This is a genomic window from Actinoplanes lutulentus (assembly GCF_003259845.1).
GTDB lineage: Bacteria > Actinomycetota > Actinomycetes > Mycobacteriales > Micromonosporaceae > Actinoplanes > Actinoplanes lutulentus.
This window is the reverse complement of the sequence record NZ_QLMJ01000013.1, coordinates 57,672-170,344: the sequence shown is the minus strand read 5'-3', so window position 1 is coordinate 170,344 and position 112,673 is coordinate 57,672. Positions and strand designations below refer to the sequence as shown.

Genomic DNA, 112,673 nt, shown 5'->3' with positions numbered 1-112,673 from the left:
TCACCGGCGGCACGGTCACCCTCGCGGGCTGGCCGGCGAACAGCTGGCAGCCGGTGGATCGGGTGATCGAGCTGTTCACCGCGCTCGGCGCCGAGGTCACCCGGTCGGCCGAGGAGGGCTTGACCGTGCGGGGCACCGGCACGCTTCGCGGGATCACCGCCGACCTCTCCGAGGTCAGTGAGCTCACCCCGGTGATCGCGGCCCTCGCGGCGCTCGCCGAGGGCCCGAGCGAGCTGCGCGGCGTCGAGCACATCCGGGGTCACGAGACCGACCGGATCGCCGCCCTCGCGGCCGAGCTGACCAAGGCCGGCGCCGAGGTCACCGAGTTCCCGGACGGGTTGCGCATCGTGCCGGGCCCGCTGCGGGCGACCACCTTCGAGACGTACGCGGACCACCGGATGGCACACGCCGCGGCGGTTATCGGCCTCGCCGTGCAGGGCATCGAGCTCGCCGACGTAAGTTGTACCTCGAAGACGTTGCCCGAGTTCCCCGAACTCTGGGCGGGACTCGTGGCGAGGAGCTAGTTCTGCCAGGCCGTAAGCGGGAGTACGACGAGGACGACGTCCGGGTCCGGCCGGGGCGCTCGTCGCGTCCGCGTACCCGCACCCGGCCCAAGCACGACGACGCGATCGACGCGCTGGTCATCACCGTCGACCGCGGGCGTTACGGGTGCGTCCGCGAGGACACCGGCGACATCGAGGTGATCACCGCGATGCGTGCCCGGGAGCTCGGCCGCAAGTCGGTGGTGGTGGGCGATCGGGTGCAGCTGGTCGGCGACGTCTCCGGCGCCCCGGGCGCACTGGCCCGGATCGTGCGGATCAGCGAGCGCACCTCGGTGCTGCGCCGGACCGCGGACGACGACGACACGACACCCGAGGGCCGGCTGGAACGGGTCGTGGTGGCGAACGCCGACCAGCTCGTCATCGTGAGCGCGCTGAGCGACCCGCCACCGCGGACCGGATTCATCGACCGGTGCCTGGTGGCGGCGTACGACGCGGGTGTCGAGCCGCTGCTCTGCCTGACCAAGGCCGACCTGGCCGGTCCGGAGCAGGTGCTGGACTACTACGCCGAGCTCGACCTGCCGTACGTCCTGGTTCGCCCGGGCAGTGATCTCGACGAGCTGCGCGGGCGGCTGGCGAGCCGGATCTCGGTGATGGTCGGCCACTCCGGCGTCGGCAAGTCGACGCTGGTGAACCGCCTGGTACCGGACGCTCTGCGCGCTGTCGGCGTGGTCAGCGCGATCGGCAAGGGCCGGCACACCTCGACCAGCGCGGTGGCGCTGCGGCTCCCGACCGTGGGCAAGTCGAAAAAAGATCCGGGCTGGATCATCGACACCCCGGGGATCCGGAGTTTCGGCCTCGCTCACGTCAGCGCGGAAAGCCTGCTGCACGGCTTCTCCGACCTGGTCGAGGGCACTCTGGACGACCAGCCGAACTGCGGGCACTCCCCGGCTGACGCCGATTGCCGTCTCGACGCCTGGGTCGCGGCGGGTAACGCTGATCCGCGGCGCTTGGCCTCGTACCGAAGGCTCTTGAGCTCAAGGGCCGGAGAGCTGGACTCGCGCAACGAAGAGGGATCCGCGGCCTGACCGGCGGATCTTGATCCACGCACCATCGGGGCATGACTCCACCCTGGCGGGGTATCTACGAGATCCTCAGCCGGTGACGACCGATCCTCACGCCGAAATGCGAGGAGGGTGCGCGTTATGCACAATGGAGCGATCATGCCGATCGAGGTTCGTCATCTGGTGGACCGTGGCCGGGCTCATCCCCTGGTCCGGCTTACCGGGGTGCTCGGCGACGAGTCCGCGGCGTCGGCACGCTCCGCGCTGCTCGACGTGCTCGCCGACCAGCCCGAGGCGCTCGTGGTCGATGTCGGCGGCCTTGTGGACCCGCACGGCCTCGCGGTCACGGTGCTGCGCGACGTCTTCGAGGCGACCCGTTACTGGCCCGGTTCGCGTCTGGCGCTCTGCGGCACCACCGACACCGCGACCTGGCTGCCGGCCGGCTGGCCGGCCTGGCCCGATCAGGCCGGGGCCTTCGCCGCGCTGGGCGAGCCGGACCCGGATCGGCGGATCAGCATCGACCTGGAGCCGGATGTCGGCGCGGCCCGCGTGGCCCGCGAGGTGATCACCGAGGCCTGCCACCGGTGGGAGCGCACCGACCTGACCGGCAACGCCTGCATCGTGACGACCGAGCTGGTGAACAACGTGGTCGCACACGCCCGTACGCCGATGCGGGTGCTCCTGGCCCTGGACGACGAGACGATGAGCGTGGCGGTCCGGGACAGCTCGCCCGTGCTCCCCCGGTTCACCGGGCCGGTGGCGCCGACCTCGTTCGGCGGCCGCGGCCTGCTGCTGATCAACGCGATGACCTCGCGCTGGGGAAACCTGGAACTTGCCGGCGGCAAGGTGGTGTGGGCCCGCCTCGTGCCGGATCGAACGGTTATGCCGGTATGAGGCTTCCCCTACCTGGGTAGATTGCGGACATGCGAGAGAACGACTACCCCACCGAGGTCAGCGACCCGGAGGCCTCCGGCCTGCCGGACACCGCCGATGACGACTCCACCGCGTACGACGAGGTAGACAGCTCCCGGTGGGCTGACGGGGCTGATCCCGCCGCCCTGGCCGGCACCGGACCCGGTGGATCGAACCGCTTCGGTGACACCCCGGAGGAGGCCCTTCAGGGCGAGTCGCTGGACCGGCGCCTGCGCCAGGAGGAGCCGGACGTCGGCGAGGTACGCGAGCAGATCCGGCCGGAGCGCGACCCGGACGACGAGACCGTTGACGACTCGGAGCAGCTCGCGTTCGACCGGGACGTCTGGGAGGACGGGCCGACCTCGGACCCGAACTCGCCGATCTCGCTCTACGACGACGGCCAGCTCGACGAGGAAGACCCGGGTTCGGTGGGCCGCCTGGTCGCCCCGGACGAGGGTTCCGGCTTCGACGAGGAGACCGACAGCGTCGCGTACGATGCGGGCGCGGCCGGCGGTGGTGCCAGCGCCGAGGAGCTCGCGATGCACGAAACCAGGGCTCCGGACTACAACTGATGGTCCGTACGGCTACAACGCCGTAAGGGGTCCTTAAAGATTTGGTCCCATCCCTTGCTGAGAGCGCTCCCGAGCGCGCACAGTGCTCCCGCAAGTGATCAAGGGGTGGGAGTCTTTCGAATGAGCAGCGTGCGCCTGCTGCGGTCGCTGACAGCGGCCGCGGTGTTCGTCTCCGGGCTTGCGGTGGCCGCTCCGGCCTCCGCGGCCACGACGGTCACCCGGGTCGTCTTCAGCGACGACTTCTCGGGTGACCGGGGCACGGCGCCGAACCCCGCGAAATGGGTGCGACAGGACGACGACGCCCGCCTCGACGGCGAGGGAAACGTCACGCTGGACGACCCGCTGCGGACCGTGCGGACGTTCGCCTCGTCGAACGGGCACGCCGAGGCGCGGATCAAGCCGGGCCGGGAGTACGGCGCCTGGCGCGCCCTAGCCGTGCTCGACGAGTCGGGGCAGCTACCGGCCGGGCAGGTCGAGCCGCTCGCCGACGACCGGGTGGATCCGAACGAGTTCCACACGTTCGCGATCGACTGGACGGCGACGTCGATCGTCTGGTCGGTCGACGGCACCAAGGTGCTCCGCTTCACCCCGGCCGAGAGCGGCAAGCCGTTCCACCTGCTGCTCAACGTGACAATGGGCGAGCGCCGGTCACCCGACGTCGTTGTCGATTCGGTACGGGTAACCGTCAAGGTCACTGTCGCGACCAAGCCGTGGAAGAAGTTCACCACCTACAAGGCCGGCCAGTACGTCACGTACAAGGACGTCGCGTACCGCGTCCGGGAGCGGCACACGTCGCTGCCGGGCTGGCAGCCGAGCCTGGTGCCGGCGCTCTTCCAGAAGATCTAGGAAATTCCTGTTATCCGGTGGTTCCGGAACCCGTCTCCATTGACCGATGACAGTCAATTTTTAAAGACTGTTTGGAGTAACGGCTTCCCTCTCCCCCGGAGGATCCCCCATGCGCAGGTTACGGATACTTCTCAGTGCGGCGGTGATCGCGACAACGCTCGCCACCACGCTGACCCTCGCCTCCCGCGGTGACACCGCCGACGCCGCGATCGGACCGGTCACCTGGTCCGACGAGTTCAACGGCGCGGCCGGTGCGGCGGTCGACGGCTCGAAGTGGAACTTCGACGTCGGCGGCGGCGGGTTCGGCAACAGCGAGCTGCAGTACTACACGAACTCGACGAACAACGTCCGCCAGGACGGCGCCGGACGCCTCGCGATCACCGCTCGCAAGGAGAACCCGGCGAATTACCAGTGCTGGTACGGCACCTGCCAGTACACCTCCGGCCGGCTGCTGACCTCGGGCAAGTTCACCCAGAAGTACGGCCGGTTCGAGGCCAGCATCAAGGTGCCCAAGGGCCAGGGCATCTGGCCGGCGTTCTGGATGCTCGGCGACAACCTCGGCAGCGTCGGCTGGCCGCAGTCCGGCGAGATCGACATCATGGAGAACGTCGGCAAGGAGCCGAACACCCTGTACGGCACGGTCCACGGCCCCGGTTACTCCGGCGGCAGCGCGATCAGCGGTAGCCGTACCCTCGGCGCTCCGCTCGGCGACGCCTTCCACACGTACGCGGTGGAATGGTCTCCGAATCTGATCGTCTGGTTCCTCGACGGCGTCGAGTACCACCGGGTCACCCCGGCCACGCTCGGCGGCCGCCAGTGGGTCTTCGACCACCCGTTCTTCCTGATCCTGAACGTCGCGGTCGGCGGCAACTGGCCGGGCAGCCCGGACGCCAGCACCTCGTTCCCGCAGACGATGCTCGTCGATTACGTCCGCGCCTCGGCGTGGAACGAGGACACCGCGACCGGCTCGGCGCTGAAGAGCACCTTCAGCGGACGCTGCATCGACATCCCGAACGGCAACAGCGCCGACGGCACCCGCATCCAGATGTGGGACTGCAACGGCTCCACCGCTCAGCGCTGGACCTTCGCCGCCGACGGCACCCTGCGCGCCCTGGGCAAGTGCTTCGACCCGGCCGGCGGGGCGCTCGCGAACGGCACCCCGATCCAGCTGGTCACCTGCAACGGCAACCCGGTGCAGCGGTTCACCCTGTCGGCCGCGGGTGACCTGGTGAACGTCTCCGCGAACCGGTGCGTCGACATCAAGGACTGGAACGCCGGGAATGGCGCCCAGCTCCAGCTCTGGGACTGCGGCGGCGGCACCAACCAGAAGTGGACCCGGGCGTAGTTCGCTTCCGGCGGGGATCGGTCACCGATCGAGGGTGTACCGGTCCCCGTACACCCGCCAGGTCAGCGGCGTGGTGAGGTCGAGGTTGCTGGCCCGCAGGAACACCCGCTGGGCGGTCTCCACCCGGCCGAGGTCACTGTGGGCCTCCTCGGTACGCATCTCGGCGCTCCGTGCGTTCAGGAACGCCGTGAGATAGGCGATCTCGTCGCCACCCTGCGCCGGGGTCCGTGCGGACCGGGCCGCCCGGCTGCGGATCGACCGCATCCCGTCCGGGCCGTGCATCACCGCGGCGTCGTAGTACGCGAACTGCCCGAGCGCCCGCAGCCCGTCGGTCTGCGCGAGCCGCACCGCCGGGTCGAAGTAGGTCCGGTCCCGGGCGTCCTCCTGAACGCCGCGGAAGACCGAGTCGGTGGCCGATGCCTTCCAGGCCTTGGTGAACCCGGAACCGAGGCCGCTGTGCGAGTCCGAGCCGTTCACCGAGCGCAGCGCCGGCAGGTAACGGGCGAGCTTGTTCGACGGCTTGCGCCGGGTGTACTCGGCGACCACACCGAGCATGTCCGCGGTGCCGGAGGTGAACCCGACCAGCCCGCCGGTGTATCCACGGCCGTCACCGATGTCCTCGATGTATCCGTACGAGGCGCGCCAGTTCAGTGTCGAGTTCTCCGCGCTGGCGACCAGCTTGAGGGCGGTCTCCTTCTTCTGCGCGGCACTCAGCCCGGCGGCCGCGCCCGGCACCGCCGCGGACGGCCGGCGCCCGCTCTCGGTGACCGGACCGGACGGACCCGGCCCGTAAGCCCGCATCTCCCACAGCGAGTACCCGCCGGACTCGACGGACCGCTGGGTGGCGAGCAGCCGCAGGAAGCGCCCGGAGCCGTGCAGGCTGAAGACGTCGTCGGTGCCGCCGTTGCCGGCCCCGGTGCGATAGAGGTCCTTCCACACCGAGCCGTTGTCGGAGAGCTGCAGGCGGTACGCCTTCGCGTACACCTTGGCCCAGCTCAGCCGGACACGACGGACCTCTTGCGCGGCGCCCAGATCGATCTGGACCCACTGGGTGCCCACACCCGCGCCGCTGGTCCACCGGCTCCGCCCGTCGCCGTCAGCGACGGCGGAGGCCGTCCAGGCGACCGAGGCGGCCGACGAGGCCAGCGCCGGGCGCCCCTGGGAGATCACGACGTCGGCGGAGCCACCGATGGCCGCCACCGAGACGGCCGGCGGCACACAGAGCACCGCGGCGATCCCACCGGCCAACGTGAACGAACGAAACGACCCGACCCGAAACCGCATACTTCCAACGCTAGGGCCGGATCCGTCAGCGACGCTTACGGTTTCGGGAAATCAACACTATCGCCAATATGACCGCACCGACCACGAACAGACAACAGAGCAACCCAAATACGCCGAAAACGCCAAACCCGCCTCGGGATCGTCGCCGGGCCGCTTCCACGGCCAGGTCTGCCACGCCGTTGCTCGCCGCCCAGGCATGAGCCGGGATTACCAGGGCGAGCACGGCGCCGGTCACGGCAGCAGCTGCACGTGACCACCACTTCACCAGATGAGCCATGTACTCAATGCTGACCGATGAGCGCAACGGGTAATGGAGCGGTACCTAAGGAAGGAACCTGCGATGGATGCGGATCTGGTGGCGCTGGCCGAGGCGCACGGGGTATCGACGTGGTACGAGGACTGGCGGCGCAAACGAACCGAGGTCTCCCCGGAGTCGGTGATCGGTGTGCTGGGCCTGCTCGGGGTGGACGCGAGCACACCGTCAGCCGTCCGTGCGGCGCTCGCCGAGGTTCTCCGGCGCGACGGGCAGCGCCTGCCCGCCACGATCGTGCTTCGCCTCGGTGACAGCCGCCCGCTCACCGAACCCGGGGAGGTCACGCTGGAGGACGGCGGCACCCTCACCGTGGCGAAGCTGGAGAATCTGCCGCTGGGCTGGCACCGGCTGCGCTGCGCCGGCCAGGACATCACTCTCGTGGTGGTGCCGGACGAGCTGGCCGAGCCACCGGAGACCTGGGGCTGGATGCTGCAGCTGTACACGCTGCACTCGGCGGACTCCTGGGGCATGGGCGACCTCGGCGACCTGCGGACCTTCGTCGCCGGGTCGGCCGGGGCCGGGCTGATCCTGCTCAACCCGCTGCACGCGATCACGCCGACGCATCCGGTGCCGGCTTCGCCGTACTCGCCGTCGAGCCGGCGGTTCGCCAACCCGATCTACCTGCGGGTTTCGGACGTTGACGCGTACCGGCGGGCGGACGTGGAGCTGCGGGCCCGGGTGGACGCGCTGCGGCCGGGGCCGACCGCCGACTCTCTGATCGATTACGACGTGGTCTGGGCGGCGAAACTGGCCGCTCTGGAGCTGCTCTGGCCGCTGGCCGGGCCGGTCGACCTGGATCGGGACCCGGGGCTGACCGACTTCGCGCGGTTCTGCGCGCTCGCCGAGGAGCACGGGCCGGACTGGCGGACGTGGCCGGACGAACTGCGCCGGCCGGACTCGCCCGCCGTTCTCGCGTACGCCTCGGATCGGATCTCGTTCCACGCCTGGGTGCAGCACCTGGTCGAGGAGCAGCTGGCCGCGGCACGCGAGGCGGCCTCGGGCATGCCGGTGGGCATCGTGCACGACCTGGCCGTGGGCATCGATCCGGGCGGCGCCGACGGCTGGCTGCTCCAGGACGTGCTGGCGCCGGGCGTGCGCGCGGGCGCCCCGCCGGACGCGTTCAACCAGCTGGGCCAGGACTGGGGTCTGGCGGCCTGGCGACCGGACCGGCTGGTCGAGACCGGGTACGCGGCCTACCGGGACATGCTGGAACGGATCTTCCGGCGCGCCGGCGGGCTGCGGGTCGACCACGTGGCCGGGCTCTGGCGTCTCTGGTGGGTGCCGCCGGGCCTCGGTGCGACCGAGGGGACCTATGTCCGGTACGACCCGGAGGCAATGCTCGGCATCCTCGCCCTGGAAGCGCACCGGGCCGGCGCCGTGGTGATCGGCGAGGACCTCGGCACGGTCCTGCCGGAGGTGACCGAGGGTCTGGAGCGGACGAACATGCTCGGCTCGGCGGTGCTCTGGTTCACCCGCGACGACGACGGCGATTACCGCCCGGCGGCCGGATATCCGCGCAACGCGCTCGCCACCATCTCCACCCACGACCTGCCGACCGCCGCCGGCTTCCTGGCCGGCGAGCAGGTGAGGGTACGCGCGGAGCTGGGCCAGCTGGCCGGTTCGGTCGAGCAGGAGGAGGCGAACTGGCGCAAGGATCGTGCCGAACTGCTCGGCCTGCTGAAGACCGAAGGTCTGCTCGACGACGACGCGACCGCCGAGCAGACCGTTCTCGCCATGCACCGCTTCCTGGCCCGCACACCGTGCCGGTTCGTCACCGCCTCGCTGCACGACGTCCTGATGGAGAGCCGTCAGCCGAACCTGCCGGGCACCTATGACGAGTACCCGAACTGGCGGATCCCGCTCGGCCCTGACCTCGCCGAGGTAATCACACAGCCATTGTTCAGGGAGGTCGCGGCGATTCTGGGTAAGAAGAAGCCATGAGTTTCCTGGACAAGGCCAAGGCGATGATCGACAAGCACGAGGACAAGGTCGACGCGGCACTCGACAAGATCGGCGACGAGGTGGACCGGCGCACCGGCCACAAGCACTCCTCGAAGATCGACAAAGGCGTCGAGGAGATCAAGAAGCGCACCGGTCCGACTCGTTAGATCGACAGGGGCTGCGGCGGCGGGTCGTCGTCCACGGCGTACAGCATCGGGTGCAGTGGCAGGAACGTATCCGGCTGCCGGCATCGAGCCGGCGGCAGCAGGGACGACCCGTGTGCCGGGTGCTCCCGGCAGTGCCGGTGCGCCCGGGCCAGGGCATCCTCGTGATGCCGTCCGCCGCCGTACTCCCCGCAGCCGCCGCAGTCCCACCGCCAGAACGGCGGGCCCTCGTCGGAGATGTGCCGGCGGATCCGCAGCGGCGGGCCGGCGCTGCGCCGCGCGGCGGCCAGGATTCCGGGCATCTCTCTGACCGGCGGCGGCCCCGGTGGCCGCCGCTGGCCCATGATCTCGGCAAGCACGTTGCTCGACACCGTCACCTCCGTGGTCGTGATGCTGCGTTTCAGTGTGAAGCGCACCTCATGAACCGGATGGTGTTTTTGCCGCTTTTATCTGCTCGTAGTAACCCCCAGTGATGACGTGGTCACTCCGGGGAACACTGAAGCCAGGTCTCCGACGCCGCATCGGGCCCGCAGGATCTCGCCGATCACCGCCCGGTAATCGGTGGTCACCGCCAGATCGCCGTCCCGCAGGTCGGCCGCGGTCAGGCCGGGCCACCGCCCGTAGACCTTGCCGCCGCGTACGCCGCCGCCCAGCACGAACATCGCGTTGCCATAACCGTGGTCGAGGCCGCCCGAGCCGTTCTGGGTTACCCGGCGCCCGAACTCGCTGATCGTGACCACGGTGACCCGGCGCAGGCCGTCCGGCCCCAGATCGGCGGCGAACGCGGCGAGCGCCGTGGCGAACGCCTTGAGCTGGTCGAACATCCGCTTGCCGGGTGTCGCGACACCGAGGTTCTCGTGCATGTCCCAGTCACCGGAGTCGACAGTGGCGCTCATCAGCCCGACCCCCGACTTGATCAGCCGGGCCACGTCACGCAGCGCGCCGCCGAGCTCGGTGGCGGGATAGACCGCGCCGTTCGCCGGGGCGTACCCGGCGGCCCGCAGCTTCGCGGCCTGTGCGAGCGCGCCGGTCAGCTGCGACGTGGTCCGCTCTAGCGCGGCCGGGGCGCCCTCGTACAGGGCCGCCATCGTCGCCGCGATCGGCCGGTCCGCCTGGTCGCCGTTGAGCTGGGTCTTGTCGACCGAGGTGATGCCGAGATATCCGGCCGGGCCGGCCAGCACCCGGGCCGGCATCGCGGTGCCCATCGCGACCGCGTTGAACACGTCGGACGTACCGAGCGAGCCGAGCATCCGGTTCAGCCAGCCGGTCCGGATCGAGGTGCCCGGGGCGGCCCGCTCCAGCTCCTCCATGGCCGAGAAGTGCGACCGGTTCGGCGCCGGCTGCCCGACCGCCTGCACCGCGGCGAGCTGCCCGCCCGTCCAGTACGGCAGCAGCGGCGCGAGCCCCGGGTTCAGCCCGAAGAACGAGTCACCCCCGATGAGCTGCGCCTTCGGTACGCCGATGCCGGGCCGCGCCGTGTAATAGGCGGCGTCACCGTGCGGCACCACCGCGGAGAGCCCGTCGAAACCGCCCCGCAGCGAGAGCAGCACCAGCACGTCACCGGAGTACGCCGGGTCGGCCGCGAAGGCGAGCCCGGTGTCCAGCTGCGAGCCGGCCAGCCCGGCGAACGCTCCCGCGGCGCCGGTGGCGAGCAGCCGGCGCCGGGAGACGGTGGCAGCGCGCGCATCGTCACAGCAGGAAAGCGTCGTCATTTTCACCTCAGCGCGAAGGACGGGGAGTTCAACAACATCCCCATCAGGTACGGGAACATCCAGCCGGCCGCCGGATCGGTGGCTTTCAACGGCGAGGCCGGGGTCTTGCCATAGAACTCGGCGAGCGCGGCCACGTGCTTAGCCGGTGGCTCCATCCCGGTCAGCCGCACGCCGAGCGCTGTGATCAACGCCCCATACGTGGCCGGCAGCGGACCGACCATCCCGGTCGCGAGGTTCGCCGGCCGGACCAGCGTGTCCGGCCACCAGCCGGCCGCGATGGAGAGGTGGAAGTTCCACCGAACCAGCAGGCCGGACGGGGACGCCCAGGCCGCCGCCACGTCCGGGTACCCGTTCGGCGGGGCCCAGCCCAGCGGCGCGTGCCCGGCTTCCCGGGCCATCCAGTACAGGCTCTCCAGGAACTTGGTGCCGCTGGGCGCCGGGCCGTACCCGAGGGTGCGTACGGTCGCGGCCAGGTCCTCCATCGGCGTACGCGTCTTCGCGCCGATCGACGCCGCGAACTGGGCCGAGCCGAACAGCGCCCGCAGCACCGGCGCGATCGCCGACTTGTTGTCGAGATACACCTTGACCAGCGCGGTGATCAGGTCGGCCGGTGGCTCGTCGGCGACGAAGCGGATGCAAAGCTTCGTGACGATCCGGCGGGCCGTGACCGGGTGCAGCGCCAGGTAATCGAGGAAGCTCAGCGCGGCCGCCTCGCCGCCGGCCGGGGTGGTGTTGGCGTGCTGGAAGGCGAGGACGCGTACCGCCCCGGTGGCGTGGCCGGCGGCGTCGTACCGGTACCGGCCGGTCGTGTTGTCCACGGTCAGTCCGGTGAGCAGACGTGCCGCGTCCTTGACGTCCGATTCGGCGTACGCAAGACCCACGGTGTGCAGTTCCAGCAGCTCACGGCCGTAGTTCTCGTTCGGCGCCGCCTTCGTGGAGAACCGGTTGTCCAGGTACGTCAGCATCGCCGGGTGCCGGGCGGACGCCTTGAGCATGTCGGCGAACGTCCCGAGCGCGAACTTGCGGATGACGTTGCGGTCGTAATCGATCCGGCTGTCCCAGACGTCGCCGGACGGGCAGGTGACGTTCAGGTGGTTGCTCCAGAAATCCACCATCACCTCGAACAGCTGGCGCTCGCTCCAGATCGCCCGGGCCGTCGCGGCGAAACCGAGCTGCCACATCGGGTCCCAGCTGTACTGCTTGAGCTTGCCGGAGGTGACCTGACCGCGGATCTCGGCGATGCCGAGCCCGGCCAGCGGCAGCCGGGCCAGCACGCCGTCGGTCACCTTGTCGGGGATCGAGGCGGGCGCGAGCTGCCGCTCCAGCCAGGCTTTCGCGCCCAGCTTGCGGATCTCCGTGATCGACGACGGGCTGGTACCGAACGTGGCCCGACGCAACAGGTGCAGGAGCTGGTCGTCGGGGAGAAAAGAAGCCGCCGAGGAGGCGGTGGCCGCTGCGGCAGCGGTGCTGGGAAGAGCCACGGCCACGCCTGCGGCTGCCGCAACACCCAGGACACCGCGCCGGGTCATCGTCTGCTCTGATGCGCTCACGGGGGCATAGGTCGGAAGTTTCCCGAGTGATCGTTGGGTTCCCTGCAGCGCGCTACCGATTTGCTCCGGACATACTTGCCCGATGGCACAGCGCAAGGCGTCCCGGCGACGCGTCGAGACGGTCGCGTCCGGGATCGCCGAGCTGGTGCCCGATCCCGACCGGGACACCGCCTTCACCCTGATGCTGGACGGCGCGCCGCAGTCCCACGTCGACCTCGCCGACCCCACGTACCTGCAGTTCGAGTACGTGCGCCGGATGGCTTCGGCGATCGATCTGGTCGCGCCGGCGGGCAAGCCGCTGCGCGCCTTGCATCTCGGCGGCGGCGCGCTGACGCTGCCGCGGTACATCGCGGCCACCCGGCCCGGTTCCGCTCAGCGGGTGGTCGAGATCGACGGACCGCTGGTCGAGCTGGTGCGCGAGGCACTCCCACTGCCCGCTTCAGGCAACATCCGGGTACGCGTAGCCGACGCCCGCGCCGCCGTCGAAGGCATGCGCGACGCCGGGTACGACGTGGTGATCCTGGACGTCTTCGCCGGCGCCCGCACCCCCGCGCACCTGGCCTCCGCCGAGTTCGCCCAGCAGGTCGCCCGGGTCCTCGACCCGACCGGCTGGCTGATCGCGAACGTGGCCGACGGCCCGCCGCTGAAGTACGCCCGCAGCCAGGTCGCCACGATCCGCGCCTCGCTGCCGGAAGCCTGCCTGATCGCCGACGCCGGAGTGCTGCGCGGCCGCCGGTTCGGCAATCTCGTGGTGCTCGCCGGCCGGACACCGCCGCCACTGGCCGAGCTGACCCGGCGAGCGGCCGGCGACTGGTTCCCCGGGCGGGTGGAGACCGATCTCGATCGCTTCACCGGCGGAGTCGCGCCGGTACCTGACGCATCCGCGGTCCCCTCACCACCACCACCCGAGGGTCTTTTCGGTAACCGAAAGTGATGACCGGATAGGCCGTTGGTACACCGCTGATTACCGCGGTGTGTCGATTTCCGAAGATCCGATGTGATTCGCGCCCAGTGACTGGCGACACCCGGTGCGACAGGCTGTAATCGGGGACGGCCGCGCGAATGGCGGATCGCGGCGAACACGGGGAAGGCGAACATGTTCCACCAGCACTTCCTGTCTGCGGCCGGCACTGACCTCGGACCGCTCGACAGCGGGGAGCGTGTGCTCTGGCAGGGCCACTGTGCCGTCGCCGAGTACGCGTTCGATGAGGCGTCGTCGTTACCTCGATGGACGCTGCCCGAAGAGACCGAAGTCCTCGTCACCGACCGGCGTGTGCGGTACACACACCCGACCGAATCAACGGTGAGTAGCGGCGAGCTGTTCTGGCTGTGGCCGCAGCACCTCCGCGTCCAGCCGGGCAACCGGGAGGTCGGGCGCAACGCCACGGTCACCCAGATCCAGCTGGTCTGCAACGGCCCGGACGGCAGTTTCCCGGCCCTGGTCTTCGCCGGTGGCACGCTGACCTCGGTCGGTGACGCCGACCGCCTCGCCAACGTGATGCGCCAGGCGATCGCCCGGTTCCGGGTGGAGAACGCGAACGAGCTCGGCGTACCGGCCCAGCAGGCCCGGATGCTGTCGCGCCTGGTCATCGGCCCGGAGTTCAGCAATTACCAGGGCGGCGAGGGCCAGACCGTGACCCTGCTCGGCTCGGTGCCGGTGCCCGCTCCCGAGCCCGAGTATGAGGAGCCTGATCCGGTGCCGGTCTCCTCGGTGCCGGTCTCGGCCACGCCGGTGTCCGCCAGCCGCGCGTACTTCGAGCGTCCCGGCCTGGACGCCGACGCCCAGCGTGCCCACGAGGCGCTGCGTGCCGAGCAGGACAGCCGGTACGCCGAGCCCGACCTCGCCTCCCGCGCGGCCAGCCTCGCGGCTCGGATCGCCGGCCTCGTCTCCACGGACGAGACCCCGGGAGGGCACCCGGCCAACCTCTCGGCGTACCTCAACGCCGACGTCGACCCGGGCACCGCTCGCTAGCTCAGGCGTCTCCTGACGAGCGGCTCGCCGTGGGTGCGAAACAGCTGCCCGCGGCGACCCGCTCGGCGTGCAGCTGGTGCGCCCGGCGCAGCAGCGTCATCAGCTCGTCCTCCTGCCGGATCCGGGCTCGATATTTCTCCGGCAGCTCGCGCAGGCTCTTCTCCTCCACGAGGAGACGGTGGTAGATCTCGTCGCAGTACTTCGGATCGGTCTCGACGTCGAGGAAATCACCGGCGTGCCGGCGGGCGGCCGCCACGTGCGTGCGGGCCCGGCCTTTCGGGCTGAGCAGCGACGCCACCACGGTGATCAGCAGCACGCCGATGATGATGGCGAGCGAGAGCAACGTCGGGATCTCGGCGACGTCGATGTGCTCACCCTCGTTGATGAACGGGACGTTGTTCTGGTGCAGCGCGTGCAGCACCAGTTTCACGCCGATCAGCGCCAGGATCGCGGCCAGCCCGTACGACAGATAGACGAGCCGGTCCAGCAGGCCGTCGATCAGGAAGTAGAGCTGCCGGAGCCCGAGCAGCGAGAACGCGGTGGCCGTGAAGACCAGGTAGACGTTCTGGGTCAGGCCGAAGATCGCCGGGATCGAGTCCAGCGCGAACAGGATGTCGGTGCCGCCGATCGCCACCATCACGAGCAGCATCGGGGTCAGGACCCGCTTGCCGTCCTGGTAGGTGAAGAGCTTGTCGCCGTCGTACTCGTCCGAGGTGTGCAGGAACCGGCGCGCGATCCGGATCACGATGTTGTCCGGCGCCTCGTCCGGGTCGTCGCCCTTCTCCCGCAGCAGGTTTCCCGCGGTGACCAGCAGGATCAGCCCGAAGATGTAGAAAATCCAGGCGAACGAGTTGATCAGCGCGGCGCCGAGCACGATGAACCCGGTCCGGGCCAGCAGCGAGACCACGATCCCGAAGAGCAGCACTTTCTGCTGGTCGGCGCGGGGCACCTTGAAGCTCGTCATCAGCAGCAGGAAGACGAAGAGGTTGTCGACCGAGAGCGCTTCCTCGGTGACGTACCCGGCGAAGTACTCCGCGCCCATCGTCGAGCCGCCGAAGATCCAGACCCCGATGCCGAACATGATCGCGATCGACACGTAGATCGACGTCCAGAGCGCGGCCTCGCGCAGCGTGGGCACGTGCGCCCGCCGGACGTGGAAGAAGAAGTCGAACAGCAACAGGCCGACGATGAAGAGGACGGTCAGCACCCACACCACGCCGGAGACCTGCATGGGCAACATCCTAAGGGTGATCGGCGCCCGTCACTGCGGCGCGGCGCTGCGACGGAGTGAGAAAAAGTACGTCCGTGAGATTCGCGCCACGCAGGTCGGTACCGCGCAGGTCGGCACCGGTGAAGTCAGCCCGGCGCAGATCCGCGTCCCGCAGGTCGGCGCCGATCAGCAGGGCGCCGCGGAAGCTCGCGCCACGCAGGTCCGCGCCCCTCATCTTGCGGCCGATCAGCTGCGCCCCGCTGTGATCCGCCCGGCGTCCGCCCACCCGCGCCCGGGCCAGCTCGCTCGCCCGGCGCAGCAGCGGATTGACCCGGCCCCGATGCGCGTCGACATCGATCTCGCGGAGCTCCGGGGCACTGCGCCCGGCCATCCGGTCGGTCTCGGCGAGCGCGGCGTCCAGCTCCCGGCGCAGACCGCGGGCCTCGTCCAGCTTCAACGCCTCGGTGAGGTACCACATCAGCTCGTGCAACTGCCGCATCACCGGTAGCGACGCGAACATGTCCCCCGCGATCTCCGGCGCCGAACGCCAGTCCCGCCCACCGAAAGTCTCCTGCGTGATGCGTTGCCCGGCCCCGAAACAGTCGAACACCACACACCCCGGAAAACCGCGCTCCGGCAGTTTCTCGTGAATGCCGCAGAGGAAGTCGTCCCGCAGATTCCGGCACGGCTGCCCAGCCGGTTTGTCGACCGCGAAATCGGATGATCGAGCAAAGGCGGGAGCCACACAACAGAGGGCGGCGCAACGTGCGCAATCAGCGGCCAGACCAGTCACTTCATCCACTCTAGGGCCCCGATTAGGCGCCCTGCCAACCTGCCTGTAGGCTATGTACATACCGACGCGGGGTGGAGCAGCTCGGTAGCTCGCTGGGCTCATAACCCAGAGGTCGCAGGTTCAAATCCTGTCCCCGCTACGAGTGGAAAAGGGATCGTGTTCGCGGAAATCGCGAGTCACGGTCCCTTTTCTTTGGTCACCCTCAGAGATCCTCTTCCGGCTCATTCTTGGGTACGCGTACCGAAGCTGTTGTTTTTGGCAGGGTGAACCAGAAACGGGTGCCGCCGCCGGTGTTCTGGGTCACGCCGACGGTGCCGTTGTGGCGTTCGACAATGCGCTGGACGATGGCGAGACCGAGCCCTGTTCCGGGGTAGTGCTCGGATCCCTCGGCCCGGGTGAAGGCGTTGAACACCTCAGCGAGCTGCGATTCGGGGATGCCGATGCCGCGGTCGGCCACGTCGATGCGGCAGAGATCCGGATCGGCGGCGTCGTCCGCGGCGGTGATGGTGATGGTGGCCGCCTGGTTCTCCGGCGTGTACTTGATGGCGTTGCCGATCAGGTTGTCGAGCACCTGGCGGATCTGCGACGGGTCACCCTGCACCGAGGGCAGCGGCTCGCAGTCGATGGTCGCGTCGGGCGCGCTCACCCGCCTCTCGGCGACGATGCTCTCCACCAGCTCGACCATGTCGATCTCACTGATCCGCAGCGTCGTGTTGTCGGCGGTGGCGTACGCCAGCAGGTCGTCGATGAGCTCCTGCATCCGGCCGGCGCTGGTCCGCACCTTCCCGAGGTAACCCTGCTGCTTGCTGGTGAGGTTGTCGTCGTCGACCAGACCGATCATCTCGGCGTACCCGACCACGTTCGAGAGCGGGCTGCGCAGGTCGTGGGCGACCACCCCGGCGAAGCCGACCAGCTCCTCCTCACGGCGGCGCAGCTGCTGCTCGACCGCTTCCCGCTGCAAGATGTCGTCACGCAGGTCCGCCGTGGCCTCATCAACCCGCCGCAGAGCCCGATCCCGCGACGTCACAACGGTGGCGGTAAGCGCGGCGAGCAGAACGGTGATCACGCTCCCGATAGCCGCCGCACCGGGCGCCAGCCAAGCCTCGGTAGCCGGCAACAACCCAACCGTAGGCAACACCACGAGCCGCCACTGATCCACCGGAGCCGGAAAATCAACGGTCCACGACTCCATGGCCCCATCCAGCCGCACATCAGGCTTCCACCGGGCAACCGTCACCGGCACCTCCCCCGAGGTGTCCACGAACCGCACGCTCACCTGATCCCCACCGATGATCCCGACAGCGGGCCCCAGAAAGTCCCGCCCCCGGAATGTCATGGTCACCCACCCCCGAAACGCCCCCACCTCCGCAACGGGCGCCGAAGCCACCACAGCAGCAGCCATCACAAAGAAACGATCCCCGCTGTCGCCGGCCACATAGGTAGAGCTGGTGGTGACCCCACCGGCATCCCGCGCCTCCCCCAACGCCTCAACCACATCAGGGGTGCCCGTCAGATCGGCCGCGCTGGGCGCCGCCCCGGTCAGCGACCGAGCCAGAACCGGAAAATAGTGCTCCCCAGCACTCTTTTGATCGGGACTCAACGTCAGAGCGGCGCTGCCCCGGCGCCGCCATTCACTCTGAACCGCCCCAACATCCCCAGCAGCAGCCGGAACCACAAAGGCCACCTCAGTAGCCCCCGGCAACCGCGACCCGTTGATAGGCGCAGTGATCGCCGCAAACCCATCAGCACTCAACGAAGCCTGAGCCCCCACCGAGGCCGACAGATCAGCAAGAGCAACGCTGTACTGAATCAACTCAGCCATCACCACCTTGGCAATGACATCCCGCTTCTGCTCAAAGGCCCGCTCACTCCAGGCCCGAGCCGACAAATGCAGAGCAACAGCAGCGAGCCCGGTCCCCAAAACCCCAAGAAGAACCACAAGCCCGACAACGAGCCCAGACCGCCGCCCCCAACCCCCCACATCTCGACGCTACGTGTCAACAAGGAGGCGCGTGCGATAAGGCGTACCCAAGAGGGCTGAAGAGCGAGCGACCCACCAAGCGAGAGCGACCCACCAAGCGAGAGCGACCCACCAAGCGAGAGCGACCCACCAAGCGCAACCACCGCAACGTGGGGGTCTGGGGGCTCGGCCCCCAGGAAGGAATAACGAAGAGGGCCCATGTTCGCGCGTTCCGCGAACATAGACCCTCTGCACTCGTAGCGGGGACAGGATTTGAACCTGCGACCTCTGGGTTATGAGCCCAGCGAGCTACCGAGCTGCTCCACCCCGCGTCGGTATGAATGAAGCTTAGCGCACCGCCTCCGGGGGCTGCAAAACGGCCCCCGGAGACGGCTGCCACATCTAGCTTCCGGCGCTGACTGACGGCGCCACGGTGGGCGCTGTCGTGGCCGGTGTGCTTGCTTCCGACGCCTGGAGCTGCTGGAAGCGGTTGACCGCGTCGTCGAGGGCCTTCAAGGCTTCACCCTGCTTGACGAAGTCGCCGTCGCGCTGGGCTGCCTTGAGGTCTTCGATCGCCTTGTCGACGGCGGCCGCGGCCTGGGCCAGGTCGCCGGTGACGGTGGGCGGTGCGGTCGTCGGTGTGGGTGTGGCGCCGGGCGTGCCGGTGCCGGGCGTGCTGGGTGTCTCGGTTGTCGGTGTGCCTGACGTCCGGCCCAGCTCGGCCAAGGCCTGAAGGCCCTTGGTGAGGTTGTCCTCCAGCACGACGTAGGTGCCGCCGTCGCCGTAGGACATCAGGACCTTCTGCAGCAGCGGGGCCGCGTTGGCCTGGCTGTTGCTGCGCACGTAGACGGGTTCGACGTAGAGGATGTCCTTGTCCAGCGGCAGCGAGATGAGGTTGCCGTACAGGACTGTCGCTTGGCCTTGGCGACTGAGAAGTGCCAGGTCGGAGGCGACGTTCGCGTTGTTGGTCATCCGTTGGTGCACCTGGACGGGACCGGAGACGACGGTGTCGTCGGGTAGCTCCAGCACCTCCAGCTTGGGCTGGCCGTCCACGTACGAGCCGGAGATCAGCGCAGCCATGTTCTCCCGGTCGGCCGGTGTGACGCCGGCCGTGAGCTGGAACCGTGTCTCGTCCTGCTCGGGGAGTTTCACGTTCAGGTAGAACGGCGGCTGCTTGACGCCGTTCTGCGGCGCGTCCGGGGCGTTCGGAACTTCCCAGAAGTCGTTGCCGGAGAAGAACGTCTGCGGGTCGGTGACGTGGAACTTGGTCAGCAGGTTGCGCTGGACCTTGAACATGTCGGCCGGGTACCGGAAGTGCGAGGCCAGGTCGGCCGGGATCTCCGCCTTCGGCACGACCAGGTCGCCGCCGAACGCCTTGTTCCACGCCTTGAGGACCGGGTCGCTGTCGTCGAACTCGTAGAGCTTGACGGTGCCGTCGTACGCGTCGACGGTCGCCTTCACCGAGTTGCGCATGTAGTTGACGTCGTCGCGGGCAAGGGCGAAGGACCCCTGACCGGTGAGCTCGTCACGCGTCTCGGTCGCGAGGTTGATCTTCTGCGCGTACGGATAGGTCTGCGCCGTGGTGTAGCCGTCCAGGATCCAGACGATCTTTCCGCCGACGACGGCCGGGTACGGGTCGCCGTCGATGGTGAGGAACGGCGCGACCTTCTCGACGCGGTCCCGCGGGTTGCGGACGTACATGAGACGCGACTTCGCGTTCACCGCGTCGGAGAGCAGGAAGTTGCTCTCGGTGTTCTTGATCGCGAAGACCGCGCGCTTGAGGAACGAGCCGATCGGCACGCCGCCGGTGCCCTTGTACGTGTAGAGCTCGGAGGCGTCGCTGTTCTGCTCCTGCGGACGGTCGAACTCAACGTTCTTCTCCGCAGTCTCCTGGCCGACGATCACGTACTCGCTGGACTGCTCGCCGTAGTAGATCCGCGGCTGCTCGGCCTTGATCTCGTCGGTGGTCGAGGCACAGTTGCCCTGGTTCGTGCTGCCGAGGAACCCGGAGACGAAGAACGGCAGACCGGTGCCGCAGACCTGGTTGGCCGGCGCCGCCACAAGGCCGTAACCGTGCGTGTAGACGGTGTGCCGGTTCAGCCAGTTGCGCTGCTGGGCGGTCAGTTTCTCGTCGTTGATCTCACGAGCGCCGACCACGTAGTCCTGGGTCTTGCCGTCGATCGTGTACCGGTCGACGTCGAGTTTCTCGCCGAAGTCGTAGAAGCCCCGGGACTGCTGCGACTGGGTGAATGCCTGCGAGACCAGTTGTGGGTCTATCAGCCGCACGTTCTGCGCGCTGGTGTTGTCGGCCAGGTTGGTCGGCGGGCTGCCGCTGGCCGCGCTGTACTGAGTGACATCAGTCGCCTCCAGACCGAACGCGTCGCGGGTCGCGTCGATGGATCTCTGGATATATGGCGCTTCCTTGTCCGAGAGGCTCGGCTTCACCTGGAAGTTCTGCACGGCGAGCGGGTAGATGCCGCCGATCGCCACGGCCGAGATGGCCAGCAGCGCCAGCGAGACGCCCGGCCACACCAGGTTCCGCATCACCGCGTTGGAGAAGACGATGATCGCGATCGCGACCACCACCGAGATGTACGCCAGAATCTCCTTGGCCGGCAACAACGCGTTGACGTCGGTGTACCCGGCGCCGTACAGCCCCGGTGACACGTGCTGCTCCAGGAGCAGCGCCCGCCGGTCCAGGATGTACGCGACCGCCTTGAGCAGCACGAAGATCGCCACCAGCGTGGTGAGGTGGGCGCGTGCCGCCGCCGTCATCCGGTCGCCGACGCCCTGGAGACGCACACCGCCGAAGATGTAGTGCACCGCGAGCGCACCGAGCAGCGACAGCACCACAGCGGTGAAGCCGACGCCGAGCAGGTAACGCAGAAGCGGGAACTCGAAGATGTAGAAGGAGATGTCCACCTTGTGTTCGGGGTCCTGGACGCCGAAGTCTCCGCCGTTGCGGAACAGCATCCAGTCGGCCCATCGGTTCTGCGCGGAGAGGCCCGCGAAGAAGCCGACGATCAGGCTGACCACGGTGATCCAGGTGCCCAGACGGGGCGTCAGGATCATCCGGTAACGCTCCAGCGTGGCCTGTTCCGCGGAGTGCGGTCGCAGCAGCGGCCGCAGGCGGTACGCCAGGTAGAGGTTTCCGGCCACGATCAGCGTCATCGCCGCGCCGATCGCCAGGAACAGCAGCAGTTTGGTGAGCAGCACTCCGGAGAAGACCTGCGTGAAGTCGACTTCGGAGAACCACAGGTAGTCGGTGTACGCGTCGATGCCCCACCCGAGCAGCGTGAAAAGAATAAAGACCCCGACCAGGACGCCGACCGTGACGCGACCGCGCCGGCTCATCCTCGGTAGAGGACTGTTACGCATGACCAACGTTGGCTCCACACTTCGTCTGGCCGGTGTTTCACCTTACGATGTCGCATCCAGCTTCTATACGCGGCAGAACTGTCTCGTCACTACCGGTGCGGGATCACGAAGCCGTACAGGGCTTCGGGGTCCCGCCTGAGGTAAATGTCGCGAGCGCGGTGAGCGCATCGTCCACCGTGGCGACCTCCGCCATGGGCAGACCGGTCACCGCGTTGCGAAGCGCTTCCGCGCAGTTGTCCTTGGGCACCAGGAAGAGCTCGGCGCCTGCGTCCTTGGCTCCCACCAGCTTCTGCGGGATGCCGCCGATCGGGCCAACGTTACCGTTGTCGTCGATGGTTCCGGTGCCCGCGATCACCTTGCCGCCGGTGAGGTCCTCGGGCTTGAGCTTGTCGATGATGCCGAGGGAGAACATCAGCCCGGCGCTCGGTCCGCCGATCTTGTCGAGGTCGATCTCGATGTCGAACGGGTTCGGCTGGGTGGTCTCGATCTCGATGCCGAGCCGGGGGGTGTCGTCACCGTCTGCGGTCTTCGTGGTGATCTGAGCGGTACCGGCCTTGCCGTCACGCTGGTAACCGACGGTCAGCGACGTGCCGGCGGGCTTGGCCCGGACCAGCTCGGTGACCTGGGACGGGTCCTCGATCGTGGTGCCGTCGACCGCAGTGATCACGTCACCGGCGACGAGCTTGCCCTCGGCGGCGCCACCGGTCGTGACCTTGCGCACCGAAGTCAGGACGGGGTAACCCAGCTCGCGCAGCGCGACCGTCTCGGCGCTGGTCTGCGACTGTTTCCACTCCTGGGCGTTCTGCTCCTGGACCTGCTTCTCGCTCTGGTCCGGCGGGTAGATCAGCTCGCGCGGGACGACCGCGTCCTCGCCGCTCAGCCAGCCCTGGATGGCCCAGACCAGCTCGACCTTCGACTGCACGTTCACCGTGGTGAGGCGTAGCTGGCCCTTGGAGGTCGAGGTCTCGCCCTTCTTGACCTGGATGACCTCGGTGCCGTTGTCCGAGCCGAGTGTGTTGACCGTGGGTCCGGGCTTCAGCACCACGTACGGCAGGGGCGCGACCATGACACCGGCTGCCAGCAGTGCGGTGATCAGGGCACCGAGGATGACGGTGACACCTCGACGTCTCATGCGCGTGAGAGTACCTACCCACCCTGAGTTCTCTCTGAGCTGATACCGCCCTCAGTCCGCTCGTGGCATTTCGCGCGTACCGTTGGGGACGTGCCTGATATCCCGTTCGGCTTCTCCCTGCCGGGCGCTCAGCCGCCCGACCCCTCCGACCCGCAGCAGATGCAGCAGTTCATGGCGCAGCTGCAACAGATGTTCGCCGCGCCCGGAAACGGCCCGGTCAACTGGGACCTGGCCCGGCAGGTCGCCGCCAGCCAGCTCTCGGCGTCCGGCGATCCCTCGGTGAACATGCTGGAGCGCCACCAGGTCGAGGAGGCTCTGCGGCTCGCCGACCTCTGGCTCGACCCGGTGACAGCCCTTCCGAGCGGCGTCCACAAGGCCGTCGCGTGGAACCGCAACGAGTGGATCTACAACACTCTCGACGTGTGGAAAAAGCTGTGCGAGCCGATCGCCGGCCGCATGGTGGGCGCGATGGGCGACCTCGTGCCCGAGGAGGCCCGCGCCCAGCTGGGCCCGATGCAGTCGATGGTGGCGACGCTCGGCGGCGCCCTCTTCGGCGGGCAGCTCGGGCAGGCTTTCGGCCAGCTCGCCGCCGAGGTGCTCTCGGCCGGCGACATCGGGCTTCCGCTCGGCCCGGCCGGAACGGCCGCGCTCATCCCTTCCAACATCAAGGCGTACGGTTCCGGCCTCGAACTTCCCGAGGACCAGGTACGCCTTTACGTGGCGTTGCGTGAGGCCGCACACCAGCGGCTCTTCGGGCACGTCCCGTGGCTCCGGTCACACGTGCTGAGCGCCGTCGAGACGTACGCGAACGGCATCACCGTGAACCGCGAGGCGATCGAGGACGCGATGAGCCGGGTCGACCCGAGCGATCCCGAGTCGATGCAGCAGATGGCGCTCGAGGGCATCTTCACTCCTGAGGACACCCCGCAGCAGAAAGCCAGCCTGGCCCGGCTGGAAACGGCGCTGGCGCTGGTCGAGGGCTGGGTCGGCCACGTGGTCGACGCCGCCGCGGCCGACCGGCTGCCGTCGGTGGCCGCGCTCGGCGAGGCGTTCCGCCGCCGCCGGGGTGCCGGCGGTCCGGCGGAGCAGACCTTCGCCGCCCTGGTCGGCCTCGAGCTCCGGCCCCGCCGGCTGCGTGAGGCCGGCGTCCTGTGGGCGTCGGTGGCCGAGCAACGGGGCATCCCGGGCCGGGACGCGCTCTGGGACCACCCCGACCTGCTGCCCACCGACGAGGACTTCGCCAGCCCGGAGACCTTCGCGGCCGGCCGTTCCGACTGGGACATCAGCGAGCTGGACAACCTGGGCGACGGGCCGAAAGAGGACTGATTCAGCCGCCGAGGAGGGCCCGGGTGTTGTCCCAGCCCTCCAAGGCGGTGTCCAGCGTGGCCAGCTCGGCCGGGCCACGCAGACGGCGCCACTGCGCGGTCGAGGTGACCTCGCCGGGCGTCGGTGCGTTCCTGCGCAGCAGCTGTGGCGTCGCGCTGTCCAGGTCGAGGTCGACGAGCCACTCCGGCGCGGGCAGATTGGTCGCGACGCCGAGCGCTCCACCGCTGGGCCCGCCGGGCGCCACCGCGATCGACTTGCTGTCCAGCGGCTGGAGAAGTTTTCCCAGGGTCATGCCGGGCACGTCCGGCGCGTCCGCGGCGATCACGGCGGCCTGGTCGTAACCGTCGGCGGCCGCGGCCGCCAGCACCGGCAGCAGGGTCGGCGCCGGCACGTCGTAGATCTTCATCCCCGGCCAGGCGATCTCCTCGGCCAGCTCATGGTCACCCGGCCCGGCGGCGATCGCGGCGTCGGCCGCCGACAGCCGGGCGAGCAGGTCGACCACGTCCTCGGCCAGGGCGGCACGCCAGGCCCGGAGCTCCACTCCGGGCGGGCTCCACGGGACCGGGACCAGCAACGTCACCACCAAGCGCCGTAACACGGCCAAAGCTTAGTGCTCCACCATCTCCAGGTTTCCGGCCGCGGACACTCCCTCGAGGTAACCGCGGGCGCGCTCGGCTTTTCCGAACCTGTTCACCAGCTCCCAGAAGCTGGCGTTGTGGCTCGGCACGACCAGGTGGGCGAGCTCGTGCAGGACGACGTAGTCGACGACCCACTCGGGCATCTCCTGGATGCGGTGCGAGATCCGGATGGTCGCGTCGTCGGGGGTGCAGGAGCCCCAGCGGCCGTTCTGATTGGTGACCCATCGCACGCTGGCCGGAACCACCACGTCGGCGTGATCGGCGAGGTATCGCGCTATCAGGCGCCTGGCGCGGGCCAGCAGCTCGGCGTCGGTGCACCGCAGGCGTTCCTCACGGGCGGCCAGCCGGGCGAGCATCCGCTCGACCCACTCGGTCTCCTCGGCCCGGGAGAACCGGTCCGGGATGAGCACGACGACACGTTCACCGTCGCGGTACGCGGACACCGTCCGGCGCCGGCGCTGACTGCGCCGCACCTCAACGACAGGCTTGCGCACGCGGGCAGCCATTACCGGCTCGCGCGGCCCTGATTCGGGTTCACGTTGAGACGCTAATCCGCCAGCCCCTGGTCACCGCAAGAGTACTGGCAATGAGCTTCTCCGAAAATGCCCAGTTCCGCCGCATATACCCGAAAAAAATTTCCCCATCCGCAACATCGGAGACACCCGTCAACCTAGACCATCTTCGACTCAGGCCACCGAGGCCTCCGGTGTCTGTTTTATGCCTTTCTGATGGCAATCGTCGGCGTGTCTCGGCAATTCTGGCGCAAAAGGACACTTCGACCGGCACACTCACGTCGTCGGCGACACCGCCGACACTGCGTTGACATGGAACCGGCCTGACCTGGGTAAGTGACCGCCCCGGACGGGTGGCCACAAACCGCGTGGCCGCGCGGTCCAGCGCCGCAGAGAGGTTCGCACCCGTAGCCGCGAACGAGGCACCGGGCTGAGCGGCCGACGACACCGACGAGGAGGAACCGTGGCCGACACCACTTACAACGGCTACTGCGTGAAGTGCAAGGAAAAGCGCGACTTCCAGGGCGAAGTGGCAGTCTCCAAGACCGGCATGAACATGGCCAAGGGCAAGTGCCCTGTCTGCGGGACCACCATGAACCGGATCCTGGGCAAGGCCAAGGCGTGACCGCTTCCGGGGAGGGCAGCCACATGGTCGCCCTCCCCGGTGGCTTTACCCGTTCACCCGTAACCGTGGCCACCCGATCACGTTGAGTGGTTCGGAGCGATCTCTATCCACCTGTGGATAACTCGCTTCAGCCTGTGGACAAAGCTGCACGCGCCCTCGCGGGCCTGTGGATAACATCACCGCTCCGCAGCGCTGCCGTGACAACCTGTCATCCATGTCCCGGACACCGCTGCCGCGACCGACCCTGATTCCCGGGCTGCCGCGCATCTGGCGTAACCCCGGTGAACTCCAGCTCGGCCTGGATCCCGCGCACGCCGTGGTCCTGCGGTTCCCGGATCCCCGGGCCGCCCGGGTCCTCGATCTCCTCGACGGCATCCGATCAGAGCGCGCCGTGCTCCTGCGCGCCGCCGAACTCGGCGTACGCCCGGACGAGGCACGCAGCCTGCTCGACCTGCTTCACCAGGCCGGACTCGTGCTGCCCGCCGGAACACTGCTGCCGGCCACCCTGCCGGCCCTCTCCCGCGCACGGCTCACCGGTGAGGCCGCCGCGCTGGCCCTGAGCGCCGTCTCCCGCCCCACCGGCCGGCCGTCCCCGGCGAGAGTGCTGCGCCGCCGCCAGGCTTCCAGAGTCGCGCTCAGCGGCCGGGGCCGTCTCGGCGCCCCGATCGCGGTGGCACTCGCCGAAGCGGGTGTCGGGCACGTCCACCCGGACCTCTCCGGCACGGTCGGGGCCGGCGAGATCACCGGCGGCCCGCTCGGTACGGCCGACGTCGGCAGCCCGCGCCGGTCCGCGGTCGCCGCCGCGATCCTGCGTACCGTGCCCGGCACCGACGTGCACGGTACCCGCCGCCCGGTTGCCGACCTGGTCGTCCAGCTGGCCCACGACGAGCCGGCCGCCCTGGTGGCGGCCGCGCACGCCGGGCGCCGCCAGCCGCATCTCGTGGTCGCCATCCGGGACGGCGCCGCGGTGATCGGCCCGCTGGTGCCGGCCGGCGGACGGCCCTGTCTGCGCTGTGTCGACCTGCATCGTCAGGATCGGGACGCCGGATGGCCGGGCGCGCCACCGTCGGCCGGAGCGGACACCGAGCCGTGCACTGTCGCCACCCTGCTCGCCGCCGTGGCGTACGCGACCGCCGAGGTCCTCGCCCACCTGGACGGCGAAGTGCCGGAAACCCTCGGGGCGGCTGTCGAGATCACCGCGCCGGGCCGGTTCCGGCGGCGTACCTGGCCGCCTCATCCGGGGTGTGACTGCCAGCGGCGGGCCCGGTCCCACACCGGACCTTCACCACATATCCCCAAAAGCACCAGACGACGGGCCGAGTAGCCGCCGGAAGTCGGTCACAATGATCTGGTGACCGACATACCCCGCCGCGCGGCTTCCCGGACCGCCAAACTGGCCGCGCTGCCCCTCGGGTTCGCCGGGCGCACCGCGCTGGGCCTCGGCAAGCGTGCCGTCGGCATCGCGTCCGACGTCATTTCCGCGGACATCCAGCAACGCACCGCCGAGCAGCTGTTCAGCGTCCTGGGCCAGCTCAAGGGCGGTGCCATGAAATTCGGGCAGGCGCTGTCGGTCTTCGAGGCGGCGATGCCCGACGAGATGGCCGGGCCGTACCGGCAGGCCCTGACCAAGCTTCAGGAAGCGGCGCCACCGATGCCGGTGGCGAACGTGCACAAGGCGCTCGCCGAGCAGCTGGGGCCGGACTGGCGGGACAAATTCGCCGAGTTCGACGACAACCCGGCCGCCGCGGCCAGCATCGGCCAGGTGCACCGCGCCGTCTGGAAACTGCCGCCGGCCCGCCGCAACGGCAAACCCAAACTGCTGCCGGTCGCCGTGAAGGTGCAATACCCGGGCGCCGGGGACGCGCTGGTCGCCGACCTGAAACAGCTCTCCCGGCTGGCCGGGATGTTCAAGATCATCCAGCCCGGCATGGACGTGAAACCGCTGATCGCCGAGCTGCGGGACCGGATCATCGAGGAGCTCGACTACGAGATGGAGGCGGAAACCCAGCGGGTGTTCGCCGAGGCGTACCAGGATGACCCGGATATCTTCGTGCCCCGGGTGGTGGCGTCCGCGCCCCGGATCCTGGTCACCGAGTGGGTCGACGGGAAACCGCTGGCCGACGTGATCAGCGGCGGCACCGTCGAGGAGCGCGACGAGGCCGGCCGGCTCATGGCGATCCTGCACTTCTCCGCACCCGGCCGGGCCGGGCTGCTGCACGCCGACCCGCACCCCGGCAACTTCCGGCTGCTCGCCGACGGCCGCCTCGGAGTGATCGACTTCGGCGCCGTGGCGCGTCTGCCGGACGGCCACCCCGAGCCGATCGGCCGCCTGGTCCGGCTCGCTCTCGACGGCCGCGCCAAGGACGTGGTCGACGGGCTGCGCGACGAGGGCTTCATCAAGCCCGACGAGGAGATCGACGCCCAGGCGGTGCTGGACTTCCTGCTGCCGATGATCGAGCCGATCGCGGTGGAGCGGTTCCGGTTCACCCGCGCGTGGCTCCGGGGTGAGGCGACCCGGCTGGGCAGTCCGCGCTCCCCGGGTTATCAGCTCAGCCGCAAGCTGAACCTGCCGCCGTCATACCTCCTGATTCACCGGGTCACGCTCGGATCGATCGGCGTGCTCTGTCAGCTCGAGGCGGAGGCCCCGTACCGGGAGATCCTCGAAGAGTGGCTGCCGGGATTCGCTCTCACTGATTGAGATTGATAAACATCGAAAAGGCCCGTCCGCTGTAACGGACGGGCCTTTATCTATTGGTGGTCGTCAGAGTCCGCCCAGTTCGCGGCCGGCCCGGTTGCGGGCTTCCATCGCGATACGACGGGCGGAGCGGTAGGCCTCAGGTGCGACTTCGCTCTGAGGCCTTCGCATTCGGGCCCTCGACAACGCTTCGTGGATGAGTCTCATCTTGGTGGATCCGTTCGGGGTCATCTTGGTACTCGGCTTTCGGATATCAATCACGGTCATGGGGAGGGAATTCATCTCAGGCCGCCAGGCGGACCGAGTTGCGGGTCTCGAGACCGTTCGCGGCAAGCCGCTCCTCGACCTCGACGGCCAGCTCGGCGTCGCGAGCGACGTCGGCCTTACGGGGACGGCCACGGGGCCGCTTGCGCGGAACGACTGCGCCACGCTCAAAGATCTCTCCACCCCAGACACCCCAGGGCTCACTACGCTCCACCGCTCCGGCGAGGCACTCGACGCGGAGCGGGCAGTCGCCACAGAGCGACTTCGCCAGCTCCAGCTGGGCCGGGGCGTCGGAGAACCACAGGTCAGGGTCGAACTTACGACAGGGCAGGTTTGCCTCGATCTCGACGGTCACGTCGAGTGGGGCCAGCGCCAGACTCATAAAGCCCGGTCACCTCTCTCTTCTTCTCGATCTTCTGGATCGCGATACGGGTCGAACACCGGCGGGTGAGCCGGCAAAAAATTAAGGCCGCGGATCCCGGTTATCGGGTTCCGCGGCCTCGAGGTGAGCCGGAGGTCTGTTGATCAGACCGGCCTTCCTCGAGGCGGGACACCGCTGCCACCATCCGTGTAGCGCTTACGCGAGATGGCATTGCCACTGAAGCCAGTGGTCCCCTTGTTTCCATCGACGAGCACCAGAACGGTTTTGCCCAGCTCGGCCTGGACCGGAGCCTGGTGCGCCCACGGAGAAACAGCCCGCTCAGCAACAAGCAGAGCGGAAGTAGCGGGGGCGGACTGCGAGCAAACTGCAGACGGCAGCATCGACGGAATCATCATGTTGAGCTTCATCAGTGCCACCTCCTCCATAACGTTGCACTCGTGTCCTGAATCTTGGCGGGCGGAGCCGCTCGCCAAGGTGTGTTCTGAGGCTATGCCTGCCCTACAGCGGAGGGCAAACGAATTAACGGACTAACTTTCGAAGTTTTTTTCAGCGAGATCATCAGGGCTCGCTCCGGCCACCAGAGCGAAGACCGCCTCGCCGTACTGACCGAGCTTTCGCGGGCCGATTCCGGCGATCGCGACCAGCTGCGCGGGCCCGGCCGGCCGGCGCTCCGCCACCGCCACCAGGGTCGCGTCGGTGAATACCACGTACGCAGGAACTTTCAGACTCGCAGCGGTGTTCGCCCGCCACACCTGGAGACGCTCGTACAGGTCCTCGTCGATGTCGGACGGGCAGGTCGGGCAGCGGCCCAGTTTGCGGTCCGCGCCGGCCAGCAGCGTGGCACCGCAGATCCGGCAGGAGGAGACCTGCGGGCGGCGGCGGTCGGGTTTCCGACTGCTGGTGGTGCCGTGCTCACCCCGGTCGGCGGTGTGGCCGCCGGAACGCTCCAGCTGCGGCAGGAACCGGCACGGGCGGCGCGGACGGCCACCAGGGGCGCGGGACTGGCCGTACGAGAGCCAGAGGCACTGCCGCGCCCTGGTCACACCCACGTACAGGAGCCTGCGCTCCTCCTCCAGCTGGTCGGGCGTTTTCGCGTACGTCGTCGGCAGTGTTCCGTCGGCGAGGCCGACCAGGAAGACCGCGTCCCATTCCAGGCCCTTCGCCGAGTGCAGCGAGGCGAGGGTCACGCCCGCCACGGTCGGCGCGTGCTGCTGCTCGGCGCGGCGGGCCAGCTCGTCGTTGAACGCCGAGAGCGTCACCTCACGCTGCACCCGGCCGGCTTCGCCTATCGGCAGGATCTCCGGCGTCGCCGCGTACTCCTCGGCGAGGGTGACCAGCGCCGCGAGTGCCTCCCACTGCTCGCGGGCGGCGCCGCCCGGCGGTGGCTGGTCCCGGTTCCAGCCGGTACCCGCCAGCCCCTCCACGACCGCCTGGACCAGCGGGGTCTCCCCCGGGATCGAACGCACGGCGGCGCGCAGCGCGATCATCGCCCGGCGGACCTCGGTGCGTTCGAAGAACCGTTCGCCGCCGCGGACCACGTACGGGACCTCGGCGTCGGCGAGCGCCTCCTCGTACGACTCGGACTGCGCGTTGGTCCGGAAGAGCACCGCGATCTCGCTGGCCGGCGTCCCGCCCGCGATCAGCTCGCGGCATCGCCGGGCCACCGCGGCGGCCTCGCCCGGCTCGTCCGGGAAGATCTTGAGTTCCGGCTCCGGGCCGGACGGGCGCTGACCGACCAGCTCCAGGCGCAGTTTCGCCTCGGTGCCCCGGGCCTGCCGGATCACCGCGTTGGCGAGGCCGACCACCTGCGGGGTCGAGCGGTAGTCGCGGACCAGCCGGACCACCACGGCGTCCCGGCGCCGGCGCGGGAAGTCGATCAGGTACCCGGAGGTAGCGCCGGTGAACGAGTAGATCGTCTGGCTGGCGTCGCCGACCACGGTGAGGTCGTCCCGGCCGCCCAGCCACGCTTCGAGCAGCCGCTGCTGCAGCGGGTTGACGTCCTGGTACTCGTCGACCACGAAGTGCCGGTATTGATTGCGGATCTGCTCGCCGACGTCCGGGTGCTCCTCGATGCCCCAGACCGCGGCGCGCAGCAGGTCCTCGAAGTCGATCACGCCCTGGCGGCGCTTGAGCGACTCGTAGGCGGCGAAGACCTCGGCGACCTTGGCCGAGTCGACCGGGGGCTCTCGCAGCGCCTTGGCGGCCGCCACGACGTACTCGCCGGGTTCGACCAGGGACGACTTGGACCACTCGATCTCACTTGCCAGGTCTCGGGCGGCGGCGCGGTCCGTGCGTACCCCTGCCTTGGCGGCCGCGAGGCCGACCACCCGGATCTTGCTTTCCATCAGCTCGGGCATCGCGCGGCCCTCCAGCAGCCGCGGCGCGAAGTAGCGCACCTGGCGCAGGGCTGCGGCGTGGAACGTGCGGGCCTGCACGCCACCGGCGCCCAGGGCGGTGAGCCGTGCCCGCATCTCGGCCGCGGCACGGGCGGTGAAGGTCACCGCGAGCACGTGCCGGGGGCTGATCTCGCCGTTCGACGTCCGGTACGCGATCCGGTGCGTGATCGCCCGGGTCTTGCCGGTACCGGCGCCGGCCAGGATGCAGACCGGTCCGGCCGGGGCGGTCACAGCCGTACGCTGATCAGGGTCGAGCCCGGCTAACACCGCATCAGGTAACACGGTAGGGAATCATGACACCCCTGGCGGGTGTTGTGCTTCTCAGCCGCACCGCCGTGTGACGAGGATCGAAGGAGCCCTGACCGATGCTGACCATGTACTCGACGTCCTGGTGTGGGTACTGCCACCGCTTGAAGAGCCAGCTCGACCGCGAGGGCATCGCCTACGACGTCGTGGACATCGAGGCGGACGAGGCCTCGGCCGAGTTCGTCCGCAGCGTGAACGGCGGCAACCAGACCGTTCCGACGCTCAAGTTCGCTGACGGGTCCGCGCTGACCAACCCGTCGATCGTGCAGGTCAAGCAGCACCTGTCGGCGATCAGCGCCTGATCGAACGAAAAGGGGCCGTTCTCACGAACGGCCCCTTTTTCATTCCCCCGATTACGGAATCAGCGCCGGGATGCTCGAATCGAGCAGGCCCCGCTCCTTCAGCGCGCCGTACAGCGGAGTGGTCTCCGGGTAGTGACCCCACTGGTGGTCACCGTCACCGGCGCCGAACCCGCCGAGCAGCTGCTTCTGGACCTCGCTGAAACCGTTCCACGCCGGCTGGGCCGGCAGGTCCGCGACCTCGTCGCGGATCGCGATCCAGCGCGGGGTGTAGCCGAAGAACGCGCCGACGCGCGTGATGTCGGAGTAGTTGTCCGACCGGGCGTGCCAGATGCGGCGGTCGAAGACCACCAGGTCACCCGCGTTCGCGGTGATCTGGACGGCACCCTCGGGCTGCGGCCACGAGACACCGCGGCTCGGCGGGCCGGGCAGCCAGTTGGTCTTGTGGCTGCCGGGCAGGACGGTGAAGTTGCCCCGGCCGGTCTCGCTCACGTCGGAGAACCAGTACGCCAGCTTCACCGACATCATCGGCCGCGGGTCGGTCTCGATCTCCCGGTTCTGCCGGCCGCCGTCCTGGTGCCAGTGCCACCATTCCTTCTGCTTCTCGTGCAGCTGGGGGTGCACGTCGATGTGCGAGTGGTAGACGTGCACGTTCCACCCGAGCAACGACCAGATGTACTTGAAAGCTTTGGGGTGATCGAGCAGGAAGGCCAGCTCGGGCACGTGGGCGACCGGGGAGAGCTGGTGCAGCGCACCGCCCTCGGCCTTCACCCTGTCGTAGTACCCCAGAATCGCGGCCCGACCGGCCGCGATCTCGCTCTCACTGAGCACCGACGGCACGACGATGTAGCCGTCCCGCTCGAACGCCTCCCGCTCCTGGGCGGACATGGGCGTCCACGCCGGGGCTTCCACCTGGGTCATCGGTTCCCCTCTCGTCTTTGTATCCAAGACGCTGCGGGACCCCACTCAGGTTGCCACCGAATCAGAAAAAGTTTCTGTTAACCCCGCAGCCACTTCTCGACGAGATAGAAGGCGATCGACGACCGCATGGGCAGGCTCATCGGCACGCCGCTCTCCGGATCGATGTAACCGCCGGCGATCATCTTGGCGATCGCGTCCCGGGTGAACCAGTGCGCCTCGTCGATCTCCTCCGGGTCGAGCACGAACGGCTGACCAGGGTCGGCGACCGCGTGGAAGCCGAGCATCAGCGAGCCCGGGAACGGCCAGGACTGGCTGCCCACGTAATGCAGCGAGCTCAGCCGGATCCCGACCTCCTCGTGCACCTCGCGGACGACCGCGGCCTCGGACGACTCCCCGGGCTCCACGTAACCGGCGAGGCAGGAGAACCGGCGTACGCCGTCCGCGCCGGTCGGCCAGGACGCGTTGTGCCCGAGCAGACAGCGACCGGCCGGCCCGGCGACACCGTCGTGCACCAGCACGATCATCGCCGGGTCGGTACGCGGCCACATCAGCTGGCCCTCGTCGTCAGCACGGGCCCAGCCGGCCTCGACCACCGTGGTGGGCTTGCCGGTACGCGGCGAGAACCCGTGACTGCGATGCCAGTTGCCCAGTGCGGCAGCCGCGGTGAACAGGCCGGCGTCCCGGTCGTCGAGCAGATGGCCGATCTCGCGCAGGGTGGCCGCCCGCTGGTCACCGGTCGCCTCGACCGGGGCGTCCACGGTCCAGATCGGGACGCCGCCGGCGTCCACACCGAGGAACCACGGCTCCTGCGCGGCGTCCGGCGCCTGCGACGACGGCACCAGGATCAGTGCGACGCCGTCGTCCGGGCGGTCGGTCACCAGGGCACGGCCGCCCTTGGCGAGGTCGACGACCAGGACCAGGCCGCGCGTCCAGGCGTCGGCCAGCCAGGCCTCGTCCTTCCGCCGGTGCGCGGCACGGTCCAGGGTGGTACGGGCCAGCGGCGGGGTACCGGGTTGCTCCCCCAGGTCTGGCTGTTCAGGTTCGGTCACTCTGTGCTGCGCTCCACGGCCGTCAGTACGGACAGTTGCGACTCGATCTTGTCGGCGTCGCCGAGGACAACGGTAACCGCCCGCGAGGGTGCGAGGTATTTCGCTCCGGCCGCGAAGACCTCCTCACGGGTGACGGCGGCCAGTTTCTCCGAGTGCTCGCGCAGGTGGTCCAGGCGCAGGCCGAAGCCCGCGTACATGCTGGCCAGGCCGGCCAGCCCGGACTGGGTGGACATGCCGAGGCGCAGCGTGCCCAAGGCGTAGCGCCGGGCCTGCTCCAGCTCCTCCTCGCCGGGCGGGAGGCTGGAGATCCGGCCCAGTTCGTAGATCGTCTCCAGCAACGACGGGCCGGTCACCTCGGTGGCGACCTCGGCAGCGCCGACCCAGCTGGAACCGGCCACGAAGTGCTCGATCACCGAGTGTGAGCCGTACGTGTAGCCCTTGTCCTCCCGGATGTTCTCCACCCAGCGGGAGGAGAAGTAACCGCCGAAGATCAGGTTGGCGACCGAGAAGGCGGCGTAGTCCGGGTCGGTACGCGTGATGCCCGGCAACGCCAGCCGCAGCGACGACTGCACCGAGCCGGGCCGGTCGACGAGCAGCAGCGGGCCGGTCGCGATCGACGGGGTGGGCGGGATGACGCCGTCCGGCGCGGCGCCGGTCCAGCCGCCGAGCACCTTCTCCGCGACGTCGATGGCCTGGTCCGGGTCGATGTCGCCGACCAGGACCAGAGTGGCGCCGGCCGGGCGGACCCGCTCGGCGTGCAGCTCGCGCACCGCGGCCGGCTCGACGGCACGGATCTCGTCCGGCGTCGGGGTCTGTACCGCGTACGGATGGGTGTCGTAGATCCGCTTGAGCAGCGCGACCCGGGCCAGGTGCGCGGGCTGGCTGAGCGCGACCTGGATGTGGTCGGCCAGGCGCTCGCGCTCGGTCACCACTTCCTCGACCGGGTACGTGGCGTCGGTCAGCGAACCGGCGAGCAGTTCCAGCGTCCGGTCCAGCCCGTCGGCGAGCGCGTTGCCGCTGATCAGGAGCCGGTCCGGGTCGTGGCTGGCAGCCAGGCTGCCGCCGACGGCCTGCAGTTCGGCGGCGATGTCGATGCTCGACAGCGTGCTGGTGCCGGTGAACAGCGCCTGGGAGAGCAGGGTGGCCGGGGCCAGCGGCGCCCGGCCGAACGGGATCCGCAGCCGCAGCTCGACCAGGGGCACCGCGGAGCGGCGGATCGCGATCACGGTCAGGCCGCTGGGCAGCCGGCGCTCCGCCTCGCGAGGCAGGTGCAGATCAGCGTCCGGAACCAGGTCGGGCAGGATCGTCGTGCTCATGCGGCAGCTCCCGGGATGACTTCGACGCTGGCACGGTTTTCCGGGCGCAGGGTGGCCGCGGCGGCGACGATCTGGTCGCCGGTCACCTCGCTGATCAGCTTGGGCAGTTCGTTGAGCAGACCCGGCCGGCCGCGTTGCAGCTCCAGGACCGCCATCGGCTGGGCCCGGCCGAGCACGTCGTCGGTGCTCTGCAGCAGGCGGGTCGCCATCCGGGCCTGCGTGCGGTCCAGCTCACCGGGCTTGAGGCCGTCGGTGACCAGGCGGTCGAGCTCCTCGTCGATGGTCTGCAGCACCTTGCCGGCGTCGCCGCCGGGAGGCAGGTGGGCCTGCAGCAGCAGCGCGGTGGGGTTGCGCACCTGGTACTCGTCGCCCATGAAGCCGATGTAGCCGCCGAGCGTGGTCGCCGTCCGGTCGCGCTGGACCAGCCGCTCCACGAGACGGGAGGCGTCGCCGTCGGTGAGAACCTCGGCGAGCACCGAGTACGGCAGGTAACGGTCGAAGTGCCCGATCGGGTCCGGAACGCCCCAGGCCCCCGCGACGGCGGGCAGCGGCGCGATGCGGTCGATGTAGGTCTCCCGCCGCTCCGCGGTGAGGCCGGGCTCGTCGAAGTCCGGCAGCACCGGCGCGGGGCGCGCCTCCACGCCGCCGAAGTGCCGCTCGATCATCGCGGTGGCCTGTGCCACGTCGAAGTCGCCGGCGACCGAGAGGACCGCGTTGCCGCAGGCGTAGTAGCGGTCGAAGAAGCCCTGTGCGTCCTCGACGGTGGCGCTCTCCAGGTCCTCGAACGAGCCGTACCCGTCGTGGGCGTTGGCGAACGTGGTGAACATGACCGGCGGCAGTTTGAGCCAGGGGAACCCGCCGTACGGCCGGTTCAGAACGTTGACCCTGATCTCTTCCTTGACCACGTCCACCTGGTTGCGCAGGTTCTCCTCGGTGAGGCGGGGCCCGCGCATGCGGTCGGCCTCGAGGAAGAGCGCGCGTTCGAGGCCGCCGGATGGCAGCACCTCGTAGTAGTCCGTGTAATCCAGGTGGGTGGATCCGTTGAAGGAGCCACCGGCGCCTTGCACGTGCCTGAAGTGGGCCAGCTTCTCCAGGTTCGCCGAGCCCTGGAACATCAGGTGCTCGAAGAGGTGGGCGAAGCCTGTACGGCCTTCCGGTTCGCTGCGGATGCCGACGTCATAGACGACGGCCACGCCGACCACCGGGGCGCTGCGATCCGGAGAGAGGACCACACGCAGACCGTTGCCGAGGGTGAATCGCTCGACCGGATATTTCGTCGCGGGGATCTTGATTCTGGGCGCCACGGTACGAATCTAGCGTGTTGGAACGGATCCGCGCGGTAGTCATCGGTGTAGCGGGGCGATGACGCGGAGTAAATGCGTCGATATCCCGATCCGCCGATCTTTGCGAGCCATCCACGAACGTGTTGCCCCCGTCACAGGGCTTGACGCACCAAACCTATCTGTTCCACTATTCCCATCCAGAAGATAGGTATAGCGAGGATTCACGGGAGGGGGCGGACAGCCGTGTACGTATCGGCTCGCACGGACTACGCCGTACGCGCGATGCTGGCGGTCACCGCCGAGCACCCCCACCTGGTCAAAGCCGCTGGACTGGCTGCTGTCCAGGACATCCCGCTCAGCTTTCTGCAAGGAATCCTGCTCGATCTGCGCCGCGCCGGGCTGTTGCACAGCCACCGCGGCGTGGACGGCGGGTACGCCTTGGCCCGCCCGGCCGAGGAGATCACCGTCGGCGACGTGGTACGCGCCGTCGGGGGTGCCCTCACCACCGTCCGGGGGCTACCCACGTCCACGGCGGTCTATCACGGTGCGGCGACGGCGCTGCACGACGTGTGGATCGCCGTCGAGGCGGCCATCGAGGGTGTAGTCGACCACAAGACCCTGGCCGAACTCTCTCAAAACTCAGTGAAGAAAAATTAGGAGTGAGCATGAGCTCCCGCACCACACGTGCGCTTGCCCTTGCATCGGCCGCGGTTGTGGCCTCTACCGCGCTGGCCGCTTGCGGATCTAACGAAGACGACAACACCGCCGCCGGCACCAGCGGCACCGCTGCCGAAGCCAAGACGATCAACCTGGGCTACTTCCCGAACATCACCCACGCGCCCGCCCTGGTCGGCGTGAACAAGGGTCTGTTCAAGGAGGCCCTCGGCTCCGCGACGACCCTTGAGACCAAGACCTTCAACGCCGGCCCGGCCGCGATCGAGGCCCTGCTCTCCGGTGCGATCGACGCGACCTACATCGGCCCGAACCCGGCGATCAACGGCTGGTCCACCTCCAAGGGGACCGCGCTGAAGATCATCGCGGGCAGCACCTCCGGCGGCGCCGGCCTGGTCGTCAAGGAGGGCATCAACTCCGCGGCCGACCTCAAGGGCAAGAAGATCGCCACCCCGCAGCTCGGCAACACGCAGGACGTGGCTCTGCGCGCCTGGCTGAAGGAGAACGGCCTCAACGCCGACACCACCGGCGGCGGCGACGTCTCCGTCCTGCCGCAGGACAACGCGACCGCGATCCAGGCGTTCGCGCAGGGCACCATCGACGGTGCCTGGGTGCCGGAGCCCAACTACAGCAAGCTGATCCTCGAGTCCAAGGCCAAGGTCCTGGTCGACGAGAAGACGCTGTGGCCGAACCAGGAGTTCGTCACCACGCACCTGATCGTCAGCCAGAAGTTCCTGAAGGAATACCCGGGAACGGTCAAGAAGCTGCTGCAGGGCCACATCAACGCGGTCAAGTACATCAAGGACAACAGCGCCGACGCGCAGACCGCGGCGAACGCTCAGATCGAGTCGCTCACCGGTAAGCCGCTGAAGGCCGAGATCCTGACCGCCGCGTTCGCGAACCTGAAGTTCACGTACGACCCGATCGCGTCCTCGCTGTACACGAGCGCCCAGCATGCGGAAGAAGTCGGCCTTCTCAAGACGGTCGACCTCAAGGGCATCTACGATCTCGGTCCGCTGAACGAGCTGCTCAAGGCAGACGGTCAGCCCGAGGTCAGCGACGCCGCGGCCAGCTGACGAATCACTGATGGGAGGGGCGAGCATGAGTACGGTCGTCCGGATCGACGACGTCTCGAAACAGTACGGCTCGGGCAGCAACGCTCTGCTCGCCCTTGACCACATCTCACTCGACGTCGAGCAGGGAGAGTTCGTCTGCCTGCTTGGCGCGTCCGGCTGCGGCAAGAGCACGCTGCTCTCGCTGGTGGCCGGCCTCGACAAGATCTCCAGCGGCACCCTGGACATCGGCGGGCGGCACGTCGCGCTGATGTTCCAGGAGGCCGCGCTCTTCCCCTGGCTCTCGGTGGCCGGCAACGTGGAGCTGCCGCTGCGGCTGCAGGGCATCGGCCGGGCCGAGCGCAAGAAGCGCGCGCTGGAACTGCTGGACATCGTCCGGCTGAACGGTTTCGCCGACAAGCGCCCGCACGAGCTCTCCGGTGGCATGCGGCAGCGTGTCGCCCTGGCACGGGCCCTCGCTCAGAACGCCGACGTGCTGCTGATGGACGAGCCGTTCGGCGCGCTCGACGCGATGACCCGCGACATCCTGCACGACGAGCTGGAACGGATCTGGCGCGAGCAGGAACTGACAGTTCTCTTCGTGACGCACAACGTGCGTGAGGCCGTCCGCCTCGGCGACCGGGTGGTGCTGCTGAGCAGCCGCCCGGGCCGGGTGATCGAAGACTTCAAGATCGGCCACCCGCGCCCCCGGCGCATCGACTCCCCCGAGGTCTCCGGCCAGGCCGCCGAGATCACCGACCGGCTCCGCGCGGAGGTCGCCCGCCATGCCAGCTGAGCCCACCAAAACGACGGCCACCAGGGCCGCCATCCAGGGTCTCGACCCGGGCGCGTTCCCGCCTCCCGCGGACCTCAAGCCCGTCGACCTGGCCGCTGCCGACCGCGTCAGCGGTCTCGACGCGCTGGAGCTCGGCCCCAAGAAGGAAAAGGGCCGGCTCGGCCTCCGCATCTGGAACAGCACCTGGCCGAAACTGCTGGCGATCGCCATCGTCATCGCGATCTGGCAGGTCACGGTCCTGTCCGAGTGGAAGCCGATCTACGTTCTTCCGGCGCCGCTCGACGTCTTCACGGTTCTCAAGGACCTGATCACCACGGCTGACTTCTGGAACGGCGTACGCCTGACCATGACCCGTGCGATCACCGGCTTCTTCCTGGCCGTGCTGATCGGCACGATCATCGGCGCGGCCGTCTCCCGGTTCGCCCCGCTGCGCGCCGCGATCGGCTCGCTGATCACCGGCCTGCAGACGATGCCGTCGATCATGTGGTTCCCGCTCGCCATCCTGCTCTTCCAGCTCGGCGAGAGCGCGATCATGTTCGTGGTCGTGCTCGGCGCCGCACCGTCGGTGGCGAACGGGCTGATCAGCGGCATCGACTACGTGCCCCGGACCTGGCTGCGGGTCGGCCAGGTGATGGGCATGAAGGGCTTCGCGCAGTACCGCCACCTGATCCTGCCGGCGTCGCTGCCGTCGTTCGTCTCCGGTCTCAAGCAGGGCTGGGCGTTCTCCTGGCGCAGCCTGATGGCCGGTGAGCTGCTGGTCATCGTGCCCGGCACGGTCTCGGTCGGTGTCCGGATGCAGAACGCCCGCGATCTGTCCGACAGCGCCCTGGTGATCAGCTACATCATCGTCGTCCTGGTCATCGGCATCCTGATCGACCAGCTCTTCAACTTCGCCGACGGCAAGCTCCGCAAGCGCTGGGGATTGACTGAGCCATAGGCTCCGCTTCGCTCCGCGGCGATTGCCTTGTAACCGGTGAGGTGACAATCGCGCTAGAGCGGTCGCACCGATTCGAGGACGTCCTCGACGACGTAGTCGAACTGCTTGTGGGTTCCCGGGATCGAGACGTACAGAATCGCTGCCGTCGGCTTGCCGACGTCGATGACCGCCACCGCGGAGAATTCCTCGGTGGCGGTCAGTCCGTTCGCCTGGAACTTCAGCCGGAACTCGCTGACGAAAGCCGGCAGCCCGCCCAGCGTGGTGACCTCGTCGCGGAGCGACTCCATCGTGTTCGGCTGCGGGTAGTACTCCGCCCGCACGTCCGCCGCCACCTGCCTCCCGACGCATTCCAGGTCGAGGGAGACCGCGTCGTTGTCCGCGGCCGGCACCGCCGCCGACAGGATCGACGCGTGGTACTGCCCGCCGCTGTACAACTCGGTCACGAAGTGCTGACCGACGCGATAGGGCACTTCGAGGGTCCCGGCCCGCCACACGTCGTCCCAGACCAGCCACGGCGAACCGTACTTCCGGTACGAGATGCCCGCCTCGTCGTCCACGGTCCGCTCACCGGTCACCGGCGGGGCACTGGGCCGCCGCGTCGGCGCCGCTGCGCTGGGCGCGGTGGCCGGCGCCGGACAGGCCTGTGCCAGCGGCGGCCGCAGATCGGCCGGAGCCGCCGCCTTGTCCGCGAACGGATTGCTCTCCCCACCGAAGATCACGATCAGCAGCACGGTCAGACCGGCCGCCAGAATCGCACCGGCCACCCCACCGAAGATCATCAACTGCCGCCGGCGCCGTCGTGCCCCATCAGGGCGCGGCGCCTGCGGCCGCGTGGGTGGTTGCGCGGCTTGCGAGGGTACGCCCGAAGCGGTGACCGTGCCCGACGTCCACGACCCGCCAGACCGGCTCCACGCGTTCGGTTCCGACATGTTCTCCAGTGAACACCACGGGACGTCTCAAGAGCCGGTACGCCTGTCGGCATTGTCCACTCGTACTGGGCCTTTCCCAGAAAGTTCAGCTACCGTGCTGCCATGGAACTGGTGTATCCCCCGGTTGTCGGTCTAGCTAAGACCATGTTTCGCGTCCTCGACAACAAGATCGAGGTCCAGGGCGGCGAGCACATCCCGACCAGCGGCGGGGCGGTGCTTGCCAGCAACCACTCGAGCTACCTCGACTTCATCTACTGCGGCCTCGGTGCTCAGCCGTCCAAGCGGCTCGTCCGCTTCATGGCGAAAAAGGCAGTGTTCGACCACAAGATCAGTGGTCCGCTGATGCGCGCCATGAAGCACATTCCGGTCGACCGCAAGGCCGGCACCGCCGCCTTCCGCGAGGCGATCGAGGCGTTGCGCAATGGCGAGATCGTCGGCGTCTTCCCCGAAGCCACGATCAGCGAGTCGTTCACCATCAAGGCGCTGAAATCGGGCGCGGCACGGATGGCTCAGGAAGCCGGCGTTCCGCTGATCCCGATGGCCGTCTGGGGCCCGCACCGCCTCTGGACCAAGGGGCGGAAGAAAGAGCTCACCAAGCGCCACGTGCCGGTCATCATCACGATCGGCGAGCCGATCCAGATGCCGGACGGCGCCACCCCCGAGGCAGTGACGGTCCTGCTGAAAGAACGGCTGACGACGCTGCTCGACGAGGCGCAGAGGGCGTACCCGGACAAGCCGGCCGGCGAGGACGACCGCTGGTGGCTCCCCGCCCACCTCGGCGGCACAGCACCGCTGCCGCAGCCGCAGGCTTCCGTCTAACCCTTCCGCCTAACCCGTCTGTCTGACCGAAAGAGATCAGCAAGGCCCTCGGCGCGTCGCGCCGGGGGCCGTTACTTCGCGCCCCGTAAAGGCATCGGCGCCGCACCCAGCCGGGCACGACGCCGATTTCTTTTGAGACTTACGGCTACACCAGGCAGCCGATCAGGCTCGGAATCAGACGGAGCGGATGTTCGCGGCCTGCGGGCCCTTCTGGCCCTGGGTCACCTCGAACTCAACACGCTGGTTCTCCTCCAGGCTGCGGTAGCCCGACATCTGGATTGCGGAGAAGTGGGCGAAGACGTCGGCGCCGCCGTCGTCCGGGGTGATGAACCCGAAGCCCTTGTCCGCGTTGAACCACTTCACAACGCCGGTAACCATGATCGTCTCCTCGACGGTCGATCGCTCTCGCCCATTATGGACGGGAACGAGGTAATAAGACCCGCATTCTGCGGGACTCGTGTCGCCGTACTGATCGCCCGTACCGGAGAAACCCGGGTTACGACAAAGAGCGCCTTGGGCAGACTTCCCCACAGGCGCTCCTGAGTACTTGGGAACCAAACTGACAACGCTCGCGAGCGTAGCATGATGGAGGAGGCCAGGGACATGGTCAGCACACATTTGGCGCGGCGTCTCAGCGATGCCGGACTCGTCTGGAAACCGCGGCTCGGCGACCGGTTCGCGGTGCCCGATCGCGACCTCGACAACGAGGTTTTCGTGCTGAGCAACATGACGATTCAGGTACACGATCGACCTGATGGCCAGGTCATCGGATTCAACGGCACCACCGAGTGGGCACTCGACGATGTGGATCTCGACGAGGCGATCTGGCTGCCCCGCGAGGACCAGCTGCGGGAGCTCCTCGGCGGAACCTTCCGCGAGCTGCGACGCGAGGCAGGCGACTATGCGGTACGCGTCGACGTGCTCGGCGAGGACCGCGTCTTCACCGAGGCGAGCGCCGACGAGGCGTACGCAAGTGCTCTGATCTTTCTGTTGAGTGCCGCGGGCCTGAGCGCGTCGGAGTGACGCTCTTTACCCGGCGATGGGCACCGCGAGGATCAGCTCGGCCAGCTCCGCTGAGTCCATGAGGTCGGCCGGGCGCACGGTGACCTGCTCCCGGACGTAATGGAACCCGGCGCGGACCCGGCTCACCGGCACGCCGGCCAGTGCCGCCCAGGCCAGTCGGTACGCGGCGAGCTGCACCGCCGCGGCGTCGGCCTCCGCGCCGCTCGGGCGCCGGCCGGTCTTCCAGTCGATCACGTCGAACCGGCCGTCCGGGTCGGCGAAGACGGCGTCCATCCGGCCACGCACCACCACGCCGGCAACGGTCGTCGCGAACGGGACCTCGACCTCGACCGGATTGCGGTCGGCCCACTCGCCGGTCAGGAACGCCTCCTGCAGGGCGGCCAGCTCCTCGTCACCGGCCGCGCCGTCGTCGGCGGCGCCCGGCAGCTCGTCGATGTCGATCAACCGGCCCGCTCCGAACCGCTGCTCGAGCCAGAGGTGGAACGCGGTGCCGCGCCGGGCCTGCGGTGCCGGGCGGTGCGGGAGCGGCCGGCGCAACGATCGCGCCAGGGCCTGTGGATCACGCCGGAGAACAACGAGCTGCGAGACCGACAGATGCGGCGGCAGGGCGACCTCGGCCGGGCCGTCCTGGGTCGTGCGTTCCACGCGCTCGGCGAGCAGAAGGCGCGCCTCGTTCCGCCACCGGGTGATGTCCGAGTCCTCCTCCACCGCCTGCTCGGACAACCCGACCAGATCGGCGGCCAGGCCGGCCCGAGCCGCCACCTCAGGATCGCTGCCGGCCAGCTCCGCGAACGCCTCAGCGGCCGTCTCGTCCGGGCTCTCGATCATCCGGCGGATCAGGTCGGCGGCGGCCACCATCGCCGGCCGGCGCAGCCCCAGCGGATCGGCCGGCCACTCGGCGCTCGACACCGCCTGCTCGCTCGGGTTCGACTCACCGGGCGCGGGCTCCGGCGTCCACCGGTCCACCACGCCGGCACCGTCCGCGCAGACCGCCCGGATCTCGTCGAGAAAGACCGACGGCCCGCGCGGCCGTTTCACACTCTCGCCCCACCAGTAACCCGAGCAGAGCAGCAATCGGCGAGGACGCGTCACCGCGACATAGGCGAGCCGGCGCTCCTCCTTCTCGTCATGTTCCCGCCAGGCACGTCCGAAAGCGGTCAGCGCACCCACGACGTCCTTCTGCTCGACCGCGTCCTCGAGATCGAGATCGGGCAGCCCGGACGAGTCACCACGCAGCGGGAACGGCAGCACACCGATGCCACCCAGGTAGTGATCGGAACCGCGGGACATGCCCGGCCACACGCCCTTGCAGAGCCCGGCCACCGACACCACGTCCCACTCCAGGCCTTTCGCGGCGTGCGCCGTGAGGATCTGCACGGCGCCCTCGACCACGTCCACCTGGCCCGGTTCCAGCCCGCGCTCCTCCTCCTCGGCGGCGGTCAGGAAGGCGAGGAAACCCGCGATGGTGCCGCTCTCGTTCTCCCCCGTGTACCGGGTCGCGGCCTCACCGAGCGCGTCCAGATGCGCGCGGGCCAGCCCGGCGTCACCGGCCGCCCAGCCACGGACCGCCACCTCCACGTCCAGGCCCATCGTCCGCTCGATGTCCGCGAGAAGATCGGGCAGCGATTGGTCCAGGCGCTGCCTCAGCGCACCCAATTCCTTTCCGTACGCACGAAGCCGCGCGAACCCCTGGCCCGAGTACTGCGCCGGAATGCCCAGATCGGCCATCGCCTCGACCAGGGTGGCGTCGTCGAGACGGTCCGCGATGATCTCCGCTTCCTCGGCGTCGCTGTGCTCCTGTGCCCGGGCCGCGGCGATCGCCCGGGACCGGCGATGCAGCGACACCAGGTCACGCGGTCCGATCCGCCAGCGGGCGCCGGTGAGCAGGCGCAGCAGGGACGCGCCGTCGGTCGGGTCGGCCAGCACACGCAGGGTGCAGACGACGTCGCGTACCTCCGGGGTGTCCAGCAGACCGCCCAGGCCGACCACCTCGACCGGGAGGCCACGGGCACGCAGCGCCTCCTCGATCGCCGCGATCTGGCTGCGGACGCGTACCAGGACCGCGCTGGTCGGACGCTTTTCCAGCGGGATCTCGCCGGCCGGTGCGGCCGGCGTGCCGGCGGCCAGGCGCCACGCGGTGAGCATCGAGTCGGCGATCCAGCCGGCCTCGTCGGCGTACGTCGGCAGCAGCGCGCAGGTGACCGTCCGGCCGCCGACCGCCTCGGCCACCCGGGGCGCCGAGGTCAGCTCGGTGACCTTCACCCCGGCTCGCAGCGGCGCCGAGATCGTGTTCGCCACCGCGAGGATCTCCGGGCGGTTGCGCCAGCTCTTGGAGAGGCTCTGCACCCAGGCCGGGTGCTGTTTCCGGTCCGGGAAGTCGGTGGGGAACCGCTCCAGCGTTCCGGCCGAGGCGCCCCGCCAGCCGTAGATCGACTGGCTCGGGTCGCCGACCGCGATCACCGGGTGGCCGCCGCTGAAGAGCTCCTTCAGCATCACGACCTGGGCGTGGCTGGTGTCCTGATATTCGTCGAGCAGCACGATCCGGAACCGGCCGCGCTCGACCGCGCCGACCTCCGGATGGTCCCGGGCCACCAGGGCGGCACGGGCCATCTGGTCGCCGAAGTCCATCGCTTCCAGATCGAGTTTGCGCTGCTGGTAAAGGCGTACCAAAGGCAGCAGGGTGAGTCGCTGCTGCTGGCGCCGGAGCATGTCGGTGACGTCTTTGTAGACCCGGCCGGGGTACTCGGTGATGTCGGCGTAGAAACCGCCGGTCCAGGCGGCAACGTCGTCCGGCGTGGTCAGGTGCTCGGCGATCTCGGCGGAGAGCGCCAGCACGTCGTCGGTGACGGTGCCGGGCGCGCGGTTCAGCCCGGTCATCTCCCCGGTGTACGTGCGCACCAGCGAGTCGACGATCTGCCAGCGGGCGGCTTCGGTGAGCAGCCGGGCGGACGGCTCGTAACCGGCGCGCAGCCCGTGCTCGGTGACGACCCGGGCCGCGTACGCGTGGTACGTCGAGATCGTCGCCTCACCGGCGAACGCGTCGTCCCGGCCGAACCGGCGGATCAGCTGGCCGACCCGGGTACGGACCCGGTGCGCCAGCTCGCCGGCGGCTTTGCGGGTGAACGTGAGGCCGAGGATCTCGCCCGGGTGCGCGTACCCGTTGGCGACCAGCCAGACCACCCGCGACGCCATCGTCTCGGTCTTGCCCGACCCGGCGCCGGCGACCACCAGCAGCGGTGCCACCGGCGCCGCGATGATCGCCTCCTGCTCGGCGGTCGGCGGCGGCAGGTGCAGCATCCGGGCCAGCTCGCGCGGCGTGTACCGGGGCCCGGAGTCGGCGCGGCGGCGGGCCGGGGGTTGCTCTCCGAACAGCGTGGGTTGGCTCATTGTGGCTCGACGACCTGTCGCCCCTTACCGGAAATTGGACAACTCGTGCGGACCGGGCACACCCGGCACCGGCTGTTCGCCACCGCGGAGAAGGTGGACGCGGCCATCGTCTCCGCCGTGCGGCGCACCATCGCGTACGCCCACTGCGGATCCGTCGCGTCGGAGAGCGGCACCTGCATCTGCTCGCGGGCCTCCTTGCCCGGCCCGAGCTGCACGAGTGCCGCGCCGCCGCTGTCACTGCCGTAATCCGCGAAAGCACCTGCGTCGACCGCCGCCTGATAACCACCGAGCTGCGGGTTCTCGGCCACGTCACCACCGGCGACGGCGGTGGTCTTCCCGGTCTTCAGGTCGATCACCACGAGCCGGCCTTCGTCGTCGATCTCCAGCCGGTCGACCCGCCCGGTCAGCTGGATCGGCCGCTGCTCGTCCTCCAGCCGCACGGTGAACTCGTGCTCGATCGCCAGCAGCCGCCGCGGGTTCACCGCGAGCCAGCGCAGCAGCTTGTCCACCATGTCCTGAGCCCGCTCGTGCTCCGGCCCGGCCAGCCAGCGCGCCGCCAGCTCGATCGAATCGAACCGGGCGCTCACATATTCGACCAGTTTCTCCCGATCGGCGTTGGCGTCCTCAGCCAGCATCGCGGCCGCGTGCACCAGGTTGCCGATGCCCTGCGCGGGCCCGGCCGGAGCCGCGCCACCATGCCGTTCCAGCAGCCAGCGCAGGCTGCACCGCAGTGCGCTCTCCATCGACGAGGGCGTGACCTTGACCAGATCACCCTCGTCGATCAGCGGCCGGTCATCGGAGAGCGGCCGCAATCCCCACCACTCGTCCGGATGAGCACCTGCCACCCCAGCGGCGGCCAGCTTCGCGAGCTCAGCCGCCGCCGCGCGCCGCCGGCCAGGCGTTTCCCCTTCCGAGACCACGACGGTACGGAGTTCGGCCACGAGCGAGGCGAGCGTGAGAGCCCGAGGAGCCCGCCCGACAGCAAGCTCAACCTCCCCGCCGTCACCGGTGTCGTCGGGGTCGTCGGGGTCGGCGGTCTCTTCGAGGTCTTCGGGGTCGTCGGGGTCACCGGCTTCTTCGAGGTCTTCGGGGTTTCCTGGGGCGTCAGCCTCTGGCTCAAGATCGGCTTCGACGGCGTCCTGGTCCGGGTCATCCGGGTCGGTGTCCCAGTAGCCAGGCTCGGGCGCATCGTCCGGCTCCGAATCCTGCGGGCCGCCACCAGGGCCAGGCCCACCCGACGCGTTGGGCCCACCCGACGCGTTGGGCCCACCCGAACCATCGGGGCCGCCCGGGCCGGCCGGGCCGCCGGGGCCGCCGGAGCTGCCGGGGCCGCCCGCCGCCAGTTCGGCCAGGAAGCGGCTCGGCTGCTCCTCGCCGCCCACACCACCGGAACTCGCCGACGACACAGCGGTGACCACAAGCCGCCGCCGGGCCCGGGTGATCGCCACGTAGAAGAGCCGCCGCTCCTCGTCCAGCAACGCCGACGTCTCACCGGCGACCGCGGCCGGACCCGACGCGGGACGGCCGGCCAGTACGTCGACCAGGCGTTCCGACCCGAGCAGACTCCCGCGCAGGCGCAGGTCCGGCCAGATGCCCTCCTGCACGCCGGCCAGCGCCACGACGTCCCACTCCAGGCCTTTCGCCGCGTGCGCGGTCAGCAGCCGGACCGCCTCACCCCGGTCGGCACTCGGCGCGATCGAGTCAGCGGGCAGGTCCTGGCCGAGAACATGTTCGAGAAACACTTCGGTACGCGCACCCGGCAGCCTGTCGACGAACCGCGCCGCCGCGTCGAAGAGCACCACCATCGAGTCGAGATCACGATCCGCCGCCTCGGCACGCCAGCGCCGGGCCCGCCCCGCCTCCCGGTGATCCGGCATGGGGGCGGCGCCGGTGCTCATCGCGTACCAACGGTCGGCCAGCCCACTGGCCCGCCACACCGCCCAGAGCACGTCCTCGGCGGTGGCGCCCGGCTCGGCAGCGGCTTTCCGAGCCACCTCGATCAGATGCGCCACGGCTTTGGCCGGCCGCGCCCAGCGACGCTCCACCATGTCCAGTCCGGCCGGGTCCCGAACCGCGTCGACCAGCAGCTCCCCCGACGGCCGCCGGTCACCGGCCGCGAGGGCGAGCGCCCGCAGCCCTTGCCGCAGCCGCCGCTCGGCAAGCGGATCAGCCCCGCCGAGAGGCGAGTGCAGCAACGCGACCGCCGCCTCTTCCTCCAGCACACCCGGATCAAGCGCACACCGCAGCAGCAGCAGAAACGGCGCGACGGCAGGCTGCAGATGCAGCGGCAGATCCTCGGCAAACGTGACGGTCGGAACCCCGGCAGCGGTGAGCGCCCGCTGAACCGAAGGCTGCTGCAGAGTGGTCGACCGCATCACCACAGCCATCCGCGACCACGGAACCCCGTGCAACAGATGCGCCTCCCGAAGCGCATGAGCGATGAACGCGGTCTCCGCGGCCGGCGACCGGAAAATCCGCACCACCGCCTCAGAAACCAGCACCCCGTCGCCGGAAGCGTCCTCGGCCACAGCAGGCGCGGCCTCAAGCGCAGGCGCGGGCTCGCGCGCGGCCGCAGGCGCGGGCTCGGGCTCGGGCGCAAGCGCGGCCGCAGGCTCGGGCGCAAGCGCGGCCGCAGGCTCGGGCGCAAGCGCGGCCGCAGGCGCGGCCTCAAGCGCAGGTGCGGTCGCGGGCGGAGGCGCGGCCTCGGGCTCGGACGCGGGCTCGGGCTCGTCGGTGGCCGGGGGCGGTGGGGGGAACATCGGGCGGTGGCGGATCGGGCCTCGCATGCGGCGGGCCACCCGGCCGGTCGCGCTCAGCAGCGGTGCCGCCACCCGGTAGTTGGTGTGCAGGACAACCGTCTCCGCCGGCGCGCCCGCCGGTGAGCGGAAACGGTCAGGAAAGGCCGCCACCAGGGACGGGTCGGCGCCCCGGAAGGCGTAGACCGAGGAGTCCGGGTCGGCGAAGGCGACGACCGGCTTGCCGCCGCCGGCGACCTGGGCGAGCAGGTCCATCTGGGCCGGGTCGGACTCGGCCAGCTCGTCGACGTAGACGTAGGCGAGGCGGCGGCGCTCGGCGGCCAGCAGGCCCGGCTCGTCGGCGAGCAGGCCGGAGGCGGCGCGGACCAGCTCGGCCGGGTCATAGGCGGTGGAGCCACGGGTGGTGACGTCACGCAGGGCGAGCACCGCGACGTACTCCCGGAGGAAACGGGCGGCGGCCGGCCAGTCGTCGCGGCCGATCCGCTCGCCGAGGCGGGCCAGCTGCGCCGGGCCGATGCCGCGCTCGGCGGCACGCTGCATGAGGTCGCGCAGCTGCTGGGCGAAGGCGCGCGTGGGCAGGGCCGGGCGCAGCGACTCGGGCCAGCCGATCTCGTCGGGCGCCTCCGGGTCACCGACGACGGCCAGCAGCTCCCGGATGATCAGGTCCTGCTCGGGGCCGGTCAGCAGCCGCGGCGACGGCTCACCACGCTCGCTGGCCGCCCTGCGGAGCAGGCCGAACGCGTACGCATGGAAGGTCCTCACCAACGGCTCGTGCACGATCCGTCCGGCGTCGTCGGCGATCCGTGCCTCGATGCGGTCGCGCAGCGCCGACGCGCCACGGCGGCCGAACGTGAGCACCAGGATCCGCTCCGGATCAACCCCCTCGGCGATCCGCGCGGCGACCGACTCGACGAGCAGCGTCGTCTTGCCGGTGCCGGGACCACCGACCACCAGCAGCGGCCCGCCGGCGTGCGCGGTCACCCGCTCCTGCACCGGGTCGGCGAGCAACTCGGGCACGGCAGGACGAGGACGCCGAACCAGGCGATATGCCGGCCGGCGCACCGGAGGCTGGGGGGCCGGCGTGCTCACGGCATCTATGAGAGCACGCCGGTACGACGTTCTTCGGCAGCGAGGTACCGGTCGAACACAATGCGAACGCGGGCCAGGACGAGGTCAGGCCGCGAGCGCGGCCTCGATCTGGTCGACGGCCTCGGGTACGGTCCGCGCGATCAGAATCATCTCCAGCGCCGCCGGCCGGACGAACTTGTTGTCGACCAGGCCGCCCAGCCAGGTCCACAGGCCGTCGTAGAAGCCGTCCGGGTCGAGCAGCACCATCGGTTTGCGGTGCACGGCGAGCGTCGCGGTGGTCCAGACCTCGAAGAGCTCGTCCAGCGTGCCGAGGCCGCCGGGCAGGGTGATGAACGCGTCCGACCGCTCGACCATCAGGTTTTTGCGGGAGCTCATGTCGGCAGTGACCACGAGCTCGTCGGAGGCCAGGTCGGCGACCTCCAGGTCCATCAGGCGCTGCGGGATGATCCCGAGGGTGCGCCCGCCGGCGGAGCGGGCACCGTCGACGACGGCGCCCATCATGCCGACGCAGCCGCCGCCGGAGACCAGGATGTGCCCGCGGCCGGCGAGGGCCCGGCCCGTCTCCTCGGCCAGGTCGAGCCAGCGCTGTTCGAGGGTGGTGGAGGAGGCGCAGAACACGCAGATGGCAGCCATGTCAGAGTTTCCCGAGGGCGGCGTCGGCGTCCACGATGATCCGGACCGCCTCGGCGACATCGTCGGTGACCTGCAGAAGTTCGAGATCCATGGCGCTGATCTTGCCTTCGTCGAGCATCCGGCGCTTCATCCAGTCGAGCAGGCCGCTCCAATATTCGGTGCCCATCAGGATCACCGGGAAACGGGTGACCTTCTTCGTCTGCACCAGGGTGATCGCCTCGAAGAGCTCGTCGAGGGTGCCGAAGCCGCCCGGCAGCACCACGAAGGCCTGCGCGTACTTCACGAACATGGTCTTGCGGACGAAGAAGTACCGGAAGTCGATGCCGACGTCGACCCAGTCGTTGAGGCCCTGCTCGAAGGGCAGCTCGATGCCGAGGCCCACGGACATCCCGCCGGCCTCGGTGGCGCCGCGGTTAGCCGCCTCCATCACGCCGGGGCCGCCGCCGGTGATCACCGCGTACCCCGCCTCGGCGAGGGCCGCGCCGAGGCTCTCGGCCAGCTCGCACTCGTAACTGTCGGCGCTGCTGCGGGCCGAGCCGAAGACGCTGACGGCGGGTGGGAGGTCGGCCAGGGTGTCGAAGCCCTCGACGAACTCGGAGAGGATGCGCAGGGCGCGCCAGGCGTCCTTTGTCTTCCACTCGCCGCGGTGGTGTGAATCGAGCAGTTTCTCGTCGGCGGTGCTCGGCGGGATGGCGTCACGGCGCAGCGTGACGCCTCCACGGTGACGCTCCGGACCCGCCTGCGGTCGCCCGTTGGTGCTGTCCGTCATGCGTCCAAGGTAGTGCGGACGGTCAGTACCCGGTGAATAACCGGGCGCGTTTCGGTAAGAGGATTGCGACCTGCGGACCTTTTTGCCAGATTGAAGCAACCGAACGTAGCCCTGCGACGTCTGTACTGTTACCGACCTCGTCCACACGGCAGGCACGGTGCCCGGTTTGACACCGGGTGCCCGGCGAAGGAGCAGCCACCGTGACGAACCGTTACGAGCGCCTCAAGATGCACCGTGCCATGCAGCGCCGGATCCGCCTGGTGGTGGAGGAACGGCGGATGGCTTTCGCGGCACGGGAGCCCGAACCCACCGTCGACCTCGAGACCACGATGGAGATACCGCCACCGGCACTGCTACCCCAGCGCGCCGTCGGCCGCGTGGCGATACAGAGCGCCTAGACCTACGGAACGCCTAGATCTACCGAGCGCTCAGATGTCCGAGGACGGTGCCAGCCAGCGGTACAGCGTTGCCGCGCCGTCCCGGATCTTGCCGATCTCGACGTGCTCGTCCGGTGCGTGCGCCAGCGCCGGGTCGCCCGGGCCGTAATTGAGTGCCGGGATGCCGAGCGCCGCGAACCGGGCCACGTCGGTCCAGCCGAGCTTCGCGGCGGGCTCCTCGCCGACCGCCAGCAGGAAGTCGCGGGCCGGCGCGGCGGTCAGGCCGGGCAGCGCGCCCGGCGCCGAGTCGGTGACCTCCAGCTCGTAACCGTCGAAGACCTCGTGCAGGTGTTCGAGCGCCTGCTTCTCGCTGCGGTCCGGGGCGAAGCGCAGGTTGATCTCGGTCCAGGCCTCGTCCGGTACGACGTTGCCGGCGATGCCGCCGCCGATCCGGACCGCGCTCAGCCCTTCCCGGTACGTGCAGCCGTCGATCGTCACGGTCCGCGCCTGGTACCGGTCGAGGCGCCGCAGCACCTCGCCCAGCGCGTGGATCGCGTTGGTGCCGCGCCAGGCCCGCGCGGTGTGCGCCCGGCGACCATGGGTGTGCAACCTCACCCGCATCGTTCCCTGGCAGCCCGCCTCGACCACCCCGTACGTCGGTTCGAGCAGCACCGCGAAGTCGGCCTGGAGCCATTTCGGGTGCGCCTCGGCGACCAGGTTGAGCCCGTTGAACTCGGACTCGATCTCCTCGGCCTCGTAGAAGAGATAGGTGATGTCGTACTCGGGGTCGGGCAGGGTGGCGGCCAGGTGCAGGGCGAGGGCGACGCCCGACTTCATGTCCGAGGTGCCGCAGCCGTAGATCAGGTCGTCGACGACAGTGGACGGCCAGTTGTCGTTGATCGGGACCGTGTCGAGGTGGCCGGCGAGGATGACCCGCTGCTCCCGCCCCAGTTTGGTACGCGCCATCACCGTGTTTCCGAGCCGTTTGACGTTCAGGTGATCGACCTGGCGGAGGGCGTCCTCCACGCAGTTGGCGATCACCTTCTCGTCACGGGACACGGACTCGATGTCGACCAGCGTGCGGGTGAGCACGACCGGGTCCACCAGCACGTCCGGGGTAAGCGGGTTGGCCATGTGCGCACCATACCGGGGTGCCACGAGCCCGCCGTTGCCTCGTTACGGTCCGGTAGGGTTCGCGTCGTGGAAACCGCGATCTCGACCTCGCCCGCCTGGGGCATCGGCCTCGCCACCGTGACCGCTGAGGGACTGGTGCTCGACACCTGGTTCCCGGGCGGATATCTGGGCCTGGGCGAGGAGCCCGCCGACGTTCCGGCGCTGCCGGCCGGGCTGACCGGCCCGAAACTGCTCCCCGGCCTCTCCACGGTCGAGGTCCGTACGGTGATCAAGTCGCTCGCCGACCCGATCACCGACGCCTCGGACGCGTACCTTCGCCTGCACCTGCTCTCGCACCGGCTGGTCCAGCCGAACGCTCTGAACCTGGACGGCGTCTTCGGCAAGCTGGCGAACGTGGCCTGGACCACGGCCGGCCCGTGCCCGCCGGAGCGGGTCGACGAGCTGCGCTTCCTGGAGCGCGCCGCCGGCCGCCAGCTGAGCGTGTACGGCGTGGACAAGTTCCCGCGGATGACCGATTACGTGGTGCCCTCGGGCGTCCGGATCGCCGACGCCGACCGGGTACGCCTCGGCGCCCACCTGGCCTCCGGCACGACGATCATGCAGGAGGGATTCGTCAACTTCAACGCCGGCACGCTCGGTACCTCGATGGTCGAGGGCCGGATCGTGCAGGGCGTGGTGGTCGGCGACGGCTCGGACATCGGCGGCGGTTCGTCGATCATGGGCACCCTCTCCGGCGGCGGTAAGGAGAAGGTCCGCATCGGCGAGCGCAGCCTGCTCGGCGCTAACGCGGGTGTCGGCATCTCGCTCGGCGACGACTGCGTGGTCGAGGCCGGCGTCTACGTGACCGCCGCGTCGAAGGTCACGCTGCCCGACGGCCGTGTGGTGAAGGCCATCGAGCTGTCCGGTGTGAACAATCTCCTGTTCTGGCGCAACTCGGTCTCCGGCGCTCTGGAGGCGAAGCCGCGCAAGGGCACCGGCATCGAGCTGAACAGCGCGCTGCACGCCAACGACTGATCACCCACGCAAGACTGCGGCCGCCGTGCGAACGGCGGCCGTCAGTGTCTCCAGGACCGGGGACTCGATCTTCCAGCGCTGCCAGTACAGCGGCACGTCCAGGAACCGCCCCGGCTCGACCTCGACCAGCCGGCCCGCCGCGAGATCCGGGAGCGCGTGCTGCTCCGGCATCATCCCCCAGCCGAGCCCCTGCCGGATCGCCTCCTCGAACGACGCCGCAGCCGGCACGTAGTGAGCCGGCGGCAACGATCGCGAACCCAGAAACCGCTGCTGGAGCTCGTCCTTCCGGTTGTAGACGACGACCGGCGAAGTTCCAAGATCCACCACCCGGGAAAAAGGCGAGGCCACCGCCAGATATCGCATCACCCCGAGCCCCTCCACCCGGCATCCCTGCACCGCCACCCGATCCGCTGTCACCGCCGCCATCGCCTGCCCGGTTCGCAGCAACTCGGCCGAGTGATCCTGATCATCGATGTGCAGCTCGAACCGGACGTCCGGCACGGCCGTCAGCACCGGCAGGAACCAGGTGTTCAGCGAGTCCGCGTTGACCACCACGGAGAGCCGGCTGCCGTCCCGGGCCTGCCCGAGCGCCTCCTGCTCCAGCAGCGCGACCTGCCCGGCGAACCGGACCAGCGCCTGCCCGGCAGTGGTCGCGACGCAGGGTTTGCCTCGGCGTACCAAAACCTGGCCGACCGACGACTCGAGTGCCTTGATCCGCTGGCTGACCGCCGACGGGGTGACGTGCAGCGCCCGCGCGGCCGCCTCGAAGCTGCCCTGCTCGACGACAGCCTGAAAAGTAGCGAGCTGAACCTGATCCACGTTAGCAACGCTAATGCATCGTCAAAATCTTTAGCTGGACTGATTCACAAGACAAAAATAGCGTCACACCCATGCTCACCTCCGCACTGGCCGGTTTCGCCGCCTCCGCCGTGCTCATCCTCGCCATCGGCGCCCAGAACGCGTTCGTCCTGCGCCAGGGACTGCGTCGCGAGCACGTCCTCCCGGTGGTCCTGACCTGCGCCTTCTCCGACCTCGCGCTGATCCTGGCGGGCATCGCCGGCCTCGGCGCGGTGATCAACGCACAGCCCGGTCTGGTCACCGCGATCCGCTGGTTCGGCGCGGCCTTCCTCCTCGGTTACGCCGTGCTGGCCGCGCGCCGCGCCCTGCGCCCGCAGCGCCTCGAAGTCGCCGGGAAACCGCCGGCCACGCTCCGCGCGACGCTGCTCACCTGCCTGGCGCTCACCTACCTCAACCCGCACGTCTACCTGGACACCGTGCTGCTGCTCGGCTCGATCGCCCAGCAGCACCCGCATCGCTGGTTCTTCGGGCTCGGCGCGGCCGCCGCCAGCCTGCTCTGGTTCGTCGCGCTCGGCGTCGGCGCGCAGCGACTGGCTCCGCTGCTGGCCCGCCCGTCCGCCTGGCGGGTGCTCGACGGCCTGATCGCCGTCGTGATGGCGACCCTGGGAATCACGCTGATCCTGCAAGCTTGACTCTCCAGCAGGTCGAGACAGCAAGGTCTGACGACGTGAGCGACACACGAGGCATCGGCGAGGCGGCGCGGGCGAGCGGTTTGAGCGTCAGCGCGCTGCGCTACTACGACGGCGCGGGCGTACTGGTCCCGGCCGTCGTGGATCCGGCCACCGGCTATCGCCGGTACACCGCCGGTCAGATCAAAGCGGCCCGGCTCATCGCCGGCCTGCGGCGAGTGGGCATGCCGGTCGCGGACATCGCGCAAGCGGTCCAAGACCTTCCCGACCCCGCTTCGGTACGCGCGAAGCTGGACGCCCACTCGGCCCGATTGGAGGCCGGTCTCGCCGACGCCCGTCGTGAGCTCCTTCGTCTGCACGCGCTGCTCGACCTGGAGGAGAACCTGATGACCCGGATCACCCTGCCCGCGACCGCCCTGTCCGCCGCCCTCGACGCGGTCCGTTTCGCCGGGGCGGAGGCCACCGACCCGATCCCGGCCGGTGTGCTCTTCGAGACCGGCGACGCCCTGCTGACGCTGGTCACGACCGACCGTTACCGGCTCGCCGTCGCCTCGGTACCGGCCGAGGTCGAGGGATCGCCGACCCGGCTGTTCCTCCCGCTGGACCTGGCGGACAGCCTCGGCGGCCTGCCGGCCGGGCCGGTCACCCTGGACCTGACCGCCGACCGGGTACGGGCACAGGCCGGCGACACGGTCGTCGAGGGCAAGCCGATCGACATGGACTTCCCCGATTACCAGCGCCTCATCCCGGTGGCCGGCGAGCGGACCCGGCAGATCCCCGTCGACACGGCTGTCCTGCGGGAGCAGTTGGCGGCGGCCCCGGTGGTGCCGAAGGAGCACGACGGTCACGCGTACCCGGTCTCGGTGATCGGCCTGGACCAGGCAGGGAGCCTGCGCCTGGTCACCCAGAGCGAGTGGGAGGCGAATGCCGACGCGCTTGTCGCGGTGAACCGCGAGTTCCTGCTGCAGGCCATCGACGCTGGTGGACCCGGGCAGCTCGTGCTGGAGCTGGACGGACCGCTGCTGCCGCTCGCCGTGCGAATTCCGGGGGACGACACCCGATTTTCCCTGCTGATGCCCGTTCGCCCCTAGGTACGCCTTCCCTGGTAACCGTTCAGACACAGTCCGGCACCGGTACCGCATGGGAGCCGTGATCAAGTCGCTCATCGGCCCGAGGTCCGGCTACTTTTCGTCACGTGCGCAACCGGGAGGACGAACTCAACGCCGCGGCTACCGGCGCGTCCATGACCGGGTGGGAGTTCGCCTGGCTGGACGGCCTGGCCGTGGAGTCCGAGCCGTCCTGGTCATACCCGGAACTGGCCCGCCCTCTGGTGCGCCGGTCCGCCAGCGTGCTCGACCTGGACACCGGCGGCGGCGAGCTGCTCGCCGAGCTGGCGCCCCTGCCGGCGCACACCGTCGCGGTGGAGAGCTGGGCCCGCAACACCCCGGCCGCGGCCGCCCGCCTCAGCCCGTTCGGCGTCCCGGTGCACACCGAGCTGCCCGCCGGGGAGAACGAGTTCGACCTGGTGCTCAGCCGGCACGGCCGGCTGCCGTCACCGGACATCGCCCGCCTGCTCAAGCCCGGCGGCGTCGTGCTCACCCAGCAGGTGGGCAGCGACGACCTCGCTGATCTGAACGTCGAGCTCGGCGCCCCGCCACCGCATCCGCGGCGGTGGGACGCCGAGGTCGCGGTGAATTCCCTGCGGGCTGCCGGGTTGCGCGTCACCGACGTCCGCGAGGAGCACCCGCCGATGGTCTTCCGCGACATCACCGCGGTGGTCCATCAGCTGCGCACGGTGCCCTGGCAGATCCGCGACTTCTCCACCCAGCGGTACGAACGAGCGCTGGCCCGCCTCGGCGCCACGATCCGCGCCCGGGGCGAGTTCACGGCGCGAGCGCACCGATTCCTCGTCCAGGCCGAGCGGCCGACAGAGGCGTAAGCCGCAAGCCTCTTTCAGGGGATGCGGCGTTAATCCTTTGGTGTTTGCCACCGGGAAAATATCTTTTCTTTTACACAATCGCTTCACGTTTCGCGCTGCCCAAAGGCCGATTCGGAGGCGTTTCGGCGTTGGTTCCCCACGGCCCGGCTTGATGCCTCAGCCAGTCTGTGCTCACCACCCGCCTCGCTGGTCGCACCGACACCGGTGGATCTAGCTGAGGGTTCGCTGGGAACGACCTGAACGAATTCGTCACGCTTGCGGGGTAAGCGGATCGGTCTGGCCTGGCAGCCGATTTGCACCTAGAGGCGGTCGATATGGCCTATCGCGGCGTTCAGGGCGTTCCGTCATCTTTGTCCCAGCACCGGGATGCCTGAACGGCTCCCGGAACACCCGAATAACGACGCTCACCCCGAGTTGGTCGCTCCCGCGACTCGGTGCGGGGTTATCGAGCGCAAAGCTGATCCGTTCCAGGAGGAACATCCCATGCGCAAGTTCACCAAGCGTTCCGTAGCCGTAGTCGCCGCCGGCGTCATCGCCGTCAGCGGGGCGGGCGCGGCCTATGCTGCTTGGTTGCTGAACGGGTCCGGTTCGGCCTCGGCAACCGCAGGCAAAGCCGCCCAGCTGACCGTCACCGGAACCGCGATCGATGCTCTCGTGCCGGGCAGCACCAGCAACGTGACCCTGAAGGTCACAAATCCAAACAAGTTCCCGGCCAAGGTCACCGGTGTCACGTTCACCAACTTCAAGACCGAAAAGGCGGGCTGCACGGGCATCGTACTGACCTCAACAGTCTCGCCGAAGGTGCCGCTTCTCGACGCCACGGTCCTCGGCGAGAAGACGAAGGACATCGTCATCCCCGCATCAGTGCGGATGGCCGCAGACGCTCCGAACGCGTGTCAGGAAGCCACCTTCAGCTTCACGACCACGCTCACCGCGGAGAGCGCTGCGAGCGACAACGTCAAGTCCATTGAGAGCGTCGACCAGGCCGACACCGTCACGACTCCCTGACGCTGACGTTCCTGTGGGGAGAGCGTCAAGCCACGCTCTCCCCACACTGTCGAAAACCGCTCACGCTGAATGGATGCGCCGATGCGTCGTGACCTTCGATTTGTGAAAGCGCCACGGTGGCTGCTTGCCGGCGTCACGGCGGTTGTCTGTGCCTGGGTGGCGGTCGGTTCGCGTACTGAAGGGGTTGGGTCTGAGGAGGTCTCGCAGCACTCGGCTCTCACGTTCGATGTGAGCTCGACCCCTGTGAAGGATCTTTATCCCGGTGCGCGGAAGCGCACGAAGCTGACCGTGACCAATCCTTATCCGTTTCCGATCGAGGTTCGGTCGCTTGAGGCTCGGCTCGCGTCGACCTCGAAGCGGAGCTGCCGGGTGATCGCGGCGAATTTGCAGGTCGGGCAGCATCTCGGGAAGCTGCCGCTGACTGTGCCGGCGGGGAAGAAGAAGGCGGCGGGTGAGTTCGAGCTGCGGATGCCGAATTCGGTGGCCGATGACTGTCAGCGCACGACGTTCCGGCTGCGGATCACCGCGAGTGCCAGGAAGGCCGGCCGATGAAACGGCGATCAACGATGGCGATTCTCGTGGCTGGTGTGGCCGGCACCCTCGCTGCGGGTGCCGGCCTCGCGGCCTGGGCGGATTGGAACGTCGGCGGCAGCTCCGGCCGGACGACCGCGCGCGCCGAGCGGATGCCGGAGGTGGGCAAGCCCGGTGTCGAGGTGCCCGCGAAGGGTGTTCCGCGCATCTCGTGGACCGAAGTCACCTTCGAGTCGGGGCGGCCGGTCGGCGGTTATGTCGTCACCCGGCGGATCGACGACAAGCCTGATGCGGTGGCCTGCACGGCTCCGACGGGCAAGCTGACCTGCGCGGATGAGAAGGCTCCGGCGAAACAGAAGATCGTTTACCTGGTGCACGCCGTGGCCGGCACGCATTGGACCGGGCCGCTGAGCCCGCACAGCAAGCCCGTCCAGCTCGGTACGCCCAGCGTGGACACGCCGCTAGCGCCGAAGGTGAAGAAGAAGACCGCGGTGGCGGTCCCGGTCGAAGAGGCCCGCGTCGAGACGGTGACCACCCAGCCGACCGCGGCGGCCCCGGCCGAAACCACCGAACCCACAGTCTCACCGGCGCCGATCGCGTCCTCCCCGTCGCCGGCGCCGGTGACCAGCAGCCCCGAAGCGACCGTCGAGACGTCGCCGTCACCGGAGGTTCCGGCCGAATCCGCCGGGTGAGCTCCCGTCCACCGACCGCCGCTGATTTGAGTCAGCGGCGGTCGCTCGCTATGCGGGTGTTCGGGCTGGGTGGGGCGGTTACAGGGGCGCGTCGTCGCAGGCCGGAGGCAGTGGAGTAGCACGATGTCATCACTCGGGCGGGTTAAACCGTATAGGCATACCTGTCCGATTTATGCACTGGAAGGGCAAACGGAAAACCGATCACATCGGACATCTCTATCGGGGAACGTTGTATGAGCGCCGAACACGGCGTTTTTCCCACCGGCCTTCGAGGAGGAGCGAGCCGCTATGTCCCACGTGAGCGAACCACCGGCGGCTGCCGCCGCGAAGGCTGCCCCGTGAATCGGCGCGACGTTCTGACGAACCTTCATGAGGGCGGCGCCCGGCCCCACCGTGCGGCCGGCGACGGCAAGCCGCCGCGGGCGAACATCGAGCTGGAACCGGCCGACCACGAGGAACCGACGTGGGAGGTGCACCGCCCCGGCACACCCCGGCGGAGGTTCGACCGGCGGGCCCGGATGATCCTCACCGCCGCCGCGGTCGCCGCGCTGCTCGCGAACGCCGGTGCGGCCTGGGCGTACTGGCGGTTCAATCAGCCGGACGAGCCGACCGCGGCGCACTCGGTCACGGCCGGTGTCACGTTCGCGATGGCGCTGAACGGCACCTCGGACCCGAACGATCCCTCCGGCGATCTCACCGTCACGGTGACCAACCAGCACCCGGTGCCGATCCGGATCACCGCGATCCGGCCGGGCGCCGGGCGCGCGATGGCCGACGACACGCACCGCGACGCCGGCTGTTCGGCGCCCCGGGTGCGGATCAGCAAGGACGTCTTCCCGGTCTCCTGGGAGATCCCGCGCAACACCGTCGGGGCGTTCGTGCTGAACGGCGCGCTGTCGGTGCGGGCCGGCGGCCAGGCCGCGTGCAAGGGCGCGTCCTACAGCGTCCCGATGCGTGCCGAGGCCATCCGCCCCTGATCCCTGGCGGATTCCAAGATCCAGTCCGGCTGGGCGTCACTGCTGTCATCCGCGCTGAGAGCACCTGCCACCGAGATTGCTCGCGGCTCACCCGAAATCGACACACCACCCGCGGGCGGCCACCCGAAACTCGTGCGGATGCGGTCGGTCGGGTGGCCGAACCGCACAAGATCTGCACAACGCCTCGCTACGGGAGCCGCCACGCCGCCCGAACCCGCTGCCGATTCACAGAATGGCAAAACTCGAGTGCCGCTCAACTCGACAAGATCGGTAACTGGGCGACAGTGCGAGGCGGCCCATCACCGGACCTTGAGCGATGTTGCACACCCTGCCGTCGAAATCGCTCAAGATCTGCGACGGGGCTGGGCGCGCGGCAAACCTGGCTGGACGCGCGGCAAAACCTGGCTGGGGCGGGCGGCAAAACCTGGCCGGGGCGGGCGCGATGCTGCCGGCGGCCATCGCCGCGCCTCCGAGCTACGCCACCCGGTCGGTTCAGGCGTTGATGCGGGGCCGGGTCGCCGGGGCTTCGCGCGTAACCGGGTTCTCCAGCGTGGACGGGTCGACCACCACCGCTGTGTGCAGCACGATTCGCGCGTGCTCGGTCGCGGCCTGGACCAGGCCGTCGTCGTGGCTGGCCGCCTCGATGCCGTCGGCGATCACCTTCGCGGTGGCGTCGCCGTAAGTTCGGGCGTCGTGGATCTCCCGCTCGTGGATCAATGACGCCTCGTGCTCGCGCAGCCGTGCCGCACGCGCCTCGGACCGCTCGTAGGCGTTGCCCCGGGACACGAACTTCAGCGCGACCGCCGCACAGTCCAGCGCCACGAGCAGCAGCGCGATGCCGAAGTAGAAGACGCCGACTCCCCAGAAGTCGGCCAAGATCAAATTCCACATCGCAGCCGTACGCGCACCGAACCCCGAGTCCCCCCGCACCACAGCCGCATTCGCCGCCTGCTCCGCGCTGATCTGTTCACTGAGCCGCACCTGCTCGGCGGCCCGCTGCGCCCGAGCCGTCCGCTGCTGCTTCTGCAGTGCGGCCGCCTGCCGGTCCAGCGCGAGCGCCTGGTCGTCCAATCGACGGGAGCGTTGCACCAGCTGGTGGCAGTACCCGCCGCGCGGGCAGCCCGGACTGCGGGTCACGCCGCGCCCGCCCGCGTCGGCGAGCGCCTGGCGGTACAGCAGCTGGGCGTCGTCGCGTTTCCCGGCGGCCCGGTCGGTCAGCACCCGTACCTCGGTGTCCTCGCGCGCGGTGTCCCGGCGCAGCTCGGCGAGGCGGGCCGTGTACGCGCCCACCGGCCCATCCGCGTCCAGCCGCTCCATCTGAGCACCGTGGACCGTGGCGAGCCGGGCGTCGATCTCACCTCGGTACCGGGCCAGCATCAACGGCTCGGTGATCACCACGGCGAACAGCAGCGCCAGTCCGACCCGGCCCAGGTAGAGCCCGAGAGTCGGCGGCCGCAGCAGGTGCCGCGGATCGGGCGAGTCGAGCCGCTCGTAGTTGACCGCGACCCGGCCCACCACACTGCGGTCGTACGCCACCACCCCGATCGCCACCAGCGGGCCGATCAGCCACTGATACCAGGGGTGCGCGTACCCGGTGCTGGCGTCGACGAACGCGGCGCCGCCGGCGGTCGCATAGATGAAGTAGAGAATGATGAAGACGGCGATCGAGCGGTACAGGACGCGATCCGAATGTGTGGTCACGCTTCGCGGATTCACGTTCGCCACCCGCAGCAGCAGGTGGCCGAGGCCCGTGCGCATGCGGTCGAGTCTTGCCGAAAGGCCGTCGGACCGTTCAGGAAACGGCGGGATCGCTCCCCAGCACGGACGGCTCGGTGATGGTGACCGTGAGCCGGACCCGGGCCGACACGGTCTGCGCCTGCGGGAAGAGCGTGAAGCCCTCGTCGGCCATCTCGAAGGAGGCCGCTCGCATCATCATCGGGTGCCCGCCGCCGCCCGCTTCGGCGTCGGCGATCTCGACGATCCGGTCCACCCGGGCGCCGACGGCATCGGCGTACTCATGGGCTCGCTCCAGTGCGTCGGTGACCGCCTCCCGGCGTACCTCAGCTCCTGGCCGACCGCCTGGCCGCAGCTGCCACCAAGGCCCGGCCACCGCGGTGTGCTCGCCCGAGGCGAGCTGCGCAAGCAGCTCGCCGAGCGGGTCAAAATCGGACACAGTGACCGTTGTCGTCACGGTGCCCGAATAGCGCTGGGCTCGCTCGCCGCGCCGGTTGAAGTCGGGGTTCACCTGCACGCCGGTGGTCTCCCGGCGCTCGATCGACGTGCTGAATCGGTCAAGGAGCTCGCTGACCTCGGAGGCCCGGCGGGTCAGGCGGGTGACCACTGCCGTCTTGTCGCGGTCCGAGGCGGACACCGTCACCGAGAAGACCGCCAGCTCGGGCGGGACCTCCCGGAGCGCCTCGCCGTGAACCACCACGATCGGGGCGCTGCCGGAAGCCATCGCTGTCACCAGTCCGCGAGCCGGCCGGCGGCAGCGGCCACCCGCTCGTCGGTCGCGGTCAGGGCGATCCGCACGTGCTTGGCCGCCGCGGGACCGTAGAACGCGCCCGGCGCGGCCAGGATGCCCCGGCGGGCCAGCGCGTCGACGGTCGCCCAGCAGTCCTCGTCGCGGGTGGACCAGAGGTACAGCCCCGCTTCCGAATGGCTGATCTCGAAGCCGGCCTTGGTGAGCGCCGTCCGCAGGATGTCGCGGCGCGCCGCGTAACGGGCGCGCTGCTCGGTCACGTGGGCCTCGTCGTCCAGCGCCGCGACCATGGCCGCCTGCACCGGCGCCGGCACGATCATGCCGGCGTGCTTGCGGACCGCCAGCAGCTCACGGATCAGTGCCGGGTCGCCGCCGACGAACCCGGCGCGGTAACCGGCCAGGTTGGAGCGTTTGGAGAGCGAGTGCACGGCGAGGACACCGGTGTAGTCGCCGCCGGTCACCTCGTCGGACAGCACCGAGACCGGGTCGGACTCCCAGCCGAGCGAGAGGTAGCACTCGTCGCTCACCACGACGACGCCGCGCTCACGCCCCCAGTCGACCACCTTGCGCAGGTGATCCCTGGGGAGCACCTTGCCGGTCGGGTTGGACGGCGAGTTGATCCAGATCAGCTTGACCCGTGGATCGGGTCCGATCGCGGTGAGCGAGTCGGCGCGGATCACCTCGGCGCCGGCCAGCTTGGCGCCCACCTCGTACGTCGGGTAGCAGACGGACGGGATCACCACGACGTCGCCGGGGCCGACGCCGAGCAGCGTCGGCAGCCAGGCCACCAGCTCTTTCGAGCCGATCGTCGGGAGCACGCCGAGCTCGCCGGACGCGCCGCAGGCACGGGCCAGCCAACCGGCGATCGCGGCGCGCAGCCGCGGGGTGCCGGCGGTCAGCGGGTAACCGGGCGCGTCGGAAGCGTCCGCGAGGGCCTGCCGGACGGACGCCGGGACCGGATCGACAGGTGTGCCGACCGAGAGGTCCACGATGCCGTCCGGATGCGCCGCGGCGATCGCCTTGGCCGGCTCCAGCAGGTCCCAGGGGAAGTCCGGCAGGGCCGACGACAGAGCGCTCAGTGCCCTTCCCCACGCGGAGGCTGGGAGATCACGAACGGTGTGTCCTTGTCGATCTTGCCGACCTTGGAGGCGCCACCGGGCGAACCGAGATCCTCGAAGAACTCGTAGTTCGCGTTGGTGTAGTCCTTCCACTGGTCCGGGACGTCGTCCTCGTAGAAGATCGCCTCGACCGGGCAGACCGGCTCACACGCACCGCAGTCGACACACTCATCGGGGTGGATGTAGAGCATCCGGTTGCCCTCGTAGATGCAGTCGACAGGGCATTCTTCGATGCATGCCTTGTCAAGAACATCGACGCAGGGCTCAGCGATGATGTAGGTCACGGGTCTTCCCTTCAAAGCCACGCCGCGAGAACCGCCGACGACGAATTGCAGAGCCTAGTATTCCCGCCGAGGGAGGTAATGCGTGCTCCGACAACAGGATGTGGGACACCGGGTGGTGGTACGCCGAATTGTAGGCGTAACCGGTGACCGCACGCTCTTCACGGATGCCCTCGGCGAACTCGTCGACCTGACGGAGACCGATCTCACACTCGCGACCGCCAAGGGTACGGTCCGCGTGCCGCTACGCGAGGTGCACCGGGCGAAACGGGTTCCGCCGGCCCGCCGTGCCGTCGCGTCCCAGGTGATCGCCCTGGAACTCGCGGCGGACGAGGCCTGGCCGGCCCCGATCCGCGCCCGGCTCGGCGGCTGGATCCTGCGCGCCGCGGACAACTGGACCGGCCGCGCCAACTCGGCGCTGGCCGTCGGTGACCCGGACCGCACGCTTGAGGAAGCGATCGACGCGGTGGTCCGCTGGTACACCGAGCGCGGCCAGCAACCGTTGATCAACACGCCGATGCCGCTCGCCGCGCCGGTGAACGCGGCCCTCGAAGAGCGCGGCTGGACGTCCCGGCCGCTCACGCTGGTGCAGACCACGCATCTGGCGCGGCTGCTGGAGGCGCCGGCCCGGCCCGGCCTGCCACCGGTCGACCTGGCCGACACCGCGTCCGACGACTGGTACGCCATGGTCGCTGAGCACAAAGGTGCCCTGCCCGGAACGGCGCTGCGCATTCTCAACGGCGTACCGGAAAGGGTTTTCGCCCAGGTCCGGGACACCGACGGATCGCTGCTCGCGGTGGCCCGCGGCGCGGTGACCGGCCCGGACCGGTGGCTCGGCGTCTCGCTGCTGCAGACCGCGCCGGCCGCACGCCGGCGAGGTCTGGGCGCGCATGTCGTGCGCGCTCTCGCCCAGTGGGCGTCACAGCGCGGGTCGGCACACGCTTATCTGCAGGTGGAGGAGCGGAACGCGGGTGCGGTGGCGCTGTACAACCGGCTCGGGTTCAGCACCCACCACACCTATCTGACCCGGGAAGCACCCCAGGCTTAGCGGCGGACCACCCGGCGCGGCCTCGTGGTGCGGGCCTGGGTGAACGCGGCCAGGGAGCGAGACCGGTAATCGCGGCCCAGCGCCACCGAGACGCCGTAACCGAGCGCGACGCCGACGATCGCGCAGGCCGCGTAGATCCAGACCTGGGCGAAGAAGTCACCGGACCCGTTCGCGAACGGGCTGCTGCCGCTCAGGAACGGCCCGGCCAGCACGGTCAGCAGCATGCCGGCCAGCGCGCCGAAGCCGATCTCGGGCAGCCAGGACTCCGGCTTGACGCTGTGCGACCGGACGAAGGTGAGCGCCGCCAGGGTCAGCCCGATGAGCGCGAACATCGTGATCGACGCGCGGTTCTGTGCGGTGTCCGAGCCGTCGAAACCGAAGCGGACCACCAGCCGGGCGACCGCATTGATCACGAACAAGCCGACCGCCAGCACCGCGATCCGGAACCAGCGCTGCTGCCTCATCTCATCCTCCACGGGAAACAAACACTCGTTGTCCCGGTCATCTTGGCGGATGACACGCGTGGATTCCTAGACGCTGCCTGAGAGTCGGCTGTCAGAAACTGCCACAGGCTTCAAGATCATTTTGTACGAGTAGACGGCAAAAGTGAGACTGCCGGTCAGGATCATCACGAGCGCCACCCAGTTGCTGTCGCTCAGAAGGTAATCGCCCTCGGTGGTCCGGGTGCCCGCCGCCGCCAGCATGAGCAACGTCCAGAGCGCCCACGGCGGCCCCAGCGCCCAGCGCCGGCCGGTCACCGTCACGGCGAACCAGGAGATCGCCAGGTTCGCCCCGATCGCCACCGGGACGGCAAGCGGGATCAGTACCCCGCCGCCCTCCCAGGGCGAACTGCCTTTCGCCAGGTTGACCAGGCCGCCGGAGCGCAGCGTGGTCAGTTCCAGCTCGATCAGCGCGGTGATCACCGTGGCCAGGACCGCGACGACGACGCCGGCCACCCGGATGATCTTTTCCCAGCCGGCCCACGGCTCGCGGGGCGCGACCGTGGGCTGTTCAGTGGCCTCTTCGACAGTCATTCCTTGATCTCCAGACCCGCGAACAGGTCGTCCTCCCACTGGAACGGGCCCGAGCCCGGGCCGCGCTCCCCCTGGACCAGCGTGTAGTACTCCAAGCCCATGAACTCGCCGCCGAAGTCGCCGGCGATGCCGTAGAGCCACGAGTTGTCCGGGATCTGGGTGGCGTGCGCGCGCATGGCCGCCGTCTTTTTCGCCGAGTGGTCGGTGCCGTCGATCCGCGCGGCGATCTCCGCGTCCGGTGTGCCGAACGGCAGGTCCTCCACTTTCTCCACCTCGGAGAACGGGTTGCCCTCGGACTCGCGGAACGCCTCCATGCCGTCCTGCATCACGCTCAGCGGCATGGCGCTCCAGTAGATCTTCTCCGGGCCGTCCGCTCCGGCCAGCTCGGCGGCGCGCATCGCCACCCGATGGGCCTGGATGTGGTCCGGGTGACCGTAGAAACCGTTCGCGTCGTACGTGATCATCACCTGCGGGCGCACCTCGCGGATGATCGCCACGAGATGGGCGGCGGCCTCGTCCAGGTCGGCGCCCCAGAAGGCGCGCGGGTGCTGGTTGGTCGGCAGGCCCATCATCCCGGAGTCGCGGTAACGGCCCGGGCCGCCGAGAATCCGGTGGTCGGTCACGCCGAGCGCGGTACAGGCCCGTTGCCACTCCACGAGCCGGTAACCGCCGAGCTGGTCGGCCTCCGCGGCGGCGAGCTGGGACAGCTCGGGGACGTGGATTTCGCCCTCCTCACCGAGGGTGCAGGTCACCAGGGTCACGTGCGCGCCCTCGGAGACGTAGTGCGCCATGGTGGCCCCGGTGCCGATGACCTCGTCGTCGGGGTGCGCGTGCACCAGCAGCAGTCGGCGTGCGGGCAGGGACTCGTTAGTCACGGCCGATACTGTACGCGCGACCACCGACCAACTCGCGGCACGAGCCCGCGGTTTGACCCGCGCGAGACCCTCTTGATCAGCGATGCTGGGTGGCGTGGAGTACCCCGGACTCGCCGAGCGCACCGGCGGATTCAAGCACGGCGCGCCGCACACCGTGACGATCGGCGCCGGCGGTGCCCGCGTCGTGTTCCTACGCTCGGCCGGACCGGACGATCCGGACTCGGCGCTCTGGGTTCTCGACTGCGACACCGGCGCCGAACGCCAGGTCGCGGACGGCCCGATCACGTCGTACGCGACCGACCGCGAGGCCGGCGTTGCCGCGTTCACCCGTGCCGGCGAGCTGTTCCGCGCCGACCTGGTCGCCGGGACGCTCACCGCGATACCGACCCCGGGACCGGTGTACGACCCACGGCCCTCGCCGTCCGGCCGCGACATCGGGTACGTCGACGACCCGGGCGGCTCCGCCTCCCTGCGGGTGGCCGGGCCGGACGGTGACCGGCTGCTGGCCGGCGAACCCGGCGCGGCCTGGCGGGAGCACGGCGGCACGATCTCTTGGGGCATGGCCGGTGAGCAGGCCGGGGCGTTCGGGCGTACCCGAGGGTGGTGGTGGTCGCCGGAAGGCGGCCAGATCCTTGCGGTACGCACGGCGAAGGCCGCGAGTCTGCACTTGCTCGACATCGACGACGGCTGGGTCGACGTGCACTGGGATCGGGAGACCTATCCCTATCTGGCGCAGGTGCGCTGGGAGTCCGGTGGTCCGCTGATCACCGTGCTGCGCCGGATGCAGCAGCACGGCCTCGTGCTCTCGGTCGACCCGCGCACCGGCGAGACCCAGGTGCACGCCGAGCTCGCCGACGCGCGCTGGGTGGAGCCGGTGCCGGGCACGCCGCGTCACCTGCCGGACGGGCGGGTGCTGGTCGGCGGCGAGCTGGCGCACGACGGCTTCGACGCCCGCTGCCTCTTCGCCGACGGCAGCCTGCTGACCCCGCCCGGCTTCTATGTGAACCGGGTGGCCGGGACGCTGCCCCGCGACGCCGGGCCGGCCGGTGCGCCCGATCTCGTGGTCGAGGGCAGCCTCGGTGATCCGGCGCTGCGCGAGGTGTTCCGGGTGCGCACCGCCCTGATCGGCAGCGGGCCCGAAGTGACCCGGATCGCCGGCCTGACCGGGCGCTCCGGCGTGGTCGTCGGCGGTGACCTGCTGGTCGCCGGTGATCAGGTGTGGCGCGGGACCGAACTGGTGGCGACGCTGCGGTCGTTCGCGGCCGAGCTGCCGTACCGGCCGGAGCCGGTGCTGGAACGGGTCACCGACCGCCGGCTGCCGGCCGCCGTCCTCTATCCGTCCGGATTCGTCTCCGGGTCCCGGCTTCCGGTGCTGCTCACCCTGGGTGCCGGGCCCGGGCATCAGCAGGTCGGCACCGACGCGGCCGCCTGGCAGGAACGGCAGTGGTTCGCCGACGCCGGCTTCGCCGTCGTCAGCGTCGATCCCAGGGGTACGCCCGGAGTGGCGCCCAGCTTCGAGAAAGCGGTCCATCGACGGCTCGGCGACGTGATGCTCGCCGACCTGGCCGACGCGTTGCAGACCCTGCTCGGCAAGCATCCCGACCTGGATCTGACCCGGGTTTCGGTCCGCGGCCACGGGCTCGGCGGCTGGCTTGCGGCGCTGGCCGTGTTACGCCGGCCGGACGATTTCCACCGGGCCGCCGCCCGGAGGCCGGTGCTCGACTGGGCCGATCTGCCGGCACCGATCGCCGAGCGATATCTGGGCGACCGTACCGACGCGGCCGACGTCTACGCCCACCACAGCCTGCTCACGGCCGGCACGTCACCGTCGATCCTGCTGATCGGCGCCGATCTCCCGGGCTGCCCGTCGGCCCGGTCCGCGACCCTCGCCGAAGAGCTAGCCTTCCTGTGTAGTCACAGCTCGGAGGTCACTCGAAGGTAGTCAAGGGGAAGGTTGGCATCGCCATCAGTACTTTTCCAGCGGGCTGCACTCCGTGCTGCGATCCGCTGCACACGACGCCGGGCTGCACGTGCTTGAGGCCGTCAATGTCCGGGTGGGACCGGCTCGGATCCCCATTCCTGACCTGGTCATCACCACGGAGATCGATTTCGACGAGCTCGTCGTCGACGCCTCGGCGGTGCGCCTGGTCTGCGAGATCCTCTCGCCGTCCAACGCGGACACCGACAGGGTGCTCAAGAGGCACTACTACGCGTCGGCCGGCATCCCGTGGTTTCTGCTGGCCGATCCCAAGGACGGGACCCTGCAGCTCTTCGCCCTCGACGGTTCGGAGTACCGGGCGCATTCGGCCGGGGCGCCCGGCAGCCCGCTTCAGCTCACCGAGCCGGTGGTCGTGAGCATCGATCCGCAGGAGTTGCTGCCGCCTCGCTGACGTTGTCGCACCCGCGGCCTAGGGTCGGTTCATGACCCACTTCGATGAAGCGGGCGCGGCTGTGCAAGCCGCGCTCGACGCGGGCGCGCGATATGCGGACGCCCGTGTCATGGTGCGCCGCACCGAGGCGATGTCGGCACGGGACGGCGACGTCGAGGACATCAGCTTCGACGAGAGCGCCGGCATCGGTGTGCGGGCGCTGGTCGGCTCGGGGTGGGGCTTCTACGCCGTACCCGATCTGTCGGAGCCCGCGGCGCGCGCGGCCGGACGGCGAGCCGCTCAGATCGCCGCCGCCAGTGCTTCGGTCGCAGGGCGACCGGCCGATCTGGTCCCGGCAGGCGCCGGGGTGGCGAGCTGGGCCAGCGACTGTCTGATCGACCCGCTCGGCGTCTCCCTCGCCACCAAGGGTGACCTGCTGGTCCGGGCCACGGCAGCGGCCAAGGAGGCCGGCGCCGACCTGGCCGAGGCCAATTACTCCATCTGGGACACCCGCAAGTGGTTCGTCTCCAGCGACGGGCACCGCATCGACCAGCACATCCGGGAGTGCGGCGCGGGCGTGACCGCGAGCGCGTTCGGTGACGGGGAGATCCAGCGCCGGTCCTGGCCGTCGTTCCGGGGGCAGTTCGGCACCCGGGGCTGGGAGACGGTCGAGGAGCTCGACCTGGTCGGCAACGCGCCCCGGATGGCCGAGGAGGCCCGCGCCCTGCTGACCGCGCCGCTCTGCCCGTCCGGCGAGACCACCCTGGTGCTCGGCGGTGAGCAGCTCGCCCTGCAGATCCACGAGTCGGTGGGGCACGCCATCGAGCTGGACCGGATCCTCGGCTGGGAAGCAGCCTTCGCCGGCACCAGCTGGCTCGACCTGGACGCGCTCGGCTCGCTGCGGTACGGCTCCGACCTGATGAACATCACGATCGACCCGACGTTCCCCGGCGCGCTCGGCAGCTTCGGCTTCGACGACGAGGGCACCCCGGCGGCGAAACGGTACGCGGTCCGCGACGGCATCTGGGTCGGTGTCCTCGCCGGGCGTGACTCGGCCGCCGTCGCCGGGCTGGACTACGCCGGCAGCGTCCGCTCCGACGGCTGGTCCCGGCTGCCGATGGTCCGGATGACAAACGTCGGGCTGGAGCCGGGCCCGCACACCCTCGACGAGATCATCGCGGCCACCGACGACGGCGTGTTCATGGACGTCAACCGCTCCTGGTCGATCGACGACCGGCGGCTGAACTTCCAGTTCGGCTGCGAGATCGGCTACGAGATCAAGAACGGGAAACTGGGCCGGATGCTGCGCAACCCGACCTACACCGGGATCGGCCCCAAGTTCTGGCAGTCGATGGACATGCTCTCCTCCGAGACGGTCGCCTGGGGCACACCGAACTGCGGCAAGGGCCAGCCCGGCCAGATCGGGCACACCGGGCATCCGGCGGCGCCGGCCCGGTTCACCAACGTACGGGTAGGAGTGCACGGATGAGCGCCGAACTGCGGGTCGCGGCCCGGGTCGTCGAGCTGGTCCGCGAGCTGGCCGGGAGCAGTGCCGAGGCCGAGGTGATGGTCCGGCACGACGCCGAGGCGCTGACCCGGTTCGCGAACTCGTCGATCCATCAGAACGTGGCGAGTGCGACCACCGGTGTCCGGCTGCGGCTGCACGCCGAGGGGCGGACCACCGGTGGATCCACCACGGTGGTCGACGCCGACGGTCTGCGCGCGCTGGTCGAGAGGACGCTCGCGGCGGCTCGGGTGAGTCCGGTCGACGCGGCCTGGCCCGGACTGGCGCCGCCGGCCGGGCTGCATCCCTCTTCTCCTGAGGTCGGCTCGTTCGACGAAATGACGGCCCGTGCCGACCCCGCTCTGCGCGCCGCCCGGGTCCGCGACTTCGTGGACGCGGCCGGCGGGCTGGAGACGGCCGGTTACTGCCGGACCGTGTACGTGTCGGCGGCCTTCGCCAACACCGCTGGTCAGGCCGTCGAGGGGCGTTCCGCGGAGGCCGCGATGGACGGCATCGCCCGGCTCGACGGTGCCGACGGTGTGGCCCGGCTCGCGGCGTCCCGGCTCTCCGCCATCGACGGCGCGCAGCTCGGCGCCCGCGCCGCAGCGAAGGCCCGTGCCGCCGGCACCCCGGCCGAGCTGCCACCGGGCCACTACGAAGTGGTGCTCGAACCGGACGCGGTCAAGGACCTGCTGGAAAACCTGGCCACCTTCGGGTTCAACGGCAAGTCGTGGGCGCAGCGCCAATCCTTCGCCGAGCTGGGCAAACAGCAGTTCGACCCCTCGGTGACCATCGTGGACGAACCGCTCGGCAGCCGGGGCGAACCCGCGGCCGGGCTGCCCTTCGACGACGAGGGCACACCACGCCGGTCGCTGGTCCTGGTCCGGGACGGCGTGACCAGGGCGGTCACCCATGACCGGACGTCGGCGGCGCAGGCGGGCGCGGAGTCGACCGGGCACGCGTCGCCGTACTCACGGTCGTGGGGTCCGCAGGCCGGCAACCTGCGGCTGGAGGCCGCGGGTCTGCCGTCGTCCTCGACCGGCGGCACCGGATCCGTCGCCGAGTCGGCGCGGCCGATGGTCGCCCGGGTCGCGCGCGGTCTGCTGATCACCGACCTCTGGTACACCCGGGTGCTCGACCCGAAAAGCCTGGTGGTGACCGGTCTGACCCGCAACGGCGTCTGGCTGATCGAGGACGGCGAGATCGTCTCGGCGGTGGGCAACCTGCGGTTCACCCAGTCGTACCCGCAGGCCCTCGGCCCGGGGCGGGTGCTCGGCATCGGCGCCGAGTCGGTGCTGCTACCGGAGTCGTGGGGCCGTGCCCGGTACGCCGCTCCGGCCCTGCACCTGGCCGGATGGAACATCACCGGCAACGCCTCTGGATGATCCGTTACACCATCCATGATCGTCCAATCGATGTGGGATGGTGGTTTTGTGGTCCACTTCGCATACCCACCCCGCAAAGTGTCGGACCTTCGGCGTAACGTGTGCCCCACATCACTGTCGCTTCGCGACGGCTGAGGTGGGGCACCGCTGTGTCCGCTCCCGGCTGTCAGCGACCTGAACGGCACATTCAGGGAGATGGAATGACGACGGCAACGAAGCCGGGCGGCGGCGGGCGACCTCGCGCGGCCATCGCGGCGAAAACGCTGCGGACCGACCGGTGGTGGCTCGCTCCACTGATCACTTTCGTCGGCCTGAGCGCCTGGGTCACGTACGCGACGGTTCGCGTCTTCATGCACAAGTGGTTCTTCGTGGAGGAGTTCCACTACCTCACACCGTTCTACTCACCGTGTCTCACCGAGCGGTGCGGCGCCGCGGCCGAGTTCGGCACACCACTGCCAAACTTCTTCCTCCTCCCGGAGGCCGCCCTCACCCTGCCGTTCCTGCTGCTCTTCCGTCTGACCTGCTATTACTACCGGAAGGCGTACTACCGAGCCTTCTGGCTTTCGCCGCCGGCCTGCGCGGTCCCCGACGGTCACGAGCGCTACTCCGGCGAGACTCGCTTCCCGCTCATCTTCCAGAACGCCCATCGGTACGCCTTCTACGCCGCCGTGATCATCTCGCTGATCAACACCTGGGACGCGGTACGGGCGCAGACGACCGGAATCGGACTCGGCAACGCGATTCTGTGGATCAACGTGATCATGCTCTGGGCGTACACATTGTCCTGTCATTCGTGCCGGCACATCGCCGGCGGCAGGCTGAAGCACTTCTCCAAGCATCCGGTGCGTTATCGCTTCTGGACCTTCGTGTCGAAGCTCAACACCCGGCACATGCAGCTGGCCTGGATCACGCTCGGCACCCTGGCGCTGACCGACTTCTACGTCATGGGTCTCGCCGCCGGCTGGTTCACCGACCTCCGCATTCTCAACTGAGGGGCCCGCGATGACCACCGCGATCGAGCGACACCTGTACGACGTCGTCGTGATCGGCGCCGGCGGCGCCGGACTGCGCGCGGCGATCGAGGCCCGGCTGGCCGGCAAACGCACCGCGATCATCTCGAAATCGCTGTTCGGCAAGGCGCACACCGTGATGGCCGAGGGCGGCGCCGCCGCCGCGATGGGTAACGCCAACAGCCGTGACAACTGGATGGTCCACTTCCGGGACACCATGCGTGGCGGCAAGTTCCTCAACAACTTCCGGATGGCGGAGCTGCACGCCAAGGAGGCGCCGGAGCGGATCTGGGAGCTGGAGACGTACGGCGCTCTCTTCGACCGGACCAAGGACGGCAAGATCTCGCAGCGCAACTTCGGCGGCCACGAGTACCCGCGCCTCGCGCACGTCGGCGACCGGACCGGCCTGGAACTGATCCGCACCCTCCAGCAGAAAATCGTCTCGCTCCAGCAGGAGGACTACGCCGAGACCGGCAGCTACGACGCACGGATCCGGGTCTTCCAGGAGACAACGGTCACCGAGCTGCTGCTGGACGGCGACCGGGTGGCCGGCGCGTTCGGCTACTTCCGCGAGTCCGGCGAGTTCGTGCTCTTCGAGGCGCCGGCCGTGGTCCTCGCCACCGGTGGCGTCGGCCGCAGCTACAAGGTCACGTCGAACTCCTGGGAGTACACCGGCGACGGCCACGCCCTGGCCCTGCGCGCCGGCGCGACTCTGATCAACATGGAGTTCCTCCAGTTCCACCCGACCGGCATGGTCTGGCCGCCCAGCGTCAAAGGCATCCTGGTCACCGAGTCGGTGCGCGGCGACGGCGGCGTGCTGCGCAACTCCGAGCAGAAACGCTTCATGTTCGACTACGTCCCCGACGTCTTCCGCAAGCAGTACGCGGAGACCGAGGAGGAGGCCGACCGCTGGTACGCCGACCCGGAGAACAACCGCCGCCCGCCCGAGCTGCTGCCCCGCGACGAGGTGGCCCGGGCCATCAACAGCGAGGTCAAGGCGGGCCGTGGCAGCCCGGCCGGCGGTGTCTTCCTGGACATCTCCACCCGGCTGCCGGCCGAGCAGATCATCCGGCGGCTGCCGTCGATGCACCACCAGTTCAAGGAGCTGGCCGACGTCGACATCACCAAGGAGCCGATGGAGGTCGGGCCGACCTGCCACTACGTGATGGGTGGCGTCGAGGTCGACCCGGACTCCGCGGCGGCCCTCGGCACGGTGCAGGGACTGTTCGCGGCCGGCGAGGTCTCCGGCGGTATGCACGGGTCCAACCGGCTGGGCGGCAACTCCCTCTCCGACCTGCTGGTGTTCGGCAAGCGGGCCGGTGAGCACGCTTCGGCGTACGTCGACACGCTCGGCAAACGGCCCAAGCCGTCGAAAGTGGACGTCGCCTCGGCCGTCGAGGTCGCCCTAGCTCCTTTGGTACGCAGCGGGGGCGAGAACCCGTACACATTGCAGCAGGACCTTCAGGCGGTGATGGGCGACCTGGTCGGCATCATCCGCCGTGAGGGTGAGCTGACCGACGCGCTGAAACGGCTGCACGAGCTGCGCCTGCGGGTGGCGAACGTGTCGTCCGAGGGCGGCCGCCGTTACAACCCCGGCTGGCACCTGGCGATCGACCTGCGCAACATGCTGGTCGTCTCGGAGTGCACGGCGAAAGCGGCGCTGGAACGCGAGGAGTCCCGTGGCGGCCACACCCGCGAGGACTTCCCGAAGATGAGCCCGCAGTGGCGCCTGATCAACCTGATCTGCTCGGTCGACGAGTCCGGCGACGTGCACCTGGAACGCAAGCCGGTGCCGCGGATGCGTGCCGAGCTGATCGAGCTGTTCGAGCGGACCGAGCTCTCCAAGTACCTGACCGACGAGGAACTGGCCGAGTTGGAGGCAGAATGAAACGCCACTTCCGGGTCTGGCGCGGCGATTCGTCGGGCGGCGATCTGACCGATTTCGACGTCGAGGTGAACGAGGGCGAGGTCGTCCTCGACATCATCCACCGGCTCCAGGCCACCGAGGTGCCCGACCTGGCCTGCCGGTGGAACTGCAAGGCCGGCAAATGCGGCTCCTGCTCCATGGAGATCAACGGCAAGCCGCGGCTGGGCTGCATGACCCGGATGTCGACGTTCACCGAGGACGAGACGGTCACGATCACACCGTTGCGGGCGTTCCCGGTGATCCGCGACCTGGTCACCGACGTGTCCTTCAACTACGAGAAAGCCCGCGAGACGCCGGCGTTCGCCCCGCCGGTCGGTGTCGCTCCCGGTGAATACCGGATGCAGCAGATCGATGTGGAGCGCAGCCAGGAGTTCCGCAAGTGCATCGAGTGCTTCCTCTGCCAGAACACCTGCCACGTGGTCCGCGACCACGAGGAGAACAAGGAGGCGTTCGCCGGCCCGCGCTTCTTCATCCGGGCCGCCGAGCTCGACATGCACCCGCTCGACGACCGCACCGACCGCAAGGAGTACGCACAGGCCAGCCAGGGCCTCGGATACTGCAACATCACCAAGTGCTGCACCGAGGTCTGCCCGGAACACATCAAGATCACGGACAACGCGATCATCCCGATGAAGGAGCGCGTGGTGGACCGTCGTTACGACCCGCTCGTCTGGCTGGGCCGCAAGATCTTCCGCCGGGACGAGCTGGAGGCCGGCGCGGTTCCGGCGGGTGCCGTTCCGGCCGGTGCTCCGGCTCATCGTGTTCCGCTTTCCAGTGCCCGGTTGCCGGAGGGTCCCCCGGTGGGGCCGGACGGTCACATGGATGTCGCCGAGCTGGCCGCTCCGATTCAGGGCGGGCCGTCCCCGTTCGGCGAGGACATGACGTTCCCGCTCCCGCCGGAACACGTGGTCTACCACCACCCGTCCCCGCAGAAGGACTGATCGTCGAACATTCGTACTAACATGGGGCCATGTACCAGCCTTCAATGTTCGACCTGATGACGCCCGGGCCGGCCGGCAGCTTCGCGCCACTGGCCGGCCTGACCCGTCACCGCCTGACCGCGGGCGCCTGGGTCGACGTGCTGCCCGGCTGGCTGCACGGCTCCGACGAGGTCTTCGCAACGTTGCTCGGCATCGACTGGCGGGCCGAGCGCCGCAAGATGTATGACGACGTCGTCGACGTCCCCCGCCTGCTCCGCTGGTTCGGCGCCCAGGAGGAGCTGCCCCACCCTCTTCTGACCGAGGCCAAGGCGTTGCTCAACGGGCATTACGCCGACGAACTGGGCGAGGAGTTCACCACGGCGGGCATGTGCCTGTACCGCGACGGCCGCGACAGCGTCGCCTGGCACGGTGACACGCTGGGCCGCTCGGCCCGCGAGGACACCATGGTCGCGATCGCGTCGTTCGGCTCACCGCGCAACCTGCTGCTGCGCCCGAGAGCCGGCGGCCACGAGACGCTCCGCTTCCCCTTGGGCCACGGCGACCTGATCGTGATGGGCGGCTCCTGCCAGCGCACATGGGAGCACGCGGTCCCGAAAACGGCCCGCCCGGTGGGCCCGAGGGTGAGCGTCCAGTTCCGCCCCACCGACGTCGCCTAACCACCCACCACCCCGCCCGAGCAGCCACCACCGTCCCCCACGCAGCCACCGCCGCACCCTGCGCAGTCACCACCGCGCCACCCTCCGCCGCGCCTCGCGCCTCGCGCCTCGCGCCTCGCGCCTCGCGCCTCGCGCCTCGCGAAATCTTGGCAAGTTTCGGCTGCTATACGGGCACTACTTGCCAAGATCGAGCGGAAGCCTGCCGCGGCTGCCGCAGGTCACCCAACTCCGCGAGACCTTGGCAAACCGTGGCTGCCATGTGACAGCTGCCATGTGGGCACTGGTTACCAAGATCCGTGATGGAGATTGGCCGTCAGGACTGCCGCTGCTGCCAGTACCGCTGTCGTCCCCGGTCGGCTCATCTCGACACCCCTTGTTGTGAGTTTGCGCCGGCCCTGCAGCCGGAAACTCACAAGATCTCGGTAGAGCTGGGCAGCTGCGGCGAGGGCGGCAGAGATCTTGTGAGTTTGCGCCGACCGAACCGCCCAAAACGCACAAGATCTCGGCGGACGGCACGCAGCGGAGTTGCGAACTGGGTGGGGCGAGACCAGAGCACACGGTGGGCGCGTGGCCCGGCGAGACCCGGGCACACGGTGGGCGCGTGACTTGGCGAGACCAGAGCACACCGTGGGCACGCGGCCCGGCGGGACCAGAGCACACGGTGGGCACGCGGCCCGGCGGGACCAGAGCACACCGTGGGCTCTGGGCACCCCGTCTGAGCTGCTCTGAAATCTCGAGGTAACAGGGGGATTGCAAGTGGTTGACGGCGGGGCCGAGAAAGTTACACTCCTAGTGTAAATAGTTGACCATCACTCCATGTAGGACTTCCACCGGTCCGAGAGGTGGCTATGGCAACAGGTGAGCTCAACCTTCATCACATAGGCGTTCGCTTCGGCGGGCTGGTTGCTCTTGATGACGTGTCCCTGCGCGTGGCGCCGGGGAAAGTCGTCGGGGTGATCGGGCCCAACGGGGCGGGCAAGACGACTCTTTTCAATGTCATCAGCGGGTTCGTGACGCCGTCCGACGGCAGCCTCACGCTGGACGGCAAGCCGTGGCGGCCCCGGCCGCATCGGCTCAGCGGGCTCGGGATCGCCCGGACTCTGCAGGGTGTCGGCCAGTTCGGCGGCATGACCGTGCTGGAGAACGTGATGGTCGGCGTGCGTGGCCGGCGGGCCGAGGCCGAGGCGTTCGCCGCACTCGATCGGTGCGGTGTCGCGCAATACGCGGCGGTCCGACCCGGCACGCTGCCGTACGCGATTCGCAAACGGGTCGAACTGGCCCGGGCTCTGGCGTCGAAGCCTCGCATCCTGATGCTCGACGAGCCGGCCGGTGGTCTCGACACCGACGAGATCCGCTGGCTGGGCGACCTGATCAGAGGCGAGCTGATCAAAGACAGCGGCACCACAGTGCTGCTGGTCGAGCACCACATGGACCTGGTCATGTCGGTCTGCGACGAGATCCTGGTCCTCGACTTCGGCAAGCCGATCGCGCTCGGCACCCCGGGCGAGATCAGCACGAACGAACGCGTCACCGAGGCATACCTCGGCGCACCCGCCTGACAAAAACCTAAGAAACACACCCCCAAAAAGCCGGTCCCGCGGACCCGGCTTCCCTCGCCATACCCGAAATTTCATGAAACGACCGGAGGAGTCACGTCGATGGCAGGAGTTACCGCAGGAGACACGGCATGAGCAGCGCTCTGCTCCAGGTCGAAGGACTCACCGCCGGGTACGGCGCTGCGCCCGTCCTGCACGACGTGAACCTCAGCGTCCAACCCGGAGAGATCGTCGCCGTTCTGGGCGCCAACGGTGCCGGCAAGACCACGCTGTTGCGTACCCTCTCCGGCCTGGTCCGGACCACCGGCGGCCGCGTCGTCTTCAACGGCGAGGACCTCAAGGGCACCAAGGTCGAACAGATGGTGCGGCGAGGTATCGCGCACGTCCCGGAGGGACGTGGCGTGGTCACCGAGCTGACCGTCGACGAAAATCTCCGGCTCGGCGGCCTGTGGCGACGCGACCAGGCCGACGCGAAACGTGCCCTCGATGAGGTGTACGAGCTGTTCCCGGCGTTGGCACAACGGCGTGCCTCCGCCGGGCACCAGCTTTCCGGCGGCGAGCGGCAGATGCTGGCGCTGGGCCGGGCGCTGGTGAGCGGGCCGAAGTTGCTGCTGCTGGACGAGCCGTCGCTGGGCCTCGCTCCGAAGATCACCGCGCAGATCATGGCGCTCCTGCGCGATCTCCAGAAAAAGAAGGGCCTCGCGGTTCTGCTCGTGGAGCAGAACGTGCGCAGCGCACTGTCCATCGCGGACGAGGGTGTGGTGCTCGCCCTCGGCCGGGTGGTGACCCGCAACAAGGCCGCGGCGCTGCGCGACGACGCCGATCTCCGACACGCGTACCTGGGGTTCTGATGAACCAATTCGTCTATCTGACCTTCGACGGGCTGAGCCGGGGCGCGGTCTACGCGGCGTTCGCGCTGGCCCTGGTGCTGATCTGGCGGGCCGCCCGGATCGTGAACTTCGCGCAGGGCGCGATGGCGGTCGCCGCCGTCTACGTGGCGTACTCGGTGACCAGCGCGACCGGGTCGTACTGGCTCGGGTTCGTCGCGGCGCTGGTGGCCGGGCTGGCGCTCGGCGTGATCGTCGAGCGGGTGGTGATGCGGTTCGTCGACCACTCGTCGCCGCTGAACGGCGTGGTGGTGGCGCTCGGCCTGGTTCTGGTGATCCAGGGCGTGCTCGGCATCGTCTACGGCAGCGAGTTCCACCCGGTGGAGACCCCGTTCAGCCGGGACGCCTTCGAAATAGGCGGGATCGCGCTGCTCTCCCGATATGACCTGTTCGTCTTCGCCGCGGTGGGCGCGGTGGTCGCTTCCCTCACTCTTCTTTTCACCCGTACGCCGATAGGGCTGCGGATGCGAGCAGCAGCATTCGCTCCGGATGTGTCCCGGCTGCTCGGCGTGTCGGTCGGCGGGATGCTGACGCTCGGCTGGGCACTCGCGTCAGCGGTCGGCTCGCTGGCCGGGATGCTCGTCGTCCCCACTGAGCTGGGACTTCATCCGACCGCGATGGACGTGGTGTTCATCTCGGCGTTCACCGCCGCGGTGGTCGGCGGCCTGGACAGTCCGATCGGCGCGGTCACCGGCGGGCTGATCGTCGGGCTGCTGCTCTCGTACGTCAGCGGATACGTGGAGCCGACGGTCGCTCCGATGGCCGTGCTGCTCCTGCTCGTGGTCGTGCTTCTCGGTAAGCCGGGCGGGCTCTTCTCCAGCTCGAAGGCGAGGGTGGCATGACGGATATGAAGACGAAGGCGAGCGCGAGTCCCGTACCCACGAAGGTCGCGCAAGAAAGGCGCAGCATGCGCCGCCTCGCTCCGATTGCCGCCGTCCTGGCCGGCGGGGTGGTGATCCTGATTTTGAGTTACACGCTGGAGCCGTTCCGGAACTATCAGCTCGCGACGGTCGGCGCCTATTTCTGCGTGACCGCCGGGCTGACCGTCCTGACCGGACTGAACGGGCAGCTCAGCCTCGGGCACGGCGCGCTGATGGCGACCGGCGCCTATTCATTCGCGCTGGCCCAGAACAAGTGGCTCAGCCTGCCGCTCAGCTTCGTCGTGGCGATCGCGGTGACCACCCTGGCCGGCGCGGTGATCGGGCTGGCCGCGGCACGGCTGCGCGGTCCCTATCTGGCCGGCCTGACACTCGCCGTCGCGATCGTGGTCCCGTCGGTGACCAGCACGTTCGACGAGACGTTCAACAGTGATCAGGGCCTGTCGGTGGTGCTCGACCCGCCGCCCGGGACGATCCCGATGGAACGCTGGCAGGCCTGGCTGGCGTGGACCGGCGCGCTGCTCACCGTGCTGCTGCTGGCCTTCCTGGTCCGCGGCGCGTTCGGGCGGCGGCTGCGGGCGGTACGCGACGACGAGACCGCCGCGAAGCTCGCCGGCGTCAACATCGCGCGTACCCAGGTCCTGGCCTTTGTCGTGAGCGCGGTCTGCGCCGGTCTTTCCGGCGCCCTGTTCGCCGTGCTCGCGCAGAGCGTGTCGCCGGGCGCGTTTCCGCTGACGCTCTCCCTCTTCCTCGTCATGGCGATCGTGATCGGCGGCCTGGGCAGCCTGTTCGGCGCCCTGCTCGGCGCGATCCTGCTGGTCGCCCTGCCCACGTTCGCCCAGTCGGTCGCTGAACAGACCGGCTCTCATCGACTCGAAGGGAACCTCGCCCTTGTCGTCTTCGGCGTGGTGCTCATCGTCGTGATGCTCGCCGCACCGGGGGGCCTCGCATCCATCCGCTTCACCTTCATCCGCAGATTCAGGAGGGAACGATGAAACGCACTGCGACGACGTTTGTCGCCGCCATGGTGTTGCTGGCCGCAGGCTGCAGCAGCGATGGTGGTGGCGGCGGCTCAACCAGCGGCGCCGATGTGCCAGGAGTGACCGACACCGAGGTCGTGGTGGGAACCCACCACCCGCTGACCGGTCCGGCAGCCGCCGGGTACGCCAGCATCTCGCCGGCCACCAAGGCGTACTTCGACTTCGTGAACGCGAACGGCGGCGTGCACGGCCGCAAGATCACGTACAAGGTCAAGGACGACGGTTACAACCCGGCGACCACCCAGCAGGTGGTCCGTGAGCTGGTGCTGCAGGACAAGGTGTTCGCCGTCATCAACGGCCTCGGCACCCCGACGCACACCGGCGTGCTGGACTTCCTCAAGACCAACCGGGTGCCCGACCTGTTCGTGGCGAGCGGCAGCCGCAGCTGGAACCAGCCCGACAAATATCCGGGCACGTTCGGCTTCAACCCCGACTACACCGTCGAAGGCAAGATCCTCGGTACGTACGTGAAGGACAACCTGGCCGGCAAGAAGGTCTGCTTCCTCGGCCAGGACGATGACTTCGGCCGGGACAGCCTGCTCGGCCTGGAGAAGGTCGTCGGCGCGGTCGCGGCCAAGGGCACGTACGTGACCAGCAACCCGAACGTCGGACCGCAGTTCGGCCAGTTCAAGGCGGCCGGCTGTGAGGTCGTCGTGCTGGCGACCATCCCCGGTTTCACGGCGCTCTCGATCGGGACGGCCGCGAAGATCGCCTTCAAACCGCAGTTCGTGGTGAGTAACGTGGGCGCTGACCCGACCACCGTCGGCAAGGCCCTCGGTGCCGCCGCGCCGCTGATGGAGGGCCTGGTGGCGGCGAACTACCTGCCGCTCAGCACCGACGAGGCCAACCCGTGGATCTCGCTCTTCAAGAAGGTCAACACGGAGTACAACAACGGCGCCGAGTTCGACAACAACGTCGTCTACGGCATGTCGGTGGCGTACCTGTTCGTGCAGTCGCTCCAGGCCGCGGGCAAGGACCTGACCCGCGACGGGATCGTCGAAGCGGTCAAGAAGAACGGCTTCGGAGGACCGGGATTGGTTCCGCTGCGCTTCTCGGCCACGGATCATGCCGGGTACGGCGGAACGCAGCTCACCAAGGTCGAAGGGGGCAAGGCGGTCTTCTTCGGTACCGCGTACACCACCGACGACGCCGAGGGCGCTGTTGCTCCGCACACTGCCCAGGTCGTGACGCCGCCGTCCAACGGCGTACCGGCCGCGTAATATCTGCACTCACTCTGCATAAACAAGACTTCTGGAGGTTGTAGCGATGGCGGACCAGGTAGCGATCGTGACCGGAGCCAGCCGGGGAATCGGGTTCGCCATCGCGCAACGCTTCGTCGCGCAGGGCGCGAAAGTCTGCATCACCGGCCGCGACGCCGACGCTCTCGATGCCGCCGTGAAGGAACTCGGCGGCCCCGAGGTGGCGCTCGGCGTCGCCGGCAAGGGTGACAACCCGGACCATCGGGCCGCCGTGATCGACACGGTCACCGACCGGTTCGGCACGATCACCACACTGATCAACAACATCGGGATCAACCCGGCGTACGGGCCGCTCGCCACCCTCGACCTGGGCGCCGCCCGCAAGATGGCCGAGGTCAACCTGATCGGCACGCTCGGCTGGGTGCAGGAAGCGCTGCGCGGCGGGCTCGGCTCGGCCGGCGGTTCGATCGTGAACATCTCGTCGGTCTCCGGCGTACGCCCGGCGCCCGGCATCGGGTTCTACGGCACCACCAAGGCCGCGCTGATCCACCTCACCGAGGAGCTCGCCATCGAGCTGGCTCCGAAGATCCGGGTCAACGCTGTCGCCCCGGCGGTCGTGAAGACCCGGTTCGCCTCCGCTCTCTATGAAGGGCGCGAGGAACAGGTGGCGGCGACATATCCGCTGGCCCGGCTCGGCAACACCGACGACGTGGCCGGCACCGTGGCGTTCCTCTGCTCGGCGGACGCCGCCTGGATCACCGGGCAGACCATCGTGCTCGACGGTGGCATCACCCTGACCGGGAACGTCCAGTGAAGCGGGTAGTCGTCACCGGCGCGGGCGGCGGGATCGGCGCCGCTCTCGCCCGTAAGTTCGCCGCCGAGGGCGCCCGGGTCGTGGTCAACGATCTGAACGCCGACGCGGCCCGCTCGGTGGCCGGCGAGATCGGTGGCATCGCGGTGCCCGGCGACGCCGCCAGCGAGGCCGACGTCCAGCATCTGATCGACACCGCGTTCGCCGAGCTCGGCGGGATCGACCTGTTCTGCTCGAACGCCGGCGTGCTGTCGTCCGGCGACGAGAACACACCGGACGCGCAGTGGCAGCGCGACTTCGGGGTGAACGTGATGTCGCACGTCTACGTGACCCGGGCGCTGCTGCCCCGCTGGCTCGACAGCGGCTCACCCAAGCGCCTGCTCATCACGGTGAGCGCGGCCGGCCTGCTCACCCTTCTGGGCAGCGCGACCTACTCGGTCACCAAACACGCGGCCCTTGCGTACGCCGAATGGCTCCGCGCCACGTACGCACACCGGGGTCTGGTCGTGCAGGCGCTCTGCCCGCAGGGTGTGCGTACCGACATGCTGACCCGTGGCAACGAGCGCGGCAGCGGCAGCGCCGCGGTCCTCGCCGAGGGCGCGCTCGCGCCCGAGGCCGTCGCCGACCTGGTCGCCGAGTCGCTCGGCGGCAGCAACTTCCTGATCCTGCCGCACGCCGAAGTCGCTGACTACTACCGCTTGCGCGCGGGCGATCCGGACCGTTGGCTGGGTGGCATGAACAAGATGCAGCGCGGTTTCGAGGCGGCAGCGTCATGAAGGGCCTTGATCTTCCGAAGCTTCAGGCCTATCTGGACAGTCCACCGCTGACGGCAACGATGTTCGCGGGCGGCCGGTCGAACCTGACCTATGCCGTGACCGACGGGTCGAACCGGTGGGTGCTGCGGCGGCCGCCTCTCGGGCACGTGTTGCCGACCGCGCACGACATGGTGCGGGAATATCGGGTTCTGTCCGCCTTGTCGTCCGCGGGCTTCCCGGTGCCGGCGACCGTGCGCATCTGTGACGACATCTCGGTCATCGGTGCGCCGTTCTATCTCATGGAACACGTCGACGGCCATATCTACCGGGATGCCGACGAGCTCGCCGCCGTCGATCTCGGAGAGCTGACGCTCCGGCTGGTCGATACCCTCGCCGACCTGCACTCCCTCGACCCGGAGAAGATCGGCCTCGGCGACTTCGGCCGTCCGGAGGGCTTCAACGAACGCCAGGTACGCCGGTGGAAGAAGCAACTCGACGCGTCCCGCAGCCGTGACCTCTCCGGCATCGAGGAACTGCACGCCCGGCTCGCCACCGACATCCCGGCCGGCGGCCCCGGCACCGTGGTGCACGGCGACTTCCGCCTCGACAACGTGCTGATCGGCCCGTCGCTGGAGGTCAAGGCGGTACTCGACTGGGAGATGTCCACACTGGGCGACCCGCTCAGTGACCTCGCCCTGATGCTCGTCTACGCCGGCCGCCCGCTGCTCTTCCGCGACGGCAAGCCGATCGCTCCGACCGACCTCGCCGGCCACCCGTCCCTCGGCGAGATGGCCGCCCGGTACGCCGGACGCAGCGGCCGCGACGTCGGCGACCTGCACTGGTACGTCGGTTTCGCCGCGTTCAAGCTCGCCGTCATCCTCGAGGGCGTGCACTACCGATTTACCAAGGGCCAGACCGTCGGCGCCGGTTTCGACACCGTCGGCGCGATGGTGCCCGAACTGATCGAGCAGGGCCATCGAGCGCTGGAAGGACACTGATGGACTTCGAGTACGACGCGAAGACCGAGGACTATCGCAAGCGGTTGCTCGCCTTCATGGACGAGTACGTGTATCCGGCGGAGTCTTCTTTTCACACCGATGGGTGGGAGCCGCCGGCGGCCCTGGCACCGTTGCAGGCCGCCGCGAAGGAGGCCGGCCTCTGGAACCTCTTCCTGCCCGGGGACCACGGCGCCGGCCTGACCAACCTCCAGTACGCGCCGCTCGCCGAGATCACCGGCCGCAGCCCGGGCATCGCCCCGGCCGCGCTGAACTGCGCCGCGCCGGACACCGGCAACATGGAGGTCCTCGCCGAGTTCGGCACCCCTGAGCAGCAGGAACGCTGGCTCAAGCCGCTGCTGGCCGGCGAGATCAGGTCCGCGTTCGCGATGACCGAGCCGCAGGTCGCCTCCTCCGACGCCACCAACATCGGCACCCGGATCGAGCGCGACGGCGACGACTACGTCATCAACGGGCGCAAGTTCTACATCACCGGCGCGATGAACCCGAACTGCAAGATCTTCATCGTGATGGGCAAGACCGACCCGGACGCCGCCCGGCACGTGCAGCAGAGCCAGATCCTGGTCCCGCGGGACACCCCCGGCGTCACTGTCGCCCGCGGCATGACCGTTTTCGGTTACACCGATGGAGACCACGGCGGGCATGCCGAGATCATCTTCGAGAACGTACGCGTACCGGCCACCAACCTGATCGGCGAAGAGGGCGGCGGTTTCGCCATCTCGCAGGCCCGGCTCGGTCCGGGACGGATCCACCACTGCATGCGGCTCATCGGGATGGCCGAGCGTGCTCTGGAGCTGCTCTGCGTCCGGGCGCTCACGCGTACGCCGTTCGGCAAACCCCTCGCCGAGCAGGGCGTCGTCCAGGACTGGATCGCCGAGTCCCGGGTCCGGATCGAGCAGGCCCGGCTGCTGGTGCTGAAGGCCGCCTGGCTGATGGACACGGTCGGCAACAAGGGCGCGCACACCGAGATCCAGGCCATCAAGATCGTGGTGCCGTCGACCGTCGAGTGGATCCTGGACAAGGCGATCCAGGCGCACGGCGCGGCCGGTACCAGCCAGGACACCCCGCTCGCCTCGCTCTGGACGTCCGCGCGCACGCTGCGTCTCGCCGACGGCCCCGACGAGGTCCACAAGCGATCGCTGGCGCACCGCGAGCTGAAGCGTCACCGGAGTGGTTCGTGACAACACCGCCCCGCGTCGACGGTCGCACCGCCCGGTCCGAACGGACCCGCAACGCGATCGTCGACGCCCACCTCCGCCTGATCGGCGAAGGCGACCTGCGCCCCACGGCGGACCGGATCGCCAAACTGGCCGGGGTGTCACTGCGCGCCCTGTGGAGCCACTTCGCCGACATGGAAGCCCTGATGACCGCGAGTGGTCAGCGGGTGCTCGAACAGCGGGACACCTCGTACCAGCCCGTACCCGCCGACCTGCCGCTGAACGAGCGGATCGCGGCGTTCTGCGAGCAGCGAGCCCGTCTGCTGGAGGAGATCGGGCCCGCCGCACGGGCCTCCGCACTCAAGGAACCGTTCTCCGCCGGATTGCAGCACTACCGCAGGCTGCATGTCGCCCGGGTACGCGACGAGCTGACCACCACGTTCGCCACCGAGATCGGCCAGGACGAGGAGCTGCTGAACGCCCTGACGTCGATCAGCCAGTGGCCGACCTGGTCAACCTGGCGCGACGTGATGGAGATGCCGGTCGAGACAGCCCAGTCAGCCCTGCACCGCTCAGTCGCCGCTCTGCTGACCCCGGCCTAGCCGGGGCCATGTGCTTTTTGCGCAGGCGGATGGCGCTGCTCCTACCGCAGTGACACACGACCCCGGCTGACTCTCACTGAGAGCCAGCCGGGGTGATCTGGTTCTAGAGCTCGACCACTGAGCGGGCGCCCTCGCCCCGGGACATTCGCTCGAAGGCCGCCGGCACGTCGGCCAGGGTGATCCGGTCGGTGACCAGGAAGTCCAGGTTCAGCTCGCCGGACAGCACCGCCTGGGCCAGGGCCGGGACCTCCAGGTCGGTGTCCGCCTGGCCGTAGACCGAGGCTCGCAGGATCCGCGCCGAGCTGAAGATCTCCAGGGCGCTCAGCTGGACCATGTCGTCGGCCGCGCCCATGCCGACCACGGTGACCTGGCCGCCGGATCGGGTGGCTCGCCACGCCGCCCGGATCGTGGACGCGCGGCCCACGCACTCGATGGCGTGGTCGACGCCGCGGCGGGACGTGCGGGAGCGGATCTCCTTGGACAGGTTTTCCGAGGACACCACGAAATCGGTGGCGCCGGCCGCTTCCGCGAGGCCCTTTTTCGCCTCGCTGACGTCGACCGCGATCACCTGGTCGGCGCCGGCCGCGCGGGCTGCCGCGACCGCCGACAGCCCCACTCCGCCCAGGCCGATGACCAGCACCGATTCGCCCAGGGCCACCTGCGCGGTGTTGCGGATCGCGCCGGTTCCGGTCAGGACCGCGCACCCCAGCAGAGCGGCAAGATCAAAACCCAGGTCCTTGGGTACGGAGATGACGGCGTTCTCCGGCACGACGACCTGCTCCGCGAACGCGCCCACGCCGAGCGTCACGTGCACCGGATCGCCGTCGAGGGTCATGCCGTTCTCCAGCGCGGCGACGCCGTGCGAAGTGGAGCAGAGCCACGGCTCGCCGTTCTCGCAGAACCAGCAGGTCCGGCAGGCCGGCTGCCAGTTCAGCACCACGTGGTCGCCGACGGACGTCCGGGTGACGTGCTCGCCCACCTCGACGACCTCGCCGGCCGCCTCGTGGCCGAGCACCAGCGGGTGCGGCGGCCGGAGCGTGCCGTTGATCATCGAGAGGTCGGAGTGGCAGACGCCGGCCGCGCGGATCTTCACGCGTACCTGGCCCGGGCCGATCTCGGGGAGCCGCAGCTCGACGATCTCGGCCGGGGCGCCTTCGGTCCGTACGACCAGGCCGGTCATGTAATGGGTCATCGCTGAATGGCCTTCACCTGCTGGAATTCCGCCAGGCCGTACGCGCCCAGCTCCCGGCCGACGCCGGACTGCTTGTAACCGCCGAACGGCGCGAACGGGTTGAACGAGCCGCCGTTCACGTCGACGGCTCCGGTGCGCAGCCGCCGGGCCACGGCAAGGGCTCGCTCGTCGGAGCCCCAGACCGCGCCGGCCAGGCCGTACTTCGAGTTGTTGGCGATCGCCACGGCATGGTCGTCATCGTCGAACGGGATGATCGACAGCACCGGGCCGAAGATCTCCTCCTGGGCCAGCTCGCTGTCCGGGTCGACGTCGGCGAAGACGGTCGGCGCCACGAAGTGCCCGGTGGCCGGCAGCGGTGCGTCCAGGCCACCGGCGACCAGCCTGGCGGTCGCACGCGAGATGAATCCGCGTACCCGATCCTGCTGGGCCGCGGAGACCAGCGGCCCGAGCCGGGTCGCGGGGTCGAAAGGGTCACCCACGGTGTAACCGGCGGCGGTCTTGGCGGCCAGCTCCACCGCCTCGTCGTAGAGGTCGCGGTGCACCAGCATCCGGGTCCACGCCGTGCACGTCTGGCCGGAGTTGAGGAACGCGTTGCCGACACCGACCTTCACGGCCTTGACCACGTCGGCGTCGGCGAGGATCACGTTGGCGGACTTGCCGCCCAGCTCCAGGGAGACCTTGGCGATCCGGTCGGCGGCCGCGTGCGAGATGGCCCGGCCGGTCGCGGTGGAGCCGGTGAACGAGACCAGGTCGACGTCCGGGTGCCCGGCGATCGACGCGCCGACCACCTGACCGGTGCCGGTGACCAGGTTGAGGACGCCGGCCGGCAGGCCCGATTCGTGTGCCGCGTCGGCGAGCAGACAGGCCACCAGGGGCGTCAGCTCACTCGGTTTGAGCACCACGGTGCAGCCGGCGGCCAAGGCCCCGGCGACTTTCGCCACCACCTGATGCAGGGGGTAGTTCCACGGGGTGATCGCGCCGACCACCCCGGCCGGCTCGTGGACGACGAGCGAGTTTCCGATCGTCTCGTCCGGCTCGGGACGGGCGGCCATTTCCGCGTACCCGGAAAGGACCGTGAGAGGAAGTCCTGCCTGGACCGCCTTCGCGATCTTGAGGGGCGTGCCGAGCTCGCGCCCGACGGTCTCGGCGATCTCGCCGGCGCGCGCCGCGAGGGCCTGGTGCAGGCGCCCGAGCGCCGCGCCGCGCTCGCCGGCCGGCGTCGCGGCCCAGCCCTCGAAGGCCTGGCGAGCCGCGGAGACGGCGAGGTTCACATCCTCGGCGGTGCCCGCGGGCACGTGCCCGAAGACCTTCTCGGTGTACGGGTTCTCCACTTCGATCCGCTCGGCGGACTCCGGCGGCACCCACTGGCCGCCGATGTAGAGCTGATCACGGAATTCCGACGTCATCGGCGTACCCCCTGGTCGTAGCGTTCGGTGAGGCCGGCGATCAACAGATCCAGCCCCAGTTCGAAGGCGCCCTCGTCAACCGCGTCACGGTGTGCCGCGAGTTCGTGGGCGCGGTGCAGGTGCGGATAGCGCTCGTCGTAGAGCCCCGGGTCCGCTTCGAAGCCCAGCGCGAAGGATCCGAGCGCCGAGCCGGTGATCAGGTAACGCATCAGGGCCCCGATGTGCGTGGCCCGGGCCCGCGACCATCCGGCGTCGAGGAGCGCGCCGTAGACCGCCTCGGCCATCGCCAGACCGGCCGGCCGGCGCCCGGGACCGGTGGCCAGCACCGGGACGATGTTCGGATGCGCGGTGAGCACCGCGTGGTACGACTTCGCCCAGAGCCGCAACGCCTCACGCCAGTCACTGTGGTGAAAGACGTCGATGTCGACCTGGGCGACCACGGACTCGGCCACCGCGTCGACGATCTCCGCCTTGGTGGCGAAGTGGTTGTAGAGCGACGGACCCTGCACGCCGAGCTCGGTGGCGAGCCGCCGCATCGACAGCGCGTCCAGGCCTTCCGCGTCGATCAGGGCGGCCGCCGCCTCGACGATCCGCTCCCGGGTGAGCAGCGCCTGCCGGGGCCGAGCCATCCGAACTCCCTGGGTCAACGAAGCGAAATTACGAAATCAGCACTGGACGTGTAAAAACTTACACCGCTAGTTTAGGCAGAACTGCGACCTACATCACTCGTGTTTCGTTTCAAGGAGGCTCAGCATGACGACGCTGTCGCTGGCGACCGTTCTGGCCGAGGCCGCACGCCGGCATCCCGACAAGGTGGCGATCGTCGACGCGGGCGGTGAACGGATCAGCTACCGCGACCTCTGGGCGCAGACCCGGGCGTACGCGGCGGGTCTGCGCGAGCTCGGCATCACCGCGGGCGACACGGTCGCCGTGATGATCCCGAACGTCGGGGACTTCCCGCGGGTCTACTACGCGGCCCTCGCACTCGGCGCCCGGATCGTGCCGGTGTCGCTGCTCCTCACGCCGGAGGAGGTCGGTTACGTGCTGACCGACAGCCAGGCCGACCTGATCGTCACGCACTCGGCGTTCCTGCAGGCCGGCGGTGCCGCGGCAAAGGCCACCGGCACCAGGCTGGTCAACGTGGGCCCGCTGCCGGCCGAGCTGCCCACAGAGCCTGCTTCAAATCGACCGGCACGCCTCGAAGAGATATCGGCGAAGGTCGAGCCGCTGGTCACGTACGCGACCACCCAGGCCGAGGACGTCGCGGTGATCCTCTACACCAGCGGCACCACCGGCAAGCCGAAGGGCGCCCTGCTCACCCACCTCAACCTGGTGATGAACGCGGCCGTCAACGTCTTCGACGTGCACCCGCTGACCGGCGACGACGTGGTGCTCGGCTGCCTGCCGCTGTTCCACACGTTCGGCCAGACCGTCGGCATGAACGCGACGTTCCGGCTGGGCGGCACGCTCGTGCTGCTGCCGCGCTTCTCCGGCGAGGCAGCGATCGAGCTGATGATCCGGGAGAACGTGACGATCTTCCACGGCGTGCCGACGATGTACATCGGCCTGCTGGAGGCCGCGCCGAAAGCCGCGGTGCTGCCGAAACTCAAGCTCTGCGTCTCCGGTGGCGCCTCGCTGCCGGTCGCGGTGCTGGAGAAGTTCGCCGAGGCGTTCGGCTCGCCGATCTGGGAGGGGTACGGACTCTCCGAGACGTCACCGACCGCCACCACGAACCAGCCGGTGTTCGGCGCGAAGCCGGGCACCGTGGGGCACCCGATCTGGGGTGTCGACGTGGAGATCGCCCGGCCGGAGATCCCGGAGCGCATCGAGTTCGTGCCGACCGGCGAGCTCGGCGAGATCGTGATCCGCGGCCACAACGTCTTCGCCGGTTACCTGAACCGGCCCGAGGCGACCGCCGAGGCCCTGGTCGACGGCTGGTTCCGTACCGGTGACCTGGGCGCGAAGGACGACGAGGGCTTCATCCGGATCGTCGACCGGACCAAGGACCTGGTCATCCGCGGCGGGTTCAACGTCTACCCGCGTGAGGTGGAGGAGGTCCTGGCCCGGCACCCGGCGATTCAGCAGGTCGCGGTGATCGGGGTGCCGGATGCCACGCTCGGTGAGGAGATCTGCGCCGTGGTGGTCCTGGAGGACAAGGGCCTCAGCGAACAGGAGCTGATCGAGTGGTCCAAGGAACGGCTCGGCAAGCACAAATACCCGCGGCAGGTCCGGTTCGCCGAGGCGCTCCCGCTGGGCCCCAGCATGAAGGTCCTCAAGCGAGAGCTGCGTAAGCAGTACTCAGAGTAGTTTTCTTGCCCCGAGCAACACGGGCAACTCCGCGACGATCGGTTTGTCGGCGGGCAGCCAGACGACGCTGTCCAGCTGGTCCACGGTCAGCCAGCGCATGGAGGTGTGCTCCAGCGCCTGCGGCACGTCGCCGTCCTGCAGTGTGACGGCGTAAACCCGCAGTACGGCACGGCCGTGGGCCAGCGGCACGTCCGGTCCGACCCGTTCGCCGACTTTTACGCGTACGCCGAGCTCCTCGACGCACTCACGGGCGAGAGCTTCCTCGTCGGTCTCCCCCGGCTCGACCTTTCCACCCGGGAACTCCCATTTGCCCGCCGCCTCGGGCGGTGCGCTGCGCTGGCAGGCGAGCACCCGCCCGTCGGTGATGATCACCGCCGCTACGATCACCCTGGGTGATGGCGAGGTTTTGACGTTCGGTTCCGGCGGCATGGATACAAAGATCGCACAAAAGTTCACCGATCAGGTTGCCCGTTGGTGCCCCGATCGTCACGCAAACACGGATATGTGGGCGTGGACAGTTGTGGCCCAACGGACGAAACTGTGGGGCACCGACCATGACGACACGGCGACAGTTCGGCCACAAGCCGGCAACGACGCTAAGGGGGGTGCGGCAGATGCGGTCCAGACGACGCCGGAGCAACGGCGCCGACTATCTGAGCGACGCGATCACGTTACTGAGCGGGTGGACACGAGACGGAGTGCAACTCCGGCGGGATCTTCCCTGTGACGACAGTCAGCATGCCGCATTGACCGAGCGGATCAAGGTGGCGGCGGACACACTGCACATACGCCCCAGCATCCGCCGGGTCGACGGTCACACTCAGATCTGTCTCGGCTCCTCGGACGGCGCGGCGATTACCGATGGTGAGGTAACGCTTGCCGCTCGGATCGAGGATTTCTATCGCACCGTGGTGGGCCGGCCCTAGATCAGCGGCGATACGCTGCGCCGCATGAGCGATGTGGTGTACGACAACAAGGGCCAGCTCGAGCAGATCCAGAGCGGGCTGATCGAGGGCGAGCAGGTCATCGCCGTCTACGACGCGATCGGTGCGGGCACCGGGTTCATCGGTCTCACCGACCGCCGGATCATCGTGCAGGACAAGTCCTTCGTCGGGAAGCGGTTCGCCATCACCAGCATCCCGTACTCCAAGGTGAGCAGCGTGAGCGTGGTGAGCAACAAGAGCTGGGCCGGCCAGTTCTTCTCCTCCGGCACCATCGCGATCACGGTCGGCACCCACGTGTACGAGGTCGAGTTCCGCGGGTCCGACAAGGCGCACGCCGTGCACAACCTGATCTTGAGCCGGGCCGCCTGAGGCGTGCCACTTCGGGTGTCGGCAATGGTTACCCATCGGTAACCATTGCGTCCCGATTTCCCGGCGCAGGATGCTACCGGTGACCGCGCCCCTCTACCCCCGGAGGCGATCACCGGTGCTGACTCACTTCGAGCGTCCGCAGACCCGGAGGTACCGCGCCGAGCTGGTCCTTCCCAGCCCGCCTCACCGCTTCGGCAACGCTCTGCTCGCGACGGCTTTCCTGCTCTGCGCGGTGCTGGTGGGCGTGGTCGCGATCGCCCTGACCTAGGGCAGGACCCTCGTCGGCAGCGCGGTCTCGGTCACCGAGCCGTCGGCGGCGCGCCTCAGTTCGTACCCGAGCGGGCCCTCCCGGTCGGCGACCACCTCGGCGAGCGTGGTGCCGCGATAGACCAGGCCGGCGCCGTCGTCGGTCGCGTACCCGTCGCCCAGCGTCCCGTCGCTGATCAGCTCGTGCATCTTCGGCCGGCGCTGCTCCTCGGCGTCGTAGTGCACGCCGTTGCTGTACGGCAGCCAGCCCAGCCCTTCGGTGAACCCGCGCAGTTCCAGCCCGTAACTGTCGGTGCTGCCGCCGGCGTGCCAGCAGATCGAGCCGGCCGACACCCCGCTCATCACCACGCCGGCCTGCCACGCCTCGTGCAGGATCTCGTCGAGCCCGTGCACCCGCCACACCGCGCAGAGGTTCGCCACGCTGCCGCCGTCCACCCAGATGATGTCCTGGGCCAGGATGTGCGCGCGGATGTCCTCGATGTTCGGCATCGGGAACAGCTGCAGGTGCGACATGGTGAACTCGCTGCCGGCGAAGGCCGCGTAGAACGCGCCGATCCGCGACTCCGGATCACCGGTCGCCTGGGTCAGCACGCAGATCTTCGGCGCTTTCCGGGCGTTCGCCAGCTCCGCGGCGAAGTAGTGGATCGCACCGGGCCGCAGGCTCATCGGGCCGTGGCTGCCCCGCCGGAAGAACGCGCTGGTGGCCAGAATCGTGGGAACGTCGGCTGTCACCGCAACATCATGGCGCACGCGTCGACGGTCTCCAGCACGAGATCCGCCGCGAGGTCGATCGCCAGGCTCAGATGCAGCGGATCACCGCTCACCGCCGTGAACACCGCGTCCACCCGGGCCGCGAACCGCTGCGGCGCTCCGGGCAGCGCACCGGCTGCCGCCACCGCGCCCTTCTCGTTGATCAGCCATCGTCCGGCGGCGCCGTGCAGGGCGTGCGTACACACCCCGACCAGGCGGAACAGGCACCCCGCGACATAGGCGCTGTCACCGCGCGACACCGCCTTGCGGGCCAGCCCGATCAGAAAATCGGCCTCCCAGAGCCCTTCGACCAGCGCCTGCGCGAGCGGCCGCGGAAAAACCCGGACGCGGCCCTGGAGCGCGGCCAGCTCACCGGTCGGGTCACTCAGGACGCGCCCCAGCGCCAATTCACCGGGGTACGCGTGATCGGCGGCACCGAGGGGATGGCCGGCCTGCGTGTGGAAGGCGTACCGGCCCTGCTCGGCGTCCGCCCAGCAGCCGTGCACCCGGTCGAGGTCCCGGTAGATCCAGTCGACAGCGCTGCCGCCGATGTCGAGCCAGCCGCCGCCGTCGACCCACGGACCCCACCCGCCCGGCTCGGTCACCGTGGCGCCTGGGCCGCCGACGCTGGTCGCGATCGTCCGCAGACCGGCCGTGTCGAGCGGCGCCCGGTAGTAGATGCCGAGGTCGGTGTCGGAGTCCGGGGTGTGCGTGCCCCGGGCCCGGCTGCCGCCGAGCACCACCCCGATCACACCGGGAACGGCGACCAGCCGGGCGGCGAGCTCGGTCAGGTCAGCGTCGGTCAGAGCCATGCCAATACGGTGATCGTCTCCGCCCTCGCGACGCAATCGCGAATGAGCCTTTTTCAACGTGACGAGGGCCTCGCTCGCTGGCACCGGACAACGGCCCGGCGGCTCGGGCCCGATGCCAGGTTGAAAATTGCTCACTGGTCATCGACACAGTCCGACCGGGTCCAGGCGTACCCGATCCAGGGTTTCCGCGTCGAGCAGGCCGAGCTCCTCCTGAGTGAGGATCACCGGCGTGCCGAGCAGGCCGCCGCGCCTCTCCCGGGGCTCTTCCTCCGGCTTCCCGGCCAGGTCGGACAGCTGCTTGATGCCCTCGCCGGAACCGTCCGCCGGGCAGATCGCGGACCGGCCCAGCGGCACGCAGACCCGCAGCGGGCCCTCGCAGTCGCGATCCCACTTGCGCCGGGCGCCGAAGACCACGACCCGCGGCTCCGGATCGCGGGTGATCTCGCTGCCGGTGAGGATCCGGGCGGTCGGCCGCCCGTCGGTCAGCGTCACCAGGTAACTCAGCGTCTCCTCGCCGAACTCGCCCGGCGACTCGATCATGCGAGTGCCCCGGGGCAGCGACGGATCCCGGATCACCCGCGTGTCGTACGGGATCGCCCGCGTCTCGACATCGGTCCGGGTGGTCACGATCGGTGGCGCGGCCGCGGGCGGTGCGGCCGCCTGGCGAGGCGACTCCCTCTCCGAGGGAGCCTTCCCAGGGGTACGCGTGGGGCGCGGTCCCGTCCGATCCGCGTGCTCGTCCTTCGCGCGGGCTTCGCTGAGCTTCTCGGCGTCAGCCTCGGCCGCTGTCGTGGCCGCCCGCGACGGTGCCGGCAGGTGCCGCCTCGGCAGCGGCTCGGCAGCGGCCGCCGCCCGGCTCACCACTTCCGGGCTCTCTTCGAGCTCCGGCGCGCCGAGATCCGGCCCGCCCTCGTCCGCCGCCGGCCCCGCGTCTCCCATCTCACCGGTCGCGACCGAACCTCGCGAGTCGTCGCCGCCGGTCAGCGTCGCCACCCCCGCCACACCGCCTCCGACGAGCACGAGCAGCGCGGTCGTGCCCGCGGTCATCCGGACACCGAACGGCAGACGAGCCCACCAAGACTTTCGTGGCATTTCGAGCATTTGCTGGAGAGAGTCACTAGTTGTCTGGTTTTGCACCGATGCATTGTTACTTGGAACCGCCCGCAGACAAATCACCACAATGTCACCCGAAATGCTTACCGCCACGCCCCGCGACCACCTTCACGCGTTTGCCCTGCGAGGCGGAAAGTCGACAGGCACCCGGCGCGCACCCCGGCCGTACGATCGGAACCATGTCCGCCATCACGTCGCCAGCGGCCGCACACATGTCACAGGTCCCGCTGAGTCCGCAGGAAGAAGCGGTGATGCGTGCGCTCGGCCGGTTCCTGCTCGTGATGCCCCGCGCGCTGGACGCCGACCTGATGCGCGAGCAGCGCATGTCCGCCAGTGAGTACTCCGTGCTGCGCCACCTCTCCGAGACGCCCGGCCAGATGATGCGGATGAGCGAGCTGGCCACCGCGTGCGACATGTCGCTGAGCGGCATGACCCGGCTCGCCGCCAAGCTGGAGTCGCTCGGCCACCTGCGCCGCACCCGCTGCGTCGAGGACGCCCGCGGCGCCAACGCGGTGCTCACCGAGAAAGGGCTGGCCCGGCTCGAAGAGGCGTGGCCGACCCACCTGGCGAGCGTGCGCCGGCACATCTTCGAGCACCTCGACGGCCTCGACCTGGAGCGCCTGGCCGGCGCGTTCTCCGCGATGACCTCCGACACCTGATCACGCCTTTCCGGCTATTCGGGCCGCGGGTTGCGATGATGGGGCGTGCTCAACGCTGGTGCAACACTCGTCGCCGCCAAGCCCCGCGACGACTTCCCGACCCGGCTGGCCCGGATCGTGTCCGAAGTGCTCGCCCCGGCCGTCCTGGTCGCCGCTCTGCTGCTGATCGTCGGCTGGCACGCCGGCGACACACCCGGGGTGTCCCGCTGGTGGGGCCTGCCCGGCGCGCTCTTCGCCGCCGTCATCCCCCTCGGTTACGTGCTGCACGGCGTCCGCAAGGGCCGGCTCACCGACCACCACATCCCGGAACGCGCCGACCGGCGGATCCCGCTGCTCTTCGGCACCGCGTCGCTGGCGGTCGGCCTGGTTTTCCTGATACTGCTCGGCGCCCCGCGCGAGGTGCTCGCCCTGCTCGGCGCCGGCGGCTGCGGCCTCGCCGTCTTCGCCCTGGTCACCCACTGGTGGAAGATGTCGATCCACGCCGGCGTGGCGACCGGAACGGTGGCCGCGCTGACCGCGGTCTACGGCCCGATCGCCCTGCTCGGCGTGCCGTTCGTGCTGCTCGGCTGCTGGGCCCGGGTCCGACTCACCGCGCACACACCCGCGCAGGTCGTGGTCGGCGCCCTGGCCGGCGCCCTGATCGCCGGCACCGTCTTCCCGGCGCTGCGCTGAGCGTCCTTACAGGATCCGCTCGTAACAGACCGACAGGTCAGAGCCGGCGTAGGCGCCGAAGAGCGGTATCTCCCGATAGCCCTCGCGCTCGTAGAAACGCATCGCGTCGGGCTGGGCCGGCCCGGTCTCCAGCCGGATCGTCGTCCAGCCGCGTCGCACCGCGGCAGCTTCGAGCGCCCGCAGGATCGCCGTCGACACCCCGGAACCACGGGACTCGGGCGTTACGTACATCCGCTTGACCTCGGCGCTGTCCTCGTCCAGCCGGCGCAGCGCACCGCACCCCACGGCCTTCCCGGCCGCGGTGGCCACGAGGAACAGGTCGATGTCGGCGGCTGACGGCGGCGTACCCGGCTCGTGGTCGCCGGTCCCGTATCGCGCGTCCAGCTCGGCCCGTTGCGCGGCCCGCAGCGCGACACCGTCGGCGTCGTCCCAGGCCCGTTCAGCGATCTCCACCATGGCGCTCCCCCTTCGTAACAAGCGTTACGGTAACATCCGTTACGAGTGGAGAGAGGTGCGACGCGTGTCACGAACAGCAGACCGGCCGGCCCAGGGCGAGCGACTGTCCCAGGCGGTCTGGAGCGTCCTGGCCGAGCAGGGCCTGGAACGGCTGACCGTGCGAGCGGTGGCAACCGCCGCCGGCTGCACGACCGGCCTGGTCATGCACCGTTTCCCGAACCGCCGGGCGCTCCTGCTGCACGCCCGCGAGCTGCTGCACGCCACCACCCGAGCCCGGGTCGAGGCCTTGGAGGCCGCCGCCCGGGGACCGCGCGAGGCACTGCGGGCGGTCCTGCACCAGGGCATGGCCCTCGACGAGCAGACCCGCCAGGAGGCGATCGTCTGGATGGGCTTCCTGGCAGCCGCCGTCTCCGACGACAACCTGATCGAGGAGCACCGCCGCAACAACCGGTCCTGGCGCTCCCGCGTCGAACGCCTGATCACCGCAGCAGCCCCGGACTGGCCACCACACCGGGTGGCGACCACAGCGCTGGCCCTGATCACGATGACCGAGGGCATGGCCGCCTACGCCGCCGCCGACCCGGCCGCCTTCCCCGCCGCCGACCAGGAGGCAATGCTGGACGCGGCTCTGGCGGCCTACCGCCTATAGATCCTCGGCCGCGGCACACGTCGCCTGAAGGCTGCCGATAGCAGCTCGACGGCTACCTGCTGTCGCAGAAAATCTTGCACACGACTACTGGGTTAGGGACTAGTTGTCGTTCATACTGTACACATGTTCGAGAGCACCGGCGCGCCCGTCGCGCCACCCAGGCCACAGCCAGTAAAGCCTTACAATCGGAAACCCCGGCATCAGAGGCAGTTAAGCCTGCTCGGCCATCTGGAGTTCCCCCTGTCATCCACGCAGCAGCCCGATCCACTCGACAACCACGGCGAGGTCTTCACCCGCAGGTGGGTGGTGGAATTGATCCTCGACATGGTCGGGTACAACGCCGACGACGTACTGCCCGACCGCCTCGCCGTCGAGCCGGCCTGCGGCCATGGTGCGTTCCTTCTTCCCATGATCGAGCGGCTGGTCGCGAGCTGCGAGCTGCACGGGCGACCAATATCCGACGCTATCGATGCGATTAGGGCTTACGACCTACTCTCCGCGAATGTAGCCGCTGCCCGGAGTGCCGCCGGTGAACTACTTGCTCGTCACGGCGTCGACCCGGCGACAGCGCGCAAGCTCGCCGAGACCTGGATCGTCCAAGACGACTTCCTGCTGAGTGAGCGGGAGGAGATCGCCGCGGACTTCGTCGTCGGGAATCCGCCGTACATCCGGCTCGAAGACATCCCCGCGGCGCGATCCAACGCTTACCGAGAGAAGTGCCCAACCATGGGCGGACGCGCCGACATCTTCGTCGGCTTCTACGAGCAGGGTCTGCTCTCCCTGAAGCCGGGTGGCCGACTGGCGTACATCTGCGCGGACCGCTGGATGCGGAACGCCTACGGGAAGGCGCTACGCGGCCTCGTCGCCGCCGACTACGCCGTCGAGGCGGCCATCACCATGCACGAGGTCGACGCCTTCGAGGAGCAGGTTGCCGCATACCCCGCCATCACCGTCATCCGTGCCGGGGCTCAAGGCCGGGCGGCCATCGCGGATACGACAAGGGAATTCGGGGAGAACGCCGCCGCCGAGTTGAGCCGGTGGTACCGACACGAATCGTCTGAGCCGTTGCATCTGCCAGGGATATCGGCAGCCTGGCTGAATCATTGGTTCACCACTCAGGCGGGGTGGCCAACCGGCAGCCCCGATCGCCTCGCACTCATCGTTGACCTGGAAGAGCGATTCCCCCTCCTGGAGGAGACCGGCGCCAAGGTGGGAATCGGCTTGGCCTCCGGCGCAGACGAGGTCTACGTGACCACGGATCGCAGTGTCGCCGAAAAAGCGCGAATGCTGCCCATGGTCAAGCGCGAGGACCTGAGTTCAGGAGTGGTGGTCTGGTCCGGGCATTATCTGGTCAACCCCTGGGACGAAAAGGGCCTGGTTGACCTCGCGAAATATCGAGTCCTCGCCGCCTACTTCCAGAAGCACTGGGATGTCCTCTCGGCCCGGAATGTCGGCCGCCGCAATCCCGGGCGAGAACACCGAACCATCGATCGAGTCATCGAGGGACTGCAGCAGCGGCCCAAACTGCTGCTACCGGACATGAGCCGGCGTATCTGGCCCGTCCTGGACAAAGGCGAGTACTACCCTCATCACAACCTGTACTGGATCCACGAGGACGAGAGCGATTGGGACCTCGAAGTCCTCGGCGGCCTACTGCTGAGCGACATCGCAGAATTGTTCATCTCGACCTATTGTGTCCGGATGCGTGGCGGTACATTGCGATTCCAGGCTCAATATCTGCGCCGAATTCGCGTGCCCCGTTACAACACCCTCGGCACCGAAGACCGCGACAGCTTGAGAGCAGCATTCCGAGCGAGAGACGTCGATGCGGCCACTAAGGTTGCCCTGCGCCTGTACGGCGTCGCAGAGATTCCTTCCTAAACTGCCCTGAGACGGTTTCCATAGGCAGGATCGTGTATGTTTTCCCCCAACATTCGAGGCCTGGGGGTCCTGCCACAGTGGACGACAAAACATCTGCCCGCATCGACTACGCGCTGCGGGCCTGGCTGGATGTCCGCAATACCCAAGCGGAGACATCGCTGGCATCGGGTCGCGGTCAAGAGGGACGCCGGAGCGCTGTCACTGGCGGCCGGCACATGGATGCGATTCATCAGCTGGTCGTCGATGAGATCAAAGCGACAGGCGCAACCGGGCTGCGCTTCAGCCAGAACAGGGGCGCAACCCTGCCCGGGTTCTACCGAGCCAGCAAATCCTGGGACCTCGTACTTCTCCAAAGAGACGTGCCGGTCCTGGCTGTCGAGTACAAATCCATGCTCGGCAGCGAAGGCAAGAATCTCAACAACCGGGCAGACGAAATCTTCGGCATGGCCGAAGACACTCGACAGGCCGAAATCAGAGGGCTTCTTCCACCTCAGATGCGTCGTGCTTACATCTTCGTGATGGCCGAGAACCCTGAAAACAGCAAGCCCGTCAGAGTCGTCGAAACTCTTGGCGATTCCGACCCTGTCTTTGACGGCGCCTCATACGTTCAGCGGATGGCTATCATGCTGGAACGCATGCGAGACACCGGCCTTTTCCATATGACTTGGGCCGTAACCGTGAAAGAGGACCCGTTCTCGTGGAGTGAACCCAACAAAGCTGTCGGCTGGGACCGTTTCGCGGCCGACCTCCACTCCGCTTTCTGGACCGGCACCCCTAGGCCCGATCCAACGACCCCGTAATCCGCCTTCCCGCCGGCGAACCCGACGAGGTCATCTCGGCGCGCTTTCTCTGGCCGGCGGCAGGACCACCGGCCAGAGAAAATCCAACTGCCGTTAAACGTTGAAGCGGAACTCGACGACGTCGCCGTCTTTCATGATGTAGTCCTTGCCCTCCATGCGGACCTTGCCGGCGGATTTGGCGGCTGACATGGAGCCCGCGGTGACCAGGTCGTCGAAGCTGACGATTTCGGCCTTGATGAAGCCTCGCTGGAAGTCGGAGTGGATGACGCCGGCGGCCTCGGGGGCGGTGGCGCCGACCGGGACGGTCCAGGCGCGGGACTCCTTCGGGCCGGCCGTCAGGTAGGTCTGCAGGCCCAGGGTGTCGAAGCCGACGCGGATCAGGCGGTTCAGGCCGGGCTCGGACTGGCCGGTGGACTGGAGGAGCTCCAGGGCTTCCTCATCGTCCAGTTCGATCAGCTCGGACTCGATCTTCGCGTCCATGAAGACGGCCTCGGCCGGGGCGACCAGGGCGCGCAGCTCGTCGAGGAACGCCGCGTTGCCGAGCTCGGCCTCGTCGACGTTGAAGACGTACAGGAAAGGCTTCGTGGTGAGCAGGTGCAGCTCTTCGAGGAGCTCCAGCTCGATGCCCGCCGCCTTCGCGCCCTGGTAGAGGGTCACGCCGTCGTTGAGCAGCTTGAACGCGGCCTCCGCGGCGGCCACGGTGGAAGCTTTCTCCTTCTTGAGCTTCGCCTCTTTCTGCAGGCGGGGCAGCGCCTTCTCGACAGTCTGCAGGTCGGCGAGGATCAGCTCGGTGTTGATCGTCTCGATGTCGTCGGAGGGCGAGACCTTGCCGTCGACGTGCAGCACGTTCGGGTCGGAGAACGCGCGGACCACCTGGCAGATCGCGGAGGCGTCGCGGATGTTCGCGAGGAACGCGTTGCCCCGGCCCTGGCCTTTCGACGCGCCACGGACCAGGCCGGCGATGTCGACGAAGCTGACCGGCGCCGGCAGGATCTTCTCACTGCCGAACAGCTCGGCCAGCTTGTTCAGCCGGTCGTCGGGCAGGCCGACCACGCCGACGTTGGGCTCGATCGTCGCGAACGGGTAGTTCGCGGCGAGCACGTCGTTCTTGGTCAGGGCGTTGAAAAGGGTGCTCTTGCCGACGTTGGGCAGGCCGACGATCCCGATGGTGAGGCTCACGGAACGCCAGTCTACGCAGTTCGGCTATCCGAAGAACCGCCGCAGTTCAGCCGCGACCAACTCAGGCCTGCCACTGTTGTCCGCGGCGAGATGACCCACGCCGGTCAAGGTCACCCGCCGCACTCGCGGCAGGACCGGCTCCAGGCCGTTCAAAACCCCGGTGAGGTACGCCGGAGAGCGATCACCGCCCAGTAGAAGAGTCTCCGCTTCGACGCCGCTGTAGAGGTTCAACGGCCCGGCCGCGTCCTCGACCACCGCCGCGTCCAGTCGCATCGTCGGGATCAGCTCGCCGATCTCCCGGCCCCGGCCGTTGCGGATGACGAGGCCGGCGAGCGGGATCAGCGCGGCCCGGGGGACGTGCCGCATCTCGCCGGTGCCCTTCGAGACGGTGACGAACGCGGCGGCTCGACGGCCTCGGGCGAGCTCTTTCTCGTACCGGGGAAGCCATGCGACCGGATCGTGATCGCCGTGCTTGAGCGGCGGTTCGTAGAGCGCGAGGCGCGCGATCGGCATCTCCATCGCCGCGCGCAGCGCGATCACCGCGCCCGAGCTGAGACCGAACACGTCGCGTGCGCCGGTCTCGTCGAGGACCGCGCGCAGGTCGTCGAGCTCGGCGCGGAGGCCGTGACCGGGAGCGGCGGGACCGCTGTGCGCCCGGCCGCGCCGGTCCGGGACGTAGACGGTGTGCGTGGTCGCGAGGAGCCGCGCCAGTTTCGTGAAGTTGGCCGAGGTCTGCATGCCGCCGTGCAGAAGCACGACCTTGGGGCCGCCACCGAAGGTGCGCCAGCCGATGTCAGTTCTCACCGCGATCCCTTCCATGCGTCAACCGTAGTTGACAGATCCGTGAGCGTCAACTTTGGTTGACAGGGGCTTCGCTTCCGGCACGGCGATGTCCGATTCCCGCCAGCCGTGAGACTGCCGCAAGGGGCAGACTCGACAGCATGGACCTGGACTTCGAGCGTTGCTACCGCGCTGTCGACAGCCGCGATCAGCGGTTCGACGGGTGCTTCTACACGGCTGTGCGGACCACCGGGATCTACTGCCGGCCGTCCTGCCCCGCCGTCACACCGAAACGGGAGAACGTCACGTTCTATCCGAGCTCGGCCGCCTCCCAGCGCGCCGGCTTCCGTGCCTGCCGCCGGTGCCGGCCCGACGCCGCACCCGGATCCCCCGAGTGGGACGTACGCGCCGACACCATCGGACGGGCCATGCGGCTCATCGGCGACGGCGTCGTCGACCGCGAAGGAGTCACCGGGCTGGCCAGCCGGCTCGGATACACCGAACGGCACCTCAACCGGATGCTCACCGCGGAACTCGGCGCCGGGCCGCTCGCGCTCGCCCGCGCGCAACGGGCACAGACCGCGCGGATCCTCGTCGAGACGACCGAACTGGGGTTGGCGGAGATCGCGTTCGCGGCCGGGTTCGGGAGCGTGCGGCAGTTCAACGACACGATGCTTGAGGTCTACGCCGGATCACCCAGCCAGCTTCGGGAGAAACGGCCCGCCGGCCGGGCCGAAGCCGGCGTGATCAATTTGCGGCTGGCTTATCGGCCGCCGTTCCATGCCGCTTCGCTTCTCGAGTTTCTGGGTGCGCGGACACTGCCGGGTGTTGATGAGGTGTGCGGTTCCGCGTACCAAAGGGGTCTGGTTCTGCCGCATGGGAGCGCGACCGTCTCGCTCAGGCCTGGGGAGCGGTGGGTTTTCGCGACGTTGAGGCTCAGCGATGTGCGGGATCTGGCGCCGGCGGTGGCGCGGTGCCGGAGGTTGTTCGATCTGGATGCGGATCCGGTGGCGGTGGACGGGATGTTGGGGGCGGATCCGGCGTTTGGTTCGGCGGTGCGGAGTGAGGCGGGGGTGCGGGTGCCGCGGGCTGTTGATGGGTTTGAGATGGCGGTGCGGGCGGTGGTGGGGCAGCAGGTGAGTGTGGTGGGGGCGCGGACTACTTTGCGGCGGATTTTGCGGGCTGCTGGGGATTTGGGTGGAGGGGTGGCCCTCTTCGAGGGCCCCTCCCCCACCACCGAACCAACCGCCCTGGAGGGCGCCTCCGAACTGACCGGCTTTCCCACGGCAGCCGTCATCGCCGACCTTCCCGACTCCGCGTTCGGGATGCCGGCCTCTCGCCGGGCGACCATCCGCGCCCTGGCCTCCGCGGTAGCCGACGGCAAACTCGACCTCGAACCGGGCGCCGACCGGCCCGAAACCGTCGCCCGCCTGCTCGAACTCCCCGGCATCGGCCCGTGGACGGCCGGTTATGTCGCCATGCGCGCGATCGGCGACCCGGACGTGTTCCTGGAGACCGACTTGGCGGCTCGCCGCGGTGCGGCCGCACTGGGTCTCCCGGACTCGCCGAAAGCCTTGGCAAAGCACGCGGAACGCTGGCGTCCCTGGCGTTCATACGCGCTGATCCGGCTCTGGCGGGCCGCCTGAAACCTACCCGCCTGGCGGCTGCCGGTTTGAGTTATCCACATTCCACGGTTATCCACAGGCCCGCGCCCGGCGACCCGAATTTCGCGCAATCATCGGGCACTCATCAAGCCCCATCGAGCTCTCGTTGAGCTCTCATCGAGCAAGGAGACGACGATGCTTCGTCATTCGACGTTGGACACACCGGCCGGTCCGTTCACCGTGATCGCCACGGATACCGGCGCGGTTCGAGCGGCCGGCTTCACCACGGACGTTCCTGAGTTGATGCGGCTCGTACATCCGCAGCTGAAGGGGCCGGTCGAGGCCGACGACGTGGGCCCGGTGCGTGACGCGGTGCGTGCCTACCTCGACGGCGATCTGAGTGCGCTGGATGCGATCGAGGTGCAGCAGTTCACCAAGGGCGGCTTCATGGGTCACGCGTGGGAGGTGATGCGCGAGATCAAGCCGGGTGCGCCGGTGACGTATACCCAATATGCGGAGTTGGCCGGTCGGCCGGCGGCTATCCGGGGTGCCGCGCAGGCTTGTGCGCGCAATGCGGTGGCGCTGATCCTGCCGTGTCATCGGGTATTGCGGACGGACGGGTCGCTGGGCGGCTATCGGTGGGGGCTTCCGGTGAAGTCCTGGCTGCTGGCGCACGAGTCGCGGGGCTGATCTCAGGCCGGCCGCGGGCCGGTTCGTCGCAAGCCAGTTCGTCGCTGGCCTTTCAGTCGCGGGCCTGCTCGTCGCGGGCCTGTTCGTCGCGGGCCGGTTTCGTCGCGGGCAGCTAGCCGAGATGCGGGCACACGCTGGAAGCCAGCAGCGGTGATGAGGGCTCACATTGTTCCTCCGTGTGCCGCTGTCTCGGCCCTGGCGTGGATGAAATCGCACGTTGGCGTTGCGTGTTCCCGCGTCTAGGCTGCCGACCGTTTTGTCCAGGCCATTGCCCCGCCGGCCGCCTGCGGAAGGCGGTGAGCGCACGCGAAACGCCTGCGTGTGCGCTGACCGCCACCCTGGGGGCGGTGAGCGCACGCAGAACGTTTGGGCGTGCGCTCACCGCCCCCGCCAGGCTTTACGCGTGCGCTCACCGCCCCTCGCCAGTGGTCGTCCCCGAAACACCGGGGCCACGCGGTCCGGAGCCAGGGCTTGCCGAGGCCGAGACGGACCACGGCCAGGACCGAGACGGAACAAAAGCCGAGACGGGACAGGAGCCGGAGCCGGGGCGAGCCAAATCCAGGGCCGGGCCATGGCCGGAGCCAGCACGGGCCAAAGCTGAGGCGGCACGGGCCAAAGCTGAGACGGCACGGGCCAAAGCTGAGACGGCAACCGGCCCATCGAAAGCCCCGGCGACCCCGGAGCCCTGGCGACCCGGCGACCCGGCGACCTGGCGACCCCGGAGGCCCCGGCGACCCCGGAAACCCCGCGCACCCCCGTGACCCGCAAACTGCCTCGCCGATACCCGCCCGGGAAAACTAGGCTGGCCGGCATGACTGATACGGGAACCGGCCGTCACGGTCTCCCCGAGCGCCCGTCACTCGACGGCCTTGAGGAGAAGTGGGCGCCACACTGGCAGGGGGAGGGTACGTACGCGTTCGACCGTTCCAAGGAGCGTGCGGACGTATTCTCGATCGACACGCCCCCGCCGACCGTATCGGGGTCGCTGCACATCGGGCACGTCTTCTCCTACACGCACACCGACACGATCGCGCGCTTCCAGCGGATGCACGGCAAGACCGTCTTCTACCCGATGGGCTGGGACGACAACGGCCTGCCGACCGAGCGCCGCGTCCAGAACGTCTACGGCGTCCGCTGCGACCCGAGCCTGCCCTACCAGCAGGATTGGGAACCGCCGGCGAAGCCACCGAAACCGCCCGTCTCCATCTCCCGGCGTAACTTCGTTGAGCTCTGCGAGAAGCTGACCGCCGAGGATGAAAAGGCGTTCGAGTCCCTGTGGCGCAAGCTCGGGCTGTCCGTCGACTGGGGACTGACGTATTCGACGATCGGCCGGAAGTCGCGGGCCGTCTCACAACGGGCATTCCTAGCAAATCTCCAGGCCGACAACGCGTACACCGCGGAGGCGCCGACCCTCTGGGACGTCGGCTTCCGTACCGCGGTGGCGCAGGCCGAGCTGGAGGACCGGGAACGGCCGGGCGCCTATCACAAGCTGCGGTTCCACAGCCAGGACGGCCCGATCGAGGTCGACACCACGCGACCGGAGCTGCTGCCCGCGTGTGTCGCTCTGGTGCATCATCCGGGCGATCCCCGCTTCGCGGGTCTCACCTCGGTCCGGACCCCCTTCTTCGATGTGGAGGTTCCGGTTCTGGCCCATCCGCTCGCCGCAACCGACAAGGGTACGGGGATAGCGATGGTCTGCACGTTCGGTGACCTCACCGACGTGACGTGGTGGCGTGACCTGAAACTCGACACGCGCGTGGTCCTCGGCCGCGACGGGCGTTTCCTTCCGGACGCGCCCACGGGTGTCCCGGTCGCCGCCTACCAGGGGTTCGCCGGCCTGACCGTGGCGGCGGCCCGCCGGGAGATGGTCCGGCTGCTCCAGGAGACGGGTGATCTTCTCGGGGAGCCGCGGCCGATCACGCATCCGGTGAAGTTCTACGAGCGCGGCGAGAGCCCGCTGGAGATCGTCACGAGCCGGCAGTGGTTCATCCGTAACGGCGGGCGTGACCCGGAGCTGCGGGAACGCCTGCTGGCCCGCGGGCGTGAGCTGCGCTGGGTGCCGGAGAGCATGCGCCATCGGTATGACCACTGGGTCAACGGCCTGACCGGTGACTGGCTGATCAGCCGGCAGCGGTTCTTCGGCGTGCCGGTCCCGATCTGGTACCGGGTGGGCGAGGCTGGCGAACCGGACTACGACCAGCTGCTGACGCCGGACGACGCCACGCTGCCCGTGGACCCGTCGTCGGACTGTCCGCCGGGCTTCACCGAGGAGCAGCGTGACGTGCCGGGTGGCTTCACCGCCGACCCGGACGTGATGGACACGTGGGCGACGTCGTCGCTGACCCCGCAGATCGTCACGGGCTGGAGCACCGACGCGGACCTGCACGCCCGGACGTACCCGATGGACCTGCGCCCGCAGGGTCAGGAGATCATCCGGACCTGGCTGTTCACGTCGGTCCTGCGCGGCGAGCAGCTGTCGGACGCGCTGCCGTGGGAGCGGGCGGTGGTGTCCGGCTGGATCCTGGACCCGGACCACAAGAAGATCTCCAAGACGATGGGCAACGAGGTGGAGACCCCGGGCCCGCTGCTGGAGAAGTACGGGTCGGACGCCGTGCGGTACTGGGCGGCGAGCGGCCGGCCCGGCGCCGACCTGGCGTTCGAGCCGGCGCAGCTGAAAGTCGGCCGGCGGCTGGCGACGAAGCTGCTGAACGCATCGAAGTTCGCGCTCGGGCTGGGCGCGGCCGAGGCGCTGCGGCAGCCGGTCACCGAACCGCTGGACCGGGCGATGCTGGGCCGGCTCGCCGAGGTGGTCACCGAGGCGACGGCGGCTTTCGGGCAGTTCCAGTACACCGACGCGCTGCAGGTCACCGAGACGTTCTTCTGGACGTTCTGCGACGACTACATCGAGCTGGTGAAGGAGCGGGCGTACGCGGAGGGCCCGGGCGCCGATTCCGCGCGGGCGGCTCTCGCTGCCGGGCTGTCGGTGCTGTTGCGGCTGTTCGCGCCGTTCCTGCCGTACGTCACCGAGGAGGTCTGGTCGTGGTGGAGTCACGGTTCGGTGCATCAGGCGACCTGGCCGACCCCGCACGAGCTGACCCGGGTGGCGCCGGACAGCGATCCGTCGCTGCTCGATCTGGCGGGTGACGCGCTGCGGCAGGTCCGCCGGGCCAAGTCCGACCGGAAGCTGTCGATGAAGACCGAGGTGCCGCTCGCCGAGGCGCTCGGCCCGGCGGAGCTGCTCGACCGGCTGGTGCTGATCGACGGCGACTTCCGGGCGGCGGGCCGGATCGTGAAGCTGGACCTGCTCCGCGACCGCACCCCGGAACTGGTCATCGCCTGCGCGTTCTGATCACCGCACAGGCCCCTCGCTACCTGGCCAAACACCGGTAGTGAGGGGCCTGAGCAGTCCATTATTGAAGGCATGTCGTTCGCCCCGGAACAGGTGGAGGCCCCGGCCCGGGACGCGGTGCTGTTCCGGTCCTCGCCGGCGCGCTCCTTCGCGACGCTCTTCGCCGCGCTGCTGATCGCGTACCTTCTGGCCTCGCCCGCGGTGGCCTGGTTCGCTCGCGAGACGGGCGACCCGTGGTGGGTGATCGCCTTGCAGGCGATCGCGGTCGCAGCCGGCGCCGCCGGCCTTTACACGGTCTCAGCGCGCGCGGCACTGCCCACTTGGGTACGCGTATCCGAGGTCGGCCTGGAGCTGGCCGCCCAGGACAGCGACCCGATCCTGCTGGAGTGGCAGGACGTCTCCGCCGTGGTGATCCGCCGCGTCGGGCTGCGCACGGTGCTCGAAGTGGTCCCGGGCGACATGGACACGGTGCATCCGGTGCAGGACGCCGCCGACGGCGCCCCGGCGCTGACCGACACCCCGCGCGGCCAGGCGTTCACCGCCGACCTGAGTCAGGTGTGGCCGAACCCGAAGGCGCTGCGCCGGGAACTGGAGCACTGGATGCTGGTCAAGAAGAACCAGCCGGTCCGCAGGTTCTGAGCAACGGAAAACGACGGCTCAGAAGTCCCCGCCGCCGCCGAAGTCTCCGCCGCCGCCGCCCCAGTCTCCGCCGCCGCCACCCCAGTCGCCGCCACCGCCGAAGTCGGAACCGCCACTGAGGTCGGACCCGCCGTCGAAGCCGCCGGCCGCCACGTCGCCGCCGCCCCAGTCGCCACCGTCGAAGCCCGGGTCGCCGAAGCCGGCGTCACCGAAACCCGGCGAGAAGAGCGCGTCGAAGATCAGCATGCCGCCGAGGACACCGGCACCGGCGCCGAGCGCGGTTTTCCACACCGGCGTCGAGTACCACCCGGCGGGCACCGGCCGGCCCTGCACCCGGCCACCGGGGTAGAAGTAGGGCGTCGCGGCACCGGGCTGCGGGCCGGCGCGGTACTGATGGCCCTGCACGGTGACCTCGCGCTCCTGGGTGAGCCGCCCGGTGCCCTGCGAGGCGGCCAGCGGGGGCACCTCAGGACCGGGATCGAGGCCCATCGCGCTGCGGGCGGCCCGCACGTACGCCAGGCCTTCGAGTGCTGACTCGCGGGCCAGCTCGAATTGGCGTACCGAATTGGCTTGCTGGAGCTGACCGCCTGCCGCGTTGTAACGCTCGCTCGCGTCAGCGAGCGCCTGGCGTGCCGCCGGGTCCTCGGAGACCAGATTCATCACCTGGCCGCCGAGCCGTTCGTACCACCTCTGTGCCTCGGCGCGGGCGTCGTCGAGCTGCGTCTGTCTGCGGGCTTGTCCACTGCGTTGCGCCACGCCGATGACCAGGGCGACGACCGCGAGGATGACCAGGATGAGTAACACGCCCTTCATGTTTCACACGGTACCTCCGCGAGGCTTGTCCTACCTTTCTGGCAATCTGCGGAGGTGACGTTCTCGACGCTCGCTGTGATCCTCGTCTGCCTCGCCGCCGGCGCCGCCCTGGGCTGGCTGGTCGCCCGGGCGCACGCCGCCACCGACATCGCCCGGCTGGAGGCGACAGTGACCGCCGCCCGCGAGGGTGAACAGCGTCTTGAACAGTCGCTGCGCGCGTTGTCCTACGAGTCGACCGCCCAGTCGCAGGAGGCGGTGGCCCGGGCCGTGGGGCCCCTGCAGGACACCCTGCGGCGGTACGAGGACCGGGTCGCCCAGCTGGAGCACGACCGGGTGGACGCGTACGCGGAACTGCGCGAGCAGGTCCGGGCCATGGGTGTCGTCTCCGGTGAGCTGCGCACCGAGACCCGGCAGCTGGTGTCCGCGCTGCGTGCCCCGCAGGTGCGCGGCCGCTGGGGTGAGCACCAGCTGCGGCGCATCGTCGAGGCGGCCGGCCTGCTGGAGCACTGCGATTTCGCCGAGCAGGTCACCGGGTCCACCGACGATCAGGGTGTCCGCCCCGACCTGGTGGTCAAGCTGCACGGCGGCCGGGCCGTGGTGGTCGACGCGAAAGCGCCGCTGGAGGGTTATCTGTCGGCGATGGAGGCCCGCGACGAGCGCACCCGCGACTCCCACCTGGACATGCACGCCCGCCACCTGCGAGCGCACGTGGACCAGCTGTCGGCGAAGAAGTACTGGGCCGCGTTCGACGAGGCCACCGACTTCGTGGTGCTGTTCGTCCCGGCCGACCCGTTCCTGGACGCGGCCCTGCAACGCGACCCGGCGCTGATGGAGCACGCGTTCCGCCGGCACGTGGTGCTGGCCACCCCGGCGACGCTGGTCGCGTTGCTGCGCACGGTGGCGTACTCGTGGCGGCAGGAGGCCCTGGCCCGCAACGCGGTGGCGGTGCACACCCTGGGCCGTGAGCTCTACGGGCGGCTGTCCACGCTCGGTGACCACGTGGCCAAGCTGGGCACGTCACTGACCGGGGCGGTCACCGCGTACAACAAGGCGGTCGGCTCGCTGGAGTCACGGGTGCTGGTGAGCGCCCGCAAGCTGGCCGACATGGGCGTGCCCGGCGACGACCTCGTCGAGGTCCCCCAGGTCGAGGTAATGCCCCGCCAGCCCCAGGCCCCTGAACTCAGCCAGCCGTAGCTGCTGCTGCGGCGGCGGCTGCGGCTGCGGCTGCTTTCATGTCGCGGCGCAGCTCCTGCGGGAGCGAGAAGGTCAGGCGTTCCTCAGCTGTCGTGTACTCGGTGACCTCGCCGAAGCCGCGGGAGCCGAGGTGCGCGAGCACCTCCATGACCAGCTCTTCCGGGACGCTCGCGCCGGAGGAGACGCCGACCGTGGTGGCGCCCTCCAGCCACTCGTCCTGGATCTCGGAGGCGAAGTCGACGAGATGACCGGCCCGTGCGCCGGCGCCGAGGGCGACCTCGACGAGGCGTACCGAATTGGAGGAGTTCGTCGAGCCGACGACGATGACCACGTCGCAGTCCGGGGCGATTTCCTTGATCACGTGCTGCCGGTTGGACGTCGCGTAGCAGATGTCGTCGCTGGGCGGCGACTGCAGCAGCGGCAGCCGGGTCTTGAGCCGGGCCACCGTCTCCATCGTCTCGTCGACCGACAGGGTGGTCTGTGACAGCCAGACGACCTTGTTCGGGTCGCGGATGACGAGTTTGTCCACGTCGTCGGGGCCGTCGACCAGCTGGATGTGCGCGGGAGCCTCACCGGCGGTGCCGACGACCTCCTCGTGCCCCTCGTGGCCGATCAGCAGGATGTCGTAGTCCTCGGCCGCGAACCGTTTCGCCTCGTGGTGCACCTTCGTCACCAGGGGGCAGGTCGCGTCGATCGCCTTGAGGTTGCGCTCGCGGGCCTGGTCGTGGACCTCGGGCGCCACACCGTGGGCGGAGAAGACGACGGTCGACCCCTCGGGGACCTCGTAGTTCTCCTCCACGAAGATCGCACCGCGGGCTTCCAGGGTGCTGACCACGTGCTTGTTGTGCACGATCTGCTTGCGCACGTAGACCGGGGCGCCGTAGAGCTTCAGCGCCTCCTCGACGGTCTGCACGGCGCGGTCGACGCCGGCGCAGT

The 112,673-nt window shown here is 69.3% G+C and carries 107 protein-coding genes, 2 tRNA genes and 2 pseudogenes (2 of these 111 cut by a window edge); 64 read left to right on the top strand and 47 right to left on the bottom strand.

Annotation, left to right across the window (positions count from 1 at the left end; genetic code table 11):
- The 6 genes from aroA to B0I29_RS26325 all read left to right on the top strand — a co-directional run.
- On the top strand, window positions 1-524 hold the 3' portion of the coding sequence (gene aroA / locus B0I29_RS26350; RefSeq protein WP_111651762.1) for a 3-phosphoshikimate 1-carboxyvinyltransferase. Its footprint begins 766 nt before the window's first position; 524 of the gene's 1,290 nt are visible here — the last part of the coding sequence; the start codon falls outside the window, past its left edge; the stop codon is at window positions 522-524.
- Window positions 497-1,588, top strand: coding sequence for a ribosome small subunit-dependent GTPase A (gene rsgA, locus B0I29_RS26345; RefSeq protein ID WP_111651869.1), 1,092 nt, complete (start codon window positions 497-499; stop codon window positions 1,586-1,588). Before aroA ends, rsgA begins: the two co-directional genes overlap by 28 nt.
- A gap of 135 nt (window positions 1,589-1,723) precedes the next feature.
- Window positions 1,724-2,458, top strand: coding sequence for an ATP-binding protein (locus tag B0I29_RS26340; RefSeq protein ID WP_245972747.1), 735 nt, complete (start codon window positions 1,724-1,726; stop codon window positions 2,456-2,458).
- Between the two features lie 29 nt (window positions 2,459-2,487).
- Entirely contained in the window at window positions 2,488-3,048 is a 561-nt protein-coding gene (locus B0I29_RS26335) for a DUF5709 domain-containing protein (RefSeq protein ID WP_111651760.1), read from the top strand.
- Between the two features lie 120 nt (window positions 3,049-3,168).
- Complete coding sequence (locus B0I29_RS26330; RefSeq protein WP_111651759.1) at window positions 3,169-3,894, top strand: carbohydrate-binding protein; 726 nt, start codon at window positions 3,169-3,171, stop codon at window positions 3,892-3,894.
- Window positions 3,895-4,003: 109 nt separating this feature from the next.
- Complete coding sequence (locus B0I29_RS26325; RefSeq protein WP_111651758.1) at window positions 4,004-5,239, top strand: glycoside hydrolase family 16 protein; 1,236 nt, start codon at window positions 4,004-4,006, stop codon at window positions 5,237-5,239.
- A gap of 21 nt (window positions 5,240-5,260) precedes the next feature.
- Here the strand turns inward: B0I29_RS26325 and B0I29_RS47520 are convergent, their stop codons facing one another.
- The gene (locus B0I29_RS47520; RefSeq protein WP_111651757.1) at window positions 5,261-6,523 is read right to left on the bottom strand and encodes a chitosanase; all 1,263 of its coding nucleotides are present in this window, start codon (window positions 6,521-6,523) and stop codon (window positions 5,261-5,263) included.
- Between the two features lie 25 nt (window positions 6,524-6,548).
- Window positions 6,549-6,800, bottom strand: coding sequence for a hypothetical protein (locus B0I29_RS26315; protein ID WP_111651756.1), 252 nt, complete (start codon window positions 6,798-6,800; stop codon window positions 6,549-6,551).
- Between the two features lie 63 nt (window positions 6,801-6,863).
- On the opposite strand from B0I29_RS26315, the gene malQ reads away from it, so the two are divergent.
- Entirely contained in the window at window positions 6,864-8,777 is a 1,914-nt protein-coding gene (malQ, locus tag B0I29_RS26310) for a 4-alpha-glucanotransferase (RefSeq protein WP_111651755.1), read from the top strand.
- On the top strand, window positions 8,774-8,944 hold the full coding sequence (locus tag B0I29_RS26305) for an antitoxin (RefSeq protein WP_111651754.1): 171 nt from the start codon (window positions 8,774-8,776) through the stop codon (window positions 8,942-8,944). The genes malQ and B0I29_RS26305 overlap by 4 nt, the downstream gene beginning before the upstream one ends.
- Here B0I29_RS26305 and B0I29_RS26300 read toward each other — a convergent pair.
- From B0I29_RS26300 to B0I29_RS26290, 3 genes are read right to left on the bottom strand one after another with little or no spacing between them, the layout of a single operon-like run.
- Entirely contained in the window at window positions 8,941-9,357 is a 417-nt protein-coding gene (locus B0I29_RS26300) for a hypothetical protein (RefSeq protein WP_245972746.1), read from the bottom strand. The two genes, B0I29_RS26305 and B0I29_RS26300, sit on opposite strands and share 4 nt — an antisense overlap.
- Before the next feature lie 30 nt (window positions 9,358-9,387).
- The gene (locus B0I29_RS26295) at window positions 9,388-10,653 is read right to left on the bottom strand and encodes a DUF1501 domain-containing protein (RefSeq protein ID WP_111651753.1); all 1,266 of its coding nucleotides are present in this window, start codon (window positions 10,651-10,653) and stop codon (window positions 9,388-9,390) included.
- A 2-nt stretch (window positions 10,654-10,655) separates the two neighbouring features.
- Entirely contained in the window at window positions 10,656-12,203 is a 1,548-nt protein-coding gene (locus tag B0I29_RS26290; protein WP_245972745.1) for a DUF1800 domain-containing protein, read from the bottom strand.
- A gap of 82 nt (window positions 12,204-12,285) precedes the next feature.
- On the opposite strand from B0I29_RS26290, the gene B0I29_RS26285 reads away from it, so the two are divergent.
- Together B0I29_RS26285 and B0I29_RS26280 are read left to right on the top strand one after the other, a co-directional pair.
- A complete protein-coding gene (locus tag B0I29_RS26285) occupies window positions 12,286-13,137 on the top strand; it encodes a spermidine synthase (RefSeq protein ID WP_111651752.1) in 852 nt (283 codons plus the stop codon).
- 162 nt (window positions 13,138-13,299) lie between these two features.
- A complete protein-coding gene (locus tag B0I29_RS26280) occupies window positions 13,300-14,175 on the top strand; it encodes a translation initiation factor 2 (RefSeq protein ID WP_111651751.1) in 876 nt (291 codons plus the stop codon).
- Between the two features lie 241 nt (window positions 14,176-14,416).
- On the opposite strand, the pseudogene B0I29_RS26275 reads toward B0I29_RS26280, so the two are convergent.
- Window positions 14,417-15,406, bottom strand: a pseudogene (locus B0I29_RS26275) (TerC family protein); the annotation flags it as partial.
- Between the two features lie 10 nt (window positions 15,407-15,416).
- Window positions 15,417-16,178, bottom strand: a complete 762-nt coding sequence (locus B0I29_RS26270) for a pentapeptide repeat-containing protein (protein WP_111651750.1) — start codon at window positions 16,176-16,178, stop codon at window positions 15,417-15,419.
- A 65-nt stretch (window positions 16,179-16,243) separates the two neighbouring features.
- Here B0I29_RS26270 and B0I29_RS26265 point away from each other — a divergent pair.
- Window positions 16,244-16,317: transfer RNA gene (locus B0I29_RS26265), tRNA-Met, on the top strand.
- 63 nt (window positions 16,318-16,380) lie between these two features.
- Here the strand turns inward: B0I29_RS26265 and B0I29_RS26260 are convergent.
- The 4 genes from B0I29_RS26260 to B0I29_RS26245 all read right to left on the bottom strand — a co-directional run bounded on the left by B0I29_RS26260 (window position 16,381) and on the right by B0I29_RS26245 (window position 22,648).
- Entirely contained in the window at window positions 16,381-18,000 is a 1,620-nt protein-coding gene (locus tag B0I29_RS26260; RefSeq protein WP_146616888.1) for a sensor histidine kinase, read from the bottom strand.
- Between the two features lie 396 nt (window positions 18,001-18,396).
- Window positions 18,397-18,470: transfer RNA gene (locus tag B0I29_RS26255), tRNA-Met, on the bottom strand.
- Between the two features lie 70 nt (window positions 18,471-18,540).
- Window positions 18,541-21,492 (bottom strand): UPF0182 family membrane protein, encoded by a 2,952-nt coding sequence (locus B0I29_RS26250; protein WP_245972744.1) that lies wholly within the window; start codon window positions 21,490-21,492, stop codon window positions 18,541-18,543.
- Window positions 21,493-21,619: 127 nt separating this feature from the next.
- Window positions 21,620-22,648, bottom strand: a complete 1,029-nt coding sequence (locus tag B0I29_RS26245; protein WP_111651747.1) for a YlbL family protein — start codon at window positions 22,646-22,648, stop codon at window positions 21,620-21,622.
- A gap of 90 nt (window positions 22,649-22,738) precedes the next feature.
- Between B0I29_RS26245 and B0I29_RS26240 the strand changes: the two genes are divergently transcribed.
- Window positions 22,739-23,974 carry a zinc-dependent metalloprotease gene (locus B0I29_RS26240; RefSeq protein WP_111651746.1) on the top strand — a complete coding sequence of 412 codons (1,236 nt, stop codon included), beginning with the start codon at window positions 22,739-22,741 and terminating at the stop codon, window positions 23,972-23,974.
- 1 nt (window position 23,975) lies between these two features.
- On the opposite strand, the gene B0I29_RS26235 is transcribed toward B0I29_RS26240, so the two are convergent.
- Complete coding sequence (locus B0I29_RS26235; protein ID WP_111651745.1) at window positions 23,976-24,572, bottom strand: hypothetical protein; 597 nt, start codon at window positions 24,570-24,572, stop codon at window positions 23,976-23,978.
- 9 nt (window positions 24,573-24,581) lie between these two features.
- Entirely contained in the window at window positions 24,582-25,118 is a 537-nt protein-coding gene (locus B0I29_RS26230; RefSeq protein ID WP_111651744.1) for a M48 metallopeptidase family protein, read from the bottom strand.
- Between the two features lie 469 nt (window positions 25,119-25,587).
- Between B0I29_RS26230 and B0I29_RS45905 the strand changes: the two genes are divergently transcribed.
- The 3 genes from B0I29_RS45905 (at window position 25,588) to B0I29_RS26220 (ending at window position 28,447) form a co-directional block, all read left to right on the top strand.
- Window positions 25,588-25,749, top strand: coding sequence for a DUF5679 domain-containing protein (locus B0I29_RS45905; RefSeq protein WP_172890699.1), 162 nt, complete (start codon window positions 25,588-25,590; stop codon window positions 25,747-25,749).
- A gap of 214 nt (window positions 25,750-25,963) precedes the next feature.
- Window positions 25,964-27,073 (top strand): hypothetical protein, encoded by a 1,110-nt coding sequence (locus B0I29_RS26225; RefSeq protein WP_111651743.1) that lies wholly within the window; start codon window positions 25,964-25,966, stop codon window positions 27,071-27,073.
- Between the two features lie 27 nt (window positions 27,074-27,100).
- The gene (locus tag B0I29_RS26220; RefSeq protein WP_111651742.1) at window positions 27,101-28,447 is read left to right on the top strand and encodes an ABC1 kinase family protein; all 1,347 of its coding nucleotides are present in this window, start codon (window positions 27,101-27,103) and stop codon (window positions 28,445-28,447) included.
- Between the two features lie 280 nt (window positions 28,448-28,727).
- On the opposite strand, the gene B0I29_RS26210 is transcribed toward B0I29_RS26220, so the two are convergent.
- From B0I29_RS26210 to B0I29_RS26205, 3 genes are all read right to left on the bottom strand, one after another.
- Window positions 28,728-29,090, bottom strand: a complete 363-nt coding sequence (locus B0I29_RS26210) for a WhiB family transcriptional regulator (RefSeq protein WP_111651740.1) — start codon at window positions 29,088-29,090, stop codon at window positions 28,728-28,730.
- A 143-nt stretch (window positions 29,091-29,233) separates the two neighbouring features.
- Window positions 29,234-29,497, bottom strand: a complete 264-nt coding sequence (locus B0I29_RS45295; protein ID WP_146616887.1) for a hypothetical protein — start codon at window positions 29,495-29,497, stop codon at window positions 29,234-29,236.
- Between the two features lie 120 nt (window positions 29,498-29,617).
- Entirely contained in the window at window positions 29,618-31,717 is a 2,100-nt protein-coding gene (locus B0I29_RS26205; RefSeq protein WP_375790636.1) for an ATP-dependent DNA helicase UvrD2, read from the bottom strand.
- A gap of 134 nt (window positions 31,718-31,851) precedes the next feature.
- On the opposite strand from B0I29_RS26205, the gene B0I29_RS26200 reads away from it, so the two are divergent.
- Window positions 31,852-32,094, top strand: a complete 243-nt coding sequence (locus B0I29_RS26200) for a mycoredoxin (protein ID WP_111651738.1) — start codon at window positions 31,852-31,854, stop codon at window positions 32,092-32,094.
- 51 nt (window positions 32,095-32,145) lie between these two features.
- Here the strand turns inward: B0I29_RS26200 and B0I29_RS26195 are convergent, their stop codons facing one another.
- From B0I29_RS26195 to B0I29_RS26180, 4 genes are all read right to left on the bottom strand, one after another.
- Window positions 32,146-33,012: a phytanoyl-CoA dioxygenase family protein gene (locus B0I29_RS26195; RefSeq protein ID WP_111651737.1), complete on the bottom strand. Its 867-nt coding sequence runs from the start codon at window positions 33,010-33,012 to the stop codon at window positions 32,146-32,148.
- Window positions 33,013-33,089: 77 nt separating this feature from the next.
- Window positions 33,090-34,061, bottom strand: coding sequence for an NAD(+) diphosphatase (nudC, locus tag B0I29_RS26190; protein WP_111651736.1), 972 nt, complete (start codon window positions 34,059-34,061; stop codon window positions 33,090-33,092).
- Entirely contained in the window at window positions 34,058-35,377 is a 1,320-nt protein-coding gene (locus B0I29_RS26185) for a M16 family metallopeptidase (protein WP_111651735.1), read from the bottom strand. The genes nudC and B0I29_RS26185 overlap by 4 nt, the downstream gene beginning before the upstream one ends.
- Window positions 35,374-36,681, bottom strand: coding sequence for a M16 family metallopeptidase (locus tag B0I29_RS26180; protein ID WP_111651734.1), 1,308 nt, complete (start codon window positions 36,679-36,681; stop codon window positions 35,374-35,376). The genes B0I29_RS26185 and B0I29_RS26180 overlap by 4 nt, the downstream gene beginning before the upstream one ends.
- 222 nt (window positions 36,682-36,903) lie before the next feature.
- Here B0I29_RS26180 and B0I29_RS26175 point away from each other — a divergent pair, with 222 nt between their 5' ends.
- The 4 genes from B0I29_RS26175 to B0I29_RS26160 are packed head-to-tail and all read left to right on the top strand — an operon-like array spanning window position 36,904 to window position 40,117.
- Complete coding sequence (locus B0I29_RS26175) at window positions 36,904-37,317, top strand: RrF2 family transcriptional regulator (RefSeq protein ID WP_111651733.1); 414 nt, start codon at window positions 36,904-36,906, stop codon at window positions 37,315-37,317.
- 8 nt (window positions 37,318-37,325) lie between these two features.
- Window positions 37,326-38,408 carry an ABC transporter substrate-binding protein gene (locus B0I29_RS26170; RefSeq protein ID WP_111651865.1) on the top strand — a complete coding sequence of 361 codons (1,083 nt, stop codon included), beginning with the start codon at window positions 37,326-37,328 and terminating at the stop codon, window positions 38,406-38,408.
- A 25-nt stretch (window positions 38,409-38,433) separates the two neighbouring features.
- Window positions 38,434-39,180, top strand: a complete 747-nt coding sequence (locus B0I29_RS26165) for an ABC transporter ATP-binding protein (protein WP_181557983.1) — start codon at window positions 38,434-38,436, stop codon at window positions 39,178-39,180.
- Window positions 39,170-40,117, top strand: coding sequence for an ABC transporter permease (locus B0I29_RS26160; RefSeq protein ID WP_111651731.1), 948 nt, complete (start codon window positions 39,170-39,172; stop codon window positions 40,115-40,117). The genes B0I29_RS26165 and B0I29_RS26160 overlap by 11 nt, the downstream gene beginning before the upstream one ends.
- Before the next feature lie 53 nt (window positions 40,118-40,170).
- Here the strand turns inward: B0I29_RS26160 and B0I29_RS26155 are convergent, their stop codons facing one another.
- Window positions 40,171-41,046, bottom strand: coding sequence for a hypothetical protein (locus B0I29_RS26155; RefSeq protein ID WP_111651730.1), 876 nt, complete (start codon window positions 41,044-41,046; stop codon window positions 40,171-40,173).
- A 102-nt stretch (window positions 41,047-41,148) separates the two neighbouring features.
- On the opposite strand from B0I29_RS26155, the gene B0I29_RS26150 reads away from it, so the two are divergent.
- Window positions 41,149-41,865, top strand: coding sequence for a lysophospholipid acyltransferase family protein (locus B0I29_RS26150; protein WP_111651729.1), 717 nt, complete (start codon window positions 41,149-41,151; stop codon window positions 41,863-41,865).
- Between the two features lie 174 nt (window positions 41,866-42,039).
- Here the strand turns inward: B0I29_RS26150 and cspE are convergent, their stop codons facing one another.
- Window positions 42,040-42,243 (bottom strand): transcription antiterminator/RNA stability regulator CspE, encoded by a 204-nt coding sequence (gene cspE, locus B0I29_RS26145; RefSeq protein WP_014447450.1) that lies wholly within the window; start codon window positions 42,241-42,243, stop codon window positions 42,040-42,042.
- Window positions 42,244-42,468: 225 nt separating this feature from the next.
- On the opposite strand from cspE, the gene B0I29_RS26140 reads away from it, so the two are divergent.
- Complete coding sequence (locus B0I29_RS26140; RefSeq protein WP_111651728.1) at window positions 42,469-42,888, top strand: pilus assembly protein CpaE; 420 nt, start codon at window positions 42,469-42,471, stop codon at window positions 42,886-42,888.
- Window positions 42,889-42,894: 6 nt separating this feature from the next.
- On the opposite strand, the gene B0I29_RS26135 is transcribed toward B0I29_RS26140, so the two are convergent.
- The 4 genes from B0I29_RS26135 to B0I29_RS26120 form a co-directional block, all read right to left on the bottom strand.
- Entirely contained in the window at window positions 42,895-46,275 is a 3,381-nt protein-coding gene (locus B0I29_RS26135; protein ID WP_111651727.1) for an ATP-dependent helicase, read from the bottom strand.
- Complete coding sequence (locus B0I29_RS26130; protein ID WP_111651726.1) at window positions 46,272-50,120, bottom strand: ATP-dependent helicase; 3,849 nt, start codon at window positions 50,118-50,120, stop codon at window positions 46,272-46,274. The genes B0I29_RS26135 and B0I29_RS26130 overlap by 4 nt, the downstream gene beginning before the upstream one ends.
- 84 nt (window positions 50,121-50,204) lie before the next feature.
- Window positions 50,205-50,753, bottom strand: a complete 549-nt coding sequence (locus B0I29_RS26125) for an LOG family protein (protein ID WP_111651725.1) — start codon at window positions 50,751-50,753, stop codon at window positions 50,205-50,207.
- Window position 50,754: 1 nt separating this feature from the next.
- On the bottom strand, window positions 50,755-51,522 hold the full coding sequence (locus B0I29_RS26120; RefSeq protein WP_111651724.1) for an LOG family protein: 768 nt from the start codon (window positions 51,520-51,522) through the stop codon (window positions 50,755-50,757).
- Between the two features lie 200 nt (window positions 51,523-51,722).
- Between B0I29_RS26120 and B0I29_RS26115 the strand changes: the two genes are divergently transcribed.
- Window positions 51,723-51,920: a hypothetical protein gene (locus B0I29_RS26115; RefSeq protein ID WP_111651723.1), complete on the top strand. Its 198-nt coding sequence runs from the start codon at window positions 51,723-51,725 to the stop codon at window positions 51,918-51,920.
- A gap of 30 nt (window positions 51,921-51,950) precedes the next feature.
- Here the strand turns inward: B0I29_RS26115 and dapE are convergent, their stop codons facing one another.
- Window positions 51,951-53,033: a succinyl-diaminopimelate desuccinylase gene (gene dapE / locus B0I29_RS26110; protein WP_111651722.1), complete on the bottom strand. Its 1,083-nt coding sequence runs from the start codon at window positions 53,031-53,033 to the stop codon at window positions 51,951-51,953.
- 66 nt (window positions 53,034-53,099) lie between these two features.
- Here dapE and dapD point away from each other — a divergent pair, with 66 nt between their 5' ends.
- On the top strand, window positions 53,100-54,047 hold the full coding sequence (gene dapD / locus B0I29_RS26105; protein WP_181557982.1) for a 2,3,4,5-tetrahydropyridine-2,6-dicarboxylate N-succinyltransferase: 948 nt from the start codon (window positions 53,100-53,102) through the stop codon (window positions 54,045-54,047).
- On the opposite strand, the gene B0I29_RS26100 is transcribed toward dapD, so the two are convergent.
- Window positions 54,048-54,866, bottom strand: a complete 819-nt coding sequence (locus tag B0I29_RS26100; protein ID WP_111651721.1) for a LysR family transcriptional regulator ArgP — start codon at window positions 54,864-54,866, stop codon at window positions 54,048-54,050. It abuts the gene before it with no gap.
- Between the two features lie 71 nt (window positions 54,867-54,937).
- Between B0I29_RS26100 and B0I29_RS26095 the strand changes: the two genes are divergently transcribed.
- The 7 genes from B0I29_RS26095 to B0I29_RS26065 all read left to right on the top strand — a co-directional run bounded on the left by B0I29_RS26095 (window position 54,938) and on the right by B0I29_RS26065 (window position 60,681).
- Complete coding sequence (locus B0I29_RS26095) at window positions 54,938-55,537, top strand: LysE/ArgO family amino acid transporter (protein WP_111651720.1); 600 nt, start codon at window positions 54,938-54,940, stop codon at window positions 55,535-55,537.
- A gap of 35 nt (window positions 55,538-55,572) precedes the next feature.
- Window positions 55,573-56,625 carry a DNA polymerase III subunit beta family protein gene (locus B0I29_RS26090; protein WP_245972742.1) on the top strand — a complete coding sequence of 351 codons (1,053 nt, stop codon included), beginning with the start codon at window positions 55,573-55,575 and terminating at the stop codon, window positions 56,623-56,625.
- A gap of 104 nt (window positions 56,626-56,729) precedes the next feature.
- Window positions 56,730-57,473 carry a class I SAM-dependent methyltransferase gene (locus B0I29_RS26085; protein WP_111651718.1) on the top strand — a complete coding sequence of 248 codons (744 nt, stop codon included), beginning with the start codon at window positions 56,730-56,732 and terminating at the stop codon, window positions 57,471-57,473.
- A gap of 483 nt (window positions 57,474-57,956) precedes the next feature.
- On the top strand, window positions 57,957-58,481 hold the full coding sequence (locus tag B0I29_RS26080) for a hypothetical protein (protein WP_111651717.1): 525 nt from the start codon (window positions 57,957-57,959) through the stop codon (window positions 58,479-58,481).
- 69 nt (window positions 58,482-58,550) lie between these two features.
- Window positions 58,551-59,033, top strand: a complete 483-nt coding sequence (locus B0I29_RS45290) for a hypothetical protein (protein WP_146616886.1) — start codon at window positions 58,551-58,553, stop codon at window positions 59,031-59,033.
- Window positions 59,030-59,704, top strand: coding sequence for a hypothetical protein (locus tag B0I29_RS26070; RefSeq protein WP_146616885.1), 675 nt, complete (start codon window positions 59,030-59,032; stop codon window positions 59,702-59,704). The genes B0I29_RS45290 and B0I29_RS26070 overlap by 4 nt, the downstream gene beginning before the upstream one ends.
- Before the next feature lie 338 nt (window positions 59,705-60,042).
- A complete protein-coding gene (locus B0I29_RS26065) occupies window positions 60,043-60,681 on the top strand; it encodes a hypothetical protein (protein WP_181557981.1) in 639 nt (212 codons plus the stop codon).
- Between the two features lie 492 nt (window positions 60,682-61,173).
- Here the strand turns inward: B0I29_RS26065 and B0I29_RS26060 are convergent, their stop codons facing one another.
- From B0I29_RS26060 to fdxA, 4 genes are read right to left on the bottom strand one after another with little or no spacing between them, the layout of a single operon-like run.
- Complete coding sequence (locus tag B0I29_RS26060; RefSeq protein ID WP_111651714.1) at window positions 61,174-62,439, bottom strand: DUF4407 domain-containing protein; 1,266 nt, start codon at window positions 62,437-62,439, stop codon at window positions 61,174-61,176.
- Between the two features lie 34 nt (window positions 62,440-62,473).
- Window positions 62,474-63,139: an SIMPL domain-containing protein gene (locus B0I29_RS26055; RefSeq protein WP_111651713.1), complete on the bottom strand. Its 666-nt coding sequence runs from the start codon at window positions 63,137-63,139 to the stop codon at window positions 62,474-62,476.
- 5 nt (window positions 63,140-63,144) lie between these two features.
- Window positions 63,145-64,242, bottom strand: a complete 1,098-nt coding sequence (gene dapC / locus B0I29_RS26050) for a succinyldiaminopimelate transaminase (RefSeq protein ID WP_181557989.1) — start codon at window positions 64,240-64,242, stop codon at window positions 63,145-63,147.
- Entirely contained in the window at window positions 64,239-64,565 is a 327-nt protein-coding gene (gene fdxA, locus B0I29_RS26045) for a ferredoxin (protein WP_181557980.1), read from the bottom strand. Before fdxA ends, dapC begins: the two co-directional genes overlap by 4 nt.
- 82 nt (window positions 64,566-64,647) lie before the next feature.
- Here fdxA and B0I29_RS26040 point away from each other — a divergent pair, with 82 nt between their 5' ends.
- Complete coding sequence (locus B0I29_RS26040) at window positions 64,648-65,610, top strand: GNAT family N-acetyltransferase (RefSeq protein ID WP_111651711.1); 963 nt, start codon at window positions 64,648-64,650, stop codon at window positions 65,608-65,610.
- On the opposite strand, the gene B0I29_RS26035 is transcribed toward B0I29_RS26040, so the two are convergent.
- From B0I29_RS26035 to mshB, 3 genes are all read right to left on the bottom strand, one after another.
- Window positions 65,607-66,074 (bottom strand): hypothetical protein, encoded by a 468-nt coding sequence (locus tag B0I29_RS26035; RefSeq protein WP_111651863.1) that lies wholly within the window; start codon window positions 66,072-66,074, stop codon window positions 65,607-65,609. The two genes, B0I29_RS26040 and B0I29_RS26035, sit on opposite strands and share 4 nt — an antisense overlap.
- Window positions 66,075-66,140: 66 nt before the next feature.
- Entirely contained in the window at window positions 66,141-66,644 is a 504-nt protein-coding gene (locus tag B0I29_RS26030) for a hypothetical protein (protein WP_111651710.1), read from the bottom strand.
- Window positions 66,641-67,519 carry an N-acetyl-1-D-myo-inositol-2-amino-2-deoxy-alpha-D-glucopyranoside deacetylase gene (gene mshB, locus B0I29_RS26025; protein ID WP_181557979.1) on the bottom strand — a complete coding sequence of 293 codons (879 nt, stop codon included), beginning with the start codon at window positions 67,517-67,519 and terminating at the stop codon, window positions 66,641-66,643. Before mshB ends, B0I29_RS26030 begins: the two co-directional genes overlap by 4 nt.
- A gap of 82 nt (window positions 67,520-67,601) precedes the next feature.
- Between mshB and B0I29_RS26020 the strand changes: the two genes are divergently transcribed.
- The 18 genes and pseudogenes from B0I29_RS26020 to B0I29_RS25935 all read left to right on the top strand — a co-directional run bounded on the left by B0I29_RS26020 (window position 67,602) and on the right by B0I29_RS25935 (window position 87,212).
- Window positions 67,602-69,461, top strand: a complete 1,860-nt coding sequence (locus B0I29_RS26020; protein WP_111651708.1) for a S9 family peptidase — start codon at window positions 67,602-67,604, stop codon at window positions 69,459-69,461.
- A 19-nt stretch (window positions 69,462-69,480) separates the two neighbouring features.
- Window positions 69,481-69,909 (top strand): annotated as a pseudogene (locus B0I29_RS26015) (Uma2 family endonuclease); the annotation flags it as partial.
- A 31-nt stretch (window positions 69,910-69,940) separates the two neighbouring features.
- The gene (locus B0I29_RS26010; RefSeq protein WP_111651706.1) at window positions 69,941-71,377 is read left to right on the top strand and encodes a TldD/PmbA family protein; all 1,437 of its coding nucleotides are present in this window, start codon (window positions 69,941-69,943) and stop codon (window positions 71,375-71,377) included.
- Window positions 71,374-72,777, top strand: a complete 1,404-nt coding sequence (locus B0I29_RS26005) for a TldD/PmbA family protein (protein WP_111651705.1) — start codon at window positions 71,374-71,376, stop codon at window positions 72,775-72,777. Before B0I29_RS26010 ends, B0I29_RS26005 begins: the two co-directional genes overlap by 4 nt.
- A 200-nt stretch (window positions 72,778-72,977) precedes the next feature.
- Complete coding sequence (locus B0I29_RS26000) at window positions 72,978-73,769, top strand: hypothetical protein (protein WP_111651704.1); 792 nt, start codon at window positions 72,978-72,980, stop codon at window positions 73,767-73,769.
- Window positions 73,770-73,779: 10 nt separating this feature from the next.
- On the top strand, window positions 73,780-75,675 hold the full coding sequence (locus B0I29_RS25995; RefSeq protein ID WP_111651703.1) for a fumarate reductase/succinate dehydrogenase flavoprotein subunit: 1,896 nt from the start codon (window positions 73,780-73,782) through the stop codon (window positions 75,673-75,675).
- Window positions 75,672-76,655, top strand: coding sequence for a succinate dehydrogenase/fumarate reductase iron-sulfur subunit (locus B0I29_RS25990; RefSeq protein ID WP_111651702.1), 984 nt, complete (start codon window positions 75,672-75,674; stop codon window positions 76,653-76,655). The genes B0I29_RS25995 and B0I29_RS25990 overlap by 4 nt, the downstream gene beginning before the upstream one ends.
- Before the next feature lie 29 nt (window positions 76,656-76,684).
- Complete coding sequence (locus tag B0I29_RS25985) at window positions 76,685-77,311, top strand: alpha-ketoglutarate-dependent dioxygenase AlkB (RefSeq protein WP_111651701.1); 627 nt, start codon at window positions 76,685-76,687, stop codon at window positions 77,309-77,311.
- A gap of 848 nt (window positions 77,312-78,159) precedes the next feature.
- The gene (locus B0I29_RS25980; protein WP_111651700.1) at window positions 78,160-78,870 is read left to right on the top strand and encodes an ABC transporter ATP-binding protein; all 711 of its coding nucleotides are present in this window, start codon (window positions 78,160-78,162) and stop codon (window positions 78,868-78,870) included.
- 128 nt (window positions 78,871-78,998) lie between these two features.
- Window positions 78,999-79,718 (top strand): ABC transporter ATP-binding protein, encoded by a 720-nt coding sequence (locus B0I29_RS25975; RefSeq protein WP_111651699.1) that lies wholly within the window; start codon window positions 78,999-79,001, stop codon window positions 79,716-79,718.
- Entirely contained in the window at window positions 79,718-80,596 is an 879-nt protein-coding gene (locus B0I29_RS25970) for a branched-chain amino acid ABC transporter permease (protein WP_111651698.1), read from the top strand. The genes B0I29_RS25975 and B0I29_RS25970 overlap by 1 nt, the downstream gene beginning before the upstream one ends.
- The gene (locus tag B0I29_RS25965) at window positions 80,593-81,627 is read left to right on the top strand and encodes a branched-chain amino acid ABC transporter permease (RefSeq protein ID WP_111651697.1); all 1,035 of its coding nucleotides are present in this window, start codon (window positions 80,593-80,595) and stop codon (window positions 81,625-81,627) included. The genes B0I29_RS25970 and B0I29_RS25965 overlap by 4 nt, the downstream gene beginning before the upstream one ends.
- On the top strand, window positions 81,624-82,892 hold the full coding sequence (locus B0I29_RS25960) for an ABC transporter substrate-binding protein (protein ID WP_111651696.1): 1,269 nt from the start codon (window positions 81,624-81,626) through the stop codon (window positions 82,890-82,892). Before B0I29_RS25965 ends, B0I29_RS25960 begins: the two co-directional genes overlap by 4 nt.
- Before the next feature lie 46 nt (window positions 82,893-82,938).
- Complete coding sequence (locus tag B0I29_RS25955; RefSeq protein ID WP_111651695.1) at window positions 82,939-83,685, top strand: SDR family oxidoreductase; 747 nt, start codon at window positions 82,939-82,941, stop codon at window positions 83,683-83,685.
- Window positions 83,682-84,458 (top strand): SDR family oxidoreductase, encoded by a 777-nt coding sequence (locus tag B0I29_RS25950; RefSeq protein WP_111651694.1) that lies wholly within the window; start codon window positions 83,682-83,684, stop codon window positions 84,456-84,458. The genes B0I29_RS25955 and B0I29_RS25950 overlap by 4 nt, the downstream gene beginning before the upstream one ends.
- Window positions 84,455-85,435, top strand: a complete 981-nt coding sequence (locus B0I29_RS25945) for a phosphotransferase family protein (protein WP_111651693.1) — start codon at window positions 84,455-84,457, stop codon at window positions 85,433-85,435. Before B0I29_RS25950 ends, B0I29_RS25945 begins: the two co-directional genes overlap by 4 nt.
- Window positions 85,435-86,634 carry an acyl-CoA dehydrogenase family protein gene (locus B0I29_RS25940; protein ID WP_111651692.1) on the top strand — a complete coding sequence of 400 codons (1,200 nt, stop codon included), beginning with the start codon at window positions 85,435-85,437 and terminating at the stop codon, window positions 86,632-86,634. The genes B0I29_RS25945 and B0I29_RS25940 overlap by 1 nt, the downstream gene beginning before the upstream one ends.
- Window positions 86,631-87,212: a TetR/AcrR family transcriptional regulator gene (locus B0I29_RS25935; RefSeq protein ID WP_111651691.1), complete on the top strand. Its 582-nt coding sequence runs from the start codon at window positions 86,631-86,633 to the stop codon at window positions 87,210-87,212. The genes B0I29_RS25940 and B0I29_RS25935 overlap by 4 nt, the downstream gene beginning before the upstream one ends.
- Window positions 87,213-87,315: 103 nt before the next feature.
- Here B0I29_RS25935 and B0I29_RS25930 read toward each other — a convergent pair whose 3' ends face one another.
- Genes B0I29_RS25930 through B0I29_RS25920 form a run of 3 tightly spaced genes read right to left on the bottom strand, consistent with a single transcriptional unit; the run spans window position 87,316 to window position 90,439 of the window.
- Window positions 87,316-88,404, bottom strand: coding sequence for an alcohol dehydrogenase catalytic domain-containing protein (locus tag B0I29_RS25930; protein WP_111651690.1), 1,089 nt, complete (start codon window positions 88,402-88,404; stop codon window positions 87,316-87,318).
- Entirely contained in the window at window positions 88,401-89,810 is a 1,410-nt protein-coding gene (locus tag B0I29_RS25925) for an aldehyde dehydrogenase family protein (RefSeq protein ID WP_111651689.1), read from the bottom strand. The genes B0I29_RS25930 and B0I29_RS25925 overlap by 4 nt, the downstream gene beginning before the upstream one ends.
- The gene (locus B0I29_RS25920) at window positions 89,807-90,439 is read right to left on the bottom strand and encodes a TetR/AcrR family transcriptional regulator (RefSeq protein WP_111651688.1); all 633 of its coding nucleotides are present in this window, start codon (window positions 90,437-90,439) and stop codon (window positions 89,807-89,809) included. Before B0I29_RS25920 ends, B0I29_RS25925 begins: the two co-directional genes overlap by 4 nt.
- Before the next feature lie 124 nt (window positions 90,440-90,563).
- Here B0I29_RS25920 and B0I29_RS25915 point away from each other — a divergent pair, with 124 nt between their 5' ends.
- A complete protein-coding gene (locus tag B0I29_RS25915) occupies window positions 90,564-92,117 on the top strand; it encodes a long-chain-fatty-acid--CoA ligase (RefSeq protein WP_111651687.1) in 1,554 nt (517 codons plus the stop codon).
- Here B0I29_RS25915 and B0I29_RS25910 read toward each other — a convergent pair.
- Complete coding sequence (locus B0I29_RS25910; protein WP_181557978.1) at window positions 92,109-92,546, bottom strand: (deoxy)nucleoside triphosphate pyrophosphohydrolase; 438 nt, start codon at window positions 92,544-92,546, stop codon at window positions 92,109-92,111. The two genes, B0I29_RS25915 and B0I29_RS25910, sit on opposite strands and share 9 nt — an antisense overlap.
- A gap of 185 nt (window positions 92,547-92,731) precedes the next feature.
- Here B0I29_RS25910 and B0I29_RS25905 point away from each other — a divergent pair, with 185 nt between their 5' ends.
- From B0I29_RS25905 to B0I29_RS25895, 3 genes are all read left to right on the top strand, one after another.
- Window positions 92,732-93,043 (top strand): 4a-hydroxytetrahydrobiopterin dehydratase, encoded by a 312-nt coding sequence (locus B0I29_RS25905; RefSeq protein WP_111651861.1) that lies wholly within the window; start codon window positions 92,732-92,734, stop codon window positions 93,041-93,043.
- 24 nt (window positions 93,044-93,067) lie between these two features.
- Window positions 93,068-93,430: a PH domain-containing protein gene (locus tag B0I29_RS25900; RefSeq protein WP_111651686.1), complete on the top strand. Its 363-nt coding sequence runs from the start codon at window positions 93,068-93,070 to the stop codon at window positions 93,428-93,430.
- Between the two features lie 79 nt (window positions 93,431-93,509).
- Window positions 93,510-93,698, top strand: a complete 189-nt coding sequence (locus B0I29_RS25895; RefSeq protein ID WP_245972739.1) for a hypothetical protein — start codon at window positions 93,510-93,512, stop codon at window positions 93,696-93,698.
- Here B0I29_RS25895 and B0I29_RS25890 read toward each other — a convergent pair.
- The 3 genes from B0I29_RS25890 to B0I29_RS25880 all read right to left on the bottom strand — a co-directional run bounded on the left by B0I29_RS25890 (window position 93,695) and on the right by B0I29_RS25880 (window position 96,306).
- Window positions 93,695-94,429, bottom strand: a complete 735-nt coding sequence (locus B0I29_RS25890) for a Type 1 glutamine amidotransferase-like domain-containing protein (protein ID WP_111651684.1) — start codon at window positions 94,427-94,429, stop codon at window positions 93,695-93,697. The genes B0I29_RS25895 and B0I29_RS25890 overlap by 4 nt on opposite strands.
- Window positions 94,426-95,259, bottom strand: coding sequence for a nucleotidyltransferase domain-containing protein (locus B0I29_RS25885; RefSeq protein ID WP_111651683.1), 834 nt, complete (start codon window positions 95,257-95,259; stop codon window positions 94,426-94,428). The genes B0I29_RS25890 and B0I29_RS25885 overlap by 4 nt, the downstream gene beginning before the upstream one ends.
- 138 nt (window positions 95,260-95,397) lie before the next feature.
- A complete protein-coding gene (locus B0I29_RS25880; protein WP_111651682.1) occupies window positions 95,398-96,306 on the bottom strand; it encodes a G5 domain-containing protein in 909 nt (302 codons plus the stop codon).
- A 245-nt stretch (window positions 96,307-96,551) separates the two neighbouring features.
- Here B0I29_RS25880 and B0I29_RS25875 point away from each other — a divergent pair, with 245 nt between their 5' ends.
- Window positions 96,552-97,031, top strand: coding sequence for a MarR family winged helix-turn-helix transcriptional regulator (locus B0I29_RS25875; RefSeq protein WP_245972738.1), 480 nt, complete (start codon window positions 96,552-96,554; stop codon window positions 97,029-97,031).
- 45 nt (window positions 97,032-97,076) lie between these two features.
- Window positions 97,077-97,703: a phosphoesterase PA-phosphatase gene (locus B0I29_RS25870; protein ID WP_111651681.1), complete on the top strand. Its 627-nt coding sequence runs from the start codon at window positions 97,077-97,079 to the stop codon at window positions 97,701-97,703.
- 6 nt (window positions 97,704-97,709) lie between these two features.
- Here the strand turns inward: B0I29_RS25870 and B0I29_RS25865 are convergent, their stop codons facing one another.
- Window positions 97,710-98,159 carry a GNAT family N-acetyltransferase gene (locus B0I29_RS25865; RefSeq protein ID WP_111651680.1) on the bottom strand — a complete coding sequence of 150 codons (450 nt, stop codon included), beginning with the start codon at window positions 98,157-98,159 and terminating at the stop codon, window positions 97,710-97,712.
- A 64-nt stretch (window positions 98,160-98,223) separates the two neighbouring features.
- Between B0I29_RS25865 and B0I29_RS25860 the strand changes: the two genes are divergently transcribed.
- The 3 genes from B0I29_RS25860 to B0I29_RS25850 all read left to right on the top strand — a co-directional run bounded on the left by B0I29_RS25860 (window position 98,224) and on the right by B0I29_RS25850 (window position 101,489).
- Entirely contained in the window at window positions 98,224-98,808 is a 585-nt protein-coding gene (locus B0I29_RS25860) for a TetR/AcrR family transcriptional regulator (protein ID WP_111651859.1), read from the top strand.
- Window positions 98,809-98,931: 123 nt separating this feature from the next.
- On the top strand, window positions 98,932-100,689 hold the full coding sequence (locus B0I29_RS25855; RefSeq protein ID WP_111651679.1) for an Eco57I restriction-modification methylase domain-containing protein: 1,758 nt from the start codon (window positions 98,932-98,934) through the stop codon (window positions 100,687-100,689).
- Between the two features lie 77 nt (window positions 100,690-100,766).
- The gene (locus B0I29_RS25850) at window positions 100,767-101,489 is read left to right on the top strand and encodes a PaeR7I family type II restriction endonuclease (protein ID WP_181557976.1); all 723 of its coding nucleotides are present in this window, start codon (window positions 100,767-100,769) and stop codon (window positions 101,487-101,489) included.
- A 93-nt stretch (window positions 101,490-101,582) separates the two neighbouring features.
- Here B0I29_RS25850 and ychF read toward each other — a convergent pair whose 3' ends face one another.
- Both ychF and B0I29_RS25840 read right to left on the bottom strand, forming a co-directional pair.
- Entirely contained in the window at window positions 101,583-102,668 is a 1,086-nt protein-coding gene (ychF, locus tag B0I29_RS25845) for a redox-regulated ATPase YchF (protein WP_111651677.1), read from the bottom strand.
- A gap of 24 nt (window positions 102,669-102,692) precedes the next feature.
- Window positions 102,693-103,472, bottom strand: a complete 780-nt coding sequence (locus tag B0I29_RS25840) for an alpha/beta fold hydrolase (protein WP_245972737.1) — start codon at window positions 103,470-103,472, stop codon at window positions 102,693-102,695.
- Window positions 103,473-103,609: 137 nt separating this feature from the next.
- Here B0I29_RS25840 and B0I29_RS25835 point away from each other — a divergent pair, with 137 nt between their 5' ends.
- The 4 genes from B0I29_RS25835 to B0I29_RS25820 all read left to right on the top strand — a co-directional run bounded on the left by B0I29_RS25835 (window position 103,610) and on the right by B0I29_RS25820 (window position 109,730).
- Window positions 103,610-105,094 (top strand): AlkA N-terminal domain-containing protein, encoded by a 1,485-nt coding sequence (locus tag B0I29_RS25835; RefSeq protein WP_111651675.1) that lies wholly within the window; start codon window positions 103,610-103,612, stop codon window positions 105,092-105,094.
- A 153-nt stretch (window positions 105,095-105,247) separates the two neighbouring features.
- Complete coding sequence (locus B0I29_RS25830) at window positions 105,248-105,742, top strand: methylated-DNA--[protein]-cysteine S-methyltransferase (RefSeq protein WP_111651674.1); 495 nt, start codon at window positions 105,248-105,250, stop codon at window positions 105,740-105,742.
- 811 nt (window positions 105,743-106,553) lie between these two features.
- On the top strand, window positions 106,554-109,091 hold the full coding sequence (gene valS, locus B0I29_RS25825; RefSeq protein ID WP_111651673.1) for a valine--tRNA ligase: 2,538 nt from the start codon (window positions 106,554-106,556) through the stop codon (window positions 109,089-109,091).
- 72 nt (window positions 109,092-109,163) lie between these two features.
- Complete coding sequence (locus tag B0I29_RS25820) at window positions 109,164-109,730, top strand: hypothetical protein (RefSeq protein WP_111651672.1); 567 nt, start codon at window positions 109,164-109,166, stop codon at window positions 109,728-109,730.
- 18 nt (window positions 109,731-109,748) lie between these two features.
- On the opposite strand, the gene B0I29_RS25815 is transcribed toward B0I29_RS25820, so the two are convergent.
- Window positions 109,749-110,543, bottom strand: a complete 795-nt coding sequence (locus tag B0I29_RS25815) for a hypothetical protein (protein WP_111651671.1) — start codon at window positions 110,541-110,543, stop codon at window positions 109,749-109,751.
- A 54-nt stretch (window positions 110,544-110,597) separates the two neighbouring features.
- On the opposite strand from B0I29_RS25815, the gene rmuC reads away from it, so the two are divergent.
- The gene (gene rmuC, locus B0I29_RS25810; protein ID WP_111651670.1) at window positions 110,598-111,737 is read left to right on the top strand and encodes a DNA recombination protein RmuC; all 1,140 of its coding nucleotides are present in this window, start codon (window positions 110,598-110,600) and stop codon (window positions 111,735-111,737) included.
- On the opposite strand, the gene B0I29_RS25805 is transcribed toward rmuC, so the two are convergent.
- A protein-coding gene (locus B0I29_RS25805) for a 4-hydroxy-3-methylbut-2-enyl diphosphate reductase (RefSeq protein WP_221402837.1) crosses the window boundary here: on the bottom strand, window positions 111,724-112,673 show its 3' portion. It continues 94 nt past the right edge of the window; the window shows 950 of its 1,044 coding nt (coding positions 95-1,044); its start codon lies beyond the right edge, outside the window — the gene reads right to left on this strand; its stop codon occupies window positions 111,724-111,726. The two genes, rmuC and B0I29_RS25805, sit on opposite strands and share 14 nt — an antisense overlap.

What these genes read in the sequence shown, in the direction of transcription:
- B0I29_RS26340 (WP_245972747.1), top strand. Translation starts at nt 1,724, where the DNA reads ATGCCGATCGAGGTTCGTCATCTGGTGGACCGTGGCCGGGCTCATCCC.
- B0I29_RS26335 (WP_111651760.1), top strand. Translation starts at nt 2,488, where the DNA reads ATGCGAGAGAACGACTACCCCACCGAGGTCAGCGACCCGGAGGCCTCC.
- B0I29_RS26330 (WP_111651759.1), top strand. Translation starts at nt 3,169, where the DNA reads ATGAGCAGCGTGCGCCTGCTGCGGTCGCTGACAGCGGCCGCGGTGTTC.
- B0I29_RS26325 (WP_111651758.1), top strand. Translation starts at nt 4,004, where the DNA reads ATGCGCAGGTTACGGATACTTCTCAGTGCGGCGGTGATCGCGACAACG.
- B0I29_RS47520 (WP_111651757.1), bottom strand. Translation starts at nt 6,523, where the DNA reads ATGCGGTTTCGGGTCGGGTCGTTTCGTTCGTTCACGTTGGCCGGTGGG.
- B0I29_RS26315 (WP_111651756.1), bottom strand. Translation starts at nt 6,800, where the DNA reads ATGGCTCATCTGGTGAAGTGGTGGTCACGTGCAGCTGCTGCCGTGACC.
- malQ (WP_111651755.1), top strand. Translation starts at nt 6,864, where the DNA reads ATGGATGCGGATCTGGTGGCGCTGGCCGAGGCGCACGGGGTATCGACG.
- B0I29_RS26305 (WP_111651754.1), top strand. Translation starts at nt 8,774, where the DNA reads ATGAGTTTCCTGGACAAGGCCAAGGCGATGATCGACAAGCACGAGGAC.
- B0I29_RS26295 (WP_111651753.1), bottom strand. Translation starts at nt 10,653, where the DNA reads ATGACGACGCTTTCCTGCTGTGACGATGCGCGCGCTGCCACCGTCTCC.
- B0I29_RS26285 (WP_111651752.1), top strand. Translation starts at nt 12,286, where the DNA reads ATGGCACAGCGCAAGGCGTCCCGGCGACGCGTCGAGACGGTCGCGTCC.
- B0I29_RS26280 (WP_111651751.1), top strand. Translation starts at nt 13,300, where the DNA reads ATGTTCCACCAGCACTTCCTGTCTGCGGCCGGCACTGACCTCGGACCG.
- B0I29_RS26260 (WP_146616888.1), bottom strand. Translation starts at nt 18,000, where the DNA reads ATGGCTGAGTTGATTCAGTACAGCGTTGCTCTTGCTGATCTGTCGGCC.
- B0I29_RS26250 (WP_245972744.1), bottom strand. Translation starts at nt 21,492, where the DNA reads ATGAGCCGGCGCGGTCGCGTCACGGTCGGCGTCCTGGTCGGGGTCTTT.
- B0I29_RS26245 (WP_111651747.1), bottom strand. Translation starts at nt 22,648, where the DNA reads ATGAGACGTCGAGGTGTCACCGTCATCCTCGGTGCCCTGATCACCGCA.
- B0I29_RS26230 (WP_111651744.1), bottom strand. Translation starts at nt 25,118, where the DNA reads ATGGCTGCCCGCGTGCGCAAGCCTGTCGTTGAGGTGCGGCGCAGTCAG.
- B0I29_RS26225 (WP_111651743.1), top strand. Translation starts at nt 25,964, where the DNA reads ATGTCCCGGACACCGCTGCCGCGACCGACCCTGATTCCCGGGCTGCCG.
- B0I29_RS26210 (WP_111651740.1), bottom strand. Translation starts at nt 29,090, where the DNA reads ATGAGTCTGGCGCTGGCCCCACTCGACGTGACCGTCGAGATCGAGGCA.
- B0I29_RS45295 (WP_146616887.1), bottom strand. Translation starts at nt 29,497, where the DNA reads ATGAAGCTCAACATGATGATTCCGTCGATGCTGCCGTCTGCAGTTTGC.
- B0I29_RS26200 (WP_111651738.1), top strand. Translation starts at nt 31,852, where the DNA reads ATGCTGACCATGTACTCGACGTCCTGGTGTGGGTACTGCCACCGCTTG.
- B0I29_RS26195 (WP_111651737.1), bottom strand. Translation starts at nt 33,012, where the DNA reads ATGACCCAGGTGGAAGCCCCGGCGTGGACGCCCATGTCCGCCCAGGAG.
- B0I29_RS26185 (WP_111651735.1), bottom strand. Translation starts at nt 35,377, where the DNA reads ATGAGCACGACGATCCTGCCCGACCTGGTTCCGGACGCTGATCTGCAC.
- B0I29_RS26170 (WP_111651865.1), top strand. Translation starts at nt 37,326, where the DNA reads ATGAGCTCCCGCACCACACGTGCGCTTGCCCTTGCATCGGCCGCGGTT.
- B0I29_RS26165 (WP_181557983.1), top strand. Translation starts at nt 38,434, where the DNA reads ATGAGTACGGTCGTCCGGATCGACGACGTCTCGAAACAGTACGGCTCG.
- B0I29_RS26160 (WP_111651731.1), top strand. Translation starts at nt 39,170, where the DNA reads ATGCCAGCTGAGCCCACCAAAACGACGGCCACCAGGGCCGCCATCCAG.
- B0I29_RS26155 (WP_111651730.1), bottom strand. Translation starts at nt 41,046, where the DNA reads ATGTCGGAACCGAACGCGTGGAGCCGGTCTGGCGGGTCGTGGACGTCG.
- B0I29_RS26150 (WP_111651729.1), top strand. Translation starts at nt 41,149, where the DNA reads ATGGAACTGGTGTATCCCCCGGTTGTCGGTCTAGCTAAGACCATGTTT.
- cspE (WP_014447450.1), bottom strand. Translation starts at nt 42,243, where the DNA reads ATGGTTACCGGCGTTGTGAAGTGGTTCAACGCGGACAAGGGCTTCGGG.
- B0I29_RS26140 (WP_111651728.1), top strand. Translation starts at nt 42,469, where the DNA reads ATGGTCAGCACACATTTGGCGCGGCGTCTCAGCGATGCCGGACTCGTC.
- B0I29_RS26135 (WP_111651727.1), bottom strand. Translation starts at nt 46,275, where the DNA reads ATGAGCCAACCCACGCTGTTCGGAGAGCAACCCCCGGCCCGCCGCCGC.
- B0I29_RS26125 (WP_111651725.1), bottom strand. Translation starts at nt 50,753, where the DNA reads ATGGCTGCCATCTGCGTGTTCTGCGCCTCCTCCACCACCCTCGAACAG.
- B0I29_RS26120 (WP_111651724.1), bottom strand. Translation starts at nt 51,522, where the DNA reads ATGACGGACAGCACCAACGGGCGACCGCAGGCGGGTCCGGAGCGTCAC.
- dapE (WP_111651722.1), bottom strand. Translation starts at nt 53,033, where the DNA reads ATGGCCAACCCGCTTACCCCGGACGTGCTGGTGGACCCGGTCGTGCTC.
- B0I29_RS26095 (WP_111651720.1), top strand. Translation starts at nt 54,938, where the DNA reads ATGCTCACCTCCGCACTGGCCGGTTTCGCCGCCTCCGCCGTGCTCATC.
- B0I29_RS26080 (WP_111651717.1), top strand. Translation starts at nt 57,957, where the DNA reads ATGCGCAAGTTCACCAAGCGTTCCGTAGCCGTAGTCGCCGCCGGCGTC.
- B0I29_RS45290 (WP_146616886.1), top strand. Translation starts at nt 58,551, where the DNA reads ATGGATGCGCCGATGCGTCGTGACCTTCGATTTGTGAAAGCGCCACGG.
- B0I29_RS26070 (WP_146616885.1), top strand. Translation starts at nt 59,030, where the DNA reads ATGAAACGGCGATCAACGATGGCGATTCTCGTGGCTGGTGTGGCCGGC.
- B0I29_RS26060 (WP_111651714.1), bottom strand. Translation starts at nt 62,439, where the DNA reads ATGCGCACGGGCCTCGGCCACCTGCTGCTGCGGGTGGCGAACGTGAAT.
- B0I29_RS26055 (WP_111651713.1), bottom strand. Translation starts at nt 63,139, where the DNA reads ATGGCTTCCGGCAGCGCCCCGATCGTGGTGGTTCACGGCGAGGCGCTC.
- B0I29_RS26035 (WP_111651863.1), bottom strand. Translation starts at nt 66,074, where the DNA reads ATGAGGCAGCAGCGCTGGTTCCGGATCGCGGTGCTGGCGGTCGGCTTG.
- B0I29_RS26030 (WP_111651710.1), bottom strand. Translation starts at nt 66,644, where the DNA reads ATGACTGTCGAAGAGGCCACTGAACAGCCCACGGTCGCGCCCCGCGAG.
- B0I29_RS26020 (WP_111651708.1), top strand. Translation starts at nt 67,602, where the DNA reads ATGCTGGGTGGCGTGGAGTACCCCGGACTCGCCGAGCGCACCGGCGGA.
- B0I29_RS26010 (WP_111651706.1), top strand. Translation starts at nt 69,941, where the DNA reads ATGACCCACTTCGATGAAGCGGGCGCGGCTGTGCAAGCCGCGCTCGAC.
- B0I29_RS26005 (WP_111651705.1), top strand. Translation starts at nt 71,374, where the DNA reads ATGAGCGCCGAACTGCGGGTCGCGGCCCGGGTCGTCGAGCTGGTCCGC.
- B0I29_RS26000 (WP_111651704.1), top strand. Translation starts at nt 72,978, where the DNA reads ATGACGACGGCAACGAAGCCGGGCGGCGGCGGGCGACCTCGCGCGGCC.
- B0I29_RS25995 (WP_111651703.1), top strand. Translation starts at nt 73,780, where the DNA reads ATGACCACCGCGATCGAGCGACACCTGTACGACGTCGTCGTGATCGGC.
- B0I29_RS25990 (WP_111651702.1), top strand. Translation starts at nt 75,672, where the DNA reads ATGAAACGCCACTTCCGGGTCTGGCGCGGCGATTCGTCGGGCGGCGAT.
- B0I29_RS25985 (WP_111651701.1), top strand. Translation starts at nt 76,685, where the DNA reads ATGTACCAGCCTTCAATGTTCGACCTGATGACGCCCGGGCCGGCCGGC.
- B0I29_RS25980 (WP_111651700.1), top strand. Translation starts at nt 78,160, where the DNA reads ATGGCAACAGGTGAGCTCAACCTTCATCACATAGGCGTTCGCTTCGGC.
- B0I29_RS25975 (WP_111651699.1), top strand. Translation starts at nt 78,999, where the DNA reads ATGAGCAGCGCTCTGCTCCAGGTCGAAGGACTCACCGCCGGGTACGGC.
- B0I29_RS25970 (WP_111651698.1), top strand. Translation starts at nt 79,718, where the DNA reads ATGAACCAATTCGTCTATCTGACCTTCGACGGGCTGAGCCGGGGCGCG.
- B0I29_RS25965 (WP_111651697.1), top strand. Translation starts at nt 80,593, where the DNA reads ATGACGGATATGAAGACGAAGGCGAGCGCGAGTCCCGTACCCACGAAG.
- B0I29_RS25960 (WP_111651696.1), top strand. Translation starts at nt 81,624, where the DNA reads ATGAAACGCACTGCGACGACGTTTGTCGCCGCCATGGTGTTGCTGGCC.
- B0I29_RS25955 (WP_111651695.1), top strand. Translation starts at nt 82,939, where the DNA reads ATGGCGGACCAGGTAGCGATCGTGACCGGAGCCAGCCGGGGAATCGGG.
- B0I29_RS25945 (WP_111651693.1), top strand. Translation starts at nt 84,455, where the DNA reads ATGAAGGGCCTTGATCTTCCGAAGCTTCAGGCCTATCTGGACAGTCCA.
- B0I29_RS25940 (WP_111651692.1), top strand. Translation starts at nt 85,435, where the DNA reads ATGGACTTCGAGTACGACGCGAAGACCGAGGACTATCGCAAGCGGTTG.
- B0I29_RS25930 (WP_111651690.1), bottom strand. Translation starts at nt 88,404, where the DNA reads ATGACCCATTACATGACCGGCCTGGTCGTACGGACCGAAGGCGCCCCG.
- B0I29_RS25925 (WP_111651689.1), bottom strand. Translation starts at nt 89,810, where the DNA reads ATGACGTCGGAATTCCGTGATCAGCTCTACATCGGCGGCCAGTGGGTG.
- B0I29_RS25920 (WP_111651688.1), bottom strand. Translation starts at nt 90,439, where the DNA reads ATGGCTCGGCCCCGGCAGGCGCTGCTCACCCGGGAGCGGATCGTCGAG.
- B0I29_RS25915 (WP_111651687.1), top strand. Translation starts at nt 90,564, where the DNA reads ATGACGACGCTGTCGCTGGCGACCGTTCTGGCCGAGGCCGCACGCCGG.
- B0I29_RS25910 (WP_181557978.1), bottom strand. Translation starts at nt 92,546, where the DNA reads ATGCCGCCGGAACCGAACGTCAAAACCTCGCCATCACCCAGGGTGATC.
- B0I29_RS25905 (WP_111651861.1), top strand. Translation starts at nt 92,732, where the DNA reads ATGCGGTCCAGACGACGCCGGAGCAACGGCGCCGACTATCTGAGCGAC.
- B0I29_RS25900 (WP_111651686.1), top strand. Translation starts at nt 93,068, where the DNA reads ATGAGCGATGTGGTGTACGACAACAAGGGCCAGCTCGAGCAGATCCAG.
- B0I29_RS25885 (WP_111651683.1), bottom strand. Translation starts at nt 95,259, where the DNA reads ATGGCTCTGACCGACGCTGACCTGACCGAGCTCGCCGCCCGGCTGGTC.
- B0I29_RS25880 (WP_111651682.1), bottom strand. Translation starts at nt 96,306, where the DNA reads ATGACCGCGGGCACGACCGCGCTGCTCGTGCTCGTCGGAGGCGGTGTG.
- B0I29_RS25875 (WP_245972738.1), top strand. Translation starts at nt 96,552, where the DNA reads ATGTCCGCCATCACGTCGCCAGCGGCCGCACACATGTCACAGGTCCCG.
- B0I29_RS25865 (WP_111651680.1), bottom strand. Translation starts at nt 98,159, where the DNA reads ATGGTGGAGATCGCTGAACGGGCCTGGGACGACGCCGACGGTGTCGCG.
- B0I29_RS25855 (WP_111651679.1), top strand. Translation starts at nt 98,932, where the DNA reads ATGTTCGAGAGCACCGGCGCGCCCGTCGCGCCACCCAGGCCACAGCCA.
- B0I29_RS25835 (WP_111651675.1), top strand. Translation starts at nt 103,610, where the DNA reads ATGGACCTGGACTTCGAGCGTTGCTACCGCGCTGTCGACAGCCGCGAT.
- B0I29_RS25830 (WP_111651674.1), top strand. Translation starts at nt 105,248, where the DNA reads ATGCTTCGTCATTCGACGTTGGACACACCGGCCGGTCCGTTCACCGTG.
- valS (WP_111651673.1), top strand. Translation starts at nt 106,554, where the DNA reads ATGACTGATACGGGAACCGGCCGTCACGGTCTCCCCGAGCGCCCGTCA.
- B0I29_RS25820 (WP_111651672.1), top strand. Translation starts at nt 109,164, where the DNA reads ATGTCGTTCGCCCCGGAACAGGTGGAGGCCCCGGCCCGGGACGCGGTG.
- B0I29_RS25815 (WP_111651671.1), bottom strand. Translation starts at nt 110,543, where the DNA reads ATGAAGGGCGTGTTACTCATCCTGGTCATCCTCGCGGTCGTCGCCCTG.